77 protein-coding genes, 1 rRNA gene and 10 pseudogenes are annotated in these 94479 nt (G+C 73.5%); 34 read left to right on the top strand and 54 right to left on the bottom strand.

Annotated features, from left to right (window positions below):
• Positions 1 to 972, bottom strand: a 972-nt coding sequence (locus AC07DA_RS24550; protein ID WP_479130353.1) for a hypothetical protein, incomplete at its 3' end; no start/stop codon positions are given.
• A gap of 154 nt (positions 973 to 1126) precedes the next feature.
• Between AC07DA_RS24550 and hmgA the strand changes: the two genes are divergently transcribed.
• The 3 genes from hmgA (at position 1127) to AC07DA_RS24565 (ending at position 4471) form a co-directional block, all read left to right on the top strand.
• Positions 1127 to 2479 (top strand): homogentisate 1,2-dioxygenase, encoded by a 1353-nt coding sequence (gene hmgA / locus AC07DA_RS24555; RefSeq protein WP_479130354.1) that lies wholly within the window; start codon positions 1127 to 1129, stop codon positions 2477 to 2479.
• Positions 2480 to 2505: 26 nt separating this feature from the next.
• Entirely contained in the window at positions 2506 to 3255 is a 750-nt protein-coding gene (locus AC07DA_RS24560; RefSeq protein ID WP_479130355.1) for a GntR family transcriptional regulator, read from the top strand.
• Between the two features lie 70 nt (positions 3256 to 3325).
• Complete coding sequence (locus AC07DA_RS24565) at positions 3326 to 4471, top strand: type ISP restriction/modification enzyme (RefSeq protein ID WP_479130356.1); 1146 nt, start codon at positions 3326 to 3328, stop codon at positions 4469 to 4471.
• Positions 4472 to 4477: 6 nt separating this feature from the next.
• Here the strand turns inward: AC07DA_RS24565 and AC07DA_RS24570 are convergent.
• Positions 4478 to 4672 (bottom strand): annotated as a pseudogene (locus AC07DA_RS24570) (SRPBCC family protein); the annotation flags it as partial.
• Positions 4673 to 4710: 38 nt separating this feature from the next.
• Positions 4711 to 5243: pseudogene (locus tag AC07DA_RS24575) on the bottom strand (TetR/AcrR family transcriptional regulator C-terminal domain-containing protein); the annotation flags it as partial.
• On the opposite strand from AC07DA_RS24575, the pseudogene AC07DA_RS24580 reads away from it, so the two are divergent.
• A pseudogene (locus AC07DA_RS24580) lies at positions 5239 to 5433 on the top strand (ABC transporter permease); the annotation flags it as partial. The pseudogenes AC07DA_RS24575 and AC07DA_RS24580 sit on opposite strands and share 5 nt — an antisense overlap.
• A gap of 182 nt (positions 5434 to 5615) precedes the next feature.
• Here AC07DA_RS24580 and AC07DA_RS24585 read toward each other — a convergent pair.
• From AC07DA_RS24585 to AC07DA_RS24595, 3 genes are all read right to left on the bottom strand, one after another.
• Positions 5616 to 5882 (bottom strand): hypothetical protein, encoded by a 267-nt coding sequence (locus tag AC07DA_RS24585; RefSeq protein WP_479130357.1) that lies wholly within the window; start codon positions 5880 to 5882, stop codon positions 5616 to 5618.
• 126 nt (positions 5883 to 6008) lie between these two features.
• Positions 6009 to 6824: an anti-sigma factor gene (locus AC07DA_RS24590; RefSeq protein WP_479130358.1), complete on the bottom strand. Its 816-nt coding sequence runs from the start codon at positions 6822 to 6824 to the stop codon at positions 6009 to 6011.
• Positions 6821 to 7363, bottom strand: coding sequence for a sigma-70 family RNA polymerase sigma factor (locus AC07DA_RS24595; protein ID WP_479130359.1), 543 nt, complete (start codon positions 7361 to 7363; stop codon positions 6821 to 6823). Before AC07DA_RS24595 ends, AC07DA_RS24590 begins: the two co-directional genes overlap by 4 nt.
• A 226-nt stretch (positions 7364 to 7589) precedes the next feature.
• Here AC07DA_RS24595 and AC07DA_RS24600 point away from each other — a divergent pair, with 226 nt between their 5' ends.
• The 4 genes from AC07DA_RS24600 to AC07DA_RS24615 all read left to right on the top strand — a co-directional run bounded on the left by AC07DA_RS24600 (position 7590) and on the right by AC07DA_RS24615 (position 14191).
• The gene (locus tag AC07DA_RS24600; RefSeq protein ID WP_479130360.1) at positions 7590 to 9122 is read left to right on the top strand and encodes a DUF4331 domain-containing protein; all 1533 of its coding nucleotides are present in this window, start codon (positions 7590 to 7592) and stop codon (positions 9120 to 9122) included.
• 104 nt (positions 9123 to 9226) lie between these two features.
• On the top strand, positions 9227 to 10879 hold the full coding sequence (locus tag AC07DA_RS24605; RefSeq protein WP_479130361.1) for a tetratricopeptide repeat protein: 1653 nt from the start codon (positions 9227 to 9229) through the stop codon (positions 10877 to 10879).
• Positions 10876 to 12480, top strand: coding sequence for a HoxN/HupN/NixA family nickel/cobalt transporter (locus AC07DA_RS24610; protein ID WP_479130362.1), 1605 nt, complete (start codon positions 10876 to 10878; stop codon positions 12478 to 12480). Before AC07DA_RS24605 ends, AC07DA_RS24610 begins: the two co-directional genes overlap by 4 nt.
• 79 nt (positions 12481 to 12559) lie before the next feature.
• Complete coding sequence (locus AC07DA_RS24615) at positions 12560 to 14191, top strand: serine/threonine-protein kinase (RefSeq protein WP_479130363.1); 1632 nt, start codon at positions 12560 to 12562, stop codon at positions 14189 to 14191.
• Between the two features lie 4 nt (positions 14192 to 14195).
• Here AC07DA_RS24615 and AC07DA_RS24620 read toward each other — a convergent pair whose 3' ends face one another.
• Positions 14196 to 15002, bottom strand: coding sequence for an SGNH/GDSL hydrolase family protein (locus tag AC07DA_RS24620; RefSeq protein WP_479130364.1), 807 nt, complete (start codon positions 15000 to 15002; stop codon positions 14196 to 14198).
• Between the two features lie 336 nt (positions 15003 to 15338).
• On the opposite strand from AC07DA_RS24620, the gene AC07DA_RS24625 reads away from it, so the two are divergent.
• The 6 genes from AC07DA_RS24625 to AC07DA_RS24650 all read left to right on the top strand — a co-directional run bounded on the left by AC07DA_RS24625 (position 15339) and on the right by AC07DA_RS24650 (position 21609).
• Complete coding sequence (locus tag AC07DA_RS24625) at positions 15339 to 16544, top strand: S8 family peptidase (RefSeq protein ID WP_479130365.1); 1206 nt, start codon at positions 15339 to 15341, stop codon at positions 16542 to 16544.
• 475 nt (positions 16545 to 17019) lie between these two features.
• Positions 17020 to 17841 (top strand): glycosyltransferase family 2 protein, encoded by an 822-nt coding sequence (locus tag AC07DA_RS24630; RefSeq protein ID WP_479130366.1) that lies wholly within the window; start codon positions 17020 to 17022, stop codon positions 17839 to 17841.
• The gene (locus AC07DA_RS24635) at positions 17838 to 18839 is read left to right on the top strand and encodes a glycosyltransferase family 2 protein (protein ID WP_479130367.1); all 1002 of its coding nucleotides are present in this window, start codon (positions 17838 to 17840) and stop codon (positions 18837 to 18839) included. The genes AC07DA_RS24630 and AC07DA_RS24635 overlap by 4 nt, the downstream gene beginning before the upstream one ends.
• A 22-nt stretch (positions 18840 to 18861) precedes the next feature.
• A complete protein-coding gene (locus AC07DA_RS24640) occupies positions 18862 to 19635 on the top strand; it encodes a polysaccharide deacetylase family protein (protein WP_479130421.1) in 774 nt (257 codons plus the stop codon).
• A 75-nt stretch (positions 19636 to 19710) separates the two neighbouring features.
• Positions 19711 to 20805 carry a DUF5925 domain-containing protein gene (locus AC07DA_RS24645; protein ID WP_479130368.1) on the top strand — a complete coding sequence of 365 codons (1095 nt, stop codon included), beginning with the start codon at positions 19711 to 19713 and terminating at the stop codon, positions 20803 to 20805.
• Positions 20806 to 20838: 33 nt separating this feature from the next.
• Positions 20839 to 21609, top strand: a complete 771-nt coding sequence (locus AC07DA_RS24650; protein WP_479130369.1) for a DUF72 domain-containing protein — start codon at positions 20839 to 20841, stop codon at positions 21607 to 21609.
• A 596-nt stretch (positions 21610 to 22205) separates the two neighbouring features.
• On the opposite strand, the gene AC07DA_RS24655 is transcribed toward AC07DA_RS24650, so the two are convergent.
• The gene (locus AC07DA_RS24655; RefSeq protein ID WP_479130370.1) at positions 22206 to 22574 is read right to left on the bottom strand and encodes a GntR family transcriptional regulator; all 369 of its coding nucleotides are present in this window, start codon (positions 22572 to 22574) and stop codon (positions 22206 to 22208) included.
• Between the two features lie 72 nt (positions 22575 to 22646).
• Between AC07DA_RS24655 and AC07DA_RS24660 the strand changes: the two genes are divergently transcribed.
• Positions 22647 to 23573, top strand: coding sequence for an N-acetyltransferase family protein (locus tag AC07DA_RS24660; RefSeq protein WP_479130371.1), 927 nt, complete (start codon positions 22647 to 22649; stop codon positions 23571 to 23573).
• Positions 23554 to 24054, top strand: coding sequence for a ribonuclease FAU-1 family protein (locus AC07DA_RS24665; RefSeq protein WP_479130372.1), 501 nt, complete (start codon positions 23554 to 23556; stop codon positions 24052 to 24054). Before AC07DA_RS24660 ends, AC07DA_RS24665 begins: the two co-directional genes overlap by 20 nt.
• 16 nt (positions 24055 to 24070) lie before the next feature.
• On the opposite strand, the pseudogene AC07DA_RS24670 reads toward AC07DA_RS24665, so the two are convergent.
• A pseudogene (locus tag AC07DA_RS24670) lies at positions 24071 to 24342 on the bottom strand (SAM-dependent methyltransferase); the annotation flags it as partial.
• Between the two features lie 161 nt (positions 24343 to 24503).
• On the opposite strand from AC07DA_RS24670, the gene AC07DA_RS24675 reads away from it, so the two are divergent.
• Complete coding sequence (locus AC07DA_RS24675) at positions 24504 to 24638, top strand: hypothetical protein (RefSeq protein ID WP_479130373.1); 135 nt, start codon at positions 24504 to 24506, stop codon at positions 24636 to 24638.
• 239 nt (positions 24639 to 24877) lie between these two features.
• Positions 24878 to 25915, top strand: a complete 1038-nt coding sequence (locus AC07DA_RS24680; protein ID WP_479130374.1) for a lytic polysaccharide monooxygenase auxiliary activity family 9 protein — start codon at positions 24878 to 24880, stop codon at positions 25913 to 25915.
• Positions 25916 to 25982: 67 nt separating this feature from the next.
• Here the strand turns inward: AC07DA_RS24680 and AC07DA_RS24685 are convergent, their stop codons facing one another.
• From AC07DA_RS24685 to AC07DA_RS24695, 3 genes and pseudogenes are all read right to left on the bottom strand, one after another.
• Entirely contained in the window at positions 25983 to 26843 is an 861-nt protein-coding gene (locus AC07DA_RS24685; RefSeq protein ID WP_479130375.1) for an esterase/lipase family protein, read from the bottom strand.
• A gap of 162 nt (positions 26844 to 27005) precedes the next feature.
• Positions 27006 to 27377, bottom strand: a pseudogene (locus tag AC07DA_RS24690) (MarR family winged helix-turn-helix transcriptional regulator); the annotation flags it as partial.
• Positions 27368 to 27526, bottom strand: a pseudogene (locus tag AC07DA_RS24695) (Scr1 family TA system antitoxin-like transcriptional regulator); the annotation flags it as partial. The pseudogenes AC07DA_RS24695 and AC07DA_RS24690, both read right to left, overlap by 10 nt.
• A gap of 48 nt (positions 27527 to 27574) precedes the next feature.
• Here AC07DA_RS24695 and AC07DA_RS24700 point away from each other — a divergent pair.
• A pseudogene (locus AC07DA_RS24700) lies at positions 27575 to 27661 on the top strand (cupin domain-containing protein); the annotation flags it as partial.
• A gap of 18 nt (positions 27662 to 27679) precedes the next feature.
• Here the strand turns inward: AC07DA_RS24700 and AC07DA_RS24705 are convergent.
• Entirely contained in the window at positions 27680 to 28663 is a 984-nt protein-coding gene (locus AC07DA_RS24705; RefSeq protein ID WP_479130376.1) for a DNA polymerase Y family protein, read from the bottom strand.
• Positions 28660 to 32160 carry a DNA polymerase III subunit alpha gene (locus AC07DA_RS24710; RefSeq protein WP_479130377.1) on the bottom strand — a complete coding sequence of 1167 codons (3501 nt, stop codon included), beginning with the start codon at positions 32158 to 32160 and terminating at the stop codon, positions 28660 to 28662. The genes AC07DA_RS24705 and AC07DA_RS24710 overlap by 4 nt, the downstream gene beginning before the upstream one ends.
• Before the next feature lie 152 nt (positions 32161 to 32312).
• Here AC07DA_RS24710 and AC07DA_RS24715 point away from each other — a divergent pair, with 152 nt between their 5' ends.
• A complete protein-coding gene (locus AC07DA_RS24715) occupies positions 32313 to 33314 on the top strand; it encodes a DUF3533 domain-containing protein (protein WP_479130378.1) in 1002 nt (333 codons plus the stop codon).
• Positions 33315 to 33439: 125 nt separating this feature from the next.
• Here AC07DA_RS24715 and AC07DA_RS24720 read toward each other — a convergent pair whose 3' ends face one another.
• The 4 genes from AC07DA_RS24720 to AC07DA_RS24735 all read right to left on the bottom strand — a co-directional run bounded on the left by AC07DA_RS24720 (position 33440) and on the right by AC07DA_RS24735 (position 38035).
• Positions 33440 to 34522, bottom strand: coding sequence for a S1 family peptidase (locus AC07DA_RS24720; protein ID WP_479130380.1), 1083 nt, complete (start codon positions 34520 to 34522; stop codon positions 33440 to 33442).
• Positions 34523 to 34868: 346 nt separating this feature from the next.
• Positions 34869 to 35771 (bottom strand): S1 family peptidase, encoded by a 903-nt coding sequence (locus AC07DA_RS24725; protein ID WP_479130381.1) that lies wholly within the window; start codon positions 35769 to 35771, stop codon positions 34869 to 34871.
• Positions 35772 to 35983: 212 nt separating this feature from the next.
• Positions 35984 to 36769: a DUF1684 domain-containing protein gene (locus tag AC07DA_RS24730; RefSeq protein ID WP_479130382.1), complete on the bottom strand. Its 786-nt coding sequence runs from the start codon at positions 36767 to 36769 to the stop codon at positions 35984 to 35986.
• Positions 36770 to 36796: 27 nt separating this feature from the next.
• Positions 36797 to 38035 (bottom strand): DUF5685 family protein, encoded by a 1239-nt coding sequence (locus tag AC07DA_RS24735; protein WP_479130383.1) that lies wholly within the window; start codon positions 38033 to 38035, stop codon positions 36797 to 36799.
• A gap of 290 nt (positions 38036 to 38325) precedes the next feature.
• Here AC07DA_RS24735 and AC07DA_RS24740 point away from each other — a divergent pair, with 290 nt between their 5' ends.
• A complete protein-coding gene (locus AC07DA_RS24740) occupies positions 38326 to 38763 on the top strand; it encodes a cell division protein SepF (RefSeq protein ID WP_311688586.1) in 438 nt (145 codons plus the stop codon).
• A gap of 54 nt (positions 38764 to 38817) precedes the next feature.
• On the opposite strand, the gene AC07DA_RS24745 is transcribed toward AC07DA_RS24740, so the two are convergent.
• Together AC07DA_RS24745 and AC07DA_RS24750 are read right to left on the bottom strand one after the other, a co-directional pair.
• Complete coding sequence (locus AC07DA_RS24745; RefSeq protein WP_479130422.1) at positions 38818 to 40008, bottom strand: acyl-CoA dehydrogenase family protein; 1191 nt, start codon at positions 40006 to 40008, stop codon at positions 38818 to 38820.
• A gap of 165 nt (positions 40009 to 40173) precedes the next feature.
• Positions 40174 to 41775 carry an MFS transporter gene (locus AC07DA_RS24750; RefSeq protein WP_479130384.1) on the bottom strand — a complete coding sequence of 534 codons (1602 nt, stop codon included), beginning with the start codon at positions 41773 to 41775 and terminating at the stop codon, positions 40174 to 40176.
• 263 nt (positions 41776 to 42038) lie between these two features.
• On the opposite strand from AC07DA_RS24750, the gene AC07DA_RS24755 reads away from it, so the two are divergent.
• On the top strand, positions 42039 to 43271 hold the full coding sequence (locus AC07DA_RS24755; protein WP_479130385.1) for a glycosyltransferase family 39 protein: 1233 nt from the start codon (positions 42039 to 42041) through the stop codon (positions 43269 to 43271).
• Between the two features lie 227 nt (positions 43272 to 43498).
• The gene (locus tag AC07DA_RS24760; RefSeq protein WP_479130386.1) at positions 43499 to 44494 is read left to right on the top strand and encodes a phosphatase PAP2 family protein; all 996 of its coding nucleotides are present in this window, start codon (positions 43499 to 43501) and stop codon (positions 44492 to 44494) included.
• A 73-nt stretch (positions 44495 to 44567) separates the two neighbouring features.
• Here AC07DA_RS24760 and AC07DA_RS24765 read toward each other — a convergent pair whose 3' ends face one another.
• On the bottom strand, positions 44568 to 44777 hold the full coding sequence (locus tag AC07DA_RS24765) for an I78 family peptidase inhibitor (protein WP_479130387.1): 210 nt from the start codon (positions 44775 to 44777) through the stop codon (positions 44568 to 44570).
• A 429-nt stretch (positions 44778 to 45206) separates the two neighbouring features.
• On the opposite strand from AC07DA_RS24765, the pseudogene ctaD reads away from it, so the two are divergent.
• Positions 45207 to 46778: pseudogene (gene ctaD / locus AC07DA_RS24770) on the top strand (aa3-type cytochrome oxidase subunit I); the annotation flags it as partial.
• Here ctaD and AC07DA_RS24775 read toward each other — a convergent pair.
• From AC07DA_RS24775 to AC07DA_RS24785, 3 genes are read right to left on the bottom strand one after another with little or no spacing between them, the layout of a single operon-like run.
• Positions 46777 to 47817 (bottom strand): helix-turn-helix transcriptional regulator, encoded by a 1041-nt coding sequence (locus AC07DA_RS24775; RefSeq protein WP_479130388.1) that lies wholly within the window; start codon positions 47815 to 47817, stop codon positions 46777 to 46779. The pseudogene ctaD and the gene AC07DA_RS24775 overlap by 2 nt on opposite strands.
• Before the next feature lie 39 nt (positions 47818 to 47856).
• Positions 47857 to 49146, bottom strand: a complete 1290-nt coding sequence (locus AC07DA_RS24780; protein ID WP_479130389.1) for an ABC transporter substrate-binding protein — start codon at positions 49144 to 49146, stop codon at positions 47857 to 47859.
• Positions 49121 to 49681, bottom strand: coding sequence for an MTB12 C-terminal domain-containing protein (locus AC07DA_RS24785; RefSeq protein WP_479130390.1), 561 nt, complete (start codon positions 49679 to 49681; stop codon positions 49121 to 49123). The genes AC07DA_RS24780 and AC07DA_RS24785 overlap by 26 nt, the downstream gene beginning before the upstream one ends.
• Before the next feature lie 154 nt (positions 49682 to 49835).
• Here AC07DA_RS24785 and AC07DA_RS24790 point away from each other — a divergent pair, with 154 nt between their 5' ends.
• The 3 genes and pseudogenes from AC07DA_RS24790 to AC07DA_RS24800 all read left to right on the top strand — a co-directional run bounded on the left by AC07DA_RS24790 (position 49836) and on the right by AC07DA_RS24800 (position 53763).
• Entirely contained in the window at positions 49836 to 50321 is a 486-nt protein-coding gene (locus tag AC07DA_RS24790; protein ID WP_479130391.1) for a hypothetical protein, read from the top strand.
• A pseudogene (locus AC07DA_RS24795) lies at positions 50321 to 53107 on the top strand (ABC transporter permease subunit). The gene AC07DA_RS24790 and the pseudogene AC07DA_RS24795 overlap by 1 nt, the downstream one beginning before the upstream one ends.
• On the top strand, positions 53104 to 53763 hold the full coding sequence (locus AC07DA_RS24800; protein WP_479130392.1) for an ATP-binding cassette domain-containing protein: 660 nt from the start codon (positions 53104 to 53106) through the stop codon (positions 53761 to 53763). The pseudogene AC07DA_RS24795 and the gene AC07DA_RS24800 overlap by 4 nt, the downstream one beginning before the upstream one ends.
• Positions 53764 to 53835: 72 nt before the next feature.
• Here the strand turns inward: AC07DA_RS24800 and AC07DA_RS24805 are convergent.
• Positions 53836 to 54465: pseudogene (locus tag AC07DA_RS24805) on the bottom strand (LysM peptidoglycan-binding domain-containing protein).
• Positions 54466 to 55006: 541 nt separating this feature from the next.
• Between AC07DA_RS24805 and AC07DA_RS24810 the strand changes: the two are divergent.
• Positions 55007 to 55789, top strand: a complete 783-nt coding sequence (locus AC07DA_RS24810) for a hypothetical protein (protein WP_479130393.1) — start codon at positions 55007 to 55009, stop codon at positions 55787 to 55789.
• 86 nt (positions 55790 to 55875) lie between these two features.
• On the top strand, positions 55876 to 56277 hold the full coding sequence (locus AC07DA_RS24815; protein WP_479130394.1) for a hypothetical protein: 402 nt from the start codon (positions 55876 to 55878) through the stop codon (positions 56275 to 56277).
• Between the two features lie 61 nt (positions 56278 to 56338).
• On the opposite strand, the gene der is transcribed toward AC07DA_RS24815, so the two are convergent.
• The 5 genes from der to aroH all read right to left on the bottom strand — a co-directional run bounded on the left by der (position 56339) and on the right by aroH (position 61220).
• Positions 56339 to 57814, bottom strand: a complete 1476-nt coding sequence (gene der / locus AC07DA_RS24820) for a ribosome biogenesis GTPase Der (protein WP_479130395.1) — start codon at positions 57812 to 57814, stop codon at positions 56339 to 56341.
• Positions 57815 to 57894: 80 nt separating this feature from the next.
• Positions 57895 to 58542, bottom strand: coding sequence for a lysophospholipid acyltransferase family protein (locus tag AC07DA_RS24825; RefSeq protein WP_479130396.1), 648 nt, complete (start codon positions 58540 to 58542; stop codon positions 57895 to 57897).
• The gene (gene cmk / locus AC07DA_RS24830; protein WP_479130397.1) at positions 58539 to 59219 is read right to left on the bottom strand and encodes a (d)CMP kinase; all 681 of its coding nucleotides are present in this window, start codon (positions 59217 to 59219) and stop codon (positions 58539 to 58541) included. Before cmk ends, AC07DA_RS24825 begins: the two co-directional genes overlap by 4 nt.
• Before the next feature lie 556 nt (positions 59220 to 59775).
• Positions 59776 to 60861: a prephenate dehydrogenase gene (locus tag AC07DA_RS24835; protein WP_479130398.1), complete on the bottom strand. Its 1086-nt coding sequence runs from the start codon at positions 60859 to 60861 to the stop codon at positions 59776 to 59778.
• Positions 60858 to 61220, bottom strand: coding sequence for a chorismate mutase (gene aroH / locus AC07DA_RS24840; RefSeq protein ID WP_479130399.1), 363 nt, complete (start codon positions 61218 to 61220; stop codon positions 60858 to 60860). Before aroH ends, AC07DA_RS24835 begins: the two co-directional genes overlap by 4 nt.
• Before the next feature lie 181 nt (positions 61221 to 61401).
• On the opposite strand from aroH, the gene AC07DA_RS24845 reads away from it, so the two are divergent.
• On the top strand, positions 61402 to 61848 hold the full coding sequence (locus tag AC07DA_RS24845; protein ID WP_479130400.1) for a Rieske (2Fe-2S) protein: 447 nt from the start codon (positions 61402 to 61404) through the stop codon (positions 61846 to 61848).
• A 3-nt stretch (positions 61849 to 61851) separates the two neighbouring features.
• On the opposite strand, the gene AC07DA_RS24850 is transcribed toward AC07DA_RS24845, so the two are convergent.
• The 11 genes from AC07DA_RS24850 to AC07DA_RS24900 form a co-directional block, all read right to left on the bottom strand.
• On the bottom strand, positions 61852 to 62871 hold the full coding sequence (locus tag AC07DA_RS24850; protein ID WP_479130401.1) for an ADP-ribosylglycohydrolase family protein: 1020 nt from the start codon (positions 62869 to 62871) through the stop codon (positions 61852 to 61854).
• Positions 62868 to 63587 (bottom strand): NUDIX hydrolase, encoded by a 720-nt coding sequence (locus AC07DA_RS24855; RefSeq protein ID WP_479130402.1) that lies wholly within the window; start codon positions 63585 to 63587, stop codon positions 62868 to 62870. Before AC07DA_RS24855 ends, AC07DA_RS24850 begins: the two co-directional genes overlap by 4 nt.
• Before the next feature lie 61 nt (positions 63588 to 63648).
• Positions 63649 to 64710 (bottom strand): pseudouridine synthase, encoded by a 1062-nt coding sequence (locus tag AC07DA_RS24860; protein ID WP_479130403.1) that lies wholly within the window; start codon positions 64708 to 64710, stop codon positions 63649 to 63651.
• Positions 64710 to 65396: an SMC-Scp complex subunit ScpB gene (gene scpB, locus AC07DA_RS24865; RefSeq protein WP_479130404.1), complete on the bottom strand. Its 687-nt coding sequence runs from the start codon at positions 65394 to 65396 to the stop codon at positions 64710 to 64712. Before scpB ends, AC07DA_RS24860 begins: the two co-directional genes overlap by 1 nt.
• Positions 65393 to 66727 carry a segregation and condensation protein A gene (locus AC07DA_RS24870; RefSeq protein WP_479130405.1) on the bottom strand — a complete coding sequence of 445 codons (1335 nt, stop codon included), beginning with the start codon at positions 66725 to 66727 and terminating at the stop codon, positions 65393 to 65395. The genes scpB and AC07DA_RS24870 overlap by 4 nt, the downstream gene beginning before the upstream one ends.
• Positions 66728 to 67576: 849 nt before the next feature.
• On the bottom strand, positions 67577 to 68149 hold the full coding sequence (locus AC07DA_RS24875; protein ID WP_479130406.1) for a hypothetical protein: 573 nt from the start codon (positions 68147 to 68149) through the stop codon (positions 67577 to 67579).
• A complete protein-coding gene (locus tag AC07DA_RS24880) occupies positions 68134 to 69261 on the bottom strand; it encodes a ParA family protein (RefSeq protein WP_451112824.1) in 1128 nt (375 codons plus the stop codon). Before AC07DA_RS24880 ends, AC07DA_RS24875 begins: the two co-directional genes overlap by 16 nt.
• Positions 69262 to 69686: 425 nt before the next feature.
• Complete coding sequence (gene ald / locus AC07DA_RS24885; protein ID WP_479130407.1) at positions 69687 to 70811, bottom strand: alanine dehydrogenase; 1125 nt, start codon at positions 70809 to 70811, stop codon at positions 69687 to 69689.
• A 138-nt stretch (positions 70812 to 70949) separates the two neighbouring features.
• Positions 70950 to 72989 (bottom strand): tetratricopeptide repeat protein, encoded by a 2040-nt coding sequence (locus AC07DA_RS24890; RefSeq protein ID WP_479130408.1) that lies wholly within the window; start codon positions 72987 to 72989, stop codon positions 70950 to 70952.
• A 249-nt stretch (positions 72990 to 73238) separates the two neighbouring features.
• Positions 73239 to 73865: an NUDIX domain-containing protein gene (locus AC07DA_RS24895; protein WP_479130409.1), complete on the bottom strand. Its 627-nt coding sequence runs from the start codon at positions 73863 to 73865 to the stop codon at positions 73239 to 73241.
• Positions 73866 to 73961: 96 nt separating this feature from the next.
• Entirely contained in the window at positions 73962 to 75608 is a 1647-nt protein-coding gene (locus AC07DA_RS24900) for a CTP synthase (RefSeq protein WP_436983971.1), read from the bottom strand.
• Between the two features lie 472 nt (positions 75609 to 76080).
• Here AC07DA_RS24900 and AC07DA_RS24905 point away from each other — a divergent pair, with 472 nt between their 5' ends.
• A complete protein-coding gene (locus AC07DA_RS24905; protein WP_479130423.1) occupies positions 76081 to 77883 on the top strand; it encodes a glycoside hydrolase family 15 protein in 1803 nt (600 codons plus the stop codon).
• A 39-nt stretch (positions 77884 to 77922) separates the two neighbouring features.
• Here the strand turns inward: AC07DA_RS24905 and AC07DA_RS24910 are convergent, their stop codons facing one another.
• Positions 77923 to 78879 (bottom strand): LLM class F420-dependent oxidoreductase, encoded by a 957-nt coding sequence (locus AC07DA_RS24910; RefSeq protein ID WP_479130410.1) that lies wholly within the window; start codon positions 78877 to 78879, stop codon positions 77923 to 77925.
• 128 nt (positions 78880 to 79007) lie between these two features.
• Here AC07DA_RS24910 and AC07DA_RS24915 point away from each other — a divergent pair, with 128 nt between their 5' ends.
• The gene (locus tag AC07DA_RS24915; RefSeq protein ID WP_479130412.1) at positions 79008 to 80678 is read left to right on the top strand and encodes a PucR family transcriptional regulator; all 1671 of its coding nucleotides are present in this window, start codon (positions 79008 to 79010) and stop codon (positions 80676 to 80678) included.
• 353 nt (positions 80679 to 81031) lie between these two features.
• On the opposite strand, the gene AC07DA_RS24920 is transcribed toward AC07DA_RS24915, so the two are convergent.
• The 5 genes from AC07DA_RS24920 to AC07DA_RS24940 form a co-directional block, all read right to left on the bottom strand.
• Positions 81032 to 82174, bottom strand: a complete 1143-nt coding sequence (locus AC07DA_RS24920; RefSeq protein ID WP_479130424.1) for a glycosyltransferase family 4 protein — start codon at positions 82172 to 82174, stop codon at positions 81032 to 81034.
• A gap of 242 nt (positions 82175 to 82416) precedes the next feature.
• Entirely contained in the window at positions 82417 to 84135 is a 1719-nt protein-coding gene (recN, locus tag AC07DA_RS24925) for a DNA repair protein RecN (protein WP_479130425.1), read from the bottom strand.
• Between the two features lie 179 nt (positions 84136 to 84314).
• Positions 84315 to 85220: an NAD kinase gene (locus AC07DA_RS24930; RefSeq protein ID WP_094055423.1), complete on the bottom strand. Its 906-nt coding sequence runs from the start codon at positions 85218 to 85220 to the stop codon at positions 84315 to 84317.
• The gene (locus AC07DA_RS24935; protein WP_479130413.1) at positions 85217 to 86032 is read right to left on the bottom strand and encodes a TlyA family RNA methyltransferase; all 816 of its coding nucleotides are present in this window, start codon (positions 86030 to 86032) and stop codon (positions 85217 to 85219) included. Before AC07DA_RS24935 ends, AC07DA_RS24930 begins: the two co-directional genes overlap by 4 nt.
• Before the next feature lie 7 nt (positions 86033 to 86039).
• Positions 86040 to 86360, bottom strand: coding sequence for a hypothetical protein (locus tag AC07DA_RS24940; protein WP_479130414.1), 321 nt, complete (start codon positions 86358 to 86360; stop codon positions 86040 to 86042).
• Between the two features lie 42 nt (positions 86361 to 86402).
• On the opposite strand from AC07DA_RS24940, the gene AC07DA_RS24945 reads away from it, so the two are divergent.
• Positions 86403 to 86750: an SCP2 sterol-binding domain-containing protein gene (locus AC07DA_RS24945; RefSeq protein ID WP_479130415.1), complete on the top strand. Its 348-nt coding sequence runs from the start codon at positions 86403 to 86405 to the stop codon at positions 86748 to 86750.
• Here the strand turns inward: AC07DA_RS24945 and AC07DA_RS24950 are convergent.
• The 4 genes from AC07DA_RS24950 to AC07DA_RS24965 form a co-directional block, all read right to left on the bottom strand.
• Positions 86734 to 87669, bottom strand: a complete 936-nt coding sequence (locus tag AC07DA_RS24950; RefSeq protein ID WP_479130416.1) for an ABC transporter ATP-binding protein — start codon at positions 87667 to 87669, stop codon at positions 86734 to 86736. The two genes, AC07DA_RS24945 and AC07DA_RS24950, sit on opposite strands and share 17 nt — an antisense overlap.
• Positions 87666 to 88706 carry a FecCD family ABC transporter permease gene (locus tag AC07DA_RS24955; RefSeq protein ID WP_479130417.1) on the bottom strand — a complete coding sequence of 347 codons (1041 nt, stop codon included), beginning with the start codon at positions 88704 to 88706 and terminating at the stop codon, positions 87666 to 87668. Before AC07DA_RS24955 ends, AC07DA_RS24950 begins: the two co-directional genes overlap by 4 nt.
• Before the next feature lie 17 nt (positions 88707 to 88723).
• Entirely contained in the window at positions 88724 to 89767 is a 1044-nt protein-coding gene (locus AC07DA_RS24960) for a FecCD family ABC transporter permease (protein WP_479130418.1), read from the bottom strand.
• A gap of 106 nt (positions 89768 to 89873) precedes the next feature.
• Complete coding sequence (locus tag AC07DA_RS24965) at positions 89874 to 90905, bottom strand: HAD hydrolase-like protein (protein WP_479130419.1); 1032 nt, start codon at positions 90903 to 90905, stop codon at positions 89874 to 89876.
• Positions 90906 to 90978: 73 nt separating this feature from the next.
• Here AC07DA_RS24965 and AC07DA_RS24970 point away from each other — a divergent pair, with 73 nt between their 5' ends.
• Positions 90979 to 92271, top strand: a complete 1293-nt coding sequence (locus AC07DA_RS24970) for a DUF1015 domain-containing protein (protein ID WP_479130420.1) — start codon at positions 90979 to 90981, stop codon at positions 92269 to 92271.
• 71 nt (positions 92272 to 92342) lie between these two features.
• Here AC07DA_RS24970 and AC07DA_RS24975 read toward each other — a convergent pair whose 3' ends face one another.
• From AC07DA_RS24975 to rrf, 3 genes are all read right to left on the bottom strand, one after another.
• Positions 92343 to 93119 (bottom strand): tetratricopeptide repeat protein, encoded by a 777-nt coding sequence (locus tag AC07DA_RS24975; RefSeq protein WP_479130426.1) that lies wholly within the window; start codon positions 93117 to 93119, stop codon positions 92343 to 92345.
• Entirely contained in the window at positions 93011 to 94162 is a 1152-nt protein-coding gene (locus AC07DA_RS24980; RefSeq protein ID WP_479130427.1) for a hypothetical protein, read from the bottom strand. The genes AC07DA_RS24975 and AC07DA_RS24980 overlap by 109 nt, the downstream gene beginning before the upstream one ends.
• Positions 94163 to 94388: 226 nt before the next feature.
• Positions 94389 to 94479 (bottom strand): 5S ribosomal RNA (rrf, locus tag AC07DA_RS24985); the annotation flags it as partial.

Here is a 94479-nt window from a genome sequence, read left to right on the forward strand (position 1 = left end):
GTCCGCACCGACCGAGCCCTCGACGGCAACGGCATCCGCACCGGCCGAGCCCCGGGCACCCTCGGCGCCCGCATTGGCCGAGCCCCGGACGGCAACCACGTCCGCACCGACCGAGCCCTCGACGGCAACGGCATCCGCACCGGCCGAGCCCCGGGCACCCTCGGCGCCCGCATTGGCCGAGCCCCGGACGGCAACGGCATCCGCACCGGCCCACCCCCGGGCACCCACCGCGCTCACACCGGCCAGTCCCCGGGCACCCACCGCGCTCACACCGGCCAGTCCCCGGACACCCACCGCGCCCACACCGGCCCACCCCCGGACACCCACCGCGCCCACACCGGCCCACCCCCGGACACCCACCGCGCCCCCACCAGCCAGTCCCCGGACATCCCGCGTCGCCGCCCGGGCCCGCCAGCGGCCCTCCGTGGGCTCCGTCCGCGCCCACCGCCGGTCGGTCGCGTCCGGGGGCGTGGCGGGGTCCGGGTGTGAGGCCGTGATGTCGGCCGTGGTCTCCACCGGGTCACCCTCCACCGCCCACACCGTGCCGTCGTCCGCGTAGAGGCGGGCCGTGACCTGGTGGGTGCCGCGCGGCACGAGACGGGCGGGCAGCCGGTACTCGGGGGTGCGCAGGCGGGCGACCAGGCGGCCGTCGACGTAGAGGTGCGCGAGGCCGCGCCCGGCCACCGCCCGCTCCGGCGACCCGGCCGGCGAGAAGCGGAAGTTGCGCACGGTCAGGCGCACGTCCCAGCCGCCGCCCGCGTCGGGCTGCACCTCGACGCCGACGTCCGGGGCGCCCTTCCGCTCCACCTCGCGGTAGGGCCGTCCCTCCTTGTCCCGGTCCTCCAGGAGTCTGCCCACGGGCGAGGGCGACGCCCCGCTCTCCGGTGCGTCACTGGAGCCGCAGCCCGCGGCTCCGGCCAGGCAGAGGACACAGACCGCGAGCACGGCGAGGGGTCCGCGTGTCCACGACATGCCGGGGAGCCTAGAACACACGTCCGGCGCGGCGGATCGTCCTCAAGTCGGGTTCGGGTCATCCGCCGAGAGGAGGTCCCGCGTCCCTCTTGCGCGGGGGAAAACGCAATCCTACGGTGATGCATAGGAATCAGACGACGAGGGAGCAGCGAGCATGGGCGACGGGGGTACCACCGGCGTGAGCGGGTTCGAGCGCGGCGAGGCGCGGAAGACCGCCGAAGGGCTGACCTACCTCTCCGGCTTCGGCAACGAGCACAGCTCCGAGGCCGTCCCGGGCGCACTGCCCGAGGGCCGCAACTCGCCGCAGCGGGCTCCGCTCGGGCTGTACGCGGAGCAGCTGAGCGGCACGGCCTTCACCGAGCCGCGGGCCCACAACCGCCGTTCGTGGCTGTACCGCATCCGGCCGTCGGCGGCGCACCCGGCGTTCACCCGGACCCACAACGGCACGGTCCGCACCGCCCCCTTCACCCAGACCGTGCCCGACCCCAACCGCCTGCGCTGGAACCCCCTGCCCGACCCGGGGCCCGAGACGGACTTCCTCGCGGGCCTGTGGACGCTCGGCGGCAACGGCGACGCCACCCAGCGCACCGGCATGGCCATCCACCTCTACACCGCGAACGCCTCCATGGAGCGGGTGTTCAGCGACTCCGACGGCGAGTTGCTCATCGTCCCGGAGCGCGGCGGGCTGCTGCTGCGAACGGAGTTCGGCCTGCTCCACGTGGAGCCGGGACATGTGGCGCTGGTCCCCCGTGGTGTCCGCTTCCGTGTGGAGCTGCTCGACGAGTCCGCCCGCGGTTATGTGTGCGAGAACTACGGCGCACCCTTCCGCCTCCCGGACCTGGGCCCGATCGGCGCCAACGGTCTCGCCAACCCGAGGGACTTCCGGGCCCCGGTCGCCGCCTACGAGGACGTCGAGGGCCCGGTGGAGGTGGTGAACAAGTTCTGCGGCAACCTGTGGACCGCCACCTACGACCACTCCCCGCTCGACGTCGTCGCCTGGCACGGCAACCACGTGCCGTACGTCTACGACCTGCGCCGGTTCAATGTGATCGGCACCATCACCTACGACCACCCGGACCCGTCGATCTTCACGGTGCTGACCTCCCCGTCCGACACCCCGGGCCTGGCCGGAGTCGACTTCGTGGTGTTCGCGCCGCGCTGGCTGGTGGGCGAGGACACCTTCCGGCCGCCGTACTTCCACCGGAACGTGATGAGCGAGTACATGGGCCTGATCGAGGGGGCGTACGACGCCAAGGCCGAGGGCTTCGTGCCGGGCGGCGGCTCGCTGCACAACATGATGTCGGCGCACGGCCCGGACCGGGAGACCTTCGACCGGGCGAGCGCCGCCGAGCTGAGGCCGCAGAAGATCGACGACGGCCTGGCCTTCATGTTCGAGACCCGCTGGCCGGTGGCCCTCACCCCGCACGCGGCCCGGGCGGAACACCTCCAGCAGCGCTACGACGACGTCTGGCAGGGCCTGGAGCGGCACTTCAACCCCTTGCACTGATCATTTCCTACCGGTACGGATGGCCCGTGACCTCCTTCGCCCCGGACTCGATCGTCCTGAACCGCAAGCTGCCGCTCTGGTACCAGGTGTCGCAGTCGCTGCGCGCCTCGATCCTCGGCCGCTCGCCGCGGGACCCGCTGCGGCTGCCCACGGAGGAGCAGCTGGCCGGGCACTACGGCGTGAGCGTGCTGACCATGCGGCAGGCGCTGAAGGAGCTGGAGGACGAGGGGCTGATCTCGCGGCACCGGCGGCGGGGCACGTTCATCGAGCCGGACGCGCGCCGGGGCGCGCCGGTGCGGCTGCTCGGTTCGGTGGACGCGATCGTGGCCCAGCAGTCGGGCATGACGACCCGGCTGCTGGACCACGGCACCGGCCCCGTGCCGGGCGAACTCGCCGAGTTCTTCCCGGAGGTGGCGGAGGTGGCGACGTACCACCGGCTGCGCAGCGACGAGAAGACCGGTGAGCCGACCAACCACGCCCGCAACTACGTGCGCCCCGAACTGGCCGAGCGGATCGACCTGGACGATCTGGTGCGGTGGCCCATGACCAAGGTGCTGCGGGACGTGGTGGGGGTGGGCATCAGCCGGATCACGGACACCGTGCAGGCCCGGCTGGCCGACCCGGAGACGGCCCGGTTGCTGCGCGTCCCCTTGCTGAGCCCGATCCTGCACTACACGGGCGTCGCCTACGACGCCGAGGGGCGCCCCCTGGACGTGGCCGTCATCCACTACCGCGGTGACCGGTTCTCCTTCACCGTGACCCTGGACGCCACATGAGCGCCGCCGACCCGTGGGGGTCCGTCCCGTCCTTCCCCGCGCCCCCGGCGCGTGCGGGACGCGTCGTACGATGCGGGGCGTGACGCACGACGACGCTCCGCCGCTGGCGGACCTCATGCCGTGGTCCGTCGCACCGCCGCGGCTCGGCCGGGGCTGGCCGGCGGGGCCCGACGCGGTGTCCCTGAAGGCCCGCTGGGACGCCCTGATGAAGGCCGAGGGACCCGACCGCGAGGCCCTGTTCGAGCCGAGCCGCTCACGCACGCTGCACACCGCGGTCGGCCAGCTGCCCGGCCGGGCGGACAGCGGCACGGAGAAGCTGGCCCGCGCCTCGGGAGCGTGCCCGGAGCCGGTGCGGGTGCTGTCCGCGCCCTTCGACGAGCAGTGGCTCATCCCGGACCAGCGGCTGATCGACGCGGCCCGCCCGGAGTTGTGGCGGGTGGCGGACGAACGCCAGGTCTTCCTGGTGGAGGCGCCGGAGGCACTGCTCGCCACCTCGCTGCTCCCCCTGCTGCGGCCCGGCCGCGTCCGCCCGCTGTTCCGGCGCCCCGGCGGCCTGGAGCCGAACCTGGCCCCGGGCCTCCTGGAGCACCTCGGCAGCCGTCTGGGCGCCGTCCCGGCACCGCTGGACGTCCTGGCCTGGATCACGGCGACGGCCCGCCCGGATCTCACCGTGCCGCTCACCGGGGACGCCGGCGCGTGGGAACGGGGCGTGGAGCACGGCCACCGGTTGCTGTGGCTGATGCGCCGCGACGGCGAGCGCCCGAGGCTCCCCGGCGGTCGCCGCCCCTACGTCCGCGCCCCGCTGCCCTCCCGGCCCGTGGCCCTGCGCTACGACCGGGACGAGGAGGCCCTGCTGCTGGACGAGGGCCGCATCTCCCCGGTGCCGCCGGAGGCCTGGGACTACCAGGTGGGCGGCGTGCGCGTCCTGGAGCAGTGGTTCACGGCGCGCGTCACGGCTCCCGAGCCGGGCACGCTGGCGGCGATCCGCCCCGCGACCTGGCCGCAGGCCTGGACGTCGGAACTCCTGGAGCTGATCACGGTCCTGGCCCTGCTGGCCGGACTGCGGCCGCTGGAGGAGCCGCCCTTTCCCGACCCGATCACGGCGACGGAGCTGCGCGCGGCGGGCGTGCTGCCCGTGCCGACGACGGCCCGCCGCCCCGCGTCGGTCCTGGACGGCCCCGAGGAGGGTCCGGAGGGGCAGCTGGCGTTGCTCTGACCGGGGTCAGTCCCGCGTCCGGTGGCCGTCCTCCTGGTGCAGTTCCACGGTCATCACGGCGGGCTCGGGCCTGCCGGGGACGTCCATGCCGATGACCAGGCGCCGGTTCTCGTCGGTCTCCGGGCAGGAGCCGGTCAGCGGGAACCGCCCGCCGTCGGGGGTGACCATCGTGGCCTTCCATGGTCCGCCCGGGCGGACGTCCGTCTCGACGGACCCAACTCATCGGTGCGCCGCCCGGGTCAGCGCGCCTCCGGGTCGAAGGCGTCCAGAACGCGTTCGAGCGCCCTGCGGAACACCGCGTCCAGGTCGACCGGCCCGCTCTGCTCGGCGAAGGCCGCGGCCAGCCGCGGGTACGCGCCGGTCGCCACCTGGCTGCCCAGGTAGGCCATGCGCGCGGCGTTCTCCTCCTCCACGGACCAGGGCACGGAGCACAGGGCACGGAGCGGGTGCGCTCGACGGTCGCGATGTCGTTCGCGGTGTACGTCGTCACGACGCCGTTGAGCAGCGCGATCAGCTTCGTCTTGGTGCCGGCCGGGACGTCGAGCGGCTCCAGGCAGGCCAGGCAGTGCTCCAGGTAGCGCAGGGTGTGGGGGCTGAAGCCGAGCACCCCGGCCATCAGCCGTGGCAGCCAGGTGTGGCGGCGCATGATGGCGCGGGTCTGCTCCGCGTTGCGGAGCATGTCGGCGCGCCAGTCGCCCGTGGGCTCGAACAGCTCGTGCCCGGCACCGACGGCGTCGATCATCGGCTCGTACAGGTCCTCTTCGCGGCGGACGGTTGCCGAGTGGAATCCGATCAGCGCGGTGGCGACGGCGCTGCGGGACCTCTTCGGCAACGCCCCGGTGCCCGACGGGGCGGCCTGGCCGGTGGCCCACCCCGTCGCCGGGTCACTGCTGTGGCGCGCGGTGCTGCTGGGGGTGTTCGTGCCGCTGGCCGTGCGGCGTTACGCGCGTGGGGAGCGATGAGCGGGCGGATTCGGACACCGAGGCCGCGCGGAGCCCCCGGTCGCTGCCGGGTGGGTCGGGGCACCGACCGGGGGGCGTACCGCGCTCGGGAAGACACCTGGCGCCGCTGCGTGCCGCGGGGATGACGGACGACGAGTGCGCAGCGTGCGCCGGGGGCGGTGCGACCGCCCGAGCGCGGGCCCCTACCTGCCGCCGAAGAGCGAGCGGCGCAGCCGGCGCAGCGGCGCGAAGAGCGAGACGCGACGGACGCGCGCGTTCCGGCCACTGCGGTCGTGCGGCTGACGCGCGGTCAGTTCACGCATCAGCGAGGTCGCCTCGACCGTCTCCCGCTGCGGGACGGCAGGGCCCGCCAGCACCGAGAGGTGGCGGTCGAGGCGCGAACTGGTCGCGCTGCTCCCGCAGGTGATCGCAGGGACCCTGGCCCTGCTGCGCACTGTTATCTGTTCCATGTCACTCCCCACCCGTACGAGTCCACCCGGCCCGGGCAGGTTAACCCTATCGCCCCGTCCGGGCACACGTGTATCGCGGTCACAGGATTCACCTTCCCCACAAGGGGGTTGACGATGTATCCCCGATCACTCTCCGAATCCAACAGATTTCAGGGCGAGTTGGACGATCGGCTGTGTAGTGGGCCGGGGCGATCCGCCCGCGGGCTCGACGGTTACGGCCAGTGACGTCGCGGAGGTGCCCAGACCCGTCGCGACCAGCGGCGTGTCGCCCTGGAAGACCCCCAGGGAGCGCGGTTGCGCGCCCGGGCGCATGAGCCACAGCTGGTGCACACGGCCGCCCGGCGGGGCGCCGTATCCGCCGAGGGTGACCACCGCGCTCCCCTCCGTGGCGGAAGCGATCACTCCGATGACACGGCCCCGGGCGTCCCGTCCGCTGCTCGCGCGGGCGTCCGGAGCCGCCAGAACGTGGGCGATCTCACGTGACCGGTCGCGCTCGGCGGCCAGTTCGTCCTGGGTCCGGTTCGCCTGCACGGCGAACAGCGAGGCGACGACGAGGGCCGCGGCGGCGGTGGCCGTGGCGAACGGCACGAACAGCGGGATCCGGCGCCGCGCCCGCTGCCGGGGCGGCGGCCGCACGCCCCACACGTGCGGCGGCAGCTGCGGGGCTCGCCCGCGCGCCGGCTCACGCGTCTCCCGCGGCGCGGGATCCTGCGGCGTCGTCCGGACCGCGGCCAGCACCCGGTCGCGCAGCGCCGCCGGGGCCGGGGCCGCCGTGGACCAGGCCAGCCGGACCGCGTCCTCGGACAGGGCGCGCACCTCGGCGGCGCAGCGGTCGCAGTCCTTCAGGTGCTTCTCGAAGCGGACCCGCTCGGGCGGTTCGAGGGCGTCCAGCGCGTAGGGCGCGGCGAGCGAGTGCAGGTCCTCGCGGCGGAACAGGCTCATGCCAGGCCTCCCAGGCACTCGCGCATCCGGGTCAGCCCGTCGCGCATGCGCGTCTTGACCGTGCCGAGCGGCAGGGAGAGCTGCTCGGCCACCTCACGGTAGGTGTAGCCCTCGTAGTAGGCGAGGGTGACGGACTGGCGCTGCAGGACCGTGAGCCGGTCCAGGCAGCGGCGCACCCACTCGCGCTCCAGCCCGGCCTCGACCTCCTCGGTGACGTGGTCGAAGGCCGGCTGGCCGGCGCGCAGTGCCTCGCGCTGCTCGCGCTCCCCGGCCGCGCGGGCGCTGCGCACCCGGTCGACGGCCCGGCGGTGGGCGAGGGTGAGGACCCAGGACAGGGCGCTGCCGCGCCCGGGGTCGAACTTCGCGGCGGAGCGCCACAGTTCGAGCAGCACTTCCTGAGCCACCTCCTCCGACTGGGCCGGATCGCGCACCACGCGCCGTACGAGCCCGAACACCGGGCCGGACACCAGTCCGTACAACTCCTCGAACGCCTTCTGGTCCCCGCTCGCCACGAGCAGCAGCAGTTCGTCCGCCTCCACTCGGTCCCCCTCTCCGAGGCCGCACCGGGCCTGTCCCCTCACACGAGGCATTCGCAACGCACACACCTCCGGATGGGGTTACGGATCAGCGCGCCGAAAACGCGGGTCGCCGACGGTGAAACAACTTTTCAGACGCGCCGTAAGAACGTTTGAGATTCGACCAATCCGCTTCGCCGACCGCTCCGAAGGGTGTGTGTCAGGCAAGTTGGCACGGAGGACGGACGGCATGACACCTATCTCCAGGACCGGTGCGGGACGCGGGAGCATCGCGACCGCGATCTGTGGTGCGCTGGCCGCCGGCGGGCTCACCGCCGCCGGCGTGACCGCGCTGGAACCGGAGGCGGCCTCCGCCTCCAGTCACCGGGAGGCCCCGCTGATCTCGGGGACCCCGCAGTACGACACCACGGACGTGTACGCGTTCGTCAGCCCGGACAAGCCGGACACCACGACCATCATCGCCAACTGGATCCCCTTCGAGGAACCGGCCGGCGGGCCCAACTTCTTCACCTTCGCCGAGGACGCGCAGTACGACCTGCGCGTCGACAGCGACGGGGACGCGCGGGAAGACCTGGTGTTCCGCTACACGTTCAGCACCCACACGAAGAACGACAAGACGTTCCTCTACAACACCGGTCCCGTCGAGAGCCTCGACGACCCGGACCTCAACATCACGCAGACGTACGACCTCGAACTGATCAAGCTGCGGCACCTCAAGGCGGTGTCGAAGACGAAGGTGGCCGACGACGTGCCGGTGGCGCCGTCGAACGTCGGCAAGGCCTCGATGCCGGACTACGCCGCCCTGCGCAAGCAGGCGGTGCACAAGCTGGCGGGGGGCGCCCAGACGTTCGCCGGGCAGGCCGACGACCCGTTCTTCCTGGACCTGCGCGTCTTCGACCTGCTGTACGGCGGGAACCTCTCCGAGGTCGGCAACGACACGCTCAAGGGCTACAACGTCAACTCCATAGCCCTGCAGGTTCCCAGCAGCTTCCTCACCAAGTCGCACGACCAGCCGGTCGTCGGCATCTGGTCCACCACGCAGCGCAAGAACGCGCGGGGCTACTTCTCGCAGGTCTCGCGCCTGGGCAACCCGCTGGTCAACGAGGTCGTCAACCCGCTGAAGGACAAGGACAGGTTCAACGCGTCCGCGCCCCGGGACGACGCCCAGTTCCTGAAGAACGTCACCAACCCGGAGCTGCCGAAGCTCATCGAGGCGATCTACAAGATCCCGGCCCCGGACGAGCCGCGCAACGACCTGGTCGACGTCTTCCTCAAGGGCGTCAAGGACCTCAACCAGCCGCCGCACGTGACGCCGTCGGAGCAACTGCGGCTCAACACGTCCGTCAAGCCGGCCGCCGAGCCCAAGCGGCTGGGCGTCCTGGACGGTGACAACGCGGGCTTCCCGAACGGCCGCCGCCTCACCGACGACGTGATCGACGCCTCGCTCCAGGTCGTCGAGGGTGAGCTGCTGGGCGCGAAGAACGACCTGGGGGACGCGGTCGACAAGAACGACAAGGACTTCGAGCAGTCCTTCCCGTACCTGGCGCTGCCGACGGAGGGTTCGCGCGGTCCGCTCGCCAAGGGCGTGGACGGCGGCAACGACGTCCGCAGCCAGCTGGGCGACGCGCTCCAGCCGGCCGGCGCGCAGGGCTCGGACGACACGCGCCTGATCGCCGCGTCCGCCGGCGCTGGGGCGGGCGGCATCGTCCTGGTCGGCGCGGCCCTGATGTGGTGGCGCCGCATGCGGAACCGGGCGTACTGACCCGTTCCGCTCCCGACTGGCGCGGCCCGTCCCCTCACCCCCCACGGCACGGGCCGCGCCGCCACCTCCCGCATCCCCACCCGCACATCCGACCGAGGAGAGTCATGCCTCCGCGTACGACCGACAGCACACCGGGCAGGCACGACGACCGGCCACCGTCGCCGGGCACGGAGCCGGAGCCGGAGGCGGACCCGGGCACGGAGGCAGAGCCGGACATGAACGCGGAGCCGGGCGCAGCGGCACGGAGGGCTGCGGAGGCCCACGCCCCCGGCAGGGACGCCGAACCCGGCCGCGCCCACGGCAGCGGCAGCGGCACCGACACCGACACCGACACCGACACCGAGTCTCGCCGCGACCACGGCACCGATCCCGGCCCCGGTCGGCGCGTGGCCGTACCGCGGCGGGCCGCCGAGGGCGGGCGGCGCCGGCGGGCCGCTCATCTGGCCGGGTGTGCCGCGCTGCTGGCCGTCGCGCTGACCGGAGGGGCCGTGGCCTTCGGGGGCGCGGGCGACCGGGACGGCGGCGTCGTCGCCGTGTCCGCCGCCGGGGCCCTGTCGCCCGGTGCTCTCGCCCGGGGCGATCTCGACTCCGGCATCGCCTCCCTCCAGCGGCATCTACGGGCCCAGCCACGGGACTTCGGCGGCTGGGCCACCCTCGGTGTCGCCTACGTCGAGCAGGCCCGCACCAAGGGCGATCCCTCGCGCTACCCGCAGGCCGAACGCGCGCTCCGGCGCTCCCTCGCCCTGCGGCCCGGCAACGACCAGGCCCTCGCCGGCCGGGCCGCCCTCGCCGCCGCCCGGCACGACTTCCCCGGCGCCCTGGCCGACGCCGACCGGGCCCTGGAGCAGAACCCCTACAACGAACGCGCCCTGTGCACCCGAATCGACGCGCTCGTCGAACTCGGCCGGTACGACGACGCCGCCGAGGCCGCCCGGACCGCCGACGACCGGCGCCCCGGGGTGCCGGTGTTCACGCGGTACGCGTACGTGCACGAACTGCGTGGCGACGTCCGCACGGCGCGCGAGGTGCTCCAACGCGCCCTGAACGCCGCGAGCGCCCCCGCCGACGTCGCCTACGTGGCCACGAGTCTCGGTCAACTCGCTTGGAACGAGGGCGAGTACGGAACCGCCCTCGACCACTACGCCCGCGCACTCGCCGCCGACGACGAGTACCTCCCCGCCCTGGAGGGCCGTGCCCGCGCCCAGGCCGCGCGCGGCGACCGGGCGGCCGCCGTGCGGGGCCTCGAACAGGTCGTCGCGCGCTCCCCGCTGCCCGGCCCGCTCGTCGCGCTCGGCGAGCTGTACGAGGCCCGTGGCGAGGACGGCGGCCGGGCCAGGGCCGACGACCAGTACGCCCTCGTGGACGCCTGGACGTCCCTCGCCCGGGCGGGCGGGGTCAACGCCGACCTCGACACGGCCCTGGCCGCCGCCGACCACGGCGACCGGAAGGCGGCCCTGCGCGCCGCCCGCGCCGAGTGGGACCGCCGCCACAGCGTGCACACCGCCGACGCCCTCGCCTGGGCCCTGCACGTCAACGGCCGGGACGAGGAGGCCCTGCCGTACGCCCGCCGGGCCACCGCCACCGGCTACCGCAACGCGGCCTTCCTCTACCACCGCGGGATCATCGAGCGGGCCACCGGCAACGAGCGCGCGGCCCGCGAGCACCTGAAGGCCGCGCTCGGCCTGAACCCCGGCTTCTCGCCGCTCGGCGCGCGCGAGGCCCGGACCGCACTCGACGACCTGGAGGGGAACCGGTGACCGTGCGCCGGCTGTTCGCGTCCGGCGCCGCCGTCCTCACGGCCGCCTGCGCGCTCACCCTGCTGCCCGCCGCCACGGCGAGCGCCCACCCGCTGGGCAACTTCACCGTCAACCGCTACGACGGCCTGGTCGCCGCGCCCGGCGAGCTACGGGTCCGGCACGTCGAGGACCTCGCCGAGATCCCGGCGACCCAGGCGAAGCCGGACATCGAGCGCCTCGGCATGGCGCTGTGGGCCCGTCAGCGGTGCGCCACCGCCGCCGAGGACAGCCGCGTCACCGTCGACGGCCGCGCGGTCGCCCTGACCGCCGAACGCAGCCGCGCGCGCGTGCGGCCCGGACAGGCGGGGCTCGACACGCTTCGGGTGGAGTGCGCGCTGACCGCTCCCCTCCCCTCGGACCGCGAGTCCGTGGCGCTCGGCTTCCGGGGCGCGGGCGCCTCCTCGGGACCGGGCTGGCGGGAGATCACGGCCCGCGGCGACCGGATGACGCTCATCGCGTCGGACGTGCCGGAGACGTCGATCTCGGGCGCACTGACCCGCTACCCGGAGGAGTTGCTGTCCTCCCCGGCCGACACGGCCTCGGCCGCGCTGCGGATCCGCCCGGGCGGTCCGGCCCTGGCCGCCGACGAGTCGGACGCCCCCGCGGCCTCGGTGCTGCCGCGCGGCGCCGACCGCTGGACGCGCGCCCTCGACGAGCTGGTCGCCCGGCACGACCTCACGGCCGGCTTCGCCGCGCTGGCCCTCGGCATCGCCGTGGTCCTCGGCGCGATGCACGCGCTCGCCCCGGGCCACGGCAAGACCCTCATGGCCGCGACGGCGGCGGCCCGGGGCGGCCGGGCCCGGATGAAGGACGTCCTGCCCATGGCCGCCTCGGTGACGGTCACCCACACGCTCGGCGTGGTCGCCCTGGGCCTCCTGGTCACGGCCGGTTCCGCGGCGGCCCCGTCGGTGATCGCCTGGCTCGGCGTCGCCAGCGGCGTCCTGGTGACCCTGGCGGGCGCCGGCCTGGTCCGCCGCGCCCTGCGCAACCGCGCGCACACCCACCTGCACGCCCCCGGCCACGACCACGGCGGGCACGGCGGGCACGGGCACGACGGTCACCACCGCCACGACCACGATCACGACCACGAGCACGACCACAGTCATGATCACCACGACCACGGCCACACCCACCCGCACGACCACACCCATCCCCACTCCCACCCCCACACGGTCGAGCACACCCATGGCGGGTTCACACACAGCCATCCCGTCGCCCCGACCCTGCGCGGCACGATCCTCATGGGCTTCGCGGGCGGGCTGGTGCCCAGCCCCTCGGCCGTGGTGGTGCTGGTCGGTGCCGCGGCGCTCGGACAGGCCTGGTTCGGCCTGCTGCTCGTCGTGGCCTACGGCGTGGGCCTGGCCCTCACCCTCACCGCCGCCGGGTACGCCGTCGTCAAGGCCGGCAGCGGCATGACCCGGGTGCTGGGCCGGCGCCCCCGCTGGACGGCGGGCCCGTTGGCGGCCCTGGTGCGCCGGACCGCCCCGCTGGGCTCGGCCTTCGCCGTCGTCGTTCTCGGGGCCGGACTCGTGTTCAGGGGGGCGGCATCCGCACTGGGCTGAGTTACGTTCGTGAGGAAGTCCCCCGTCCTGGGGAAGACAGATCTCAGGGCGATTCCGCCCGGCTGCGAATGGGGGCGCCGTGTCCGAAGAACCGGGCCATGAGCGGGTGATCGCGGGCCGTTACCGGCTCCTGGCACCGCTCGGCGAGGGCGGCATGGGCACGGTGTGGCGCGCCCGCGACGAGCTGCTGCACCGCGAGGTCGCCGTCAAGGAGGTGCGCGCCCCGGCCGGTCTGGGGGGCGACGACGTGCGGCGGATGTACGCCCGGCTGGAGCGGGAGGCGTGGGCGGCGGCCCGGGTGGCCAACCGGAACGTGGTCACGGTGTACGACGTGGCGACGGACGAGGGCCGGCCCTGGATCGTCATGGAGCTGGTCCGGGGCCTGTCCCTGGCCGAGGTCCTGGACGCCGAGGGCCCGATGTCGCCGCAGCGGGCCGCGCACATCGGCGCCGAGGTGCTGGCCGCGCTGCGGGCCGCGCACGCGGCCGGGGTGCTGCACCGGGACGTGAAACCGGCCAACGTGCTGATCGCCAACGACGGCCGGATCGTGCTCACCGACTTCGGCATCGCCATGGTGGAGGGCAGTTCGGCGCTCACCATGACCGGCGAGGTGATCGGTTCGCCCGAGTTCCTCGCCCCGGAGCGCGCGCTGGGGCGCACGCCGGGCCCCGAGTCCGACCTGTGGTCGCTCGGTGTGCTGCTGTACGCGGCGGTGGAGGGCCACTCGCCCTTCCGCCACGACACCCCGCTGAGCACGCTGCGCGCGATCGTGGACGAGGAACTGCCGCCGCCGTACCGGGCCGGGCCGCTCGCCCCGGTGATCGAGGGCCTGCTGCGCAAGGAGCCTGAGCAGCGGCTGCCGGCCGAGCGGGCCGAGCAGGAGCTGCGCGTGATCGGCGCGGGCGGCTCGCCCCGCGCGGACACCGTGCGGGCGGTCCCGTACCGGCCGACCGTGGCGGCCCGTCCGGAACCCTCTCCCACGCCACCGACGCCTTACGCCGGGCAGCCGGCGGCATCCGGCTCGGGCGGGGCGACGACGCCTGACGCCGGCCGGGGCCGCGACCGGCGGGCGGGCCGGGTGCTGGCCGCGGGCGTAGTGGCGCTGGCGCTCGCGGTGGGCGGGCTGACGTACGCGCTGCTGAACGACTCGGGCGGGGACGGCGGCGACCGGGACGCGGGAGCGAGTACGCCCGCCGGGACGGGGGAACCGCCGCGGAACACGGGGAGCGGGAAGCCCAGTCCCTCCCCGACGCCGAGCGAGAGCGTGAGCGAGAGTGAGCGGAGCAGTCCGCCGCCGCAGTCGGTGCGCGTCGCGCTGGAGGGTGCGCGCACGGACTACACGGGCCCGTGCCCGCCGCCGTCCGCGCGGGCGCCGAGGTTCGCGGCGACGCTCACGGTGGGTCGGCTGCCGGCCGAGGTGCGCTACCGCTGGGTGACGGGGGACGGTTCGGTACTGGACGGGGGCTGGAAGACGGCGTCGTTCCCCGAGGGCGGCGGCCGGACGAGGCAGGACACGGTGACGGTCACGATCGAGGAGCGATCCGGCACGTTCGAGAACGAGATCGCCGTCGAGGTGCGGGAACCGGTGCGGACGACGTCCGAGTCGGTGCCGTTCTCGATCATGTGCGAGACGGAGACCCCGACGGGCGGGGCCTCCCCTTCTCCTTCGGGCACGGCAGGGGACCCGGACGGCGGGTCCGGGTCCGGCTAGGCGGTCAGTCGTTGGCGGTGAGCACGGGGAGGTAGCCGCCCGACTGGCCGGGGGCCTTGGGGTGGTAGGACTCGCCGATGTTGAGCCAGTTGACGCTGTGCAGCCAGGAGTCGCCGGAGCAGATCTCGTGGCCGGTGAAGGCGGGGCGGACGTCGCCGAAGACGAAGCCGTGGTTCGCGGCGCGCTTTCCGATGGCGGTGTTCAGGTGGTCGGAGGCGTCGTTGATGGCCTTGCGCTTGGCCTCGGACAGACCGAGGCAGGTGGTGCCGAGCTTGTAGAACCGGGGGTAGCCGAGGACGACGACCCGGGCGCTCGGCGCCTTGGAGCGGATCGCCGAGTACACGCTGTCGAGTTTGCCGGGCAGCGTGGAGTCGACGTACGCGCGGGCGGTGTTGATGCGGGAGATGCAGGCGCTGTCGGACTGGGTCACACAGGTCGTCATGACGTCGGCGAATCCGGCGTCGTTGCCGCCGACGCTGACGGAGACGAGGGCGGTGGCGGCGCTGAGCGGGCCGAGCTGTCCGGAGAGAACATCACCCGTTCGGGCGCCGGAGCAGGCGGTGAAATCGAAGGTCGAGGGTGAGTGGGCGGCGGCCCAGAGGTAGGGGTAGGCCTTCGTGCTGCGCTTGCAGTCGCCGCTGGAGCTGATGTAGCTGCCGGCTCCGACTCCCGAGGAGTAGGAGTCACCGAGGGCCACGTAGCCGCCAGTTGGGGCGAGTGAGGACGCCTGCGCCGTGGCTGCCCCGGTGAGGGCGGTGCCGGCGGCGAGGAGGAGCGAGCTCACGAGGACGACAAATCGGGAACGTCTCATGGAACCTCCCTTTAGCAGGATCTCTGCCATAACCGTCGTAGCAGCTACGCGTGTTGACAGGAAGTGTCCATGCCAAGCCTTTTCGGCCCTTTTCACGGCACGTGGCGCGTTCACCGCACTTGCGGTCACACATCCGGCGCCCACTGTTGCGTGCTCATGACAGATTTGTTGACGATCGCTCAAGTCCCTTGTCCTACGCCGGTGGAGGGTCGACGCTGTACTCCGGCCGGGAGCGGAACGCGACGCTCCTCGGCCGTGTGTGCGAGCACGCGCACATCCCCCACATGACGCGCGCCCCACCCAGGCACGCGCCGCCTAGAGGAGGACTCCCTCGTAATGGCACAACTGCGCAGCAAGAGACTCGGATCCGCCGCGACCACCCTGGCGGCGGCCGCCGCCCTCGTCGGAGGCCTCACGGCCCTCCCCGCCCAGGCCTCCCCCGCCGAGGGCCGGGTGCTCGCCGCGGACTCCCCGGCCGCGATCAAGGACAGCTACATCGTCACGCTCAGCAAGAGCGCGGGCCTGAAGGCGTCCTCGGCCGCCGGCAAGGGCCTGGTCAAGGAGTACGGCGGCACGGTCGAGAAGACGTTCGGCGCGGCGCTGAACGGCTACTCCGCCGAGCTCTCCGCCACCGAGGCCCGGCGGCTGGCCGCCGACCCGGCGGTGGCCTCCGTCGAGCAGAACCAGCGCGTCACGCTCGCCGCCACCCAGACCAACGCCCCCTGGGGCCTGGACCGCATCGACCAGGCCTCGCTCCCGCTCTCCGGCACGTACACCTACCCGGACAGCGCGGGCAGCGGCGTGACGGTCTACGTGATCGACACCGGTGTGCGCATCACCCACCAGCAGATCAGCGGCCGTGCGGCCCACGGCTACGACGCCGTCGACGGCGACACCAACGCCTCCGACGGCAACGGCCACGGCACCCACGTGGCCACCACGATCGCGGGCTCGACCTACGGCGTCGCCAAGAAGGCGAGGATCGTGGGCGTGCGCGTGCTGAACAACAGCGGCTCCGGCACCACGGCCGGCGTGATCGCGGGCGTCGACTGGGTGACGCGCAACCACTCCGGCCCCTCGGTCGCCAACATGTCGCTCGGCGGCGGCGCCTCCACCGCCCTCGACACGGCCGTCCGCAACTCCATAGCCAGCGGCGTCACCTACGCCGTCGCCGCGGGCAACAGCAGCACCACCGCGTCCTCGTCCTCCCCGGCCCGGGTCGCCGAGGCGATCACGGTGGGGGCCACCACCAGCACCGACGCCAAGGCGAGCTACTCCAACTACGGCTCGGCCCTGGACGTCTTCGCGCCCGGCTCCTCCATCACGGCCGGCTGGCACACCAGCGACACCGCCACCAACACCATCTCCGGCACCTCGATGGCGGCCCCGCACGTCGCGGGGGCGGCGGCGGTCTACCTGGCAGGCCACACCGCCTCCACCCCGGCCCAGGTCGCCTCGGCCCTGGTGGCCGGCGCCGTCACCGGAAAGGTCACGAGCGCGGGTTCCGGCTCCCCGAACCGGCTGCTGCAGCTCGTACCGTGAGCACGAACAGCTGAACGACCGTTCCCCGGCAGGCGTGACGCGCCTGCCGGGGAACCGCCTTTTATGGGACGAGAACCGGTCAACTTGCGTCACCCGAAACACCTGCCGCAACGAACAAAACAACAAAAACGTGAGAGGCCGTTCCAGGTCTTGCCATACGGGTTCAATCGTCAATACCGTCATACATCTCACCCGCATCGGTCCGTCAGTACGCGGCTCTAGGGGAGGGCTCAAGGACCGCGACGTACCGGCGCGGGGCGCGGTAGGGGGGTGCCGTGCCCGGTGACCGCAACTGTCTCCGGGCCGTGCCGCGCGGTCGGCTGCCGTTTTCCGGGGGCCGGCCAGCTTTGCCAGCTCACCCGGCGTGCCGGAGCTCCATCTCGGCGTGCCCCGGGTGAGAGAACCCCCCTTTCGAACCGGACTGGATCCGGACTGCCCTGGGGGGGCGGTCCACCGGACGAGAGGGACCAGACTCATGAGCTCAGTCCTGCAGCCGGCCGTGACGGAGGAGCATCCGCCGACCGCAGCCAAGTACCGGCCCGTCTCCTCGCACCTGGCGATAGCCCCGCCGGTGAGCGTGGTCATCCCGGCCATGAACGAGGCGGAGAACCTTCCGTACGTCTTCAAGACCCTGCCCGACTGGATCCACGAGGTGGTCCTGGTCGACGGCAACTCCACCGACGACACCGTCGAGGTGGCCCGCGGGCTGTGGCCCGGGGTCAAGGTGGTCGAGCAGCGCGGCAAGGGCAAGGGCGACGCGCTGATCACCGGCTTCCAGGCCTGCACCGGCGACATCATCGTGATGGTCGACGCCGACGGCTCGGCCGACGGCGGCGAGATCCTGTCCTACGTCTCCGCCCTGGTCTCGGGCGCCGACTTCGCCAAGGGCTCCCGCTTCGCCAACGGCGGCGGCACCGACGACATGACCTTCATCCGCAAGATGGGCAACTGGGCGCTGTGCGCGGTCGTCAACCGCAAGTTCGGCGCCCGCTACACCGACCTGTGCTACGGCTACAACGCCTTCTGGCGGCACTGCCTCGACAAGATCGACCTGGACTGCACCGGCTTCGAGGTCGAGACCCTGATGAACATCCGGGTCGTCAAGGCCGGGCTCAAGGTGCAGGAGATCCCGAGCCACGAGTACCTGCGCATCCACGGCACCAGCAACCTGCGGGCCGTGCGGGACGGGCTGCGCGTGCTGCGGGTGATCCTGCACGAGCGCTCCAACCGCCGTGCGCTGCGCCGCCGTTCCTCCCCGTCGCCGATGCTCGACGCCGTGCGGGGAGAGGCGCGTTGAGCGGTCCCGACGTCTCCGTCGTGATCTGCGCCTACACCGAGGACCGCTGGCAGGACATCCTCGCCGCGGTCTCCTCGGTGCGGGCGCAGTCCCGGCCGGCCCTGGAGACGCTGCTGGTCGTCGACCACAACCAGGCCCTGCTGGACCGTCTCGGCAAGGAGTACAAGGAAGCCGACGAGGTGCGGGTGCTCGCCAACGCGGGCCCCCGCGGCCTGTCCGCCGGCCGCAACACGGGCATCGCCGCCGCGCGCGGCGAGATCGTGGCGTTCCTCGACGACGACGCCGTGGCCGAGCGCGACTGGCTGCGGCATCTCGCCGAGGCGTACGGGGACCCGCGCGTGCTGGCGGTCGGCGGGCGCACGGTGCCGGTGTGGGCGTCGGGGCGGCGCCCCGCCTGGTTCCCGGAGGAGTTCGACTGGGTGGTGGGCTGCACCTACCGGGGCCTGCCGCGCGGACGGGTCCGGGTGCGCAACGTGCTGGGCGGCAACGCCTCGTTCCGGCGCAGCGCCTTCGACGCGGCGGGCGGCTTCGCCACCGGCATCGGCAGGGACGGCGACAGACGCCCGCTGGGCTGCGAGGAGACGGAGCTGTGCATCCGCCTCAGCCGCGCCCGGCCCGACGCGGTGCTGCTGATCGACGACCGGGCCGTCATCCACCACCGGGTGCCCGAGGTCCGCGAGCACTTCCGCTACTTCCGCTCGCGCACCTACGCCGAGGGCCTGTCCAAGGCCCTGGTGGCGCGCAGCGTCGGCGCGGACAAGGGCCTGGAGTCCGAACGCCGGTACGCCACCCGCGTGCTCCCGGCCGGGGTGGCCCGGGGGCTGCGGGACGCCCTGCTGGCCCGGCCCGGGGGCGCGGGGCGGGCGGGCGCGATCGTGGCCGGGGTGCTGACGGCGGCGGGCGGATACGTCGTCGGCAGCGTCCGGGCCCGCCGCGGCGGCACCACGTTCCAGGTGCCGCCCCGGGGACCCGGGGCGGAGGTGACGGCCCGTGAGTGACGACACCCGCGTACCGATCCTGATGTACCACGCGGTCGCCACCGACCCGAACGAGGCGACCCGCGCCCTGTCCGTGACCCCGCAGGCCTTCGCCGAGCAGATGGCGGTGCTGGCGGACCGGGGCCTGACCCCGCTCACCACGGCCGACCTCGCGGCCCGCTGGCGCTCCGGGCGTCCGCTGCCCGGCCGGCCGGTCCTCATCACCTTCGACGACGGCTACGAGGGCGTGCACCGCTACGCCCTGCCCGCCCTCGCCAAGCACGGTTTCCCGGCCACCCTGTTCGTCTCGACCGGGTGGCTCAAGGGGCCGTACGACACCGGGGGCGGCCTGGACACCATGCTCGACTGGGACCAGGTCCGCGACCTCGCCGCCGCGGGCGTGGAGATCGGCGGGCACAGCCACAGCCACCCGCAGCTCGACCAGGTCTCCGAAGCGACCCTGCGGTTCGAGCTGATCCACTGCAAGGAGATCGTCTCGGACCAACTGGGCACGGTCCCGGCCTCGTTCGCCTACCCCTACGGCTACTCCAGCCGCCGGGTCCGGCAGGCGGTGCGCGAGACGGGGTACGCCCAGGCCCTCGCCGTCGGCAACGGCCTCGCGCGCCGGGCGCAGGGGCCGTACGCCCTGCGGCGCGTGACGGTGCGGCGCAGCACCGGCGTCGAGGAGTTCGAGCGGGTGGTGGAGGGCCGCGCGATCGGCCGGGCCTTCGCCCGGGACCGGGCCCTGACCAAGGGGTACGCGCTGGTCCGCAGGACCCGGCAGGCGCGCCGGCTGCTCGCCCGCTCCGGCGGCTGACCCGCGCGCGGACGACATGCCGCGTGCACCGGGAAACCGGGTGCACGCGGCGCTCCCGTGCCGGATCATGTCGGCATGTCTGACAACCCGCACGAGGCGCTGCCGATCCGGCTCAACGTCGACGACTCCGACTCCCCGTCCGATGTCGTCGACGCGCTGTTCCTCGGCCGCTTCGCGACGGGCGAGCAGCCGTACTCCCACGCGGCGAACATCGACCGGGTCCGCTCCGGGGCGACGCTGATGCCGTCCGGTGCCCGGCTGCTGCGCGTCGCCCGGGACGACGACCGCAGCGCGACGCTGGCGGAGGGCGACGGCTGGACGCTGCTGGTGTCCCGCTGGAACCGGGGCGCCGACGTCACGGTGACGGCCACCAGCGCGGAGCTGGCCGAGAAGGTCCTGGGCCAGGCCACGGACGGCGCGGCGGACGAGCCCGAACCGCAGCCGGAGAACGTCACGATGGGCTTCTGGTACGTCTCGCCCCGCCGCGGCCCGCACCGCACGACCCGCCAGATCGCGGCGGGCACCTGGGAGGAGGTCCGGCCCAACTACACCGCGCCGGTGGCGGACGCGATGGACCGGCTGATGAAGACGACGCCCGAGGACATCGCGGGCCGGCTGCTCCTGCTGCACGGCCCGCCCGGGACGGGCAAGACGTCGGCACTGCGCACGCTCGCCCGGTCCTGGCGCGACTGGTGCCAGGTGGACTGCGTCCTGGACCCCGAGCGGCTCTTCTCCGACGTCGGCTACCTCATGGACATCGCCATCGGCGAGGAGGACGCGACGGGCAAGGGCCGCTGGCGGCTGCTGCTCCTGGAGGACTGCGACGAGCTGATCCGCGGGGAGGCCAAGCACACGGCGGGCCAGGCCCTGTCGCGGCTGCTGAACCTGACCGACGGTCTGCTCGGCCAGGGCCGCAACGTCCTGGTCGGCGTGACCACCAACGAGGACCTGGAGCGCCTGCACCCCGCGGTCGTCCGACCGGGCCGCTGCCTGGCCCGGATCGAGGTGGGTCCGCTGACCCGCGCGGAGGCGGTGGGCTGGCTGGGCCGCGAGGACGGCGTGGGCCGCGAGGGCGCGACGCTGGCGGAGCTGTACGCGCTGCGCCGGGGCACGTCCCCGACGTCGCTGCCCGAGCCGCGCGGGGGCACCGACGCGGGCCTGTATCTGTAGGAGGTCGGCGTCCGCCGGTGTTTTGATGGATCCATGACCCTGTTCGTCGGCACGTCCGGATGGCAGTACAAGGACTGGCGGGACGTCCTGTACCCGGCCGGGCTGCCGGTGCGGCTCTGGCTGGAGGAGTACGCGGGGCACTTCGCCACCGTCGAGATCAACAACGCCTTCTACCGGCTGCCGGCCCGGGAGACCTTCGAGGACTGGCGGGGCCGGGTGCCGCCGGACTTCGTCGTGGCGGTCAAGGCGAGCCGCTACCTGACCCACATCAAGCGGCTGAAGGAGCCCGAGGAGCCGGTGCACCGGCTGATGACCCACGCGGCGGGCCTCGGCGACCGCCTGGGCCCGGTGCTCCTGCAGCTCCCGCCCAACCTGCGCGCCGACCCGGGTCTGCTCGACGCCTGTCTGGCCTGCTTCCCGCCCTCGGCCCGGGTCGCGGTCGAGCCCCGTCACGACTCCTGGTGGACGCCGGAGGTCCGCGCGGTCCTGGAGTCCCGGCGCGCCGCCCTGTGCTGGGCCGACGTCCTGGCCCGACCCGCGACGCCGCTGTGGCGCACGGCCGACTGGGGCTACGTCCGCTTCCACCAGGGCCGCGCCCGGCCGTGGCCCCGCTACGGCCGCCGCTCCCTCGCCACCTGGCTCGACCGCATCGCGACGACCTGGCCGGGCGGCGAGGACGTCTACGCGTACTTCAACAACGACCCGGGCGGCGCGGCGGTGGTGGACGCGATGGCGTTCGCGCGGGCGGGGAGGTCCGCGGGCCTGGAGATCACCCGGACACCGGAGCACCTGGCCCACGCGTGAGGGAGCGCGGCAGCACCCGTCGCTCCCGCGCGCTCCCCAGGGGCGCCACCCCATCCTCCATGCGCTGCCCAGCGCGCCCCACTGCTCCCGGGACGCCGCGCACCGCTCGCACTGCTCCCCAGACGCCACCCCGCGAGTGTCACTCCGTCCCCCGGACGCCACCCAGCGCGCCGCACTCTTCCCCGGACGCCGCGCACCGCTCGCACTGCTCCCCAGACGCCACCCCGCGAGTGTTACTCCGTCCCCCGGACGCCGCCCAGCGCGCCGCACTCTTCCCCGGACGCCGCGCACCGCTCGCACTGCTCCCCAGACGCCACCCCGCGAGTGTTACTCCGTCCCCCGGACGGCCCGCGCATCCACTGTTCCCCCGGACGCAGCCCCGCGCGCTGCGCTCTCCCCAGACGCGGCCCCGCGCGCCACGCTGTCCACCGGACGGCCCCGCGCATCACTCCGTCCCCCGGACGGCCCGCGCGTCCACGGTCCCGGGCGCCGCCCCGCACGTCACGCTGTTTCCGGGGCGCTGCCCGCGCGCCGCACTGTTCCAGGACGCCCCCCTCGCATCACTCCGTCCCCCGGACGCCCCGGCGCGCGTCGCGCTATCCGCCGTGGGCCGCCCGCAGGGCGTCTCGTACTGCGGCGAGCGCCGCGTCCTCCCCTTGTCCCAGCCGCCGGGCCCGCTCCACGTACGCCTGGGCGGCGGCCGCCAGTTCCCGGTCCGCCGCCGCGCCGGCGGCGGCCACGAACGTGCCGTTGCGGCCCCGCGTCTCGATCACCCCGTCCGCCTCCAGCGCGCGGTACGCCTTGGCGACCGTGTTCGCCGCCAGGCCCAGCGACTCGGCCAGTCCCCGCACGGTCGGCAGCCGGTAGCCCACCGGCAGTTCACCCGACCGGGCCTGCTCGGAGATCCGCGCCCGCACCTGCTCGTACGGCGGGGCGCTGTCATCGATGTCGATCTTCAAGGTCACAGGGCCGATTGTCCCGCACGGGACGGAAAATGAGAGGCACCCCGGGGCGGGCCCCACGTAGCGTGCGCCTCCATGACCGTGATCGTGCGCGACCTGCGACCCGATGTCCGAGCCGACGCCGAGGGGTTCTCCACCACCCGCCGCCTCGCCCTCCCCTACATGCTCTCCACGCCCGAGTCCGTGGTGCACACCCTGACCCATGCCCATCCGGACGCCCACTTCACCCAGCTCGTCGCCGAGGAGGACGGGCAGATCATCGGCACGGCCCAGGTCAGTGTCGCCCATGACAGCCCGGAGCCCGGCCAGGGCTCCGCGAACATCTACGTGCGTCCCGACCGCAGGCGCCGCGGCGCCGGTTCGCTCCTGCTGCGCACCGCCGAGGAGCGCCTCGCGGCGCTGGGTGTCACGAAGCTGTTCGCCTGGGTGCTGGACGAGCCGGAGAACCGCGCCTTCGCCGAGCGGAACGGGTTCCGGGCCAGCCGGTCCGCCTACTTCCTGCGCCTCGACCTGACCGCCGGCACGCTGCCGCCCCGCCAGGACCCGCCGGCCGGCGTGGAGCTGCGCACCGCCGCCGACTACGCGGACGACCCGCGCCCGCTGTTCGAGCTGGACGCGGAGGTGGTGACGGACGAACCCGGCGACATAGACGTGGAGTTCACGGACTACGAGGCATGGCTCGAGGAGACCTGGCGGCATCCGCTCCTCGATCGCGGTCTCACCACGGTCGCCGTCGTCGACGGCCGTCCGGCCGCCTTCAGCGTGGCGCACACCGACGGCACCCGCTACGGCACCGCCATGACCGGCACGGCGCGGGAGTTCCGCGGCCGGGGCCTGGCGAAGCTCGCCAAGAACGACTCCCTGCACCGGGCGCGCGCCGCCGGCTACACGGAGGCGTTCACCGGAAACGACACCGGCAACGAACCGATGATCGCCATCAACAAGTGGTTCGGCTACGAGATCGGCGCGACGGAGGTGCGCTATGTCCGCGCACTCGGCTGACCGCCCCGCGCGGCTGGACGTCGTGCTCGTGAAGGCGGGCCGCACGAAGATCCGTTACACCGGCGAGCTCCTGGCGGACGACGGCAACCGGCTCGCCGTCCGCGCCCCGTGGGCCGGCTCCGGGATCCGTGACTTCGGGTTCGTCCGCTTCGAACCCGGGGACGTCTTCACCGAGTACTACTGGCGCGACCGCTGGTACGCGGTCAAGGAGGTCCGCTCCGCCGCGGGCGCGCTGAAGGGCTGGTACTGCGACGTCACGCGCCCGGCCGTCCGGTCCGGTGCCGAGCTGGTCGTGGAGGACCTCGATCTGGACCTGTGGCGCTCCGCGGACGGCACGGACGTACGGCGTCTGGACGAGGACGAGTTCGCGGCGAGCGGCCTGGCCGGGACGGACCCCGAGGCGGCGCGGGCCGCTCTGGCCGCGCTGGACGAACTGGAGTCCCTGGCCCGCGGCGGCGACTTCACGGCGCTGCTGACCTGAAGGCACCTCGCACCGGCGCGACCACCGCGTACCGCTCGTCCGTCACCTCCCCGCCCCACGACCGCGCGTCGCCCGGCAGCCGCTCCACGCTCACCCGGCCGGCGATCGGGGCGAGGAGGCCGGTGAGCCGCTCGGCCGGTATGCCCACCGGGTCGACACTCCCCCACACGCCCTCGACCAGCACCGCCCGCCCGGCCGCCCGGCCGCAGCAGCCCGTACCAGTGGCGCAGGGCGCGGATCGGGCGGTTCCGCCGCGTCACCGACGAGGAACACCGCGTCACGGCCGGCCGCCGTCCCTGTCGTTCGTCATGGGCGCAAGAGTGACACCCGCCACTGCCACCCGATTCGTGACTGCGGCCACAGACAGACCGGGAGCGATGAGGAACTCTCCCCCGAAAGGTCTACCTCCGTGATAACGCGGAACCCGGTAGCCCCTGAAGGAGGCAGCCATGCGCCGAGTCACCGTGCACAAGCCCCTGAAGAAGACGGATGTCCGCCGGATCCGCGAGGAGGCCGACGAGCGCCCCGCCGGACGCCCCGAGGTCCGCAAGGACATCGCCCGCACCTGGTGGCCGGACAGCTGAGCGGCAGAGATGGTCCTCGAACGCCCGGCGGCCACGAGGCCGAGCACCGGATCGCCCGGCCACGACGGTATCTACCTGATGTCAGGCTGAGCACTTCCTTAACGCGACCATAAGGATCTCCTCCCCCCGCCCTCAGCAGGCGATTTCCCGCCTGCCGGGGGCTAGCTTCGGATCACCCCACGGGATTCGGCCCGTTCGGGACCGGCCCTGATCCACGCACCGTTTCGAGGAGTTCCCGCATGCCCGCACGCCGCACGGTCGCCAGTGTCGCCGCCCTCGGCGCCCTCCCGCTCGCCCTCACCGCGCTGACCGCCCCGCCGGCGGCCGCGCACGGCTCGATGGGCGACCCGGTCAGCCGGGTCTCGCAGTGCTACGCCGAGGGCCCCGAGAGCCCGAAGTCGGCCGCGTGCAAGGCGGCGGTGGCGGCAGGCGGCACCCAGGCCCTCTACGACTGGAACGGCATCCGCATCGGTGACGCGGGCGGACGCCACCAGCAGCTCATACCGGACGGCAAGCTGTGCAGCGCGAACAACGAGCAGTTCAAGGGACTCGACCTGGCCCGCGCCGACTGGCCCTCGACCGCCGTGAAGAGCGGCGCGCACACCTTCAAGTACCGCGTGACGGCCCCGCACAAGGGCACCTTCAAGGTGTACATCACCAAGCCCGGCCACGACCCGGCCAAGCCGCTCGCCTGGGGCGACCTGGACCTGCAAAACCCCGTGGCGACCTCCACCGACCCGGCGGCCAAGGGCGGCTTCTACACCTTCTCCGGCAGTCTGCCCGAGCGGTCCGGCAAGCACGTGCTGTACGCGGTCTGGCAGCGTTCGGACAGCCCGGAGGCGTTCTACTCCTGCTCGGACGTCAGCTTCGGCGGCGGTGCGGTGGCCGGGGGCGGCGACTCGGCGGGCGAGGGCGAGCCGTCCGGCGGCGGTGCCGCGCCGGCTCCGTCCGCCTCCGCTCCCACCGAGGAGCAGATCGAGCAGGGCAACGACAAGTCGACGATCGAGCACGGCGGGCACGGCGACGACGACCCCAGCACCTCGGCCGAGCCCGCCGCTGCCGCGAAGGACACCACCGCGGACGAGCCGGAGGCGGCCGCTCCCGCCCCCAACGAGCCGAAGGCCGCCGGTGCCGCCACCAGCCTCGCCGAGACCGGCGGTGACGACAGCACCCCGTACGTAGCGATCGGCGGCGCGGCGGCCCTGGCACTGGGTGCTTCCGCCCTGTTCCTGTCGGCCCGGCGCCGGACGGTGAGCGGCGGGCGGCACGGCCTCTGACCCCGGGACTCGGGGCCTGTCCGGCGGCTCAGGCCGGACAGGCCCCGAAACGTTTCCCTGACACGTGTCAGCTGAACGCGGAAGCACAGGTGGTGGGTGTGGCGCGGCCCGGGTCGAGGGCGTTGGCCACCTCGTGGAAGGCGATCCGGTCGAACAGTCCGGCGGCCACGTGCTCGGACAGGTCCAGGGGGCACAGGTCCTGGAGCAGGACGTTGCGCACGTCCGGCCCGCTCAGGTACTGGCTGCGCCACGGGGTGACGACCTCGTCGTACCGGGTGGCGATGACCGTGTAGCGCACGCCGGGGACGGTGTCGCCGCCGGCGTTGAGCTTCTCGAGGAAGTCGGAGCCGGTGACCTGGTCGGCGAGGGCGGGCGTGTTCTTCGAGAGCAGGCCGGCGGCTCCGGGGAAGTAGGGCAGCAAGCGGGTGAGGCCGTTGAGGTCGGTGCCGTGGTTGCTGGGCGCGATGCCGACGAGGGCGTTCACCTTGGCGGCTCCGCCGAGGAAGCGCAGGTACCAGCGGGGCATCATGCCGCCCTGCGAGTGACCGACGAGGTCGGCCTCGGCGGCGCCGGTCGCGGCGAGCACGCGGTCGACGTAGTCCCTGAGCTGCGCGGCGGACTTCTCGACGGGCCCGAGGCCGTGGAAGAAGGGGACACCCTCCAACTGTCCGTAGTCGAGGGAGAAGACGCAGTAGCCGCGGACCGTGAGGTAGGGGGCGAGGCCCAGCCAGTTGTCGACGGAGTTCCCGAGGGTGCCGTGGACCAGGACGACGGGGCGGGGGTGGGTGGCGGAGGGCTTGCAGGAGTAGTCGTTCCAGCCGGAGCCCGGGGCGCCGGAGGCCCGGGCGGTGGTGGCGGGGACGGTGACGGCCGCGGCGGTCAGCAGCAGCGCGGCCAGGGGTCTGAGCACACGTTTCCAGGGCAGCATCGGGTGATCTCCTTGCGGCTCAAGGGAGGTGCGACGGCACGACGCCCTGTGATCCGGATCACGGGATGCTGTTCACTCGTCAAGTTACGGGCGAGTAGTCGGACTGGGAAGTTACGCGTCAGTAAAAACTCGCGGCGCCGACCGGTGCCGACCGCCACTCCGTCACCAGGCGGGGCGCAGGGGCCCGCGGGGCGCGATCCGCAGCAACTGCTCGCGCAACCCGCGCAGTTCGGGCTCCCCCAGCGCAGCGCCCCACGCGCGGACGGCCTCGGCGGCCGCCTCCTCCGCCGCGCGTGTGCACTCCCACCCGCGCCCGGTCAGTACGACCAGCCGGGCCCGGGCGTCCTCGGGGTGCGGCCGGCGCTCGGCGTACCCCTTGCGGACCATCTCGTCGACGAGTTGGCTGGCCGCCTGCTTGGTCACCCCGAGGTGGGCGGCCAGGTCGGTGACGGTCGCGCCGTCCGGGGCGAGCCGGGCGAAGGCGAAGCCGTGCGCGGGCCGCAGCCCCTCGAAGCCGCGGGCGACGACGCCCCGGCCCGCCGACGCAGAACCGCCTCCTCCAGGACGTAACGCGCCGGCGGGGCCGGATCCCGTTCGAAGACCGACTGCCGGGCCATCCGGGCAGCCACCATGCGGTCCACCTCGTCCGGTGAATACGGTGGCTGCGCTGCCTCGGACAACGCCCCTCGTGGATGCGATGCGTGAGCCCGCCGGTGACGGCGAGCAGAGTGACCGCGTACTCCTGGGTCACCACCTCGATCGGCCTGGAGGCACGGCTGGCCGACGGTACTCGCATCACGCCACCGTGGGCCAGCTGACCCCTCAGCTGGAGGGATCTACGCCGCCAGGCCCCCCAACCCCCCGGGCATCACCGCCCGCGGCCCGAACTTCGCCCGCGCGCGGTCCGCGACCTCCTCGATGCGGCGGACCTTCTCGTCCACGGGGTCGAAGGTCAGCTGGTGGGCGGCCTGGTCGGCGGGGGCGAGCCCCTCGGCGCGCAGGGCGATCGCCCGGACCCGGGCGCGCTGCAGCCCGAGCGCCTCGTACATGCCGTACGCGGCCCTGGTCAGCGCCGGGGAGTGCGCGGTCGGCTCGGTCAGGGTGCGGCTGCGGGTGGTGGCGCTGCGGTCGGCGTAGCGCATGGTCAGGGTGAGCGTGCGGCAGACCTTCTCCAGGGCGCGCAGCCGGGCGCCGATCTCCTCGGCGGCCGACAGCAGTGCCCGGCGGTGCCGGTCCGGGTCCAGTTCGTCGCGTCCGAAGGGGCGTTCCGTGGCGAGGGACCGGGAGACGGCGTTCGGCACGACCCGGCCGCGGTCGAGGCCGCCCGCCTTCTCGCGCAGTTCGCGGCCCGCCTTCGCGCCGACCAGCCGCTGGAGCGTGGACAGCGGTGCGGCGGCGACCAGGCCGAGGGTGTCGAGGCCGTACTCGGCCAGGGTGCGGGCGGTCGCGGCACCCACGCCGGGCAGCGCGGCGACGGGCTTGTCCGCGAGGAACGCCGCGATGGCGGCGGGCTCCTCGGGCACCGCGCACGTCACCCCGGGCACGGCGTAGCGCAGCGCCACCTTGGCCAGCATCGGCCCGGGCCCCGCGCCGATCACGCAGTCGACGCCGTACAGGGCGAGGGCGCGCACCCGGATGACCGAGGCCAGTTCGACGGCGTCCCGCCCGAAGTACCGCTCGGCACCGCGCAGGTCGGCCAGCGCCCCGTCCGGCGGCAGGGCCTGGACGACGGGGGTGAACTCCTCCAGCATCCCGATCAGCTGGGGCAGGTCGGCCTCGCGCGTCGGAGGCAGCTGGAAACGTACGCAGAGGATGGTCATCCCGCACTCCCCGGACTCTGGTGCCACAACTTCCTTCCCGCCGCGGGCCCTTCACCCGCGGGGCGCAGATCGGCCCAGGGGTGCATCTCGTACCCCGTGGCCATGCGGATCTTCCGCTGTTCCATCGGGTCCCGGGCCGCGGAACCCGCCGGCGCGGGCGCGCCCTCCGACCCGGCGAGCCGCCGGCGCGCGGCCCCCTCACCGCCGTCACCGGAACCGTCGCCACCGCCGGCGTCCCCGCCCCCGGCCAGCCGGGCCGCGACCCCTTCAAGACCTTCCTCCCGGCGCACGTCGAGCAGGTCGGCGAGGTTCCAGACGGCGGAGCCGACCACGCTGAAGCTGCGCGGGCCGCGCCGTTGCACCACCCCGCGCACCAGCAGCAGCCAGGAGTGGAAGACGGTGTGGGCGCAGGCGTCGTGGGAGTCGTCGAAGAAGGCGAGGTCGACCAGGCCCGTGCCGTCGTCCAGGGTGGAGAAGATGACCCGCCTGCCGGACCGGATCGGCGGCGTCTGGGTGGCCGCCTTGGCGCCCGCGACCAGCACCGTCTCCCCGTGCCGGGCCTCGCGCAGCCGGCGTGCCGGCACCACGCCCAGCTCGTCGAGGAACTGCCGGTGGTCGTCCATCAGATGGCGCGAGGCGTCCATGGACAGCACGCCCAGTTCGGCGCTGAGCCGCTCCGAGGAGGTGAGGTCGGGCAGCCCGGCCGGGGCCGTCTTCCGCCCGCCGGCCAGCGGCAGCTGGCCGCCGCCCGCACCCCGCGCGCCCCGGTGCAGCTCGGTCAGGTGCAGTTGCAGGTCCCGGCGGTTGGCGCCGAACGCGTCCAGCGCGCCCACCTGCGCGAGCCGTTGGGCCAGCGGACGGCTGGGCCGGGCCCGCTCCCAGAAGTCGACCAGCGAGGCGTACGGCTGCCCCTCGGCGATCCGCGCCGCCTCGGCCTCGCTGATGCCGTGCACATCGGAGAGCGCCAGCCGCAGACCCCATTTACCGGACACCAGTTCGATGCGGTGTGCGACGCCCGACATGTTCACGTCCAGCGGCAGCACGGGCACCCCGCGCCGCCGCGCGTCCGCCAGCAGCAGCCGCTTCGGGTACATGCCGGGGTCGTGCGTGAGCAGGCCCGCGTAGAACGCGGCCGGGTGATGCGCCTTCAGCCACGCCGACTGGTAGGTCGGTACGGCGAAGGCGACCGCGTGCGCCTTGCAGAAGCCGTAGCTGCCGAAGGCCTCGACGATCTCCCAGGTCCGCTGAATCGTTTCCGCGTCATAGCCGTTCACCGCCGCGTGCTGGGCGAACCACACCTTGATGCGCCCCTGCGACTCCGGGTCGGACAGCCCGCGCCGCACCCGGTCGGCCTCACCGCGCCCGCAGCCGGTCATGATGTCGACGATGTCGATGATCTGCTCGTGGAAGACGACGACCCCGTACGTCTCCTTCAGCGGCCCCTCCAGATCCGGGTGCGGGTAGCGGACGGGCGCCCGTCCGTGCCGGGCCTCGATGAACGGCCGCACCATGTCGGCGGCGACCGGCCCGGGACGGAACAGCGAGATGTCGACGACGAGGTCGTGGAAGGTGGCCGGCTGCAGCCGCCCCACCAGGTCCCGCTGCCCGGGCGACTCGATCTGGAAGCAGCCGAGCGTCTCGGTGGACCGGATCAGCCGGTACGTCTCCGGATCCCCCGGAGGCAGGGCGTCCAGCTCGACCCGCTCCCCCGTGGCCCGCTCCACCTCCCCCACCGCGTGCGCCATGGCCGACTGCATCCGCACGCCCAGCACGTCCAGCTTGAGCAGCCCGAGGTCCTCGACGTCGTCCTTGTCGAACTGCGACATCGGCAGGCCCTCACCGCTGGTCGGCACGACCGGCGTGCGCGCGAGCAGGGAGGCGTCGGACAGCAGCACCCCGCACGGGTGCATGGCGACCCCGCGCGGCAGGGCGTCCAGCGCCTCGACCAGCTCCCACAGCCTGCCGTACCTCTCCTTCTCCCCCGCCAGCGCGCGCAGCTCGGGCAGCTCCTCCAGCGCGGCCCGGGCGTCCCGCGCCCGGATGTGCGGAAAGGACTTGGCGACCCGGTCGATCTCGGCCGGGTCCATGGACAGGGCGGCCCCCACGTCCCGGATCGCGTGCCGCACGCGGTACGTCTCCGGCATCGCGACGGTCGCGACCCGCTCGGCGCCGAACCGGTCGATGATCTTGCGGTACACCTCCAGCCGGCGCGCGGACTCCACGTCGATGTCGATGTCGGGCAGCACGACCCGCTCCTTCGACAGGAACCGCTCCATCAGCAGCCGGTGCTCGATCGGGTCGGCGTGCGCGATGCCGAGCAGGTGATTGACGAGCGATCCGGCCCCGGACCCCCGGGCGGCCACCCGGATGCCCATGTCCCGGACGTCGTCGACCACCTGGGCGACGGTGAGGAAGTAGGAGGCGAACCCGTGGTGGGCGATGATGTCCAGCTCGTGGTGCATCCGCTCCCAGTACTCCCGCCGCCGGTCGTACCCGCGCAGCACCATCCCCGCCGCCGCCCGTGAGGCCAGGGCCCGCTGGGCGGTGCGGCGCCCGGCGCCGACCAGGTGCGGCTCGGGGAAGCGGACGGTGCCGATCCCGAGGTCGTCCTCCGGGTCGACCCGGCACGCGGCGGCGGTGGCCGCGGTCTGCTCCAGCAGCCGGTGCGCGAGCTCCCGCCGGAACCCGGCGGCCTCCACGATCCGCTCGGCCGCGTGCGCCATGGCCCCCGGGTCCTTGAGCCAGGCCTCACCGGAGTCCAGCTCCCTGGTGGGGTCGACGGGCACCAGGCGCCGGGCGGCGTCCAGGACGTCGGCGACCGGCCCCAGTCCCGGGTCGGCGTACCGCACCGCGTTGGCGAGCACCGGCCGGACGCCCTGCTCGGCGGCGAAGCCGACGGTACGGGCGGCCAGCCGCAGCGATCCCGCCCCCGTCCCTTTGCGGCCGTGCCAGACGGCCTCCAGCCGCAGGTCGTCGCCGTAGACCTCCCGCCAGGGCGCCAGCAGCCGGGCCGCCCGGTCGGGACGCCCCGCGGCCAGGGCGCGCCCGACGTCGGAGTCGGGGCCGAGCAGCACGGTCAGCCCTTCGGCGCGGTTGCGCTCCCAGGGCAGCAGGGGCGTCGCCCCCTCCCCCTCGTGCGCCGCCGAGACGAGCCGGCACAGCTCGGCCCACCCCCGGGCGCCGTCCCGGGCGAGGAAGACCGCGCGGGGGGCCGACTCGTCGACGAAGGCACCTCCGCGCACCGGCGTCCGGCGCCGTTCCCGCTTCCCGGCCCCGGCCTCGGGGCCGACCGCCAGCTCCGCCCCGAACAGCGGACGGACCCCGTGCCGGGCGCAGGCCTTGGCGAACCGGACCGCGCCGGCGACCGTGTCGCGGTCGGTGAGGGCGAGGGCGTCCATGCCCCGCTCGGAGGCACGTTCGGCCAGCCGCTCCGGGTGCGAGGCGCCGTGGCGCAACGAGAAGCCGGAGACGGTGTGCAGATGCGTGAACCCCGGCACACGCACCTCCCGCACTCGTGAGCAACTCGCTCTCGAACATCTGTTCCCTACTGCCTCACCCCCACCATACCCCCATCCTCGAATGTATGTGCGACATCCGTTCGGCCCCGCCCCACCTGCGGAAACACCCGGCGGCACCGGACCGTGGAGGCATGCCGCACCGTTCGTTCCGCGCCGAGGTGACCGACGCCGTCACCCCCCGGGCCACCCTGCTCATCCTCGGTGTGGTCGCGCTCCAGCTGCTCTTCATCGCCTCGTACGTGGGAGCGCTGCACGACCCGAAGCCCCGGGACGTGCCCTTCGGCGTGGTGGCGCCCCGGGCCGCGGCCGAACAGACGACGACCCGCCTGGAACGGCTCCCGGGCACCCCCCTGGACGCCCGCACCCTGCCGGACGAGGCAACGGCCCGGCACCAGATCCGCAACCGCGACATCGACGCCGCGTTGATCGTCGACCCGTCCGGCACCACCGACACGCTCCTGGTCGCCTCCGGCGGCGGCCGGGTCCTCGCCACCACCCTGACCAGCCTCGTCACGAACCTGGAGAAGTCCGAGCGGCGCACTCTGCGCACGACCGACATCGCCCCGTCCGCGCCCCACGACCCCAACGGCCTGTCGTCCTTCTACCTGGTGATCGGCTGGTGCGTGGGCGGCTACCTGGGCGCCGCCGCCCTGGCCATCAGCGCCGGAGCCAAACCCGCCAACCCCACCCGCGCCGCCATCCGCCTGGGGGTGACGGCCCTGATCGCGATCGTCGGCGGTCTCGGCGGAGCCCTCATCGCCGGTCCGGTCCTCGACGCCCTCCCCGGCGGCACGGCCGCCCTGTGGGGCCTGGGCGCGCTGGTCATCTTCGCCGTGGGAGCGGCCACCCTCGCGCTGCAGGGCCTCTTCGGCACGATCGGCATCGGCCTGGTGATCCTGCTGGTGGTCATCCTCGGCAACCCGAGCGCGGGCGGCGCCCTGCCCCCACCCCTGCTCCCGCCCTTCTGGCAGGCGATCGGCCCGGCCCTCCCCCCGGGCGCGGGCACGTGGTCGGCCCGCTCGATCGCCTACTTCGACAGCAACGCGATGACCGGCCCGCTCCTGGTCCTGGCGGCCTGGGCAGCCGTCGGCACGGCCGTCACGATGGCGGCGGCGACGCGCCGCAGAACGTGAGCCACGACGCTCCCGCACTCGCCGTCGTGCCCACACCCGGCGTGAGCCGCGCACCGCACAGTCGCACCCACGCACGAAAGCCCCGCCCCCCGGAAACCGAGGGGCGGGGCTCACCGGCCGATCGATCAGCCGATCTGCGTCCCCGTGGCGGTCAGCGCCTCGGTCACCGGCTGGAAGAACGTCTCCCCGCCCGAGGTGCAGTCACCACTGCCACCGGACGTGAGCCCGATCGCCTTGTCGCCCGAGAACAGCGACCCGCCGCTGTCCCCCGGCTCCGCGCACACGTCGGTCTGGATCAGCCCGTTCACGATGTCGCCGTTGCCGTAGTTCACGGTGGCGTCCAGCCCCGTGACCTTCCCGTCGTGCACCTGCGTGGTCGACCCGCTCCGCGTGACCTGCATGCCGACGGTCGCCTCCGCGGCACCGGAGATCTTCCGGGTGGACCCGTCGTACAGGTTCACCTCGCTCGGGTGAGCCACCTCCGCGGTGTACTTGACCAGACCGTAGTCGTCGCCCGGGAAGCTGGAGTCCGCGTTGGTCCCGATTCGCCTGCCGCTGGAGTCGGACCACGTGGAGATGCCCTCGGTGCAGTGCCCGGCGGTCAGGAAGAACGGCTCGCCGCCCTTGACCACGTTGAAGCCCAGCGAGCACCGGCCGCTGCCCCCGGTGATCGCGTCGCCACCGGCGATGAAGGGCTTGTACTCCCCCTGTGTCCGCTTCAGTTCGGCCCTCGCCCCGAGCCCGTCGACGACCTTCGTCAGCGTCGCCCACTCGGCCTCGGAGACCGTGCGGTCGGCGGTCACCACGACCTTGTTCGCCGTCGGGTCGGTCACCCAGGAGGTGCCCGGGATCGTCGCGTCCCGCTTCAGCGTGCTGCGGGCGCTCTTGAGCTCGGCGAGGGAGTGCGCCACGACTCTCGCCTTGGCGCCGGCCTTCTCGACGGCCCGCGCGGCGGCCTCGTCGACCACGTTCACCACGAGCGTCCGGCTCTTGGCGTCGTAGTACGTCCCGGCCGAGTCGGCACCCAGGTCCTCCGCCAGCGTCGAGGCGAGCTTTCCGGCCGCCGTGACGGACAGGGTACGGGGTGCGGACGCCTCGGGGGTCTCACTGGCGTTCGCGGTCTGGAACGTCACCCCCGCGGCCACGAGTGCGGTGATGCCCGCACCGGCCACGGCTGCACGCCGCCTGGGTATGCGTCGGTGCTTCAACTTCTGTCCTCCTGTGGGGGGTCGGCCAGGGAGGTTGTGGGGACCTCGCCGGACCGGAAGGCTTCGTTGACGAGCGCCCACTATTCCGAGGACAACGGGGAGCACACAAGGGTGAGTTCGAGACGCGCGTAGACGGCGCTCCGCACGCCCCCTCACCTTGACCGTCCATGGTCAAATCGGACCCAATCAACTCCCGTCCCCACTGCAAACATTACGCGTGAGTAATATGTGCGCACTCTGCGAGGTCTTCACATGGCTTGTTCTCGCCCTGCCTCACCACGGAAAAGGCCCCGCGCGCCGAAGCGCACGGGGGCCCAGGATGCCGCGAACTGCGAGCCGAACCGGCCTAGTAGACGCTGACGCCGTAGGCGCTCAGGGCCTCGGTGACCGGCTGGAAGAACGTCGTACCGCCGGAGGAGCAGTTGCCGCTGCCGCCGGAGGTCAGACCGTACGCGGTGCCGTTGCTGCCGTAGAGCGGGCCGCCGGAGTCACCGGGCTCGGCGCAGACCGTGGTCTGGATCAGGCCGGAGACGATGTCGCCGCCGCCGTAGTTGACGGTGGCGTTGAGGGCGGTGACCCGGCCGCTGTGCGTACCGGTCGTGGAGCCGTCGCGGATGACGGTGGTGCCCACACTCGGCGTGGCCGCGCGCGTGATGTCCACGCCGTTGGCGGTGCCGGGCCGGCTGACGGATCCGCTGTAGCGGACGATGCCGTAGTCGTTGCCCGGGAAGCTGGAGCCGGTCGTCGAACCGATGACCGTGGTGCGGCCGGAGTTGGAGTACCAGGTACCCGCGCCGTCCGTGCAGTGGCCGGCGGTCAGGAAGAACTGCTGACCGCTGCTGTTCTGGACGTTGAAGCCCAGGGAGCAGCGCCAGCTGCTCGCGTAGATGGCGTCGCCGCCCTGGATCAGCTTGTTGAACTTGCCGGGCGTGCGCTTGATCGTCAGCGCGTCGGCGTTGGCGCCGGCCTGCTGCTTGATCTTCGCGATCTCGGCCTGGCTGACCGTGCTGTCGACCGTGACGAGCACGCGGTTGGTCTTGCTGTCGACGGCCCAGGCGGTGCCCGGGATGTCGGCCTTCAGTATGGAGCCGCTGGCGCTCTTGAGCTCGGCGGCGCTGAAGGTGCTGGGGGTGTCGGACGCGTTCGCGCTGGGGATCGCGATCGCGGCAGCGGCGACGAGGCCGGTGGAAACGGCGATCAGCCGGGTCCGTCTCGACATGCCGCGGGGGGTGGTGCGCTTGATCCTCACTTTTCGTTCCTCCACAAAGGAAGTCGGGGGCCCTCGTGGGGTTGTGGGCCCGTGAGGCGCAGTCCGGGACCGGCTGTCCGGATTCCGAACAGGCCGTGTCCCTGACAAGCGCTGAGGGGGAGTATTCGGCCGAACGGCCGGTCGGCGCAAGGGTGCCTTTCGGCCGTCAACCTTTGAACGATCTTTGTGTTCAGCCCCTCGGAACCCACCCGTCACCCGAGTGTGCGCTCCCCCGCGGCAATTGCGACATCCAGGGTGTTCCCCGGCGGCGGGAAGGGGCAGACGAAGTGGTCGGCGAAGGCGCACGGCGGCAACAGCGCCCGATTGAAATCGACCGTCGTGCGGCCCTCGGCGTCCGGTGCGCCGGGCTCGAGGAACCGGAAGCGATAACTGCCGTTTCCGCTGGTGGCGTCGGCGAACACGGCCCACAGCGACCCGTCCTGCCGGACCGTCACCCGAAGGGTCAGCTCCCGGCCGTCCAGCTCGAAGGCCAGCTCCCCGCCGAGCCCGAGTCCCCGCTCCCGCCCGTCGGCGTTCGGCACCCGAACGGTACGGCCGCCGGTGCCGTAGGGCGTGAAGCGCCCCGGCACCGCCCAGCGGGGGTCGTACGGGGTGACGCGCAACCCGCGGAACGCCCGGCGCGCGGGGGACTCCGGGTCGTAGTCCCGCACGCCCCACACCCCCTCGCGCACCAGCACAACCAGTCGCCGCTCGCCGTACGCCACGCGCGCCCGGCCGGCCGGTCCCGGGTCCGCCGAGAGCCGCACTTCGCCGCCGAACGGCCGTTCGTCCACCGTGAGCCCGTCCGTTTCGGCGGCGCTCAGCACGACCCCGTCGGCGTCGGCCCGCCAGCCCCCCGTGATGTCCGGAAGTCGACCGTCCGGATAGTCGGGGATCCAGTGGGTCCCGACGAGGGCGAGCGGCCCGTGGGGCGCCGACACCGTCGCGACGCGCCGCTCGTGCCACCGCCGCCAGTCCTCGGATGCGTCCGTCGTCATACGGGCGACCCTGTCACACGGGACGGGTCAGCCGTCGCAGGGGCAGCAGCAGTCGCACCCGTCGCAGTCGCAGTCCCGGCAGCAGCCCTCGCGCCTCTTCCGGGACCACGGTCCCTCGTACTCCTTGGCGCAGCACAGCTTGCAGGTGCAGCACAGCAGCCAGAACATCCCGCAGCCGGCCCAGAACCCGCGCCGCGGCGGCCGGGGCCCCGGAGCACCCCCACCAAAACCGCCTCCACCGAAACCGCCCCCGCCGGAGCCGTCACCGCCGTACGCTCCTCCCCCGCCGGCGTACGGGTTGCCGCCGCCCGCATAAGGGTGCTGCGGAGAGCCGTAGGGCCCTTGCTGCCCGTGAGGCCCCTGCGGTTGCCCGCCGTACGGTCCGCCACCCTGGTGTGAGGCGCACACCGGCACCGTGCCGAACGCGCGGTCCACGGAACGCCGCAGTTCGTGCACGAGCAGCAGGTGCACGAGCTTCGGGTCGGCGAACTCGGCGTCGCGCAGCGCGAGCCGCACTCCGTGGAGCGCGTCCTCGGCGAGCCGCCGGACCTCCGGCAGGGGCGTGCCGGTCGCGGCGATCGGGTTCCAGGCGCCTGACGCGGCGTCAGCGTGCAGGTCCTCCACGGCGTCCAGGAGGTGGGCGAGACGCCCGAAGAGGCGCCCGGCCTCCGCGAGCGGCCCGGCGTTGTGCGGCCGGCCGGCGAGGACGGCCGTGTGCGCGAAGGCGGCGGCGGTCGCCGTCTCGGTCGGTTCGGTGACCGTCGGCAGCGGCGTCCCGGGCCCGGCGAGCGCCTCGATCCCGCCCTGTCGGTCCACGGCGTCGACGAGCACGGCGGTGTCGAAGCCGACGGCGGAACCGCTGCGCGCCCCGGCCCGGTCCCAGCCCGCGGCGACCCGGCGCGCGGCACGCGCGACCGGCGCGCGGGCGAGCAGCCCGTCACCGTCGGCGACGTGGTCGCGCACCTTGGCGGAGGCCAGCACCAGCGAGACGGCTGCGGCGAGCCGCGCACCCTCCCCGTGCGCGACGGAGGCGGTGCGCATCCCGCGCAGCGGGCACGGCCCGGCCGTACGCCGCGTGGCGCCGGGCAGGCCGGCCTGAGCCTCCGTCAAAACCGATATGAGAAGCCCGTCATAGTTCGTTACGACACGGGCGAACTGCCCGTGATCTCCGCGCAGCGCGAGACACAGTCCGCACAAATGCGCCATCCACTGACTGGTGAGCTTCTCCCCGAGATGGTGTCTGCAGGGCCTGACGATTCCGAACACGGCGCTCCCCCGGGCTTCGTTGCGACGCTGAGCTGCGGCATCGTATCGGCCCGCGCATTCACCCGTACGCCCCGGCCGTCACCCGGACGCCGAGAAGAATCATATTTCACTCACAGTCAGCAGCCGTTTGGGAAACGACCCTTGGGACATACGGACTCTCGACGGATTCGCTGTGCACCAGTACCGTCACAAACCCCCCGCGCGGCGTCTATCCACTTGGCGCGCCATCCGCATCATGGACGACCATAGGGATGCGGAAAGCAGAAAGACCGCTGTGAGAGGAGGCGTCCATGGGATCGGTACGCAAGGCAAGTGCCTGGCTTGGCCTCGTCGACGACAACGAAGACGAGCGTTACTACGACGACGACTACTCCGACGGGACCGAGCCCGGGGAGGCCTGGGTCACAGATCCGCGCGTCAAGGTGGCCTCGGACGTCGCCGAGGAGAAGGGCCGCCGCATCGGCACGGTGACCCCGGACAGCTTCCGGGACGCCCGGGCGATCGGCGAGCTGTTCCGCGAGGGCGTGCCGGTCATCATGAACCTCACGGCCATGGAGGCCGCCGACGCCAAGCGCGTGGTCGACTTCGCGGCCGGGCTCATCTTCGGCCTGCGCGGGTCGATCGAGAGAGTGTCGACCCGGGTGTTCCTGCTGACCCCCGCCCACACGGAGATCGTGAACGGCGACCCGGCCGCACACCGCGCGGACGGCTTCTTCAACCAGAGCTAGGGCAGGGCCGCTCACCGGCCCTGCCCCCCCCTGGCGGGCTGGACCGGACCGGGGCTACCGGAAGGCGTCGAGTCCGGTGAGCGCCTTGCCCAGCACGAGCTGGTGCATCTCGACGGTGCCCTCGTAGGTGAGCACCGACTCCAGGTTCGTCGCGTGCCGCATGACGGGATATTCCAGGGAGATGCCGTTGGCCCCGAGAATCGTGCGGGCCGTGCGGCAGATCTCGATCGCCTCGCGCACGTTGTTGAGCTTGCCGAAGCTGACCTGCTCCGGACGCAGGCGGCCGGCGTCCATGCGCCGCCCCAGATGGTGGGCGAGCAGAATCCCCTTGTGCAGTTCCACCGCCATGTCGGCGAGTTTGGCCTGGGTGAGCTGGAAGCCGCCGATGGGCCGGCCGAACTGCTCCCGTGACTTGGCGTAGTCGACCGCCGCCTCGAAACAGCTGCGGGCCGCGCCCATGGCGCCCCACACGATCCCGTACCGCGCGTGCGACAGGCAGCTGAGCGGTCCGCGCAGGCCGGTGACGTCCGGCAGGACGGCGTCGGCGGGCAGCCGGACGTCGTCCATGACGAGTTCGCTGGTGACGGAGGCGCGCAGCGACCACTTGTGCTTGATCTCCGGCGCGGAAAAGCCGCGGCTGTCGGTGGGCACGGCGAACCCGCGGATCCCGTCGTCCGTCCGGGCCCACACGACGGCCACCCCGGCGACCGAGCCGTTGGTGATCCACATCTTGCGGCCGTTGAGGACCCAGTCCGTGCCGTCGCGCTTGGCGTACGTCCGCATCGAGGCGGGGTCGGAGCCATGGTCCGGCTCGGTGAGGCCGAAGCAGCCGATGACCTCGCCGGCGGCCATGCGGGGCAGCCAGTGCCGCTTCTGCTCCTCGCTGCCGAAGCGGTGGATGGCGTACATGGCGAGGGAGCCCTGCACGGAGACGAGGGAGCGGATGCCGGAGTCGGCGGCCTCCAGCTCCAGGCAGGCCAGGCCGTACTGCACGGCACTCGCGCCGGCGCACCCGTAGCCCTCCAGGGACATGCCGAGGGCGCCGATGCTCCCGAGTTCCCGGGCCAGCTCCCTGATCCCCGGCAGCTCGCCCGTCTCGTACCACTCGGCGACGTACGGCAGCACCCGGTCCGCGGCCCAGGACCGCACGGTGTCCCTGACCCCGAGGTCCTCCGGCTCCAGCAGGTCGTCCAGGCCGAGGGGATCGGCGGGGTCGAAGGGAGGCAGCTTGGACGAACCGGACATGATCGACATCCCTCCGAGTCTCTTTAACTAGCACCGCTAGCCAAGACGCTACGACCTCGGCCCGCCCGCGCACCACCCGTACCCGCCGACTGCGAGACGAGGACGGCCCGCGGCCCGGCCCAGCCGCCGGCGCCACGGGCGGCGCGCGGTCGGGCGACGGGGGCGTCACACCGAGACGCGCGACTCCGCCGAGTCCCTCGGTGCGGGCACCTCCACCGGCCCCGTCTCACACTGCATGGTCCGCGGCAACCGCAACGCCATCACCGCCCCGAGCAGCAACAACCCGGCACTGACCAGCAACGTCACATGCAGTCCGTGCACGAACGCGTCCCGCGCGGCGTGCCGCAGGGCGACCCCGGCCGCCCCGCCCAGCTGCGCGGCGACCTCGTACGCCTCCCCCAGCGAATGCGCCGCCGCCGACGAAGCCGACTCCGGAACGCCCGGCACACCCGACAACCCCGGCGCGTACGCCGCGTTCATCACCGTGCCCAGCAGGGCGATCCCGATCCCCGCCCCCAGCTGGTACGACGTCTCCCCGATCGCCGCCGCCCCGCCGGCCTGCTCCGGCGGGGCCTCGCTCAGCATCGACTCGTACGCCCCGAACAGCGTCGTCTCCAGCCCGAAGCCCAGCAGCACGAACCCGCCCAGCATCAGCGCACAGTCGTCGGTGCGCCCCAGCGCCGTGAGCAGCACCACCGCGAACGCCGTCAGGCAGAACCCGGTGCACACCATGCGCCGCGGCCCGAACCGCCGCAGCATCCGCGCCCCGGCCAGCCCGGCCGCCATCGCCGCGAACGTCAGCGGCAGCAACCGCAGGCCCGTCTCCAGCGGCGACAGCCCGAGGACCAGTTGCAGGTACTGCGCGGCGATCAGTTCCAGCCCCACCAGCGCGAGCATGGCCAGCACGATGCACCCGACCGACGTGCTGAAGGCCGGCCGCGCGAACATCGTGAGGTCGACCAGCGGATGCCTCCGCCGCCGCTGCCGCCGTACGAAGGCGACCAGCAGCCCCGCGCCCGCCACCAGCGGCAGCACGGTGAGCGGGCTCCCCACCGACTCCCCGCTCCCGAGCCGTTTGACGCCCAGGACCACGCCGAACAGCCCGGCCGCCGCCATCAGCGCGCCGACCACGTCCCAGGGCCCGTCGCGCTCGCCCTTCGACTCGGGCAGCAGCAGACGGCCCACCGGGAGACTGACCAGCATCAACGGGATGTTGACGAGGAAGACCGAGCCCCACCAGAAGTGCTCCAGCAGGAAGCCGCCGAGCAGCGGCCCGACCGCCGCGCCGACCGCGGCCACGGCGCTCCAGACACCGATCGCGAGCGCCCGTTCGCGCCGGTCGGGGAAGACCTGCCGCAGGATCGACAGCGTCGCGGGCATGATCATCGCGCCGCCGACGCCGAGCAACGCCCGCGCCACGATCAGCACCTGGGCGCTGTCGGCCAGGGCCGCGAGCCCCGAGGCGACGCCGAACAGGGCGTACCCGAGGAGCAGGATCCGCCTGCGGCCGACGCGGTCGCCCAGCGTGCCGAAGAGGATCAGCAGCGAGGCGCAGACCAGTGGGTAGACGTCGACGATCCAGAGCAGCTCCATGCCGCCGGGCCGGAGGTCCTCGGTGACGGCGGGGACCGCCACGTGCAGCACGGTGGCGTCGACGGCGACCAGCAGCAGGCTGACGCAGAGGACGACCAGAACCACCCAGCGGTTGGCACCGGCCCCGGCCGCCCGACGGCGCAGCGCGGCGGCGGCCGTGGTCGTCCCGGACATGTACGTACCTCCAAGATGTTCCTCGCGATCGGCGGGCTCGCGGGGTGGGGGACGCCCCCGCGACTCGGCCGGAGAGGAGCGGTGGTCCCCGGCCCGCGCAAACGAAAAGCGAGTGACACGTCAGCGTACGCGAGTCCGCGCCGGTGCCTAGTGGCGGACCTCTCACACTTCAGGCGCAAACATGTGGCGTACACCACTGTCCTCTCCGTCGAGCACGCCCCCGGCCGGCCGGCCGGTTCCCGCCGCGGCCGATAATCGGGCCCGTGACCGATCTTGAGACGCGTGCGGCCCCGTACCGCGCCGGGGCGCTGCGCCGGGCGGCTCCGGCGCTGCTCGGCTACGCGGCCGTCCGCGCCCTGGGTCTGCTCGTCCTGTTCGTCTGGAGTGCGGCGCGGGACGAGAACGCGTACACGCTGCTGACGGCCCGCTGGGACGCGCTCTGGTACGTCAGGGTCGCCGAGCTGGGGTACGGCTACGAGGTGCGTCTGCCGAACGGGGACGTGCACTCGAACCTGGCGTTCTTCCCGCTGCTGCCCTGGCTGGAGCGGCTGGTGGCCGCGGTGTCGCCGCTGTCGTACGCGGACGGGGGGTTCCTCGTCGGCGCGCTGGCCTCGCTCGCCGCGGCGTGGGGGATCTTCGCGGTGGCGGAGCGGGTGTACGGGCGCCGGGCGGGGGTGTGCGCGGTGCTGCTGTGGGCCGTGCTGCCCGTCGGGATCGTGCAGTCGATGGCGTACAGCGAGTCGCTGTTCACGGCGCTCGCCGCGTGGTCCCTGTACGCGGTGCTGACCGGCCGCTGGGTGACGGCGGGCGCGCTGGCCTCGCTGGCCGGGCTGACCCGGCCGGTGGGGACGGCGGTCGTCGCCGCCGTGTGGGTGGCGGCGCTCGCCTCCTTCCTCGCGGAGCGGCGCGCGACCGCTGTCCGGCGGGAGGGGCGCCCGGCCCCGGTGGAGGAAGAGCGCGCGGCCGCGGCACACGGTGGGCCGGCCCCGGCGGCCTCCCGGGCCCGTCGCGTCCTCGGCATGCTCCTCGCTCCCCTCGGCACCGCCGGCTATGTGCTCTGGGTCGGCCACCGCACGGGCAAGGGCCCGCTCGGTTATCTCGACGTGCAGGCGGGGTGGCGCAACGGCTTCGACGGCGGTTACGCCTTCGCCCGGTTCGTCGCCGAGAAGTTCGCGTCGTTCCCCTCGGCGCTCGCCGGTGCGGGGCTGGTCCTCGGGGTCGCGTCAGTCGTCTGGCTGTACGGGGTCGGAGTGCGTCAGCGGCAGCCGCTTCCGCTGCTGGTCTACACCGGCGTCGTCGTCGCGCTCGCCCTGTGCGCGTCGAGCTACTTCGGCTCGAAACCGCGGCTGCTGATGCCCGCCTTCCCCCTCCTGCTGCCCCTCGCCCGAAGCCTGGCGGGGCGCCGTACGCGCAGGTCAGCGTGGGTTCTGGGGGTCGTCGCCGTCGCCTCGTCGGCGTACGGGGCGTTCTGGCTGAACGGCTCCGGTCCGCCCTGACCCGCTGTGAGCGCCGGGGGAAATCCGGCCCATCACCCGGTGAACGAATTCAAAAGGGCAATAAAACCCGGCTCCGGAATGATCAAAGGAATTGAAGGCCGTAGCGCCGGACGATTGTAGATTCGCTGGAAATAAACCTGCTCCTGAGAGGAATCCCACATCACATCGTCATCACAAAGCCGTTGATTCGACCGGGTTCCGAGCTCACTCGCTGTAACGTCGATTGGGTGCGTACCGAACCGAAGCTCACCCGTCTGGACCGGGTGTTCGCCCGGCTGGACCGTGAGCCGGAACGACCGGCCCACATCGATGTGCCGAAGATGAGCAGGCACCGCATCGTGCTCTTCGCGGCGACGCTCGCCTTCTACGGCGCCATCGTGTGGGCCGTGGTGATCACGTCCTGGCTGGTCCGCCTCGACTGGCAGGTGATGTTCTTCCGGCCGTACCAGCAGTGGTCGGAGATCCACTGGTTCGTCGACTACTACGTGGTGCTCGGCCAGCGCGGCCCGACCGCCGTGATGGTCGCGGCCTGGCTGGGCTGGCGCTCCTGGCGGCAGCACACCCTGCGACCCCTGCTCGCCCTCGGCGTCTCCCTGCTGCTGCTGAACGTCACGGTCGGCGCGGCGAAGTACGGCATGGGCCGCCTTGGCCCGCACTACGCGACGGTGATCGGCTCGAACGAGATGTGGCGCGGCGGCGATATATTTCCGAGCGGTCACACCGCCAACGCCGTGGTGACCTGGGGAATCCTGGCCTACATGGCCTCCACCCCCAGAGCGCGCCGCTGGCTGTCCGCCCTGTCCGCCGTGACCTCGCTCGGCGTCGGCATGGCCACCGTCTACCTCGGTACGCACTGGCTGAGCGATGTGCTGCTCGGCTGGGCCGCGGGCCTGCTGATCCTGCTGGCCCTGCCCTGGTTCGAGCCGCTGATCGCCCGCTCCGAGGCCCGGCTCCTCGCTCTGCGCGACCGCTGGCGGGACCGCCGCGACGGCGCCCGGACCACGCCGGTCAGCGCGCCGACCGTGGTGGTCACGCCCCTGCCCGTCGACCGGGACGACGTACCGGCGCGGGTCTCCCGGGCCCCGGTCTACCTGGCGCCGGGCCCGCACACGGCCCGCTCGGAGCGCACGCCGACCACCCCGGCCGGCAGCCGCCGCCCGCCCCACCCGGAGCGGCACCCGCGCGGCTCCACCTCCTCGGCCCGCCCCCTGACGGGCGGCTGACCCGGCCTGGGACGCACCCGACCGGCAGCACGAAGGCCCCGGTTCCACACGGAACCGGGGCCTTCGCCGGGTCTCAGCCCTTCCAGGCCCGGGCGACCAGGCCGCCCTTGACCTCGAAGTTCAGCCGGCCCGCCCGGTACTCCATGGTGATGATCGCCCCCGGTGGCAGGGAACGCACCGTGGGCCAGCCGCGCTCGCGCGCGAGGCGTTCGGCCCGGCCGGCCTCCAGGCCGACATAGGCGTCTGGGCTGTCGTCGGGTTCCGCGGAAGGTGTCGGTGGCATGGCGCCACGCTATGTCCTGCCCGCCGGGCGCGGAAGCCCGGGCCCGCACCGCTGGTCACTGTCCGCTCCCGGTCACGCTTCTGTCACAAGATCACGACAGGCGTTTCGGGCCGTGCCGGTCACACGGACGAGGGGTTCCGCAGGCCTTCCGCGGCATGGGATCGCAATTCCCGCGCGCTCGGTGAGCTCCTGGAAAAGGCCGCCGGAAAGAACCCGGGAGAAGTGCGCCCGGGGCCTGCTTCCATTCCGGTGACGGACCGGCCGGACAAGGCCGACTGCGCACGGAATTGCCGTGGCCCGGCGCGGAAGGGGCCGGTATGCCCCCTGTCCGGGCGCCCGGTGACGCGAGCATCATGGCGTGGGCCCGCGGGTACATGAGGCGCGGGCCGTGGCGGACCGGCACGCGAGGAGCGAAGGGGCGAGCGAGCGATGGGGACGCAGACCGTACCGGCGACGGTGCCGCCCGAGCAGCGGACGCGGCACGGCCGGGTGGTGGTCGACTGGCTCACGACGACGGACCACAAGAAGATCGGCCACCTCTACCTGATCACGGCGTTCGCGTTCTTCCTGGTCGCCGGTGTGATGGCGTTGGTGATGCGGGCCGAACTGGCCCGCCCCGGGCTCCAGGTCGTCGACAACCAGCAGTTCAACCAGCTGTTCACCATGCACGGCACGATCATGCTGCTGCTGTTCGCCACCCCGACCTTCGCGGGGTTCGCCAACGAGCTGATGCCGCTGCAGATCGGCGCGCCCGACGTCGCCTTCCCGCGGCTGAACATGCTCTCGTACTGGCTGTTCCTGTTCGGCGGGCTGATGGTGCTCGGGTCCCTGCTGGTGCCCTCCGGGCCTGCGGACTTCGGCTGGACCGCCTACGCCCCGCTCAACAGCGCGGAGCGCACGCCGGGCATCGGGGCCGACCTGTGGATCATGGGGCTGGCGCTGTCGGGCTTCGGCACGATCCTCGGCGCGGTCAACTTCATCACCACGATCATCGGGATGCGCGCCCCGGGCATGACGATGTTCCGGATGCCGATCTTCACCTGGAACACGCTGTTCACGTCGATCCTGATCCTGCTGGCGTTCCCGGTGCTGGCGGCGGCGCTGCTGGTGCTGGAGGCGGACCGGCGGTTCGGTTCGCAGGTCTTCGACGCGGCCAACGGCGGGGCGATCCTGTGGCAGCACCTGTTCTGGTTCTTCGGCCATCCCGAGGTGTACATCATCGCGCTGCCGTTCTTCGGCATCATCACGGAGATCATCCCGGTCTTCAGCCGCAAACCGCTGTTCGGCTACCTGACGCTGGTCGGGGCGACGATGGCGATCACCGGCCTGTCGCTGATCGTGTGGGCGCACCACATGTTCGCCACCGGCGCGGTGCTGCTGCCCTTCTTCTCCTTCATGAGCTTCCTCATCGCGGTGCCGACGGGCGTGAAGATCTTCAACTGGACCGGCACCATGCTGAAGGGCTCGCTGTCGTTCGAGACGCCGATGCTGTGGGCGACGGGCTTCCTGGTGACGTTCCTGTTCGGCGGGCTGACCGGGGTGATCCTGGCGTCGCCGCCGCTGGACTTCCACGTGACGGACACGTACTTCGTGGTCGCGCACTTCCACTACGTCGTCTTCGGCACGGTCGTCTTCGCGATCTTCGCCGGGTTCTACTTCTGGTGGCCCAAGTTCACCGGAAAGCTGCTCGACGAGCGGCTCGGCAAGATCCACTTCTGGACGCTGTTCACCGGCTTCCACACCACGTTCCTGGTGCAGCACTGGCTGGGCGCCGAGGGCATGCCGCGCCGGTACGCCGACTACCTCGCGGCGGACGGCTTCACGGCGCTGAACACGGTCTCGACGATCGGCGCCTTCCTGCTCGGCGCGTCGACGCTGCCGTTCCTCCACAACGTCTGGAAGACGGCCAGGTACGGCGCGAGGGTCGAGGTCGACGACCCGTGGGGCTACGGCCGTTCGCTGGAGTGGGCCACCTCCTGCCCGCCGCCGCGGCACAACTTCACGACGCTGCCCCGGATCCGGTCGGAGTCGCCGGCGTTCGACCTGCACCACCCGCGGTACGCGGCGGTGACTGCGCAGCCCGAGCCAGAGCCCCATCAAGCCGGTCGCGCGTCCTCCTGATCGCGTCGACCAGCCCGACCGGCTCCAGCACCTCGAACTCGAAGCCCAGCATGACGACGTGGATGACCATCACGTCGAGGCTGCCGGCCCCGCAGCGCAGCAGGCAGGTGTCCGGGCCCTCGGCCTCCAGCACCCCGGCGGAGGGCGAGATGTGCGCGGCGGCCTCCTCCAGGGGCGCCAGCAGCCGGACGACGGCGTGGGTGGCGTACACGCGCGTGGAGACGCCCTGGGAGACGTAGGCGGCCAGGTCCTCGGCGGGCGGCTCGCGGGGGACGAAGCGCGGGCCGTGCGGCGGTCTCGGGGTGATGCGGTCGACGCGGAAGGTGCGCCAGTCCTCCCGGTCGAGGTCCCAGGCGACCAGGTACCAGCGGCGCTCGGTGCACACCAGCCGGTGCGGTTCGACGCTGCGGCGCGACTCGGTGCCGTCGTGGCCCCGGTACGCGAAGCGGAGCCGTTCGGCGTCCCGGCACAGGTGGGCGAGTTCGGTGAGCACGGCCGGGTCGACGGAGGAGGGCAGCGAGCCGCGCAGCATCGGCACGGTGACGGCGTTCAGGGCGCTCACCCGGTGGCGCAGCCGGTTGGGCAGCACCTGCTCCAGCTTGGCCAGGGCCCGCACCGAGGTCTCGCCGATGCCCTCGATGCCCTGTCCGGCGGCGGTGCGCAGTCCGACCGCCACGGCGACGGCCTCGTCGTCGTCGAGGAGGAGCGGCGGGAGCTGGGCGCCCGCGCCGAGCTGGTAGCCGCCGCCGGTGCCGGGGCTGGCGTTGACCGGGTAGCCGAGTTCGCGGAGCCGGTCGACGTCCCGGCGCAGGGTGCGGGCGCTGACGCCGAGCCGGTCGGCGAGGTCGGCGCCGGACCACTCGCGGTGGGCCTGGAGCAGGGACAGCAGACGCAGCAGGCGTGCCGAGGTCTCCAACATGGGGGCGAGTCTGCCAGTCCTTGCGGACAGCCACTGTCCTCAAGGCGTGTAGGCCAGTTGCGGGACGGTGAAGCAGGTGCGGTTCATGTCGCCCTGGGCGACCCAGCCCTTCCCGTCCCGCCAGCGGGCGACGGACAGGCAGGTGTTCCTGGTCCGCGGCGGGTCGGGCAGCCGGGCGAAGCCGACGGGCAGGAGCAGTCCGCCGGCGGTGTAGCCGCGGCTGCGGTCCATCCAGGCGTCGAGGCACGCGCGCGTGATGCCCGTCCTCGCGCAGGACCGCGCGGCGTCGGTGAACCAGCGCGCGGCCGCCCAGCCCTCCAGCTGCCACTGCCCGTGCGTCTTCAGGTCCTTCGTCGCCTCGCGGAACTCCTGTACGGCCGGGTGGCCGGTGTCCTCGAAGTTGCGGCTGGCGCCGGTGGCCCACAGGGCGTTGCGGCAGCGCGGGGCGTCCGCGTAGGCGCCGGGGACGGCGGACGTCCAGTTCTGCACGTTGGTGACCTTGGCGGTGACGTCGGCGCCGACCTCGTCCATGGCCCGGCACAGGCGGGCGTTGCCGTGCCCGTCGATGGCGTCGAACACCAGGTCGGCCCCCTGCTCCTTCAGGTCGGCCGCCACGGCGCGGAAGTTGGGCAGGGCGAAGTCGACCTGCTCGGTGACGACCCGGTAGCCCTCGGCGCGCAGGCCGCGCTCGACGAGCCGGGCGTAGGCGGCCGAGGCGGACTGGTTGTAGGAGACGACGGCGGCGGTGCGGGCGCCGTGCTCGCGCTTGAAGTAGCGGTAGACCTCGGTGCCGCCGTACAGCTTCCCGTCCCAGCCGGTGGTGCCGTCGCGGGGCGCGAGGCTGCCGTAGATGCCGTAGAGGTGCGGGTAGGTGTCGTAGGCGCTGCCGATGGGCTGGCCGCCGATGTCGGGCACCCGCGCGCGGGAGACGCGGGAGGCGCCGGCGTAGTCGAGGGCGGTGGTGGCGACCAGGGCGAGGACCTTCTCCTGCCCGACGAGCCGGTCGACGCACTCGTTGTTGCCGACACCGCTGCCGCCGTCGTCGCACAGGCGCACCTCGACCCGGCGCCCGTCGATGCCGCCGCGCGCGTTGAGCCGGTCGAAGTAGGCCCTGGCGCCGTCGCGCGGGCCGGTGAAGGCGCTGCCGCCGACCGGGCTGGTGGCGCTGGTGATGATGCCGACTCGGAGGGGCGGGGCGGCCCGGGACGGCGCGGGCGTGCGGTCGTCGCGGGTGAAGTCGCTCTCCGGGAGGCGGCTGCCGCAGGCCGCGCTCAGGGCGAGCAGCAGTACCGCGGCGAGCGCCTCAACAGCCCGGGACCGGCGACCCATTGCCGCTCAGCTGCACCAGCGAGCACAGGGTCTTGACCGACACCTTCCAGGTGCCGTCCTGCTCGACGGCCGTGCCCTTGGCGTCCGGCAGGGCGGTGGCGCCCTTCAGGGTGAGCGTGTACGTCACGTCCGCCCCGGTCGCCGAGGTGAACTCGACCGCGCCGACGCGCGCCTGGACCTGCCCGCCGCGCTCGTCACCGCTGAAGGCCCGCAGCATGGGTGCCATCCGGTCGCCGTTCTCCAGGACGGCCTGCTTGTCCTCGGTCGAGGTCTCCGGGTCGAAGAACTTCTGCCAGTTCTGTCTGATCTCCGCCTCCGCCGCGGCCCGGTCGGCCGGTGCGCTGGCGGGAGCGCTCGTGGTCCGCTCCGCCGTGGGTGTGGGGGGCGTGGCGTCGCCGCCGCCGCTGTCGTCACCGCAGGCCGCCAGGGCCGGGGCGAGGGCCAGGAGCAGGGCGGCCGCGACGGCCGTGCCCCGTCCCGCGGTGCGCGGACCCCCCGTCGCGTTCCCCCGCTTGAGGTCGCTGCCGAGAACCATCTGGCTCACCACCGGGTGTCGGTCCGGGCCATGCGCGCCCGGTGCTTTCAGGGTCAGCTTCCACAGGGCATAGTGCAAGCGATCGGCGGACTTGAACAGGCAGCCAGACACGCGCACAGCCGTAACCGACGTGTGGGAGCCAGTGATCCAAGTGATGCGGACGAGCCGACTGCGCACCGTGCACCCCGTCCTGTGGGCCGGCTGGGCCGCGCTGGCCGCCGGTGCGGTGCTGTGCGTCGTCGGCTGGTACGGGATCTCCGGCGAGCGGTACGCCGAACGGCAGCTGCCCTACCTCGCCTCCTGCACGGTCCCCGGCGCGGCGCTGATCGTGGCCGGGGCGGTGCTGCTGGCCCACGGCCGGGGCGCGATGGCCGCCGCGCGGGTGGAGGAGCTCTACGGCCTGCTGGTGGCGGCCGGGCCCGACGAGGAGCGCGCGGGGACCGGGGCCGGACAGCCGGTGCCCGGGCCGCTCGCGGTCAGCGGCGAGCTGCTGATGGTGCCGGGCGGCACGCTGTGGCACCGCGCGGACTGCCCGCTGGTCGCGGGGAAGGCCGAGGCGGTCCCGGTGGACGCCAGGCTGATCGCGAGCGGTGAGCTGGGGCCCTGCCCGATCTGCGAGCCGGCCGAAGAAACCGGCTGATGTCCTCGCTGACGTACGACCTCACCCTGGCCGGCCTCTCGGTCGGCAGCGCGGCGGCGCTCACCGGGATCGGCCTGATCGTGACGTACCGCGCGACCGGCGTGCTGAACTTCGCGCACGGCGCGATCGCGATGGTGTGCGCCTACGTGCTGCGCCAGTGCGTGGTCGGGTGGGGCTGGCCGCTGTGGCTCGGTGCCGCGGCGACCCTGCTGGTGCTGGCTCCGGGGCTGGGGGTGGCGCTGGAGCGGTTCGTCTTCCGGCCCCTGTCGGTCCTGGGCTCGGACCCGGCGCGGACGCTGGTGGCGTCCATCGGCGTGTTCGTGCTGCTGGTGGGGGGCGCGGCACTGCTGTGGGGGCAGGGAGCCCGCGATGACGCGCCGGAACTGGTGCCGGACGAGCCGTGGGGGCAGTTGGCGGTGGTGCTGGTGCTGGCGGCCGGGGTCGCCGTGGTGGGGCGCCGGACGCGGTTCGGGCGTGAGCTGCGGGCGGTGGTCGACGACCGGCGGCTCGCCGTGCTGGGCGGCGTCGACGCGGACCGGGTCGCGGCGGCGGGCTGGGCGTTCGGCTCCTTCACGGCGGGTCTGACGGGCGTGCTGCTCGCGCCGTACGTGCGGCTCGACCCGTACGGGCTGCCGCTGCTGGTGATGGAGGTCGTGGCGGTCGCGGTGGCCGCGCGGATGCGCAGTCTGCCGGTCGCGGTGGTGGTGGCCCTGGGCATCGGGGTGCTCCAGAGCCAGTTGACACGGCTGCACCCGCCGGGCTGGGCCGAGCCGCTGCTCCAGGCGGCGGGCACGAACCTGTTCGTCGTGGCGCTGCTGGTCGCGGCACTGGTGCTGCCCGGCGTCGGGGCGCGGGACGCGCTGCCGCGCGCGGCGAGCGCGCGCGTGCCGACGCCGCCCGGCGCGTGGATCGTCGCGGGCATGCTGTTCCTGCTGCCGCTGGGCCTGGCCGGCCGCGACCTGCACACCTCGGTGCAGGTGCCGGCGCTGGCCGTGATCCTGCTGTCCCTGGTCGTGGTGACCGGGCGGGGCGGCCAGATCTCACTGGGGCAGGCGGCGTACGCGGGACTGGGTGCGCTGTTCACCGCCCTGCTGGCGGCCGGCCGCTTCCCGGGGCTGCCGCGCCTGCCTGAGCTGGCGGCCCTCGCGGTGGCGGTCGTGCTGGTGGCGCCGCTGGGTCTGCTCACCGGCTGGCCGGCGATCGGCCGCCGGGGCCTGGCGCTGGCGCTGGCGACGTTCGCGGTCGGCGTGGGGGTGAGCCGCTTCGTCTTCGCCCAGCCGTAGGCCACGTCGGGCCTGACCCTCGGCCGTCCCGCGGGTTTCGAGGGGGACCGGGCGTACTACGTCCTGGAACTGCTCCTGCTGGCGGTCGCGCTGCTGGCCGCGCACGGGCTGCGCCGGGGCCGCACGGGCCGGGCGCTCGCGGCGATGCGGGACCACGAGGCGGGGGCGCAGGCGGCGGGCGTGCGGGTGCCGTCCCTGAAGCTGCTGGCCTTCGTGGCGGGCGCCGCGCTCGCCGCGCTGGGCGGCGGCATGCTCGGCATGGGCCTGCGCGCCTTCGACGCCGCGGCGTACGACCCGGTGCGGGGGCTGCTGTGGTTCGCCGCGGTGGTGGTGCTGGGCGCGGACAGCACCCTCGGCGCGCTGGCCGCTGCGGCCCTCCTGGTCGGCCTGGACGCCGGCACCCGCGGCGGGGTCGCGGCGGCCCTGATCGGCGTCCTGGCGGTCCTGGTGGGCCGCTTCCCGGGCGGCCCGTACGAGGCGTTGCGCACGGCGGCGGAACGCCTGCGACCGCGGCGCACCCCGGTGTTGACGCCGGTGGGCGCCAGAGCACGCGAACGACTCCGCCCGACGGAGCCACGACGCTCCCCCCACAGCACCCCGTTGCCGTCCGGGGCGACGGCCGTACCCCGCGCCGCGCGGGACCTGGGGGCGACCGAGGGCGCGGGGGTGACCGAGGGCCCAGGCCCGGCCAAGGGCCCGGGCCCGGCCACGACCCCGGCGGCGGTCGAGGCCGTTTCCGAGCGCTCGGCGGCCCCTCCCCCGCACCCGGCCCCACCCGCGCGCACCACCCGGCCGCGTCTGCCCGCCTCCCCCCTCCTCACCGCCCGCCGCCTGCACGCCCGCTACGGCGGATTCACCGCTCTCGACGGAGTCGGCCTGGATCTCCTCCCCGGGCGGGTCACCGCGGTCGTCGGGCCCAACGGGGCCGGGAAGAGCACCTTGTTCCACTGTCTGGCGGGGACGCTGCGGCCCGCGCGCGGGGCGGTGCTGCTCGGCGGACGGGACGTCACCGCGCTGCCGGCCCACGCCCGCACCCGGCTCGGTGTCGGGCGGAGCTTCCAGCAACTGGCCGTCTTCCCCTCGCTGACGGTGGCCGAGAACGTCCGGGTGGGTGCCGAGCAGGGCCGGGTGGCCGATCCGGGCGCGGTGGAGCGGACCCTGCGGCTGCTCGGTCTTGACGGGCCGGTACGGTCACGGCCCGCCGCCCAACTGCCCACCGGGACGCTGCGCCGCGTCGAACTCGCCCGGATCCTCGCGGGCGCCCCCCGCGTGCTGCTGCTCGACGAGCCCGCCGCCGGCCTGGACACCGCGGAGGTGAACGCCCTGGCCCGGGTGCTGAAGGCCCTGGCCGCCGACGGCACCGCCCTGCTCGTCGTCGAGCACGACCTGGACCTGGTCGCGGGCCTCGCCGACGTCGTCCACGTGATGGCCGCCGGCCGGATCGTCGCCTCGGGCCCGCCCGGGCACGTGCTGGACGCCCTGGGCACGGGAGCCGGCCGATGACCACCGTGTCCCTGCGCCACGCGCGCGTGCGCTACGGCCCGCTGGAGGCCCTGCACGGCGTCACCCTCACCGCCCCCGGGCCCGGCCTGACCGTGCTGCTGGGCCGCAACGGGTCCGGCCGGACCACCGCCCTGCGCGCCCTGGCCGGGACGGTGCCCCTGGCGGGCGGCGCGGTGGTGTGGGACGGCGCCGACGTGACCCGCGTTCCGGCGTACGAGCGGGCCCGGCGCGGGATGTGCCTGGTGCCCGAGCGGCGGGCGGTGTTCGGCTCGCTCACCGTCCGCGAGAACCTCGACCTGGTCGCCCCCGACCACGGCACGGCCCTCGACGCCTACCCGCAGCTGCGGCCCCTGCTGGAGCGGCGCGCCGGCACGCTCTCCGGCGGGGAGCAGCGCATGCTCGCCCTGTCCCGGGCGCTGCTGGCACGCGCGCGTGTGGTGCTCGTCGACGGGCCCGGCCAGGGCATGTCGCCCGCGGTGGCGGCCCGCACGTACGAGCTGCTGACCGCGCTGGGGGCGTGTGTGGTGGTCGCTGAGCAGCGGCTGCCGCCCGCCCTGCGGGCGCGGCCGGTGCTGCGGGAAGGTCCCGTGCTCGTGTACGAACTGCGCCGCGGGACGGTCGTGTTCGCCGGTGAGGTCGGCGAGTTGACGCGCTGACCCGGCGCGCCGGGGCCCCGTCCGGTCGGCCGACCGGACGGGGTCCGTGTCCCGGCGAGGGGGAGCAGCGGCTCAGATGGCGAGGCGCAGGCCGGGCACGATCAGGTGGGGATCACCGCCGATGGCGGCCTTGTTGGTGGCGTAGAGGCGCTGCCAGGTGGTCCCGTGCCGGGCGGCCACGGCGCTCAGCGTGTCGCCCGCGCGGACGATGTGGTCGCCGCAGTCGGCGCCGCGGTCCGGGTGTGTCGCGGGTCGTGCCGGCGCCTTCGCGGGCTTCTCCGCGACGGACGCGGTGCTCGCCGGCCCGGCGGCGGGTGCGCTGCCGCTCGCCCCCGCGCGGGCCGAGCAGACGGGCCAGGCGCCCCAGCCCTGGGACTGCTGGACCTTGGTGGCGACGGCGATCTGCTGGGACTTGCTCGCCCGGTCGGCGGTGGGCGCGTAGGCCGTGCCGCCGTAGGCGCGCCAGGTGGAGGGGGCGAACTGGAGTCCGCCGTATTAGCCGTTGCCGGTGTTGATGTGCCAGTTGCCGCCGCTCTCGCACTGGGCGATGCGGTCCCACACTCCGCTGTCGGCGGCCGCGGCGTCCCCGGTCGCGGCGAGCAGTCCGAGGGGCGCGAGCAGTGCCGCCCCGGCGAGGACCGCCGTCGTCCGCGCCTGGTTCTTCCGGGCCTCGTGGCGAGCGCCATGGGCACATTCGGACATGTAGTTCCCTCTCGACGCACTCGGGGTCCCCCAAGGCGGCACGCCCCGCACCATGGGGTGCGGGGGTCGCGCCCGCCCCGCCCGCCGGTGGTGGCGTTGCGCGCGGTCCCGGAGGGAGCCGTGCGGCCGGCGGACGTACCCGAGCGGTGCTCGATGCACACGGCGGAGGAATCTAAGGAGGTCGGCGGTCCGGCATCAACCGGTCGCCCGTCGTGGCAGGCCAGTTCGCCGATACCTCGGGTAACGGCAGTTTCCGGACACCCACTTCATTCGCGGATTTCCGGATTTTTCGACCCATCCCCTGGACGGCATGTGACCCACCTCACCACCTCAACCCCCTTTCGGACAATGCGAGTTGACGATGAGTGCGCGATTCCGCGCACGAGGTGACCCTGTGCGCCGGTTGGTTCGATTCCGTTCGCTCCGGGGCGTGACTCCCGCCACAGATCGCCCGTTGTCTCCTTCATGAGCCGGGGCCGACCCGGACCACGGGCCGGGAGCCACCCGGCCTCGCCACGCACCGCATCCCAGGGAGCCACCCGTGCCGCGCATGCTCGACGTCAGCGACGAGGTACGCGCCGAGATCGGCGACGAAGAAGCCGACCGCCTGCTCGCCGGAGAGACCGCCCCGGGCAGTTACGACTGCACGTCCTGCCGCACTCCGGGCGACTCCGAACAGGAGCGCACCAGCACCGTCCTGTTCATCGGGGACGAGACCGCCGTCCTCGCCTTCGCCCACGCCGGCTGCCTGCCCTCGCAGGTCGTCCAGGTCACCGAGGAGCAGCTGCGGGGCGCCGTGAAGTCCATCACCGGCGACACCGTCGACCTGGAGCCCGACAAGGTCGTGCCCGAGCAGGCGGTGCTCGGCGTGACCAGCGGGCTCGTGCTGATCGGCGGGGAGCTGCACCCGGCCCTGGTGGTGGAGCCGACCGCGCCCATCGCCCGGCCCGGCACGACCGGCACCGGCGACGACTTCCTGCCGCTGCTCATCGAGCAGGGCTTCATGCCGCTGACCGAGCTGTCGGCCGTACCGCCCGTGCTGCACGGCTGGTCCGTGCTGCTCGCGGTGGGTCAGCTGCACGCCGTGCTCCAGCCGAGCGGCCACGGCGGCCAGCCGGTGGCCTGGTGGCAGGCGCACCAGCCGCTGCAGGTCACCGACGCGTGGCGGACGGCCGCCAACAAGCACCAGCAGGTGCTGATGTTCGCCGCGCCCGTCGGCTCGATCGGCCGCCAGCCGCGCGAGGACCTGCTGCGGGACGCCCTGGACAAGGCGGCGGCCAACGGCAAGCTGGTCGCCGCGGCCCTGCCGCTGGCCGGCACCTGAGCCGGGCGTCACCCGTGCGGACCGCGCCCCTGCGAAAGCCGTAACCGGGCCCGCATCCCTTGACCCGCGGGGTCGTTTGGACATACGTGCACGCATACGAGGTTCCCCGCCGCCAGTCCTTCTCGTCGATCCCCTCCGCGCGGTCGGCCCAGGACTCCCAGGGCGGCCCATCGGCCACGCCGATCTACGACGCGCTCTACGCCGAGTACGTCAGGTCCTTCCGCGCGCTGCCCGGCGACCGCAGCGGCGAGGAGAAGCTGGGTTTCACCGCCTTCGGGAACATTCCGCACAGCACGGGCTCGTACGGCGGCTCGTACGGCGGCTCGTACGGCGGCTCGTACAGTGCCTACAGCGCGGGCGCCCAGAGCGCCCGGCACGCCGCCGGACAGCAGCCCCAGTGGCAGCGTGTCGGGACCGTCGGTGCGCACGGCACGCAGATGCACTACGTGCCGGCCGCGCTGCCGCCGGGCCGGCGCGGCGGCGTCTGAGCGAGCACCGCGGACACGAGTGAGGGCGGCCCCGTCGGGGCCGCCCTCACTCGGTGCTGCGCTACTTCTTCTTGCCGCGCTTCTCGCGCACCCGCACCGAGATGTGGATCGGCGTGCCCTCGAAGCCGAACTCCTCGCGCAGGCGGCGCTCGATGAAGCGCCGGTAGCCCGCCTCGATGAAGCCGGAGGCGAAGAACACGAACCGCGGCGGCTTGGTGCCCGCCTGCGTGCCGAACAGGATGCGCGGCTGCTTGCCGCCCCGGATGGGGTGCGGGTGGGCGGCGACCAGCTCGCCGAGGAAGGCGTTCAGCCGGCCCGTCGGCACGCGGGTCTCCCAGCCGGCCAGGGCCGTCTCGATCGCCGGGACCAGCTTCTCCATGTGCCGCCCGGTGCGGGCGGAGACGTTCACGCGCGGCGCCCAGGCGACCTGGCCGAGCTCGGTCTCGATCTCCCGCTCCAGGTAGTAGCGGCGCTCCTCGTCGAGGGTGTCCCACTTGTTGAACGCCAGGACGATCGCGCGGCCCGCCTCGACGGCCATGGTGACGATGCGCTGGTCCTGCACCGAGATGGACTCGGAGGCGTCGATCAGGATGACCGCGACCTCCGCCTTCTCGACGGCCGCGGCGGTGCGCAGCGAGGCGTAGTAGTCGGCGCCCTGCTGGAGGTGCACCCGCTTGCGGATGCCGGCGGTGTCGACGAACTTCCAGGTGACGCCGCCGAGTTCGATCAGCTCGTCGACCGGGTCGCGGGTGGTGCCCGCCAGCTCGTTGACGACGACGCGCTCCTCGCCGGCCACCTTGTTCAGCAGGGAGGACTTGCCGACGTTGGGGCGGCCGATCAGGGCGATGCGGCGCGGGCCGCCGATGCCGCCCCCGCCGAACGTCTCGCGGGGCGCCTCCGGCAGGACCTCCAGGACCTGGTCGAGCATGTCGCCCGTGCCGCGGCCGTGCAGCGCGGAGACCGGGTACGGCTCGCCCAGGCCCAGCGACCACAGGTAGGCCGCGTCGGCCTCGCCGCTCGGGCCGTCGACCTTGTTGGCGCACAGCACGACCGGCTTGCCCGCCTTGCGCAGCAGCCGCACGACGGCCTCGTCGGTGTCCGTGGCGCCGACCTTGGCGTCGACGACGAACACGACGGCGTCGGCGGCCTCGATCGCGTACTCGGCCTGGGCGGCCACGGACGCGTCGATGCCGAGGACGTCCTGCTCCCAGCCGCCGGTGTCGACGACCTTGAAGCGGCGGCCCGCCCACTCGGCCTCGTAGGTGACGCGGTCGCGGGTGACGCCGGGCTTGTCCTCGACGACGGCCTCGCGGCGCCCGATGATGCGGTTCACGAGGGTCGACTTGCCGACGTTGGGGCGGCCGACGACGGCGAGCACGGGCAGCGGGCCGTGGCCGGCCGCCTCGATCGCGCCCTCGACGTCCTCGAGGTCGAAGCCCTCCTCCGCGGCGAGCTCCATGAACTCCGCGTACTCGGCGTCGCCGAGCGCCCCGTGGTCGTGCTCGTGCGCGCCCTCGGGCTGGATGTGGTCGTTCATGAAGTCCGTACCTCGTCGTTCATCGTGGTGGTCGGTGGAGTGCCCGCCGTGCCGGGGGCTGATCCACTACTCAGTGTCGCCTAGCGCCCGGTGAGGCGCCTGGCGTTTTCCAGGTGGGCGGCCAGCTGCTTCTGTATGCGGCCGGTCGCCTCGTCGAGTGCCTTGCGCGTGCGGCGGCCGCTGCCGTCACCGGCCTCGAAGGGCTCGCCGAAGACGACGTCGACGCGCGAGCGCAGCGGGGGCAGCGCCTTTATCAACCGTCCGGGCCGCTCGGAACTTCCCAGTACGGCGACCGGCACGATCGGGGCGCCGCTGCGCACCGCGAAGTAGGCGAGCCCGGCGCGCAGCGAGGCGAAGTCGCCCTCGCCGCGGGTGCCCTCCGGGAAGATGCCGAGCACGCCGCCGCCGTCCAGGACGCCGAGCGCGCGGGTGATGGCCGTGCGGTCGGTGGTGTCGCGGTCCACCTTCAGCTGGCCGATGCCGGTCAGGAACGGGTCGAGCGGGCCGACGAACGCCTCCTTCTTGATCAGGAAGTGCGTCGGCCGGGGCGCCACGCCCATGACCATCGGGCCGTCGATGTTGTGGGAGTGGTTGACCGCGAGGATCACCGGGCCGGTCGCGGGCACCTTCCAGGCGCCGAGCACGCGCGGCTTCCACAGCCCGTACATCAGGCCGACGCCGATGCGCCGCCCGACCTCGGCGCCCCGCGCCGACGGCAGCTCGGTCACTTCCCGGCCCGCTTCTCCTCGACGAGGGTGACGACGCACTCGATGACCTGGGCCAGCGTGAGCTCGGTGGTGTCCACCTCGACGGCGTCGTCCGCCTTGGCGAGCGGGGAGGTCTTGCGGCTGGAGTCGGCGGCGTCGCGCTTGATCAGGGCCTCGCGCGTGGACTGCACGTCGGCGCCCTTCAGCTCACCGCTGCGGCGGGCGGCGCGGGCCTCCGCGGAGGCGGTGAGGAAGATCTTCAGGTCGGCGTCCGGCAGCACGGTCGTGCCGATGTCGCGGCCCTCGACGACGATGCCCTGCCGCGCGGAGGCCGCGATGGAGCGCTGCAGCTCGGTGATCCGGGCCCGCACCTCGGGCACCGCGCTGACCGCGCTGACCTTGGCGGAGACCTCCTGGGTGCGGATGGGGCCGGCCACGTCCACGCCGTCGACGGTGATCGTCGGTGCCTCCGGGTCGGTGCCGGAGACGATCTCGGGCTTGTCCGCGGCGGCCGCGACGGCGGAGGGGTCGTCGACGTCGATGCCGTTGTTGACCATCCACCAGGTGATCGCCCGGTACTGGGCGCCGGTGTCCAGGTAGCTCAGCCCGAGCTGGGCCGCCACGGCCTTCGACGTGCTCGACTTGCCGGTGCCGGCGGGGCCGTCGATGGCGACAATCACTGGCGTGGCGCTTTCCACTGTGGGGACCTTCCTGAACCGGTCTGGCGGGGGCGGGGGCGCGACTGCCCCGCACAAGGTTACTGGGTGCGCGTCACTCGTCCGGCCGCGCGTGGACCACGGCCGGCGGGGACTGACGAGGCCCCGCTCACACCGGCGCCGTCCGGCACGCGGCTGACGCGGGCGCAGCCGCCCGACCGCCGCTCGGCCGCTCCCGGCCAGGCGCGCGCCACCGACCGCGGGCAGACCCTCCGGTTCCGCCTACGCCCAGCCGCGCCGAGCCCCACCCGGTCGATCCACCCGCACCCCACCGCACTGCACCGCACCCGGCCCGTCCGGCGCTCGCCGACGAGGCCTTCCAGCCGGTGCGGGGGCCCGGGGAGGGCGGCAGCCGCCGGACGCGGGCCACGCCCCAAAGGGGGGCGGCAGCCGCCGGACGCGGGCCACGCCCCGGAACGGGGACGGGCAGCCGCCGGACGGGGCCATTCCCCGGAACGGGGACGGCAGCCCCCCGGGCCCCGGCCACCCCGGAACGGGGGACAGCAGCCCCCGGGCCCCGGCCACCCCGGAACGAGGGCTACTGCCGGATCGCCCAGCCCCGCTCCCGCAGCGCGGCGGACAGCACCGGCGCGGCCTTCGGCTCGACCATGAGCTGCACGAGGCCGGCCTGCTGCCCCGTCGCGTGCTCGATCCGCACGTCCTCGATGTTGACCCCGGCCATCCCGGCGTCCGCGAAGATCCGGGCCAGCTGTCCCGGCTGGTCGTCGATGAGGACGGCCACGACCTCGTAGGCCCGCGGCGCGGACCCGTGCTTGCCGGGGACGCGGACCTGCCCCGCGTTGCCGCGCCGCAGCACGTCCTCGATCCCGCCGGCTCCCTCGCGCCGCTTGTGGTCGTCGGACGACTGCAGCGCCCGCAGCGCCCGCACGGTCTCCTCCAGGTCCGCGGCGACGTCCGTGAGCAGGTCGGCGACCGGCCCCGGGTTGGCGGAGAGGATGTCGATCCACATCCGGGGGTCGGAGGCGGCGATCCTCGTCACGTCCCGGATGCCCTGCCCGCACAGCCGTACGGCGGCCTCCTCGGCGTGCTCCAGCCGCGCGGCGACCAGGCTGGACACCAGGTGGGGCATGTGGGAGACGAGCGCGACGGCCCGGTCGTGCGCGTCGGCGTCCATCACGACCGGCACGGCCCGGCAGTGCGAGACCAGCTCCAGGGCGAGGTTCAGCACCTCGGTGCCGGTGTCCCGGGTCGGGGTGAGCACCCAGGGGCGGCCCTCGAAGAGGTCCCCGGTGGCGGCGAGCGGGCCGGACTTCTCCCGGCCGGACATGGGGTGGGTGCCGATGTAGGCCGTGAGGTCGAGGCCGCGCGCCTCCAGCTCACGGCGCGGTCCCCCCTTGACGCTGGCCACGTCGAGGTAGCCGCGCGCCGCGCCGCGGCCCATGGCGTCGGCGAGGACGCCGGCCACGTACGCGGGCGGGGCGGCGACGATGGCCAGGTCGACGGGCCCGTCCGGCGCCTCGTCCGTCCCGGCGCGGAGCGCGGCCGCCGTACGGGCCTGCTCGGGGTCGGGGTCGGCGAGGTGCACGGTGACGCCGCGCTGGGACAGGGCGAGGGCGGCGGACGTGCCGATGAGGCCGGTGCCGATGACGAGTGCGGTTCTCACTGGGCGATGTCCTTGCGCAGGGCGGCCGCGGCGCCGAGGTAGACGTGGGCGATCCCGGCACGGGGCCGGTCGGACTCGATGTGTGCGAGGACCCGGACGACGCGCGGCATGGCGCCCTCGACGTCCAGTTCCTGGGCGCAGATCAGGGGCACGTCGACGATGCCCAGCTTCCGGGCCGCGGCCGCCGGGAAGTCGCTGTGCAGGTCGGGCGTGGCCGTGAACCAGATGCTGATCAGGTCGTCGGCGACGAGGTCGTTGCGCTCCAGGATGGCCGTGAGCAGGGCACCCACCTGCTCGTCCATGTGCCCGGCGTCGTCCCGTTCGAGTTGGACGGCGCCCCGGACCGCTCGTACCGCCACGGCGATGCTCCTTGCTGACGTGCGTGTCGCTCTGGTCCGTCCAGCCTAGTCAGCGCGCGTGGCACGGGTATGCGCCGCCCGCCCGGTGAGACGCCGGGATTGCCGTTCCTTGGGTATTTTCGGAGTCGGCATCCAGATCGGCCTCTTTTCTCCCTCTCTGCGACCCCCTCGGAGTGACGACATGACCCACGAGACCACGCGCCGCACGGTTCTCCTCGCCACGGGCGCGACGGGCGCGGCGGCACTCGTCGCGGCCTGCGGCGGGGACGGCGACGACAACGGTCCCGCGTCGACGAGCTCCCCCACCGGCCGGGACGCGACGAGCGCCCCCGCCGGCCGGGGACGGGAACTGGCCTCCACGGACGAGATCCCGGTCGGCGGCGGCAAGATCTTCAAGGACGAGCAGGTCGTGGTGACCCAGCCGGAGCAGGGGCGGTTCAAGGCCTTCTCGGCGATCTGCACGCACCAGCGCTGCGCGGTGGGTTCGGTCTCCGACGGCACGATCAACTGCCCGTGCCACGGCAGCAGGTTCCGCGTCGCCGACGGTTCGGTGGCCACCGGCCCGGCGACCCGCCCCCTGCCGGCCGAGACGATCACCGTGGAGGGCGGCGCCATCCGCCTGGCATGACCGTCACGCGTCCCAGAGCGCCCCGAGGGTCAGCAGGTCGGTGCGGTACTCGACACGGTCGGCCCACTCCCGCGGCCAGGCTTCCGCGCCCCGGTGCGCGCCGGCGAAGGCGCCGGTGAGGCAGGCGATCGAGTCCGAGTCGCCCGCCGTGCAGGCGGCCCGGCGCAGGGCCGTGACCGGCTCGTCGACGAACAGCAGGAAGCACAGCAGCCCGGTCGCCAGGGCCTCTTCGGCGATCCAGCCCTCGCCGGTGGCCAGGCACGGGTCGGTCTCCGGTGACACGGTCCGTACGGCGTGCTGGAGCCGGTCGAGTATCGCCAGGCACTCGTCCCAGCCGCGTGCGATGAACTGCTCGGGGCCGCCGTCCTGGGCCCGCCGCCACAGGTCGCCCAGCCAGCGCTCGTGGTGGCGGCTGCGGTTCTCCAGGGCGTAGGAGCGCAGCAGCCCGACCAGCCCGGTCGGCTCGGCGCCCTGCGCGAGCAGGCGTACGGCGTGCGCGGTGAGGTCGGAGGCGGCCAGGGCAGTCGGGTGTCCGTGGGTGAGGGCGGATTGCAACTGGGCGGCGCCCGCGCGCTGTTCGTCGCTCAGTCCGGGCACCAGACCCAGGGGCGCGACGCGCATGTTGGCGCCGCAGCCCTTGGAGTCGATCCGGCTCGCGTCCTGCCAGGGGCGGGAGGCGTCCTTCAGCAGCGAGCAGGCCTTCAGGCACGTGCGGCCGGGGGCCCGGTCGTTCTGCGGCGACTGGTACCAGTCGACGAACTCCTCGCGCAGGGTCGAGGCCAGCCGCGAGGGTGTCAGCAACCCCCGGTCCATGGCCGTGCGCACCGCCCGGCCGACCGCCAGGGTCATCTGCGTGTCGTCCGAGACGCAGGCGCGCCGGGGCAGCGGCAGCTCGCGCCACGGACCGTGCTTGGCGAGGATCGTCGGCACGTCGTCGAACTCGGTCGGATACCCCAGCGCGTCACCCAGGGCGAGGCCCGTGAGCGCTCCGGTGGCGGCTTGCTTGTGGACGAGGGTGGTCATGCGGGGCGTCCTTCCCGGGTCGGCCGGAGGAGGGGCGGGTGCAGGGTGGTGGCGGTTCCGGCGCGGTACAGCGCGGCGGGTTTGCCCCGGCCGCCGGTCAGCCGCGCGGCGCCGGGTACGGGTTCGACGAAGCCGGGTGTGGCGAGGACCTTGCGCCGGAAGTTGGGCCGGTCGAGCGGGGTGCCCCACACGCTCTCGTAGACCTGCTGGAGCTCGCCGAGGGTGAACTCGGGCGGGCAGAAGGCGGTGGCGAGGCAGGTGTACTCCAGCTTGGCGCCGACGCGTTCGTGGGCGTCGGTCAGGATGCGGTCGTGGTCGAAGGCGAGCGGCCCCGCCGTGCCGTACGGCACCCAGTCGGCCCGTGCGGCGTCGCTGCCGCCGTGCGCCTCGGGCGCGTCGGGCAGCAGCGCGGCGAAGGCGACGGACACGACCCGCATCCGGGGGTCGCGGCCGGGGTCGCTGTACGTCCGCACCTGTTCCAGGTGCAGTCCCGAGACGTCCGTGAGGCCCGTCTCCTCGGCGAGTTCACGCCGGGCGGCCGTCTCCGCCGACTCGTCCGGCTGCACGAACCCGCCGGGCAGGGCCCTGCGCCCGGCGTACGGCTCCTGCCCGCGCTCGACGAGCAGCACGTGCAGGGCGCCGCCCCGGAGGGTGAACACGGCGAGGTCGACGGTGACGGCGAAGGGTTCGTGGGCGTACTTGTCGTAGCCGTCCATGACGAACACCCCCTTTAATAGTCAGCACGACTATAAAGGGGGTGCCGGTCGCTCACAAGGCCTAGAGGTCGACCTCCTGCATCAGCATCCCGACCTCCGTGTTGGACAACCGCCGCAGCCAGCCCGACTTCTGGTCGCCCAGCGTGATCGGCCCGAAGGCGACCCGCACCAGCTTGTCGACCGGGAAGCCGGCCTCGGCCAGCATGCGGCGCACGATGTGCTTGCGGCCCTCGTGGAGGGTGACCTCGACGAGGTAGTTCTTGCCGGTCTGCTCGACGACCCGGAAGTGGTCCGCGCGGGCGTAGCCGTCCTCCAGCTGGATGCCGTCCTTGAGCTTCTTGCCCAGGTCGCGCGGGATGGGGCCGACGATGTGCGCGAGGTAGGTCTTCTTCACGCCGTACTTCGGGTGGGTCAGCCGGTGCGCCAGCTCGCCGTGGTTGGTGAGCAGGATGACGCCCTCGGTCTCGGTGTCGAGCCGGCCGACGTGGAACAGGCGGGTCTCGCGGTTGGTGACGTAGTCCCCGAGGCACTGCCGGCCCTCCGGGTCCTCCATCGTGGACACGACACCGGCGGGCTTGTTCAGCGCGAAGAACTGGTAGCGCTGGGTGGCGACGGTCAGCCCGTCGACCTTGATCTCGTCCTTCTCGGGATCGACCCGCTTGCCCTGCTCCAGCACGATCTCGCCGTTCACCTCGACCCTGGCCTGGTCGATCAGCTCCTCGCAGGCGCGCCGGGATCCGAAGCCCGCCCGGGCGAGGACCTTCTGCAGCCGTTCGCCCTCCTGCTCGGCGCCGGGGAAGGTCTTGGGGAGCTTGACCTCCTTCTTGCCGGCGTACCGGTCGCGGTTGCGCTCCTCGATCTGCGCCTCGTACTCACGGGGGCGCGCCGGGGCCGTACGCCCCTGCCGCTGGGGCTGCTTGGGCCCGCCCTTGACGCCGCCCCGGGCGGCTCCTCCGCGCCCGGCCTTGGGGCCGTCCTTGGTCGCCCCGGGGCCCACGTCGTAGCGGCGCTCCTCGGGGCGGGGCTTGCGGGGGCGGCCCTGCCCCTGCTTCTGGTCCCTGTTGTTGCCGGCGCCGCGGTGATTACCGCGCCCGCCGCTCTTGCCGCTGCCGCTGCTTCGCATCAAAGTTCCGTCTGGTCGTCTTCGTCGTCGGTTCCCGGGCTCACCGGGCGGCCCGGCGCGTCGTCGTCGGGCGCGTCCGGATCGAACGACGGTACGCCCTCCTGGGTCTCGGCCTCGATCGCCTCCGCCTCCGGGAGGAAGGGCGCGAGCTCCGGGAGCTCGTCCAGACCGCGCAGGCCCATCCGCTCCAGGAAGTAGTTCGTCGTCCTGTACAGGATCGCACCTGTTTCGGGTTCCGTGCCCGCCTCCTCTATCAGACCGCGCTGCAGGAGGGTGCGCATGACGCCGTCGCAGTTCACTCCGCGCACGGCGGATACGCGGCTGCGGCTGACCGGCTGGCGGTAGGCGACGACGGCCAGGGTCTCCAGCGCGGCCTGGGTGAGACGGGCCTGCTGGCCGTCCAGCACGAAGCGCTCGACGGCGGGCGCGTAGGCGGCCCGGGTGTAGAACCGCCAGCCGTTCGCGACGAACCGCAGCTCGAAGCCGCGGCCCTGGACGGTGTACTCGTCGGCCAGCTCGCGCAGCGCGTCGGCGATCTGGCGCCGGGGCCGCTCAAGGATCTTCGCGAGGTGCTCCTCGGTCGCGGGTTCGTCCACGACCATGAGCACGGCCTCCAGGGCGGGCTTGAGGTCGAGGCCGGCGACGTCGCGCAGCCCGGCCGGGGTCTCGGTGGCTTGTCGGCTCACGCCTGCTTCTCCTCCTTCGACGGCTCGGGCGGCCGGTCGAACTCGTCGGTCACGGTCGGTGTCTCGTCCCCGTCCCCGCCGGTCCACCGCACCAGCAGGTCCCCGAGCGCGGCCTCCTGCTCCAGCGCCACGGCCTTCTCGCGGTACAGCTCCAGCAGGGCCAGGAAGCGCGCGACGACGGTGAGGGTGTCGTCGGTGTCCGCCACGAGCGTGCGGAAGTCGGCCTCGCCGAGCTCCCGCAGCCGGGCCACCACGATCCGCGCCTGCTCCTGGACACTGACCAGCGGGGCGTGGATGTGGTCGACGTACACCTGGGGCTTGGGCTTCGGCTGCATCGCCTTCACGGCGAGCTTGGCGAACCCTTCCGCCCCGATGCTGATGACGACCTCCGGCAGCAGCTCGGCGTGGTGCGGCTCCAGTCCCACGGTGCGCGGGTAGCGCCGGGCCTCGTCGTCGAGCCGCCCGCTGAAGACGTCGGCGACCTGCTTGTACGCGCGGTACTGCAGCAGCCTCGCGAAGAGCAGGTCCCGCGCCTCCAGCAGCGCGAGGTCGGCCTCGTCCTCCACCTCGGCGGCGGGCAGCAGCCGGGCCGCCTTCAGGTCGAGCAGTGTGGCCGCGACGACCAGGAACTCCGTCGTCTCGTCCAGGTCCCAGTCCGGTCCGAGGGCCCGGATGTACGCCATGAACTCGTCGGTCACCTTGGACAGCGCGACCTCGGTGACGTCCAGCTTGTGCCGGGAGATCAGCTGCAGCAGCAGGTCGAAGGGCCCCTCGAAGTTGGCGAGCCGGACCTTGAAGACCCCGTCGACGTCACCGTCGGCCCCTCCGGCGCCCCCCGGCTCGGTCCGGGCCCGCGGAACCCGCGCCCCGGTCGCCGCACCGTCCGCGGCGGACACCGGCACGGGACCGACGCCCCCGGTGCCCGACTCGGGGCCGGAACTCTCGGTGCCGTCTCCCGGGTACGACGCGAGGCTCTCACCGCCGACTCCCGCCCCCCGGGCGAGACTCTCGCCGTCGGCTCCCGACTCCGGAGCAGAGGGCTCGGGGGCGGCTCCCGACCCGCGAGCAGGGCTCGCGCCATCGGCACCCGGCTCCCGGGCGAGGCTCTCGTCGTCGACACCCGGCTCCCGGGCGAGGCTCTCGTCGTCGACACCCGGCTCCCGGGCGAGGCTCTCGTCGTCGACACCCGCCCACTGGACGGGGTTCTCGCCGTCGACTCCCGGCTCCGGGGCAGCGGGCTCGCCATCGGCACCCGATCCCCGAACGAAGCTCTCCCCACCGACACCCGCCCACCGGACGGCGTTCTCGCCGTCGACTCCCTGCACCGACACGGGCGCCCCTGCGCGGGCCCCCGACTCCGGGGCAGGCGTCTCGCCATCGGCTCCCGCCCCCCGAGCGAAGCTCTCGACGTCGACTCCCGGCTCCGACCCGCGCACCCCTGCGCGGGCCCCCGACTCCCAGGCAGGCGTCTCGCCATCGGCTCCCGGCTCCGGCACGGGCCTCTCAAGACCGCCTCCCGGCCCCGGGGCGGGGACAGCCCCGGCTCCCGGCCGGAGGCCCGTGCTCTCGGGGCCGGGGGCCGTGCCGGTGCTGGCTCCGGGGGCGGAGGGGTGCGCCTCGCGCGGGGCCTCGGTGGCGACGGACTCGGCGGCGGGGGCGGCCGGCCCGGCCGCAGCCACCGGCCCCGGGGCGGGGTGCTCACGCCCCGGTCGACGGGCTGCCACGTCGGACGCGTGGTGCGCCTCCGAGGACACGCCCTCGCGGCCCGCCTCCGGAGAGGCGGGTCCGGACGCACGATCCGGGTGGGGCGTCGCGGGCGCCGTCCCCGGCGCGGCCGGGGTCTGGCGCGCCACGGCTACGGGCCGCTCCTCGGCCGGGACGGCCGACACGCCGGTGCCGACGGCCCCTGCCCCGGCCAGGGCCCCGGCAGACGGCGCCCCCGGCTCGTCGGTGTCCTCACGCGGTCCACCGGGGCGGACCAGGCCCGCAGGCCCTTCCGGTTCGGCGACCGGGGCCCCGGGCCCCGGCGCCACCGTCTCCTGCCCGGCGAGCCGCTCGGCGGGCCCGGTCGGCTCGACCCGCGGTGCCCCCGGCCCCCTGCCCAGCGCACGCCGGCGGCCGGCCGGGCCGCCGGGGGGTGGTGGGGAGGCGTTCGAGGTCATGGCCTCCGCAGGCTACCGCTACCGCCCGCGCAGTCGTCGTACGAGGATGCTGGCGTCCCCGCGGGTCTCCAGGTCGGCGAGGACCACGGCGACCGCCTCGCGGACGATGCGCCCGCGGTCGACGGCCAGGCCGTGCTCGCCGCGGAGCACCAGACGGGCGTGCTCCAGGTCCATGAGCTCCTCGGCCGACACGTACACCGTGATCTTCTCGTCGTGCCGTTCACGGCCGCTGGGACGGCGCGCCGCGGCCCGCCCGCGCTTGCGGGGTGCCGCCGCGGCGGCACCCGCGGCGGCAGAACCTTCCTGCGCCGCCGGCCGGCGGCCGGAGCCGGAGCGGCTGCGGGACTCCCCGGCCTCGGCCGGATCCGCGTCCGCCGCGACGTGCTCGGCGCCCTCGCCGTCTCCGCCCTGCGCGGGCACCGACTGCGGCGCGTCCTCCGCGGCCGCTGCCGCCGCGTCGCCCTCGGCCGCCGGAGCGGGCACCCGGGCGTCGCCGTTGGCCTGGCGCCTGGGCGTGGACGACTGCAGTCCCATTCCCCCTGTCGTACGGAAGAGTTCGTCGGCCCCCGGCAGACTCACTCGGCGTGACACCGGGCGAGCACCTCCCTGGCGAGCTGGCGGTAGGCGGCGGCACCGACGGAGTTGGAGGCGTACGTGGTGATCGGCTCACCGGCGACCGTGGTCTCCGGGAAGCGGACCGTGCGCCCGATGACCGTGTGGTAGACGTGGTCGTCGAACGCCTCGACGACACGCGCGAGCACCTCACGGCTGTGCACCGTGCGCGAGTCGTACATCGTGGCGAGGATCCCGTCGAGCTCCAGGTCGGGGTTGAGCCGCTCCTGGACCTTCTCGATGGTCTCGGTCAGCAGGGCCACGCCTCGCAGGGCGAAGAACTCGCACTCCAGTGGCACTATCACCTTGTGCGCGGCCGTCAGGGCGTTGACCGTGAGCAGGCCGAGCGAGGGCTGGCAGTCGATGACGATGAAGTCGTAGTCGTCCAGCAGCGGCTTCAGGGCGCGCTGCAGCGTCGACTCGCGGGCGACCTCGGAGACGAGCTGGACCTCGGCCGCCGACAGGTCGATGTTGCTGGGCAGCAGGTCCATGTTGGGGACCGCCGTCTTCAGCAGCACCTCGTCGGCCGCCATCCCCCGCTCCATGAGCAGGTTGTAGACGGTGAGGTCGAGTTCCATCGGGTTGACGCCGAGTCCGACCGACAGCGCGCCCTGCGGGTCGAAGTCCACGAGCAGGACACGGCGTCCGTACTCCGCGAGCGCGGCACCCAGGTTGATGGTCGACGTGGTCTTGCCGACGCCGCCCTTCTGGTTGCACATCGCGATGATCTTCGCGGGTCCGTGGTCGGTCAGCGGGCCCGGGATCGGGAAGTACGGCAGCGGGCGCCCGGTCGGGCCGACGCGCTCCCGGCGCTGTCTGGCCGCGTCGGGCGCGAGAGTCGCCGCGTACTCGGGATCGGGCTCGTACTCCGCGTCGGGGTCGTAGAAGTGCCCCTCGGGCAGTTCGTCGTAGTCGGCGAAGTGGTTGTGGGGCGCGCCACTTCCGTCGCCGGCCATGGCGTTCACGTGATGGCCATCCATCTTCTGGTGTGCTGTGTGAGTCGCCTGCTGACTCTGGTGGGCTGCGAAGGTGCGCACAGCGACGGAGCCGACAGCCTCGAACCCCGCGGGACCCTGGCCCCGTGCAGGCATTCCTGGTTGACCACCCCCGGGAGTAAATGTCGACTCATTCACAAGTCGTCTTACCTCCTTGGTGACCAGGAAACTTCTAGACAGGTCAGCGTGGCACCATGCCGACGGTTGGCGACTCTATGGCGTGTCGGGCGTCCGCAGCAACACAATCCGCCGGACCCGGCCCGATGTGTCGGCAATGAAACATCCCGCTGTCAAGGGCGTACGGCCGTCGCACGGCAGGTTTCACCGGTGTGCGAATCGGTTGAAGGGTTACGTTCGAGGCGAGTTGCCCGGGAATCGCGAAGTGACCATACACACATCCGGCCGGACCTTGTCGGGCAAGGTCCGGCCGGGTGCGCGGCGTTGACGACGCGTGTTGACGTATCGCCTTTGCCGGTTGGTGACTTAGCCGACTTACCGGCCGTCGTGTGCGGGTCGGTGACTCAGCCGAGCAGCGAGGACAGCTCCACGTGCTCCACGCCGTGCGCCTCCGCGACCTCGCGGTAGACGACCTTGCCGTCGTGCGTGTTGAGGCCCTTGGCGAGGGCGGGGTCGCGGCGCAGCGCGTCCACCCAGCCGTGGTTGGCCAGTTCGACGATGTAGGGAAGCGTGGCGTTGGTCAGCGCGTAGGTGGAGGTGTTGGGCACCGCGCCGGGCATGTTGGCGACGCAGTAGAAGACCGACTCGTGGACCTGGAAGGTCGGCTCGGCGTGGGTGGTCGGGCGGGAGTCCTCGAAGCAGCCGCCCTGGTCGATCGCGATGTCGACAAGGACACTTCCGGGCTTCATGCGCGAGACCAGCTCGTTGGTGACCAGCTTCGGGGCCTTGGCGCCGGGGATCAGCACCGCGCCGATGACCAGGTCGGCCTCCAGGCAGGCCTTCTCCAGCTCGAAGGCGTTCGAGACGACGGTCTGGATCTTCGTGCCGAAGATCTTGTCGGCCTCGCGGAGCTTGTTGATGTCCTTGTCGAGCAGGGTCACATGGAAGCCCATGCCGATGGCGATCTGCGCGGCGTTCCAGCCGGAGACGCCACCGCCGATGACGACGGCCCGGCCGGCCAGCACGCCGGGGACACCGCCGGGCAGGACGCCGCGGCCGCCGTTGGCGCGCATCAGGTGGTAGGCGCCGACCTGCGGGGCCAGCCGGCCCGCCACCTCGGACATCGGGGCGAGCAGCGGCAGCGCGCGGCTGGGCAGCTCGACCGTCTCGTAGGCGATGGCCGTGGTGCCGGACTCCAGCAGGGCGTCCGTGCACTCCTTGGAGGCGGCCAGGTGCAGGTAGGTGAAGAGCGTCTGGTCCTTGCGGAGGCGGTGGTACTCCTCGGCGACGGGCTCCTTGACCTTCAGCAGCAGGTCGGCGGCGGCCCACACCTCGTCGGCGGTGTCCAGGATCCGCGCACCGGCGGCGACGTACTCCTCGTTCGTGATCGAGGAGCCGACACCGGCGTCGCGCTCGATGACGACCTGGTGGCCGTGGCGCACCAGCTCGTGCACGCCGGCGGGGGTGATGGCCACCCGGAACTCGTTGTTCTTGACCTCGCGGGGGATGCCGACCTTCACGTCGATCACGGTCCTTGGCTCAGAGGGTATGGGGGGTATTTCTTAGACATACCCGGGCACGCGCGGGCACACCGGGAGAGACCGCAGGAGAACGTGCGGCAGAGCCAGTCTAATGAAGGCGTTCCCGCTGTCTAGCCTTTCATTGCATCAATCTTCAGTGGATGCGGTACGGATTTCGCAGGCGTCGGGTTCGGTTTGCAGGTTAGCGTCGCCGAGGATCCGCTCGGCGGCGCCCCGGTGCAGCCCGGCCGAGGCGGGATCGCCGAGGTGTTCGAGGGTGTCGGCGACCCGCAGGTGCAGCGCGGCCTGCAGCCGGGTGTCCTCCGCGCGCCGGGCCCACTCCACGGCCTCACGGCAGGTGCGCAGCGACTCCTCGGGCCGGCCCGCGTACTCCTGGACCCGCGCCAGCTCGCTCAACGCCCGCGCCTGGGCGGCCACGTCACCGTTCTTGCGGTGCCCGGTGATCGCCGAGCGCCAGTTGCGCAGGGCCTCGCCGTAGCGGCCGGCGAAGGTGTGGGCGGCGGCGATGCGCCCGTACAGCCGGGCGGCGTCGGCGCGCTCGCCCCGGGCGAGCCGCTCGGTCAGGGCCCGGCCGAACCAGTCGGCGGCCCGGTCGAAGTCGCCGAGCTCCAGATGCGCGCCCCCTACGGATTCCATCGCGCGGCCGGTGGCGTAGGTGTCGTTCACCTCGCGTCCGGCGTCCAGGGCGGCCCGGTAGCGCGCCAGGGCGTCGGCCGTGCGGCCGGTGCGGGCGTCGATGTCGCCGAGGTTCAGCAGGGCGGCGGCCCGCTCCCGGGGGAGGTCGCGGCGCTCGGCGATGTCGAGGACCAGGCTGTGGATCACGTACAGGTCGGGTGCGGCCGCCCGGGTCCCGACATGCGCCACCATGGCCCTGACCAGCTGGGACATCAGCCGCCGCGCCAGGGTGTCCAGCTCCCCGTCGGCGACCGCCAGCCGGGCCGCGGCGAGCAGCGCGGGCCGCGTCACGCACAGCCACTCGGCGGCCGCCCGCGGGGTGGGGAAGCGCAGGGCCCGGGGCATGTCGAGGAGCATCTGGCGCGCTTTGGCGCTGTCGGTCTCGGTGATCGCCCGGCAGGCCTGGAGCAGCCGCACGGTCCGCTCCAGCATGCGGGCGCGGGCCAGCTGCAGTTCGGCCGGGCGCTCGTGGTGCCGGGCGAGGAGGCGGAGCTGTTCGTGGAGGCAGCCGGGCACCTCGTACTGCGGCAGCGGGGAGTCGACCGCGTGCAGGAAACCGAGGGTGACGAGGTCGTCGAGGGTGGTGCGGGCGGTGCCGACCGAGCAGCCCACGAGCGCGGAGGCGACCTGCGGGTCGACCAGGCCGGCCGGGGCGAGGGCGAGCAGGCGCAGCATCCGGGCGGCGGTGGCGGGCAGAGCGGCGTACGCGAGCCGGAAGACCCGGGTCAGGGCGGTTCCCTCGGGTTCCTCGGCGCGCAGTTGCTTGGCCAGGTCGGAGACGGCCGCCTTGGGACGCGCCGCGAGCCAGCCGCCCGCCAGCACCAGCGCGGCGGGCTGCCCCTGGCACTCCTCGGCGAGGCCCTCGGCGGCCCTGGGGTCGACGGTGATGCGGACCGAGCCGGTGTGCCGGGCCAGCAGCTCGACCCCGGACTTGGCGTCCAGGCCGCCCAGGGTGCAGGGGCGGACGTCCGAGATGCCGGTGAGCGGCCCCTGTGAGACGGCGACGACCAGGCACTCGGGCGTGTCCGGCAGCAGCGCGTCGACCTGTTCGGCGTCGGCGGCGTCGTCCAGCAGGAGCAGGACGCGGCGCTCGGCCAGGGCGGTGCGCAGGGCGTCGGTGAGGTCGTCCTCGCAGGCGCCGGCCGGGGCCTGTTCGTCCAGGGCGGCGAGCAGGTCGCGGGCCGCGCGCTCGACGGGTACGGGGGTGCCGTCGGGGTCGGTGAGGCGGGCGCGGAGCACCCCGTCCGGGTAGCGGTCGGCGACCTGCCGCACCAGTTCCCCGGCGAGTGCGGTGCGGCCCGAGCCGGGGCGGCCGGCGATGAGCAGTACGCGCGCGCGGGGCGCCTTGCGGCCGGCGAGGGTGTCCAGTCCGGCGCGCTCGATGTCGGCGCGCAGCTCCTTCAACTCCCTTGTGCGGCCCAGGAACTGGTGCTCCGCGACAGCGCGCCCGGTCAGCCGCACGTCGCCTGTCTCCACGACCTGATCCGTCACGGGCCACACTCCCGTCCCACCGCACCTGCGAGCCCGCCGGGACTCCGGTGCGGGCGTGCTCAGAGCCTAGTTCACGCTCTGCAACGTTCCCGGAGGAGCGGGGCGGGTACATCCCCCGATCGGATCAGCAGATCGTAGGACTGACGGCGTCAGGCATGCGTCCAAAAGGGGCGCGGGGAACTGCGCGACCGGCCACCACGGCGCCGCACCGCCCCGACGACCGCGACACCCCCTCCCCCCGCGGAGCGGCTACGCCTCGAAGGGACGCGCCGGCCAGGGCGCCTGGGCCGGGCGCAGCGCGTCCAGGCCGTCCCCGGCGCGCGCGGCGACCAGCGACAGGACGCCCACCACGAGGCAGTTGTTGTGCAGGTCGCCGGCCAGCACGCCCCGGACCAGGTCCGCGACCGGCACCCGGTCGAGCTCCATGTCGGCCTCCTCCTCGGCGACCGCGAAGCGCTCGCCCTCGGCCTCGGACAGGTCGCGCGCGAGGAAGATCCGCACGGCCTCGTCGCAGCCGCCGGGGGTGGTGTAGACGTCGGTCAGCACCCGCCAGTCCTCGGCCTTGACGTGCGCCTCCTCGTACAGCTCGCGCTGCGCGGCGTGCAGCGGGTTCTCACCGGGGACGTCGAGCAGTCCGGCCGGGATCTCCCACAGCTTGTGGCGCACGGGGTGGCGGTACTGGCGCAGGACCAGGACGCGGTCGGCCTCGTCCAGGGCCAGGACGGCCACGGAGCCGGGGTGGACCTGGTAGTCACGGCCGACCACGGTGCCGTCGGGCATGACCACCTCGTCGGTCCGGACGGAGGTCTTGTTGCCCATGAAGGGCGTGTCCGTCGCCCGGATCTCCCACTCCTCCGGGATGTCCTTGATCGTCATGCCTGTCCTTCCACGTACCCAACACGACCTGCCGGAAAGAAACCGGGGTGCACACCCTTTGAAGGGATGCACCCCGGCCACCGTACAACTGGTGTGTTACTTCGAAGTCTTCCGCTCGACCGCGGCCTTGACGAGCCCGGCGAACAGCGGGTGCGGACGCGTCGGGCGCGAGCGCAGCTCCGGGTGCGCCTGGGTGGCGACCAGGTAGGGGTGGACGTCGCGCGGGTACTCGACGTACTCGACGAGCTTGCCGTCCGGCGAGGTGCCGGAGAACAGGATGCCCGCCCTCTTCTCCAGCTCGGCACGGTAGGCGTTGTTCACCTCGTAGCGGTGCCGGTGGCGCTCCTCGACGTACTCCTTGCCGTCGTACACCTCGCGCACGATCGAGCCCTCGGCGAGCTTGGCCGGGTACATGCCGAGCCGCATCGTGCCGCCCATGTCGCCCTCACCTGCGACGATGTCCATCTGCTCGGCCATGGTGGAGATGACCGGGTGCCCGGTGGCGGGGTCGAACTCGGTGGAGTTGGCGTCGGAGATGTCGGCCAGGTTGCGCGCGGCCTCGATCACGATGCACTGCAGGCCGAGGCAGAGGCCGAGCAGCGGCACCTTGTTCTCGCGGGCGTAGCGGATGGCGCCGACCTTGCCGTTGACGCCGCGCTCGCCGAAGCCGCCGGGGATGCAGATGCCGTCGACGTCGCCGAGCTGGGCGGCGGCGCCGGCCGGGGTCTTGCAGTCGTCGGAGGTGACCCACTTGATCTTGACGCGGGCCCGGTTGGCGAAGCCGCCGGCGCGCAGCGCCTCGGTGACCGACAGGTACGCGTCGGGCAGGTCGATGTACTTGCCGACCAGGGCGAGGGTGATCTCGTGGTCGGGGTTGTGGACGCGGTCGAGCAGGTCGTCCCAGGTCGTCCAGTCGACGTCGCGGAACGGCAGGTCCAGCTTGCGCACGACGTAGGCGTCCAGGCCCTCGCCGTGCACGGTCTTGGGGATGTCGTAGATCGACCGGGCGTCGGGGCAGGCGACCACGGCGGCCTCGTCGACGTCGCACATCAGCGAGATCTTCCGCTTGATCGCGGTGGGCACCTCGCGGTCGCAGCGCAGCACGATGGCGTCCGGCTGGATACCGATGTTGCGCAGGGCCGCGACCGAGTGCTGGGTGGGCTTCGTCTTCAGCTCACCCGAGGGGCCGATGTACGGCAGGAGCGAGATGTGGACGACGAAGACGTTGTCCCGGCCGACCTCGTGCCGGACCTGGCGGACGGTCTCCAGGAACGGCAGCGACTCGATGTCGCCGACCGTGCCGCCGACCTCCGTGATCACGACGTCGACCTCGTCCGTCGCCATGCGGCGGATGCGGTGCTTGATCTCGTTGGTGATGTGCGGGATGACCTGCACGGTGTCGCCCAGGTACTCGCCGCGCCGCTCCTTGGCGATCACGGTCGAGTACACCTGGCCGGTGGTGACGTTGGCCGAGCCGTCCAGGTCGCGGTCGAGGAAGCGCTCGTAGTGGCCGATGTCCAGGTCGGTCTCGGCGCCGTCGTTGGTGACGAACACCTCACCGTGCTGAAAGGGGTTCATCGTGCCGGGGTCGACGTTCAGGTAGGGGTCGAGCTTCTGCATCACGACCCGCAGGCCCCGGGCCTTGAGCAGCATGCCGAGGCTGGAGGCCGTCAGGCCCTTGCCGAGCGAGGAGGCGACACCCCCGGTGACGAAGATGTGCTTGGTCGTCGTGGAATTGGGCATGGCCAAGAGGGGGCTCCCGTGGTCGCGATCTGGAGGTGCGGTTCGGGGGTCGGACGCCCACCGGTCCACGGGCTACCAGCGTATCAGCGCTGCGAGGTGATGGCTTCCGGCCACGCTCCGCGCACATTCCGACACGGGGCGATCATCCTCACCGGCCTCTCACCCGTTGCTCACTCGTTCGGCGTACCCGCCTTGCCGCGACGGGCACCCGGAACATCCGCGTGCGTCGTATCCTGCTCGGACACTCGCCGCCGAGCCCGTCCGGCCCAACGGCACCACCCCCCGCCGGTAAGCACCGGAACAACGTGAGCTCGTCAGTTCGTTGAGCAACAATTGGCGCTTTGCGTCACGGCTGAGTGAACTGTTTTGCTTCATCGCTCAACGACGCATTGCAAGACCTGCTGAAACCCCCTTGACCGCACTAGCGACAGCCCCCTTGCGGGGTGACGTGGCCGTTCGACTGGAGTTGCACGTGGCCGGGCGCATCGAAGACTACGCACTCATCGGAGACATGCAGACCGCTGCCCTGGTCTGCCGGGACGGGACAGTCGACTGGCTGTGCCTGCCCCGCTTCGACTCGCACGCCATCTTCGCCGGCCTGCTGGGCACCGAGGAGCACGGCTTCTGGCGGCTCGGCCCCGCGCACGCCTCCGACCAGGAGCCGCCCACCGCGGCCCGGCGCAGCTACCGCGGCGACTCGCTGATCCTGGAGTCCGAGTGGGACACCCAGCGGGGCACGGTCCGGGTGACCGATTTCATGCCGCCGCGTGACGGCGCCCCGCAGCTCATCCGGATCGTCGAGGGCGTCTCCGGCCGGGTGCCGATGCGCTCGGCGCTGCGGATGCGGTTCTCCTACGGGCGGGTGGTGCCGTGGGTGCACAAGCACGAGGGGCGCACGGTGGCCGTCGCGGGCCCCGACTCCGTGTGGTTCGACACATCCGTCGAGACGTACGGCAAGTCGCTGACGACCTACTCGGACTTCACGGTCGCGCCGGGCGAGCGGATCGCGTTCACGATCTCCTGGGAGCCCTCGCACAAGGAGCCGCCGCCGCTGCCCGAGCCGGAGCAGTCGCTGGAGGCGACGGAGGACTTCTGGCGCGAGTGGGTGGACCACTGTACGTACCACGGCCCCTACCGCGAGGCCGTGGTCCGCTCGCTGATCACGCTGAAGGCCCTGACGTACGCCCCGACCGGCGGCATCGTCGCCGCGCCGACCACCTCCCTGCCGGAGGACATCGGCGGCGTGCGCAACTGGGACTACCGCTACACCTGGCTGCGCGACGCGGCCATCACCCTGTCCTCGCTGCTGCGCACCGGCTACCGCGAGGAGGCCCGCGCCTGGCGCGAGTGGCTGCTGCGCGCGGTCGCGGGCGACCCGGAGAACCTGCAGATCATGTACGGCATCGCCGGCGAGCGCGAGCTCGGCGAGGCGGAACTGGACTGGCTGCCGGGCTACGAGAACTCCGCCCCGGTCCGGGTCGGCAACGGCGCGGCCCACCAGCTCCAGCTGGACGTGTACGGCGAGGTCACCGAGGCCCTGCACCTGGCCCACATGACGGGCCTGGCGCGCAACGACTACGCCTCGCTGCTCCAGCTGAAGCTGATCCGCTACCTGGAGGGCCACTGGCAGGAGCCGGACGAGGGCATCTGGGAGGTGCGCGGCCCGCGCCGCCACTTCGTGCACTCCAAGGTGATGGCCTGGGTCGCCGTCGACCGCACGATCAAGCTGATCGAGTCCGGCGACGCCGACGGCCCGCTGGAGCGCTGGAAAGAGCTGCGGGACGACATCCACCGGGACGTGTGCGAGCGGGGTTACGACAAGGAGCGCAACACCTTCACGCAGTCCTACGGCTCCAAGGAGCTGGACGCCTCGCTGCTGCTGATCCCGCAGGTGGGCTTCCTGCCGCCGGACGACAAGCGCGTCATCGGCACGATCGAGGCGATCCAGCGGGAGCTGTCCACGCCGGACGGCTTCATCCTGCGCTACCCGACCGAGGGCGCCGACGAGGGCGTCGACGGCCTGCCCGGCGACGAGGGCGCGTTCCTCGCCTGCTCGTTCTGGATGGCCGACGACCTGGCGATGATCGGCCGCGTGGACGAGGCCCGCAAGCTGTTCGAGAAGCTGCTGTCCCTGCGCAACGACCTCGGCCTGCTGGCCGAGGAGTGGGACCCGCGGCTGCAGCGCCAGGTGGGCAACTTCCCGCAGGCCTTCAGCCACGTGCCGCTCATCGACACGGCGCTGCGGCTGACGGCTTCGGGCGCTTACGGCGGCTGAGCGGGGGCCTACGGCGGCTGAGCGGGGGCCTGGGGAGCGTCACTCCGGCTTGAGGGCCGCGAGCGTGCGCTCTCCGGCCGGGTCACCCGCCGTGGCCGGGACCAGGGCGATCTCGTCCAGGCCGGCCTCGGCGTAGGCGTCGACGCGGGCGCGGACCGCGGCGGCGTCGCCGACGAGGGCGACCGTGCCCGCGGCCTCGGGCGGCAGGGCCCGCAGCAGGGTGTCCCGGTCGGCGCCCTTGACGGCCAGCTCGACGACCTCGGCGAATCCGGCGTCGACGAACATGTCGCTGTAGCCCGGCACGGGAAGGTAGCCGACGACGCTGCGCAGGATCTGGGTCAGGGCCTCCGGCTTCGGGTCGACCGCGGCCGGTAGCCAGGCGGCCAGTCGCGGCGGGGTGCGCCCGGCCTTCCCGGCGGCCGCCAGCATCCGCGCCCGCAGCGTGCGCACCTGCGCGGGCGAGACCAGGTCGAGAAGCATCCGGTCGGCGTGCCCGACGGCCGCGGCGACCGCGCGCTCGCCGAACGCCGCGACGGTGAGCGTCCCGCCGGGCGGCGGCAGCCGGCGCGGGAAGCCGCTGCCGGGCACGACCGGCTCGCCCGGCACGCTGTCCATCAGGGCCCGCACGGCCGCGGCCGACTCCTCCAGGACGGCGGCGGGCCGGGTCCGCGGCCGGCCGTGCACACCCTCGACGACCCGCTTGCTGGAGGTGCCGAGGGCCACGCCGACGGGCCGGCCGGTGACGGCCGCGGTGGAGGCGGCGCCCCGGACGACGGTCAGCGGATCGCGCACGTTCACCGGCACGGGCCCGGCGGTCAGCGCGACCCGCTCGGTGGCCGCGCCGATCGCGGTCGCCAGGACGAACGCGTCCCAGGTCGGCCCCTCGCCCGCCCACACCTCCCGGTAACCGAGCCGGTCGGCGAGCACCGCGACCCGCAACGGCTCCTCGACCGGACTGTCGTCCTCCCGCCCCACCGCGACCACGCTCATGTCCATGACGGCGCCCGTACCCGGTCGGTGAGGCCGTAATCCGGCCGGCATCGGCTCCGGGCCCGCCGGGTGTGATCGTCCCGGTGCCCGTCCGGAGATGTCCGGGGAGCCTCCGCCCGGGTAGCGTCCGGCCCATGGAGAGCGGGACGGACAGCGGCTACGACACCCACGGCGCCGGGATCACCGTGCAGCGGGCGCTGGAGCTGCCGGGGCTGCGCGGCGGGCTGCCCGAGGTGCTGGCGGGTGCCGACCGGCTGGGGCGGACCGTGCGCTGGGTGCACGCCGGCGAGGTGCCGCACATCGCCTCCCTGCTCAAGGGCGGCGAACTCCTGCTCACCACGGGCTACGGTCTCGGCACCCGCCCGGCCGAGCAGCGGGCGTTCGTGCGCACGCTGGCCGAGCGCGGCATCGCGGCCCTGGTGGTGGAGCTCGGCCCGCGCTTCACCCGGCTCCCGGCGGCCCTGGTGGACACGGCGCGCTCGGCCGGGCTGCCGCTGGTGCAACTGCACCGCGAGGTGCCGTTCGTCACCGTGACGGAGGAGATCCACACCGAGATCGTCAACGGCCACTACGCGCTGCTCCAGCGGGCCGAGGAGGTGCACCGCCGCTGCACGCGCGCCGTGCTGAGCGGCGGCGGTGTGCCCCAGGTGCTGGACATCCTGGCCGGCTTCGCCGCCAACCCGGTCTTCCTGGAGACGGCGGAGGGACAACTGCTGTACGCCGCCGGGGCCGGTCCCGAGGGCGCGGACCCGCTCCAGGTGTGGGAGGGGCTGCGCGGCCGGCACCGGGACGAACCGCCGCTCACCGGGTCGCTGTTCGTGGACGTGCCGGGGGGCGGGCCGGGCAGCGGGGGCGTCCGGGCGCGGCTGGTGCTGCTTCCCGTCCGGGCGCCCCTGGCGCCGGTGCACCGGATGGCGGCCGAGCGGGCCGCGGGCATCCTGGCCGTGGTGCTGATGCAGGCGCGTCAGGAGGAGGAACTGGCGGCGCGCGGGCGCGGCGACTTCCTGACGGACCTGGCCGAGGGCCGGCTCACGGCCGAGGACGCCCCGGCGCAGGCACGGGTACTGGGCTTCCGGCCGGGCGAGGGGCCGCTGCTGCCGGTCGTCATGCGGCTCGGCGACGCCCTGTCCCCCGGGAGCGGCTGGGCCCTGCTGGCCCGGGCGGTCTCGGAGGAACTGGCGGCGGTGGGCGTGCCGGTGCTGCTCGGGGTGCGGCCGGTGGAGGGGCGGGTGCTGGTGCTGCTCGGGCTGCGCGCGGAGGCGGAGCGGGGGGCGGTCGCGGACCAGGTGGCGGCGGGTCTGCGGGCCGGGGCGGGCCGGGCCGGCATGCTGCGGCCGGGCGGACCGGCGCCGGTGGTGGTCGTCGGGGTGGCCGGTGGCTGGCCTGCGGCGGCGTCGGGCCTGCGGCACGCGGCCGAGACGGCCACGGCGGCCCAGGGTCTGCCGGACCGGCCCTGGTTCGACGCCCGGCGCCTGGACATCGACCTGCTGCTGTGGCGGCTGCGCGATGACCCGGACCTGGCGGCCTTCGTCGACCGGGCGCTCGGGCCGCTGCTGGAGCACGACCGCCGCTCCCGCCCGCCGCTGCTGCCCACCCTGACGACCTATCTCGCCCACGCGGGACGCAAGGCGGAGACGGCCCGGGAGCTCCACCTCAACCGGCAGACCCTGTACAACCGGCTGGCGCGCATCGGGGAGTTGCTGGGCACGGATCTCGACGATCCGCAGACGGTCCTGGCCCTGAGCCTGGCCCTGCGAGCCCGCCGCCACGTACCACCCGCCCCGCAGACGCGCCGGACCCTCTAGGCGAGGGCGGGGAACTCCGAGCCGGAGCCCCTCCGGGGCGAGGGGCGGGGTACGGACCGGGCGGGCCCCTCCAGGGCGAAGGGCCGGGGGGGGGACAGATCGGGCGGCCCCTCCAAGGCGAAGGGCCAGGGGGGACAGATCGGGCGGCCCCTCCAAGGCGAAGGGCAGGGGTACGGACCGGGCTGCCCCTCCGGGCCGGGGGAGCGGGGCCTCCGGGCGGACGGGTTCCCCTTGGGCGAGGGGCGGCGCCTCCGTGCCGGGCGGGAGCCGCCGGCGGAGGAGCCCGGTGCCCCGGGCCCGGGTGGGTCCTCCTCAGCGGGGCGGAGGGGCCCCCGGCCGGAGCACAGCCCTCTCTAAGCGAGGGGCAAGGGGCGGGTCAACTCATCGTACACGCTGAGGACTTGGGCGACCGTCTCGTCCTCGGTCGGCCAGGTCGCCGCCTGCCGGGCACCCTTCTCCCGCAGCAGGGCCCGGCGCTCGGGGTCGGCGAGCAGCCGTACGACGGACGAGGCGAGGGCCCGGGCGTCCCCGGCCGGGACGAGTTCGGCCGCGTCGCCGACGAGTTCGGGGATGCCGCCGACATCGGTCGCGACGAGCGGCACGCGCGCGTGCAGGGCCTCCTGGGCGAGCACCGAGCGCGCCTCCCAGCGGCTCGGCAGCAGCGCGAGGTCGGCGGCGGCGAGCAGGTCGGCGATGTCGTCGCGGCGGCCGATCAGCCGGACCGGCAGCCCTTCGCTCTCGATCCGCCCCTGGAGTTCACCGCGCAGCGGCCCTTCCCCCGCGATCACCACCAGGGGAACGGGGTCCAGGCGACGCCACGCGCGCGCCGCGTCCAGCAGCACGTCGTAGCCGCGGTGCCGTTCCAGGGAGCCGACGGCCATGAGCAACGGCCGCTCGATCGCGCCGAGTTCGGCACGCACCTTGGGCCGCAGCCGGTCGGGGTCGTCGGGCTCCACGGGCCTGCGGGGGCCGGGCAGGGCCACGGCGGCCAGCCGCACGTCCCGGGCGCCCGACAGCCGGGCTCGGTCCACGAGCGCCGAGGTCGTGCCCAGCACCACCGTGGCCGCCTTCACGACCCGCCGTTCCAGGACACGCAGCAGCTGAGCACGTGCCCCGTCGGCGTGCGCCCGGTCGTGCCACGTCACGACCAGCGGGGTGCGTACGCGCCGTCCGCTGAGGGCGAGCACGGTACGGAAGGAGGCGTGCAGCCCGTGGGCGTGCACCAGATCGGCGTCGGCGCAGGCCGCCCGCAGGGCCGCCACCGACACGGGGTCGCTGCTGCGCGGCACGTGCACGTGGTCAGCCCCGACCCCGCTGAAGTCGTAGGCCCGATCCGCCTCGAAGGGGGCGCACACCGTGACTCTCACGCCCCGAGCGACGAGCCCCGCGGCCAGCGAGCGCACATGCGCGCTGCTGGTGGCGTTGCCCCCGCCCAGCACCTGCACGGTGCGCAGCGGCGACTGGCCAGGCGGTGAGTGGCTGCTCACGGGGGTCACGTGGCCGGGCTCCTGGTTCGGTCGGGCGGTCACGGCGCGGTCTCCCACGCGTACTCCGCCAAGGATGCCAGGACATACGGGGGTTCCGGGAACGCCGGAACCCCCGCGGCGCGACCGTGGGGCGCGACAACGGGGGAACGCACCGGGCCGGGTCACCCACACGAGTGAAGTTGGGCGACCCGCCCGGCCCCGGTCCGCCTCCGGCCGGAGGGCCGCCCTCCCGCCAGAGGTCAGCCGTCCGGTTACAGGTCCGCCCGCGCCGTCGCCAGCAGTTCCTCGGCGTGCGCCCGGGCCGTCTCCGAGTCCTCCTGGCCGGCGAGCATGCGGGACAGCTCGCGCACCCGCTCCTCCCCTTCCAGGACCTTGACGCCGGAGCGGGTCACGGACCCGTCGTTCGTCTTCTCGACCAGCAACTGCCGGTCGGCGAAGGCGGCCACCTGCGGCAGATGCGTCACGACCACGACCTGCGCGGTCTTCGCCAGACGTGCCAGGCGCCGGCCGATCTCGACCGCCGCCTTGCCGCCCACACCGGCGTCGACCTCGTCGAAGAGGTACGTCGGCACGGGGTCCGTCCCGGCGAACACCACCTCGACGGCCAGCATCACGCGGGACAGCTCACCGCCGGAGGCGCCCTTGGCGATCGGCCGGGGCGGCGCGCCCGGGTGCGGGGCCAGCAGCAGCTCCACCTCGTCGGCACCGGCGGGCCCGTAGGCGACGGGCCGCCCGCCGACCTCGACGCCCTCGGGGTCCTCGGTCTGCCGGATGTCGAAGGACACGCGGGCGTGCGGCATGGCGAGGGAGGCCAGCTCGGCGGTCACCGCGGCGGCGAACCGCTCGGCGGCCTCCGTCCGCGCGTCCGTCAAGGCCTGGGCCAGTCCGCCCAGTTCCGCCCGGAGCGCGTCCCGCTCGGCGGTCAGCTCCCCGATCCGCTCGTCGTCGCCGTCGAGCTCGGTCAGCCGGGCGGCACCGTTCTCCGCCCAGGCGAGCACGGCGGCGATGTCCTCGCCGTACTTCCGGGTCAGTCCGGTGAGCGCGGCCCGCCGCTCCTCGACGGCCGCCAGCCGCAGCGGATCGGCGTCCAGGTCGTCGGCGTACCCCGCGAGGTCCCCGGCCGCGTCGCGCAGCAGGATCCCGATCTCGCCGATGCGGTCGGCGAGCGCGGCCAGCGCCGGGTCGTGCGCGCGCACGGCGTCCAGGGCCCGCTGGGCGCCCGCGACGAGCGTCCCGGCATCGACGCCCTCGGGGTCCTCCGGATTGCCCGCGAGCGCGGCGTGGGCGGCCGCGGCGGCGGAGGCCAGCGCCTCGGCGTGCCCGAGCCGCTCGGCCTCCTCGGCCAGCTCCACGTCCTCACCGGCCCGGGGCTCGACGGCGGCGATCTCGTCGAGCCCAAAGCGCAGCAGGTCGGCTTCCTGGGCGCGTTCCCGCGCACGCGTGGTGATCTCGTCGAGCTCGGCGGAGACGGCCCGCAGCCGCTTGTACGCCTCGCCGTACTTGGCCAGCGGCACGGCGACCGCGTCGCCCGCGTACCGGTCGAGCGCCTGCCGCTGCCGGGACAGCTTGAGCAGTCCCTGCTGGTCGGTCTGCCCGTGCACGGCCACCAGCTCGTCGGCGAGCTCCGCGAGCACGCCCACGGGCACGCTGCGGCCGCCCAGGTGCGCCCGGGAGCGCCCCTCGGCCGAAACGGTACGGCTGATCAGCAGGGCGCCGTCGTCGAGCTCGGCCCCGGCCTCCTCGGCGCGTACGGCGACGGCGGCGTCCCGCGGCACGGTGATCCGTCCCTCGACGACCGCCTTCCCGGCCCCGATCCGCACGAGCGCCGGGTCGGCCCGCCCGCCCAGCAGCAATCCCAGGCTGGTGACCACCATGGTCTTGCCCGCACCCGTCTCACCGGTGACCGCGGTGAACCCCGGCGACAGCTCGACGACAGCGTCGTCGATCACACCGAGCGACCGTATCCGCATCTCCTCCAACACGGACACGACCTTACGAGGTCCGGACCGCGGATTGCGACCGGCCCGGCCTTGTCACCCAGGCGAGTGGCGGCGCGCGTCAGGGGAGCGGGGCCGTATCGACCTGCGGCCGCGCCGCGCGGGCGCGACCGGCCACAGCGGTCCCGCGCCCACCGACGGCGGACACCACGCTAGTGAGGGGCGCCCCGCCACCCGGAGACAGGCAGCGCGAACTTGGCCACCAGCCGGTCCGTGAAGGACGCGTGGTGCAGCCGGGCCAGCCGGACCGGCACGGCCCCGCGCCGCACCTCCACCCGCGCCCCGGCGGGCAGCTCCACCGTGCGCCGCCCGTCGCACCACAGCACACCCGGCGGAATGTGCGGCAGCACCTCCACGGCCAGCACCGAGTCCGGCGAGGTGACCAGCGGCTTGGCGAACAGCGCGTGCGCGGAGATCGGCACCATCAGCAGCGCCTCGACCTCCGGCCACACCACCGGCCCGCCCGCCGAGAAGGCGTACGCGGTCGACCCGGTCGGCGTGGCGCACACGATCCCGTCACAGCCGAACCCCGTCACCGGCCGCCCGTCGATCTCCAGGACGACCTCCAGCATCCGCTCGGCGGACACCTTCTGCACGGCCGCCTCGTTCAGCGCCCAGTCCGTGTGCACGATGTCGCCGTTCTGGTGCACCACGACGTCGACGGTCATCCGCTCCTCGACCTCGTACGCCTTCGTCACCACCCGGTCGACAACCTTGTCGAGGTCGTCGCGCTCGGCCTCGGCGAGGAAACCGACCCGGCCGAGGTTGACGCCGAGCATCGGCACCCCCGACGCCCGCGCGAACTCGGCGCCGCGCAGCAGCGTGCCGTCGCCGCCCAGCACGATGAGCAGCTCGCACCCGTCCAGGCACTGCGGGGTCGCCTCCTTGACCAGCACCACCTCGTCCGGCAGCGGCAGGTCCCGGGCCTCGTCCTCCAGGACCCGCACACCCAGGCCCGAGCGGAGCAGCCCCTTCACCACGAGCTCGGCACTGCGCACGGCCGCGGGCCGTCCCGTGTGGGCGAGCAGGAAAACAGTACGAGCTCGGTTCTCGGTCAACGCGGCCCCTCCGCCACTGCTCGGTCGACGTCGGCCGGGTCCGGTTCCGGTGCCCCGGCCCGCAGCCACAAGAAGTATTCGACATTCCCCGACGGCCCGGGCAGCGGACTGGCGGTCACGCCCTTCACCCCGAGCCCCAGCCCCCAAGCCTTCTCGGCCACGCCCCGCACCGCCTCGGCCCGCAGCTCGGGGCTGCGCACAACTCCCCCGCTGCCCAGCCGCTCCTTGCCCACCTCGAACTGCGGTTTGACCATCATCACCAGGTCGGCGTCCGGCTTCACGCACCGCACCAGGGCGGGCAGGACCAGCCCGAGCGGGATGAAGGAAAGATCCCCCACGACAAGATCCACAGGCTCCCCATCGATCGCCTCAAGCGTCAACTCGCGTACGTTCGTACGGTCCTTGACGGTGACGCGTTCATCGTTCTGCAGGGACCAGGCGAGTTGTCCGTACCCGACGTCCACGGCGACGACGTGGGCGGCGCCCGCGCGCAGCAGGACGTCGGTGAACCCGCCGGTCGAGGCGCCGGCGTCGAGCGCCCTGCGGCCCTCGACGGCGAGGCCCTGCGGCACGAACACCTCCAGGGCACCGGCGAGCTTGTGGCCGCCCCGGGAGACGTAGTCGGGGTCGTTCTCGTCGGCCGCGACGACGATCGCGGCGGCGGTCTCCACCTGCGTGGCCGGTTTCGTCGCGACGGTCCTGCCGACGGAGACCCGGCCGGCGGCGATCAGCTGGCCGGCGTGCTCACGCGAGCGCGCGAGCTTCCGGCGGACCAGCTCCGCGTCCAGACGGCGTCGTGCGACTCCTGCCACGTTCGGTTCAGCTCCTCGGTCCAGACTGCGGGGGCGCCGGAGGTCCCGGGCGTACGTCGAGCGCGGTGAGCGCGTCGCGCAGCCCCCGGTGTACATCCTCGTACACCTCGACGTGCCCGTCCGTGGGGAGGTGGTCGGCGTCGCCGAGCCGGTCCAGGGCCGCGTCCACGGCGGCCTCGCCGGTGGGCGTGCGGGGCACGTCCAGGGGGGCGGGGGCGGCCGGGTCGGGCTCGGGCTCCGCCTGCCGCGTCGTCGGCGCGGGGAGGTCCGCCGAGGGGTCCGCCGGAGGGTCCTCCGGGAGGTCCGCTGGGGGAACTGCGTGGTCCATGCCCCGACGCTACCGCGAACCGCTGCGGTACCGTCGATCGCGATGGCCACGATCGAGGAGTGCCGCAGCGCACTCGACAAGCTCTCGGACAGCATGCAGCGAGCCGGAGGGGACGTCCGCGAGGCCGCGGCCCTGGACCGCTCGGTGAGCTGCCACATCACCGACCTGGACGTCACCTTCGTGGGCCGCATGCGGGGCGGCCGGATCGAGGTGCGCGACACGGTGCCCGGGCCGCCGCCGGACAAGGCCGAGATCAGACTGGCCATGACCGGCGACGACCTGGTGGCCCTGGTCGACGGCGAGCTGAACTTCGCCACGGCCTGGGGCTCGGGCCGGGTGAAGCTGCACGCGGGGCTGCGGGACCTGCTCCGTCTCAGGAAGCTTCTGTAGCGGGGACCTTATCCGCCCGGGGCTCCACCGCGGCCGGCGTCCCGGCCGTGTCCCTCGCACGTGCCTTCCGCGCGGCCGGCACGACCAGCGGCGTGCCCGTCTCCGGGTCGTCGATGACCTGGCAGCGCAGCCCGAAGACCTTCTCGACCAGCTCGGCCGTGACGATGTCGTTCGGCGCGCCCTCGGCCACGACCGTGCCCTGGCGCAGGGCGATGAGGTGCGTGGCGTAGCGGGCGGCGTGGTTCAGGTCGTGCAGCACGGCCACCAGCGTGCGCCCCTGCTCCTCGTGCAGCTGGGCGCACAGGTCCAGGACGTCGATCTGGTGCTGGATGTCCAGGTAGGTCGTCGGCTCGTCGAGCAGCAGCAGCGGCGTCTGCTGGGCCAGCGCCATGGCGATCCACACGCGCTGCCGCTGACCACCGGAGAGCTCGTCGACGTAACGGTCGGCGAGTTCGGCGACGCCGGTCTGCCGCATGGACTCCTGCACGACCCGCTCGTCCTCGGTGGACCACTGGCGCAGGATGCCCTGGTGCGGGTAGCGGCCGCGGCCGACCAGGTCGGCGACGGTGATGCCGTCGGGCGCGATGGACGACTGGGGCAGCAGGCCGAGCGTGCGCGCGACCTTCTTCGCCGGCAGCGACTGGATGGCCTGCCCGTCGAGCAGCACCCGGCCCTCGCTCGGCTTGAGCATCCGCGACAGCGCCCGCAGCAGCGTCGACTTGCCGCACGCGTTGGGCCCGACGATCACGGTGAAGGAGTGGTCGGGTATCTCCACCGACAACTGCTCGGCGATGACCCTCTGGTCGTAGGCGAGGGTGACGTTCTCGGCGGACAGACGGTTCACGGTGCTCCTTCGGTTGTTCAGCCCGCTGCTGTTGCTGCTCCGGGCGCTCGTGCCCGCTGAGGTGCCGGTGCTCATATCCGCCCCGCCTTGCGTTCGGTGACCAGCAGCCACAGCAGGTAGACACCGCCGAGCACGCCGGTCACGACGCCCACGGGCAGCTGCCCGGCGCCGAACGCCCGCTGCGAGGCCAGGTCGGCGACCACCAGCAGGGCGGCGCCCATGCACAGCGAGGCCGGCAGGTTCGGGCCGGGCGAACGGGTCAGCCGCCGGGCCAGCTGCGGCGCGGTCAGCGCCACGAAGCTGACGGGACCGGCCGCGGCGGTCGCGGACGCGGTGAGCAGCACCGCGGCGACCATCAGCAGCAGCCGGACGCGCTCCACCCGCACCCCGAGGGCGTACGCCACGTCGTCGCCCATCTCCATCATCCGCAGCCCCCGGCCGTTGACCAGCACGAGCGGCACGAGCACCGCGCACAGGGCGAGCAGCGGCCACACCTGCGCCCAGTCACGGCCGTCGAGGGAGCCGGTCATCCACACCACCGCGCGGGCCGCGTCCACGATGTCCGACTTGGTGAGCAGGTAGCCGTTGACGGCGGTGACGATCGCGGAGACGCCGATGCCGACCAGGACCAGCCGGTAGCCGTGCACGCCCCGCTTCCAGGCCAGCACGTAGATCGCGAAGCCGGTCAGCAGGCCACCCGCGAGCGCGCCGAGCGCGACCTGGTTGGCGCTGCCGGAGAACAGCACGATCATCGTGAGCGCGCCGGCCGTCGCGCCCTGGCCGAGGCCGAGCACGTCCGGACTGCCCAGCGGATTGCGGGAGATGGACTGGAACAGCGCGCCGCCCAGCCCCAGCGAGGCGCCGACCAGCAGTCCCACCAGGACCCGCGGCAGCCGCAGCTCGTTGACGATGAACTCCTGGCCGGCGTTCCCCTCGCCCACCAGCGTGCGCAGCACGTCGGCGGCCGGAATGGGGAAGTCGCCGGTCCCGATGAGCACGACACTCGCCGCGAGGGCCGCGACCAGCAGCAGGAGCACGACGGTGAGGGCCCGCGCGTCCAGGCGCACGGAGAGCCCGCCCGGGGTCCGCACGACCCGGCTGGTCGTCCTCACGGCACGGTTGATGGTCCTCACAGCTGCGCCGTCCTCCGCCGTCGTACGAGAAAGATGAACACCGGCCCGCCCAGGATCGCCGTGACGATGCCCACCTGGAGCTCCGCGGGCCGGGCCACGATCCGGCCGATGACGTCGGCGCCGAGCAGCAGCACCGGCGACAGGATCGCCGCGTAGGGCAGGATCCAGCGCAGGTCCGGCCCGGTGAAGGAACGCACCACGTGCGGCACCATCAGCCCCACGAACACGATCGGCCCGCAGGCGGCGGTCGCGGCCCCGCACAGCACGGTCGCGGCCAGCATGGACAGCGCCCGGGTCCGGTTCAGGTGGGCGCCGAGCGCCTTGGCGGTGTCGTCGCCCATGGCCATGGCGTTGAGCGGCCGGGCCAGGGCCAGGGCGAGGACCGTGCCGGCGAGCAGGAACGGCAGGACCTGCTCGATGGTCGAGTCGGTCGCGGCGGACAACGAACCGAGCGTCCAGAAGCGCATCTTGCCCAGCGCCGCGTCGTCCATGATCATCACGGCCTGGAGGTAGCCGAAGAGCGCGGCGCTGATCGCCGTGCCGGCGAGGGCCAGCCGCACCGGTGTCGCGCCCCGGCTGCCGCCGAGGAACCACACCAGCGCCCCGACCGCGGCCGCGCCGAAGAACGCGAACCACACATAGCCGCTGAGCGAGGTGACGCCCAGGAACGTGATGGCCGTGACGACCGCGGCGGACGCGCCCGCGTTGATGCCGAGCAGTCCGGGATCGGCCAGCGGATTGCGCGTGAGGGCCTGCAGGACCGCGCCGGCGAGCCCCAAGGCGGCTCCGGCGAGCAGCCCGAGCACGGTCCGCGACAGCCGCTCCGCGACCACCACGTCGCCGTAGCTGCCCGAGTCCTCGAACAGACCGTGCCAGACCTGCTCCAGGGACAGCTCTTTCGCCCCGATCGCGATACTCGCCAGCGCGATGAGCACCAGGATCGCGACGGACAGGAGCAGCCCAAAAGCACGCGCCGCACGTCGGGTTGGGGGCGCGGGGGCAGTCTCCGCGCGCTGTTCGGGGGGACTCTCGACCAACACGCAGTTAGGTTAGCCTACCCTCGCAACCGATCACGATGCGAGAGCCTGGCCACCCTCCGCACACACGGGCCGATCCTGCCCCCGCGCGGAGCCCGCCAACCGGCCCTCACATCCCCAGCCGCGCCAGCGCCTTCCCGCCGTCCAGCTCGCACGTCCCCTCACCCGCGGCCGACCACGCGGCGGCGCACAACGCCCGCAGCCCGTCCAGCGCTTCGCCCTCCCCGTCGAGCTCCAGCCGCTCCGCGCCGGCCGTCGCCGTCCAGCCACCGCACCGGAACGCTCCCTCGCCCGCCTCGACGACGTCCGGCTGACCGCCGAGCATCCCGCGCAGGTCGGCGTCCACGTACGTCGGCCGGTGCCGCGGCGGAGCGGCCAGCAGCTGGGCTCCGTCGGTCACGCCGGTCAGCACCAGCAGCGAGTCGACCTCCCCGTTGAACGCGCCCTCGATGTCCGTGTCCAGCCGGTCCCCGACGACCAGCGGCCGCTCCGCCCCCGTCCGCAGGATCGTCTCCCGGTGCATCGGCGGCAGCGGCTTGCCCGCGACCTGCGGCTCGGCACCCGTGGCGATCCGGACGATCTCCACCGCCGCCCCGTTGCCCGGCGCGATACCGCGCCCGCTGGGAATCGTCAGGTCCGTGTTGGACGCGAACCACGGCACGCCCCGGGCGACCGCGTACGAGGCCTCGGCGAACCGGCCCCACGGCAGGTCGGGACCGCCGTACCCCTGCACGACCGCCACCGGATCGTCGTCCGCGGACTCGACGGGCTCCAGCCCGCGCTCGCGCAGCGCCACCCGCAGCCCCTCACCGCCGACCACCAGCACCCGCGCGCCCCGCGGCACCTGCTCGCTGACCAGCCGCGCCACCGCCTGCGCCGAGGTGATGACGTCCTCCGCACCCGTCGGTATCCCCAGCTCCGTCAGGTGCCCGGCCACCGTGTCCGGCGTCCGCAGCGCGTTGTTGGTCACGTACGCCAGGCGCATCCCGCCCTCCCGGGCGGCGGCCAGCGACTCGACGGCGTGCGGGATCGCGCTCCCACCCGCGTACACGACACCGTCCAGGTCCAGCAGTGCCGTGTCGTACGCCTCGCTCAGGGCCTGCCCACTGCCCTCGGGCCTCGTCCTGACGCTCCGGCTCATCCCGTATCGCTCCTCGTTCGGCGGCCTTTCCCCCGATCATCCCCCATGCCACCGACACCCGTACGATGCCGGGATGAAGACAGCAGGTCACTCGGAGGCAACGGCGCACCGAGGCCTGGAACTCACCCCGTTCCGAGGCCTCCGTTACGACCCCGACCGGGTCGGCAGCCTTGCCGCCGTCACATCTCCGCCGTACGACGTCGTGGTGCGCCCCGACGGCCTGCACCACCTCGAGTCCTCCGACCCCCACAACATCGTCCGTCTGATCCTCCCCCAGGCCGCCACCCCCGACGCCCGCAACGAGCAGGCCGCGAAGACCCTGCGCCGCTGGCTCTCCGAGGGCATCCTGACCACGGACCCGCAGCCCTGCCTCTACGTCTACGAGCAGCGCGACGGCGACGGCATGCTGCAGCGCGGCGTCATCGGCGCCCTGCGCGTCTCGGACCCCGCCGAGCAGGTGGTGCTGCCGCACGAGGACGTCATGCCGCACGTCGTCGCCGACCGCGCGGCCCTGATGCGGGCCACCTCGGCCAACCTCGAACCCCTGTTGCTGACCTACCGCGGTGACGATTCGTCCACCGCGACGGCCGACCTGGTCGAGCGCGCCGCCGACCGGCGTCCCCTCCTCGCGACCACCACGGAGGACGGCTTCCGCCACCGTCTGTGGGCGATCACCGACCCCGCCGAGCTCACCACGATCCAGCGGGACCTGGCCCGTCACCAGGCCCTCATCGCCGACGGCCACCACCGCTGGGCGACCTACCGCCGCCTCCGCGCGGAACACCCCTCGCCCAGCCCGTGGGACCACGGCCTGGTCCTCCTGGTCGACACAGCCAGGTATCCCCTCCGCGTCCGCGCCATCCACCGCCTCCTGCACGGCCTGCCGGTCGGCGAGGCCCTGACCGCGCTGGACGGCCACTTCCGGGTACGCCGCCTCGACGTCCCCCTGGCCGCGGCCCTGGAGGTACTGGCGGACGCGACCCGCGCGGGCAACGCGTTCCTGCTCGCCGGCGACGGCTCCTTCCACCTCGTCGACCGCCCCGACCCGGACCTGCTGGCCCGCACGGTCCCGGCCGACCGGCCGGCGGCGTGGCGCACCCTGGACGCGACGGTGCTGCACGCCACCCTCCTGGAGCACGTCTGGCGCATCCCCGAGGACTCCCCCGACCGCATCGCCTACATCCACGACACGGCCGCCACGGTCGCGAAGGCCGAGCGCGACGGCGGTACGGCCGTCCTGATGCACCCGGTCCACGAGGAAGTCGTCCGCGACCTGGCCCGGCAGGGCGTGACCATGCCGCGCAAGTCGACGTCGTTCGGCCCGAAACCGGCGACGGGCCTGGTCCTGCGCGCCCTGGACCTCTGACCCACGCCCTCCCGGACACACGAAGGGGGCGGATCCCGGCCGGGATCCGCCCCCTTCACTCACCTGGGACGTCAGTCCTTCCGGTCCGGCTCCCCGGTCACGGCGCCGCCGTCCGCGCCACCGCCCCGGACCTCGTCCTGGTCCTCCGACTGGTCCTCGTCCTCGTCGTCGGCGAGGACGTCCACGAACTCCACGCCGTCCAGCTCCGCGAGCCGGTCCGAGGCGTCCGTGCTGCCGTCCCGATCGGCCTCGACGGCCTTCGCGAACCACTCGCGGGCCTCGGCCTCACGCCCGGCGGCGAGCAGCGCGTCCGCGTACGCGTACCGCAGGCGCGCGGTCCAGGGCTGCACGGAGTTGGCGGCCAGCTCGGGGCTCTGCAGCGTCACGATGGCCGCGTCCAGCTGCCCCATGTCCCGGCGCGCACCGGCCGCGACGAGCCGCATCTCGACCTGCCCGGCCTTGTCGAGCTTGTTCACCTCGGGCGCCCCGGCCATGTCGAGCGCCTTCTCCGGCCGCCCGAGCCCGCGCTCGCAGTCGGCCATCACGGGCCACAGGTCGATGTTCCCGGTCATCCGCTTGGCCGCCCGGAACTCGGCCAGCGCCTCACCGTACTTCTGGGTGGCGTACGCGGCGAACCCGGCGGCCTCCCGTACGGCGGCGACCCGCGAGGCCAGCCGCAGGGCGACCCTGGAGTAGGCGTACGCGCCCTCGGGGTCCTCGTCGAGCAGCCGGGCGACCATCACCAGGTTCCTGGCGACGTCGTCCGCGAGCGTCTTCGGCAGACTCTGCAGCTCCTGCCGCACGTCCTTGTCGATCTCGTCACCCGTGACGTCCTCGGGGATCGGCAGCCGCTTGATCGGCTCCCTGTCCCGCTCCCGCTCCTCACGGAACCGGCCGCCACCGCCGCCACGCCGGTCGTCCCGGCCGCCCCGGAACCCGCCCGGACGCCCACCACGGTCGTCACGCCGGGGCCCACCACGCCCACCACGGTCGTCACGGCCCCCGCGGAATCCACCACGGTCGCCGTCACGCCGATCGTCCCGACGGTCATCGCGCCGGAACTCGCCGCGCTCGCCGCGCGGACCGTCCTCACGCCGGAACGCGGGACGCCCGCCACGACCCGCGTCGTCACGGTCGCGACGGAAGCCGCCACGGTCCCCGCGCTCGTCGCGGCCACGGAAGCCACCGCGGTCGTCCCGCCGGAAGCCACGGTCACGGTCATCACCGCGCGGTCCACGGTCACGGTCGTCGCCACGGTAGCCGCGGTCGCGGTCGTCGCTGCGGAAACCGCGGTCGCGGTCACGGTCATCACCGCGGAAGCCGCGGTCCCGGAAATCGCGGCGTTCGCCACGGTCGTCCCGGCGGGGGAACCCGCCCCGGTCGCCGTCACGCCGATCGTCGCGCCGATCGTCCCGTCGGTCATCGCGTCGGTCATCGCGCCGATCGTCCCGACGCTCGTCTCGCCGGAACCCGCCACGCGGCCCGCGGTCGTCGCGACGCGGGAAGCCACCGCGGTCGTCACGCCGGCCGTAGCCACCGCCGCGACTGTCCCCACCACGGCTGTCCCCGCCACGGTTCTCGCCGCCACGGCTGTCGTCCCGCCGGAAGTCCGGGCGCTCTCCGCGGTCGTCACGACGGAAGGAGGGGCGCTCCCCGCGGTCGTCACGACGGAAGCCACCGCGGTCGCGGTCGTCCCTGCGCGGACCACGGTCACGGTCGTCACGCCGGCCGTAACCGCCACCACGGTTGTCGCCGCCCCGGCTGTCGCCGCCCCGGCTGTCGTCACGGCGACTGTCGTCACGGCGGAAGCCACCGCGCTCGCCGCGGTCCCCACGGTCGTCCCGGCGGAAGGAGGGACGGTCACCACGATCGTTCCGACGGAAGCCGCCACGGTCGCCACGGTCGCCGCGCTGACCGCCGCGGTCGCTCCGGTCCCCCTCGCGTCGCCGCTGGTCGCGCTCCGGTCGGTCGTCGGGAGAGTTGGTGGACATGGTGACTCCTGTCTTCGGTACCGCAAGTCATTCTCGCGCAGCCGGATGCCCAGCGCGCAGTGCAAAAAACAAAAAGGACCCCTGGTCCCAGCTGAACGCTGGTGACCAGGGGTCCTTCCAAAGATTGTTCGGCGGCGTCCTACTCTCCCACAGGGTCCCCCCTGCAGTACCATCGGCGCTGTAAGGCTTAGCTTCCGGGTTCGGAATGTAACCGGGC

The organism is Streptomyces sp. NPDC044921, assembly GCF_056432865.1.

Coding starts and splice junctions, on each gene's coding strand:
- der (WP_479130395.1), bottom strand. CDS start 57,814: ATGAACGACCACATCCAGCCCGAGGGCGCGCACGAGCACGACCACGGG.
- AC07DA_RS24915 (WP_479130412.1), top strand. CDS start 79,008: ATGGAGAGCGGGACGGACAGCGGCTACGACACCCACGGCGCCGGGATC.
- AC07DA_RS24945 (WP_479130415.1), top strand. CDS start 86,403: ATGGCCACGATCGAGGAGTGCCGCAGCGCACTCGACAAGCTCTCGGAC.
- AC07DA_RS24780 (WP_479130389.1), bottom strand. CDS start 49,146: ATGGGTCGCCGGTCCCGGGCTGTTGAGGCGCTCGCCGCGGTACTGCTG.
- AC07DA_RS24705 (WP_479130376.1), bottom strand. CDS start 28,663: ATGACCATCCTCTGCGTACGTTTCCAGCTGCCTCCGACGCGCGAGGCC.
- AC07DA_RS24970 (WP_479130420.1), top strand. CDS start 90,979: ATGAAGACAGCAGGTCACTCGGAGGCAACGGCGCACCGAGGCCTGGAA.
- AC07DA_RS24895 (WP_479130409.1), bottom strand. CDS start 73,865: ATGACGATCAAGGACATCCCGGAGGAGTGGGAGATCCGGGCGACGGAC.
- AC07DA_RS24750 (WP_479130384.1), bottom strand. CDS start 41,775: ATGTCCGGGACGACCACGGCCGCCGCCGCGCTGCGCCGTCGGGCGGCC.
- AC07DA_RS24625 (WP_479130365.1), top strand. CDS start 15,339: ATGGCACAACTGCGCAGCAAGAGACTCGGATCCGCCGCGACCACCCTG.
- AC07DA_RS24845 (WP_479130400.1), top strand. CDS start 61,402: ATGACCCACGAGACCACGCGCCGCACGGTTCTCCTCGCCACGGGCGCG.
- AC07DA_RS24620 (WP_479130364.1), bottom strand. CDS start 15,002: ATGAGACGTTCCCGATTTGTCGTCCTCGTGAGCTCGCTCCTCCTCGCC.
- AC07DA_RS24790 (WP_479130391.1), top strand. CDS start 49,836: ATGCGGACGAGCCGACTGCGCACCGTGCACCCCGTCCTGTGGGCCGGC.
- AC07DA_RS24660 (WP_479130371.1), top strand. CDS start 22,647: ATGACCGTGATCGTGCGCGACCTGCGACCCGATGTCCGAGCCGACGCC.
- AC07DA_RS24800 (WP_479130392.1), top strand. CDS start 53,104: ATGACCACCGTGTCCCTGCGCCACGCGCGCGTGCGCTACGGCCCGCTG.
- AC07DA_RS24650 (WP_479130369.1), top strand. CDS start 20,839: ATGACCCTGTTCGTCGGCACGTCCGGATGGCAGTACAAGGACTGGCGG.
- AC07DA_RS24715 (WP_479130378.1), top strand. CDS start 32,313: ATGCCGCACCGTTCGTTCCGCGCCGAGGTGACCGACGCCGTCACCCCC.
- AC07DA_RS24740 (WP_311688586.1), top strand. CDS start 38,326: ATGGGATCGGTACGCAAGGCAAGTGCCTGGCTTGGCCTCGTCGACGAC.
- AC07DA_RS24565 (WP_479130356.1), top strand. CDS start 3,326: ATGCGGGGCGTGACGCACGACGACGCTCCGCCGCTGGCGGACCTCATG.
- AC07DA_RS24910 (WP_479130410.1), bottom strand. CDS start 78,879: ATGGACATGAGCGTGGTCGCGGTGGGGCGGGAGGACGACAGTCCGGTC.
- AC07DA_RS24645 (WP_479130368.1), top strand. CDS start 19,711: ATGTCTGACAACCCGCACGAGGCGCTGCCGATCCGGCTCAACGTCGAC.
- AC07DA_RS24730 (WP_479130382.1), bottom strand. CDS start 36,769: ATGACGACGGACGCATCCGAGGACTGGCGGCGGTGGCACGAGCGGCGC.
- AC07DA_RS24675 (WP_479130373.1), top strand. CDS start 24,504: ATGCGCCGAGTCACCGTGCACAAGCCCCTGAAGAAGACGGATGTCCGC.
- AC07DA_RS24680 (WP_479130374.1), top strand. CDS start 24,878: ATGCCCGCACGCCGCACGGTCGCCAGTGTCGCCGCCCTCGGCGCCCTC.
- AC07DA_RS24775 (WP_479130388.1), bottom strand. CDS start 47,817: ATGTTGGAGACCTCGGCACGCCTGCTGCGTCTGCTGTCCCTGCTCCAG.
- AC07DA_RS24785 (WP_479130390.1), bottom strand. CDS start 49,681: ATGGTTCTCGGCAGCGACCTCAAGCGGGGGAACGCGACGGGGGGTCCG.
- AC07DA_RS24585 (WP_479130357.1), bottom strand. CDS start 5,882: ATGGAACAGATAACAGTGCGCAGCAGGGCCAGGGTCCCTGCGATCACC.
- AC07DA_RS24950 (WP_479130416.1), bottom strand. CDS start 87,669: ATGAGCACCGGCACCTCAGCGGGCACGAGCGCCCGGAGCAGCAACAGC.
- AC07DA_RS24745 (WP_479130422.1), bottom strand. CDS start 40,008: ATGTCCGGTTCGTCCAAGCTGCCTCCCTTCGACCCCGCCGATCCCCTC.
- AC07DA_RS24605 (WP_479130361.1), top strand. CDS start 9,227: ATGCCTCCGCGTACGACCGACAGCACACCGGGCAGGCACGACGACCGG.
- AC07DA_RS24590 (WP_479130358.1), bottom strand. CDS start 6,824: ATGAGCCTGTTCCGCCGCGAGGACCTGCACTCGCTCGCCGCGCCCTAC.
- AC07DA_RS24940 (WP_479130414.1), bottom strand. CDS start 86,360: ATGGACCACGCAGTTCCCCCAGCGGACCTCCCGGAGGACCCTCCGGCG.
- AC07DA_RS24900 (WP_436983971.1), bottom strand. CDS start 75,608: ATGCCCAATTCCACGACGACCAAGCACATCTTCGTCACCGGGGGTGTC.
- AC07DA_RS24855 (WP_479130402.1), bottom strand. CDS start 63,587: ATGGACGGCTACGACAAGTACGCCCACGAACCCTTCGCCGTCACCGTC.
- AC07DA_RS24630 (WP_479130366.1), top strand. CDS start 17,020: ATGAGCTCAGTCCTGCAGCCGGCCGTGACGGAGGAGCATCCGCCGACC.
- AC07DA_RS24665 (WP_479130372.1), top strand. CDS start 23,554: ATGTCCGCGCACTCGGCTGACCGCCCCGCGCGGCTGGACGTCGTGCTC.
- hmgA (WP_479130354.1), top strand. CDS start 1,127: ATGGGCGACGGGGGTACCACCGGCGTGAGCGGGTTCGAGCGCGGCGAG.
- AC07DA_RS24880 (WP_451112824.1), bottom strand. CDS start 69,261: ATGCCTGCACGGGGCCAGGGTCCCGCGGGGTTCGAGGCTGTCGGCTCC.
- AC07DA_RS24765 (WP_479130387.1), bottom strand. CDS start 44,777: ATGCCACCGACACCTTCCGCGGAACCCGACGACAGCCCAGACGCCTAT.
- AC07DA_RS24600 (WP_479130360.1), top strand. CDS start 7,590: ATGACACCTATCTCCAGGACCGGTGCGGGACGCGGGAGCATCGCGACC.
- AC07DA_RS24850 (WP_479130401.1), bottom strand. CDS start 62,871: ATGACCACCCTCGTCCACAAGCAAGCCGCCACCGGAGCGCTCACGGGC.
- AC07DA_RS24640 (WP_479130421.1), top strand. CDS start 18,862: ATGTACCACGCGGTCGCCACCGACCCGAACGAGGCGACCCGCGCCCTG.
- AC07DA_RS24860 (WP_479130403.1), bottom strand. CDS start 64,710: ATGCGAAGCAGCGGCAGCGGCAAGAGCGGCGGGCGCGGTAATCACCGC.
- AC07DA_RS24965 (WP_479130419.1), bottom strand. CDS start 90,905: ATGAGCCGGAGCGTCAGGACGAGGCCCGAGGGCAGTGGGCAGGCCCTG.
- recN (WP_479130425.1), bottom strand. CDS start 84,135: ATGCGGATACGGTCGCTCGGTGTGATCGACGACGCTGTCGTCGAGCTG.
- AC07DA_RS24685 (WP_479130375.1), bottom strand. CDS start 26,843: ATGCTGCCCTGGAAACGTGTGCTCAGACCCCTGGCCGCGCTGCTGCTG.